Annotated in this window: 76 protein-coding genes, 4 tRNA genes and 1 riboswitch; of the genes, 34 read left to right on the top strand and 46 right to left on the bottom strand. The window is 66.2% G+C overall.

The genetic code is table 11. The features are described 5' to 3' along the window. Positions 1 to 356: 356 nt before the first annotated feature. The 3 genes from CXR02_RS18685 to CXR02_RS18675 are packed head-to-tail and all read right to left on the bottom strand — an operon-like array spanning position 357 to position 7,940. Positions 357 to 4,064 carry a 1,4-alpha-glucan branching enzyme gene (locus CXR02_RS18685; protein WP_104063342.1) on the bottom strand — a complete coding sequence of 1,236 codons (3,708 nt, stop codon included), beginning with the start codon at positions 4,062 to 4,064 and terminating at the stop codon, positions 357 to 359. Between the two features lies 1 nt (position 4,065). Further along, positions 4,066 to 5,862, bottom strand: a complete 1,797-nt coding sequence (gene treS, locus CXR02_RS18680) for a maltose alpha-D-glucosyltransferase (RefSeq protein ID WP_104063341.1) — start codon at positions 5,860 to 5,862, stop codon at positions 4,066 to 4,068. Next, the gene (locus CXR02_RS18675; RefSeq protein ID WP_104063340.1) at positions 5,859 to 7,940 is read right to left on the bottom strand and encodes an alpha-1,4-glucan--maltose-1-phosphate maltosyltransferase; all 2,082 of its coding nucleotides are present in this window, start codon (positions 7,938 to 7,940) and stop codon (positions 5,859 to 5,861) included. The genes treS and CXR02_RS18675 overlap by 4 nt, the downstream gene beginning before the upstream one ends. 152 nt (positions 7,941 to 8,092) lie before the next feature. On the opposite strand from CXR02_RS18675, the gene glgP reads away from it, so the two are divergent. After that, positions 8,093 to 10,711 (top strand): alpha-glucan family phosphorylase, encoded by a 2,619-nt coding sequence (gene glgP / locus CXR02_RS18670; RefSeq protein ID WP_181037286.1) that lies wholly within the window; start codon positions 8,093 to 8,095, stop codon positions 10,709 to 10,711. A 15-nt stretch (positions 10,712 to 10,726) separates the two neighbouring features. On the opposite strand, the gene CXR02_RS18665 is transcribed toward glgP, so the two are convergent. The 8 genes from CXR02_RS18665 to CXR02_RS18630 all read right to left on the bottom strand — a co-directional run bounded on the left by CXR02_RS18665 (position 10,727) and on the right by CXR02_RS18630 (position 18,501). Beyond that, the gene (locus tag CXR02_RS18665) at positions 10,727 to 11,083 is read right to left on the bottom strand and encodes a barstar family protein (RefSeq protein ID WP_104063338.1); all 357 of its coding nucleotides are present in this window, start codon (positions 11,081 to 11,083) and stop codon (positions 10,727 to 10,729) included. 8 nt (positions 11,084 to 11,091) lie between these two features. Continuing rightward, positions 11,092 to 11,577, bottom strand: a complete 486-nt coding sequence (locus CXR02_RS18660; protein WP_104063337.1) for a ribonuclease domain-containing protein — start codon at positions 11,575 to 11,577, stop codon at positions 11,092 to 11,094. 18 nt (positions 11,578 to 11,595) lie between these two features. Continuing rightward, on the bottom strand, positions 11,596 to 13,707 hold the full coding sequence (gene glgX, locus CXR02_RS18655; RefSeq protein ID WP_104063350.1) for a glycogen debranching protein GlgX: 2,112 nt from the start codon (positions 13,705 to 13,707) through the stop codon (positions 11,596 to 11,598). Between the two features lie 282 nt (positions 13,708 to 13,989). Further along, entirely contained in the window at positions 13,990 to 14,979 is a 990-nt protein-coding gene (gene rlmB, locus CXR02_RS18650) for a 23S rRNA (guanosine(2251)-2'-O)-methyltransferase RlmB (RefSeq protein WP_104063336.1), read from the bottom strand. Between the two features lie 68 nt (positions 14,980 to 15,047). Then, entirely contained in the window at positions 15,048 to 16,505 is a 1,458-nt protein-coding gene (cysS, locus tag CXR02_RS18645) for a cysteine--tRNA ligase (RefSeq protein WP_104063335.1), read from the bottom strand. A gap of 73 nt (positions 16,506 to 16,578) precedes the next feature. Next, on the bottom strand, positions 16,579 to 17,076 hold the full coding sequence (gene ispF, locus CXR02_RS18640) for a 2-C-methyl-D-erythritol 2,4-cyclodiphosphate synthase (RefSeq protein ID WP_104063334.1): 498 nt from the start codon (positions 17,074 to 17,076) through the stop codon (positions 16,579 to 16,581). Positions 17,077 to 17,078: 2 nt separating this feature from the next. Continuing rightward, complete coding sequence (gene ispD, locus CXR02_RS18635) at positions 17,079 to 17,885, bottom strand: 2-C-methyl-D-erythritol 4-phosphate cytidylyltransferase (protein WP_104063333.1); 807 nt, start codon at positions 17,883 to 17,885, stop codon at positions 17,079 to 17,081. 133 nt (positions 17,886 to 18,018) lie between these two features. Beyond that, positions 18,019 to 18,501: a CarD family transcriptional regulator gene (locus CXR02_RS18630; RefSeq protein ID WP_026266570.1), complete on the bottom strand. Its 483-nt coding sequence runs from the start codon at positions 18,499 to 18,501 to the stop codon at positions 18,019 to 18,021. Positions 18,502 to 18,770: 269 nt separating this feature from the next. Between CXR02_RS18630 and CXR02_RS18625 the strand changes: the two genes are divergently transcribed. Continuing rightward, positions 18,771 to 19,316 (top strand): hypothetical protein, encoded by a 546-nt coding sequence (locus CXR02_RS18625; protein ID WP_104063332.1) that lies wholly within the window; start codon positions 18,771 to 18,773, stop codon positions 19,314 to 19,316. Between the two features lie 105 nt (positions 19,317 to 19,421). Here the strand turns inward: CXR02_RS18625 and CXR02_RS18620 are convergent, their stop codons facing one another. Together CXR02_RS18620 and CXR02_RS18615 are read right to left on the bottom strand one after the other, a co-directional pair. Further along, positions 19,422 to 20,102: a response regulator transcription factor gene (locus tag CXR02_RS18620; RefSeq protein ID WP_056342479.1), complete on the bottom strand. Its 681-nt coding sequence runs from the start codon at positions 20,100 to 20,102 to the stop codon at positions 19,422 to 19,424. After that, positions 20,099 to 21,307: a cell wall metabolism sensor histidine kinase WalK gene (locus CXR02_RS18615; protein WP_258061116.1), complete on the bottom strand. Its 1,209-nt coding sequence runs from the start codon at positions 21,305 to 21,307 to the stop codon at positions 20,099 to 20,101. The genes CXR02_RS18620 and CXR02_RS18615 overlap by 4 nt, the downstream gene beginning before the upstream one ends. A 202-nt stretch (positions 21,308 to 21,509) precedes the next feature. On the opposite strand from CXR02_RS18615, the gene phoU reads away from it, so the two are divergent. After that, positions 21,510 to 22,163: a phosphate signaling complex protein PhoU gene (phoU, locus tag CXR02_RS18610; RefSeq protein WP_104063331.1), complete on the top strand. Its 654-nt coding sequence runs from the start codon at positions 21,510 to 21,512 to the stop codon at positions 22,161 to 22,163. A 76-nt stretch (positions 22,164 to 22,239) separates the two neighbouring features. Here the strand turns inward: phoU and CXR02_RS18605 are convergent, their stop codons facing one another. After that, positions 22,240 to 22,986 carry a phosphoglyceromutase gene (locus tag CXR02_RS18605; protein WP_104063330.1) on the bottom strand — a complete coding sequence of 249 codons (747 nt, stop codon included), beginning with the start codon at positions 22,984 to 22,986 and terminating at the stop codon, positions 22,240 to 22,242. A gap of 78 nt (positions 22,987 to 23,064) precedes the next feature. Here CXR02_RS18605 and CXR02_RS18600 point away from each other — a divergent pair, with 78 nt between their 5' ends. After that, entirely contained in the window at positions 23,065 to 23,889 is an 825-nt protein-coding gene (locus tag CXR02_RS18600) for a class I SAM-dependent methyltransferase (RefSeq protein ID WP_181037285.1), read from the top strand. A 117-nt stretch (positions 23,890 to 24,006) separates the two neighbouring features. Here the strand turns inward: CXR02_RS18600 and CXR02_RS18595 are convergent, their stop codons facing one another. Further along, positions 24,007 to 24,357 carry a DUF2516 family protein gene (locus CXR02_RS18595; protein WP_056342490.1) on the bottom strand — a complete coding sequence of 117 codons (351 nt, stop codon included), beginning with the start codon at positions 24,355 to 24,357 and terminating at the stop codon, positions 24,007 to 24,009. Positions 24,358 to 24,366: 9 nt separating this feature from the next. After that, on the bottom strand, positions 24,367 to 25,557 hold the full coding sequence (locus tag CXR02_RS18590; RefSeq protein ID WP_104063329.1) for a PLP-dependent aspartate aminotransferase family protein: 1,191 nt from the start codon (positions 25,555 to 25,557) through the stop codon (positions 24,367 to 24,369). 53 nt (positions 25,558 to 25,610) lie between these two features. On the opposite strand from CXR02_RS18590, the gene tmk reads away from it, so the two are divergent. The 5 genes from tmk (at position 25,611) to CXR02_RS18565 (ending at position 30,236) form a co-directional block, all read left to right on the top strand. Beyond that, the gene (tmk, locus tag CXR02_RS18585; RefSeq protein WP_104063328.1) at positions 25,611 to 26,267 is read left to right on the top strand and encodes a dTMP kinase; all 657 of its coding nucleotides are present in this window, start codon (positions 25,611 to 25,613) and stop codon (positions 26,265 to 26,267) included. Continuing rightward, positions 26,264 to 27,406, top strand: a complete 1,143-nt coding sequence (locus tag CXR02_RS18580; protein ID WP_104063327.1) for a DNA polymerase III subunit delta' — start codon at positions 26,264 to 26,266, stop codon at positions 27,404 to 27,406. Before tmk ends, CXR02_RS18580 begins: the two co-directional genes overlap by 4 nt. Positions 27,407 to 27,427: 21 nt before the next feature. Continuing rightward, entirely contained in the window at positions 27,428 to 28,993 is a 1,566-nt protein-coding gene (locus tag CXR02_RS18575; RefSeq protein ID WP_104063326.1) for an alpha/beta hydrolase, read from the top strand. Positions 28,994 to 29,100: 107 nt separating this feature from the next. Continuing rightward, positions 29,101 to 29,173, top strand: a tRNA-Thr gene (locus CXR02_RS18570). A gap of 163 nt (positions 29,174 to 29,336) precedes the next feature. Further along, positions 29,337 to 30,236 (top strand): DNA/RNA non-specific endonuclease, encoded by a 900-nt coding sequence (locus tag CXR02_RS18565; protein ID WP_104063325.1) that lies wholly within the window; start codon positions 29,337 to 29,339, stop codon positions 30,234 to 30,236. Here the strand turns inward: CXR02_RS18565 and CXR02_RS18560 are convergent. Then, a complete protein-coding gene (locus tag CXR02_RS18560; protein WP_146072566.1) occupies positions 30,233 to 30,733 on the bottom strand; it encodes a hypothetical protein in 501 nt (166 codons plus the stop codon). The two genes, CXR02_RS18565 and CXR02_RS18560, sit on opposite strands and share 4 nt — an antisense overlap. A 79-nt stretch (positions 30,734 to 30,812) precedes the next feature. Here CXR02_RS18560 and CXR02_RS18555 point away from each other — a divergent pair, with 79 nt between their 5' ends. Both CXR02_RS18555 and CXR02_RS18550 read left to right on the top strand, forming a co-directional pair. Further along, positions 30,813 to 31,799 (top strand): hypothetical protein, encoded by a 987-nt coding sequence (locus CXR02_RS18555; protein WP_104063323.1) that lies wholly within the window; start codon positions 30,813 to 30,815, stop codon positions 31,797 to 31,799. A 39-nt stretch (positions 31,800 to 31,838) separates the two neighbouring features. Then, a complete protein-coding gene (locus CXR02_RS18550) occupies positions 31,839 to 32,024 on the top strand; it encodes a hypothetical protein (RefSeq protein ID WP_104063322.1) in 186 nt (61 codons plus the stop codon). Between the two features lie 20 nt (positions 32,025 to 32,044). Here CXR02_RS18550 and CXR02_RS18545 read toward each other — a convergent pair whose 3' ends face one another. From CXR02_RS18545 to CXR02_RS18505, 9 genes are all read right to left on the bottom strand, one after another. Next, positions 32,045 to 32,524: a hypothetical protein gene (locus CXR02_RS18545; protein WP_058930047.1), complete on the bottom strand. Its 480-nt coding sequence runs from the start codon at positions 32,522 to 32,524 to the stop codon at positions 32,045 to 32,047. An 8-nt stretch (positions 32,525 to 32,532) separates the two neighbouring features. Next, positions 32,533 to 33,225, bottom strand: coding sequence for a bacterial proteasome activator family protein (locus tag CXR02_RS18540; protein ID WP_104063321.1), 693 nt, complete (start codon positions 33,223 to 33,225; stop codon positions 32,533 to 32,535). Positions 33,226 to 33,307: 82 nt separating this feature from the next. Continuing rightward, on the bottom strand, positions 33,308 to 33,511 hold the full coding sequence (locus tag CXR02_RS18535; protein WP_056342522.1) for a YbdD/YjiX family protein: 204 nt from the start codon (positions 33,509 to 33,511) through the stop codon (positions 33,308 to 33,310). Then, positions 33,508 to 35,811 (bottom strand): carbon starvation CstA family protein, encoded by a 2,304-nt coding sequence (locus tag CXR02_RS18530; protein WP_104063320.1) that lies wholly within the window; start codon positions 35,809 to 35,811, stop codon positions 33,508 to 33,510. Before CXR02_RS18530 ends, CXR02_RS18535 begins: the two co-directional genes overlap by 4 nt. A gap of 199 nt (positions 35,812 to 36,010) precedes the next feature. Beyond that, on the bottom strand, positions 36,011 to 36,295 hold the full coding sequence (locus tag CXR02_RS18525; protein WP_104063319.1) for a DUF1540 domain-containing protein: 285 nt from the start codon (positions 36,293 to 36,295) through the stop codon (positions 36,011 to 36,013). A 139-nt stretch (positions 36,296 to 36,434) separates the two neighbouring features. Further along, a complete protein-coding gene (locus CXR02_RS18520; RefSeq protein ID WP_258061115.1) occupies positions 36,435 to 39,188 on the bottom strand; it encodes a hypothetical protein in 2,754 nt (917 codons plus the stop codon). Between the two features lie 142 nt (positions 39,189 to 39,330). After that, on the bottom strand, positions 39,331 to 40,068 hold the full coding sequence (locus tag CXR02_RS18515; protein WP_104063317.1) for an ABC transporter ATP-binding protein: 738 nt from the start codon (positions 40,066 to 40,068) through the stop codon (positions 39,331 to 39,333). Continuing rightward, positions 40,065 to 40,676, bottom strand: a complete 612-nt coding sequence (locus CXR02_RS18510) for a PadR family transcriptional regulator (RefSeq protein ID WP_104063316.1) — start codon at positions 40,674 to 40,676, stop codon at positions 40,065 to 40,067. The genes CXR02_RS18515 and CXR02_RS18510 overlap by 4 nt, the downstream gene beginning before the upstream one ends. A 121-nt stretch (positions 40,677 to 40,797) precedes the next feature. Continuing rightward, complete coding sequence (locus CXR02_RS18505; protein WP_104063315.1) at positions 40,798 to 41,781, bottom strand: NAD(P)H-quinone oxidoreductase; 984 nt, start codon at positions 41,779 to 41,781, stop codon at positions 40,798 to 40,800. Positions 41,782 to 41,890: 109 nt separating this feature from the next. Here CXR02_RS18505 and CXR02_RS18500 point away from each other — a divergent pair. From CXR02_RS18500 to CXR02_RS18490, 3 genes are all read left to right on the top strand, one after another. After that, positions 41,891 to 41,978, top strand: a tRNA-Ser gene (locus CXR02_RS18500). 148 nt (positions 41,979 to 42,126) lie between these two features. Continuing rightward, positions 42,127 to 42,894: a VOC family protein gene (locus tag CXR02_RS18495; RefSeq protein ID WP_104063314.1), complete on the top strand. Its 768-nt coding sequence runs from the start codon at positions 42,127 to 42,129 to the stop codon at positions 42,892 to 42,894. 238 nt (positions 42,895 to 43,132) lie between these two features. Beyond that, complete coding sequence (locus CXR02_RS18490; RefSeq protein ID WP_104063313.1) at positions 43,133 to 47,692, top strand: ExeM/NucH family extracellular endonuclease; 4,560 nt, start codon at positions 43,133 to 43,135, stop codon at positions 47,690 to 47,692. A gap of 150 nt (positions 47,693 to 47,842) precedes the next feature. Here CXR02_RS18490 and CXR02_RS18485 read toward each other — a convergent pair whose 3' ends face one another. The 6 genes from CXR02_RS18485 to CXR02_RS18460 form a co-directional block, all read right to left on the bottom strand. After that, positions 47,843 to 49,219 carry an LLM class flavin-dependent oxidoreductase gene (locus tag CXR02_RS18485; RefSeq protein WP_258061113.1) on the bottom strand — a complete coding sequence of 459 codons (1,377 nt, stop codon included), beginning with the start codon at positions 49,217 to 49,219 and terminating at the stop codon, positions 47,843 to 47,845. After that, positions 49,216 to 50,193: a TauD/TfdA family dioxygenase gene (locus CXR02_RS18480; protein WP_104063312.1), complete on the bottom strand. Its 978-nt coding sequence runs from the start codon at positions 50,191 to 50,193 to the stop codon at positions 49,216 to 49,218. The genes CXR02_RS18485 and CXR02_RS18480 overlap by 4 nt, the downstream gene beginning before the upstream one ends. Positions 50,194 to 50,254: 61 nt before the next feature. Further along, positions 50,255 to 51,178: an ABC transporter permease gene (locus tag CXR02_RS18475; protein WP_104063311.1), complete on the bottom strand. Its 924-nt coding sequence runs from the start codon at positions 51,176 to 51,178 to the stop codon at positions 50,255 to 50,257. Next, positions 51,178 to 52,062 (bottom strand): ABC transporter ATP-binding protein, encoded by an 885-nt coding sequence (locus CXR02_RS18470; protein WP_104063310.1) that lies wholly within the window; start codon positions 52,060 to 52,062, stop codon positions 51,178 to 51,180. The genes CXR02_RS18475 and CXR02_RS18470 overlap by 1 nt, the downstream gene beginning before the upstream one ends. A gap of 3 nt (positions 52,063 to 52,065) precedes the next feature. After that, positions 52,066 to 53,178, bottom strand: coding sequence for an ABC transporter substrate-binding protein (locus CXR02_RS18465; RefSeq protein WP_104063309.1), 1,113 nt, complete (start codon positions 53,176 to 53,178; stop codon positions 52,066 to 52,068). A 394-nt stretch (positions 53,179 to 53,572) separates the two neighbouring features. Beyond that, entirely contained in the window at positions 53,573 to 55,597 is a 2,025-nt protein-coding gene (locus CXR02_RS18460; protein ID WP_104063308.1) for an FAD/NAD(P)-binding domain-containing protein, read from the bottom strand. A gap of 75 nt (positions 55,598 to 55,672) precedes the next feature. Between CXR02_RS18460 and CXR02_RS18455 the strand changes: the two genes are divergently transcribed. The 5 genes from CXR02_RS18455 (at position 55,673) to CXR02_RS18440 (ending at position 60,460) form a co-directional block, all read left to right on the top strand. Next, a complete protein-coding gene (locus tag CXR02_RS18455) occupies positions 55,673 to 57,970 on the top strand; it encodes a prolyl oligopeptidase family protein (protein ID WP_104063307.1) in 2,298 nt (765 codons plus the stop codon). After that, positions 57,970 to 58,344 (top strand): hypothetical protein, encoded by a 375-nt coding sequence (locus CXR02_RS23060; RefSeq protein WP_258061118.1) that lies wholly within the window; start codon positions 57,970 to 57,972, stop codon positions 58,342 to 58,344. Before CXR02_RS18455 ends, CXR02_RS23060 begins: the two co-directional genes overlap by 1 nt. After that, a complete protein-coding gene (locus CXR02_RS23055) occupies positions 58,253 to 58,486 on the top strand; it encodes an N-acetyltransferase (protein ID WP_258061114.1) in 234 nt (77 codons plus the stop codon). The genes CXR02_RS23060 and CXR02_RS23055 overlap by 92 nt, the downstream gene beginning before the upstream one ends. A gap of 163 nt (positions 58,487 to 58,649) precedes the next feature. Continuing rightward, a tRNA-Ser gene (locus tag CXR02_RS18445) sits at positions 58,650 to 58,737 on the top strand. 241 nt (positions 58,738 to 58,978) lie between these two features. Further along, on the top strand, positions 58,979 to 60,460 hold the full coding sequence (locus CXR02_RS18440) for an MFS transporter (protein WP_104063306.1): 1,482 nt from the start codon (positions 58,979 to 58,981) through the stop codon (positions 60,458 to 60,460). Here CXR02_RS18440 and CXR02_RS18435 read toward each other — a convergent pair. After that, positions 60,384 to 62,564, bottom strand: a complete 2,181-nt coding sequence (locus CXR02_RS18435) for an ATP-dependent DNA helicase RecQ (RefSeq protein ID WP_104063305.1) — start codon at positions 62,562 to 62,564, stop codon at positions 60,384 to 60,386. The genes CXR02_RS18440 and CXR02_RS18435 overlap by 77 nt on opposite strands. Before the next feature lie 96 nt (positions 62,565 to 62,660). Between CXR02_RS18435 and CXR02_RS18430 the strand changes: the two genes are divergently transcribed. The 4 genes from CXR02_RS18430 to CXR02_RS18415 all read left to right on the top strand — a co-directional run bounded on the left by CXR02_RS18430 (position 62,661) and on the right by CXR02_RS18415 (position 66,367). Next, positions 62,661 to 64,079: a phosphomannomutase/phosphoglucomutase gene (locus CXR02_RS18430; protein ID WP_104063304.1), complete on the top strand. Its 1,419-nt coding sequence runs from the start codon at positions 62,661 to 62,663 to the stop codon at positions 64,077 to 64,079. Next, on the top strand, positions 64,066 to 64,575 hold the full coding sequence (locus tag CXR02_RS18425; protein ID WP_104063303.1) for a hypothetical protein: 510 nt from the start codon (positions 64,066 to 64,068) through the stop codon (positions 64,573 to 64,575). Before CXR02_RS18430 ends, CXR02_RS18425 begins: the two co-directional genes overlap by 14 nt. A 20-nt stretch (positions 64,576 to 64,595) precedes the next feature. Then, entirely contained in the window at positions 64,596 to 65,045 is a 450-nt protein-coding gene (locus tag CXR02_RS18420) for an Rrf2 family transcriptional regulator (RefSeq protein ID WP_104063302.1), read from the top strand. A gap of 161 nt (positions 65,046 to 65,206) precedes the next feature. After that, a complete protein-coding gene (locus tag CXR02_RS18415; RefSeq protein WP_104063301.1) occupies positions 65,207 to 66,367 on the top strand; it encodes a globin domain-containing protein in 1,161 nt (386 codons plus the stop codon). A gap of 77 nt (positions 66,368 to 66,444) precedes the next feature. Here the strand turns inward: CXR02_RS18415 and CXR02_RS18410 are convergent, their stop codons facing one another. Continuing rightward, a complete protein-coding gene (locus tag CXR02_RS18410; RefSeq protein ID WP_104063300.1) occupies positions 66,445 to 68,271 on the bottom strand; it encodes a phosphoenolpyruvate carboxykinase (GTP) in 1,827 nt (608 codons plus the stop codon). Positions 68,272 to 68,547: 276 nt separating this feature from the next. On the opposite strand from CXR02_RS18410, the gene CXR02_RS18405 reads away from it, so the two are divergent. From CXR02_RS18405 to CXR02_RS18385, 5 genes are all read left to right on the top strand, one after another. Continuing rightward, positions 68,548 to 68,621 (top strand) — tRNA-Arg (locus CXR02_RS18405). A 272-nt stretch (positions 68,622 to 68,893) separates the two neighbouring features. Beyond that, positions 68,894 to 70,399, top strand: a complete 1,506-nt coding sequence (locus CXR02_RS18400) for an NAD(P)/FAD-dependent oxidoreductase (RefSeq protein ID WP_104063299.1) — start codon at positions 68,894 to 68,896, stop codon at positions 70,397 to 70,399. A 116-nt stretch (positions 70,400 to 70,515) separates the two neighbouring features. Next, the gene (locus CXR02_RS18395; RefSeq protein ID WP_104063298.1) at positions 70,516 to 71,223 is read left to right on the top strand and encodes an ABC transporter ATP-binding protein; all 708 of its coding nucleotides are present in this window, start codon (positions 70,516 to 70,518) and stop codon (positions 71,221 to 71,223) included. Further along, a complete protein-coding gene (locus CXR02_RS18390; RefSeq protein WP_104063297.1) occupies positions 71,220 to 73,256 on the top strand; it encodes a YhgE/Pip family protein in 2,037 nt (678 codons plus the stop codon). Before CXR02_RS18395 ends, CXR02_RS18390 begins: the two co-directional genes overlap by 4 nt. Before the next feature lie 83 nt (positions 73,257 to 73,339). Continuing rightward, positions 73,340 to 73,969: a TetR/AcrR family transcriptional regulator gene (locus CXR02_RS18385; protein ID WP_258061112.1), complete on the top strand. Its 630-nt coding sequence runs from the start codon at positions 73,340 to 73,342 to the stop codon at positions 73,967 to 73,969. Positions 73,970 to 74,528: 559 nt separating this feature from the next. On the opposite strand, the gene CXR02_RS18375 is transcribed toward CXR02_RS18385, so the two are convergent. Beyond that, complete coding sequence (locus CXR02_RS18375) at positions 74,529 to 75,557, bottom strand: EamA family transporter (RefSeq protein ID WP_104063345.1); 1,029 nt, start codon at positions 75,555 to 75,557, stop codon at positions 74,529 to 74,531. Between the two features lie 72 nt (positions 75,558 to 75,629). On the opposite strand from CXR02_RS18375, the gene CXR02_RS18370 reads away from it, so the two are divergent. Continuing rightward, a complete protein-coding gene (locus CXR02_RS18370) occupies positions 75,630 to 76,628 on the top strand; it encodes a LysR family transcriptional regulator (RefSeq protein WP_104063346.1) in 999 nt (332 codons plus the stop codon). On the opposite strand, the gene CXR02_RS18365 is transcribed toward CXR02_RS18370, so the two are convergent. Then, positions 76,606 to 77,133 (bottom strand): histidine phosphatase family protein, encoded by a 528-nt coding sequence (locus tag CXR02_RS18365; RefSeq protein ID WP_056342603.1) that lies wholly within the window; start codon positions 77,131 to 77,133, stop codon positions 76,606 to 76,608. The genes CXR02_RS18370 and CXR02_RS18365 overlap by 23 nt on opposite strands. 182 nt (positions 77,134 to 77,315) lie before the next feature. Next, complete coding sequence (locus CXR02_RS18360; RefSeq protein ID WP_104063296.1) at positions 77,316 to 78,182, bottom strand: winged helix-turn-helix domain-containing protein; 867 nt, start codon at positions 78,180 to 78,182, stop codon at positions 77,316 to 77,318. Between CXR02_RS18360 and CXR02_RS22185 the strand changes: the two genes are divergently transcribed. The 4 genes from CXR02_RS22185 to CXR02_RS18345 all read left to right on the top strand — a co-directional run bounded on the left by CXR02_RS22185 (position 78,181) and on the right by CXR02_RS18345 (position 82,089). After that, the gene (locus CXR02_RS22185) at positions 78,181 to 78,510 is read left to right on the top strand and encodes a hypothetical protein (protein WP_146072565.1); all 330 of its coding nucleotides are present in this window, start codon (positions 78,181 to 78,183) and stop codon (positions 78,508 to 78,510) included. The two genes, CXR02_RS18360 and CXR02_RS22185, sit on opposite strands and share 2 nt — an antisense overlap. A 291-nt stretch (positions 78,511 to 78,801) precedes the next feature. After that, a complete protein-coding gene (locus tag CXR02_RS18355; RefSeq protein ID WP_104063295.1) occupies positions 78,802 to 79,542 on the top strand; it encodes a response regulator transcription factor in 741 nt (246 codons plus the stop codon). Between the two features lie 7 nt (positions 79,543 to 79,549). Beyond that, entirely contained in the window at positions 79,550 to 81,103 is a 1,554-nt protein-coding gene (locus CXR02_RS18350; protein ID WP_104063294.1) for a cell wall metabolism sensor histidine kinase WalK, read from the top strand. A gap of 75 nt (positions 81,104 to 81,178) precedes the next feature. Beyond that, positions 81,179 to 81,355: riboswitch (cyclic di-AMP (ydaO/yuaA leader) on the top strand. 5 nt (positions 81,356 to 81,360) lie between these two features. Further along, the gene (locus CXR02_RS18345) at positions 81,361 to 82,089 is read left to right on the top strand and encodes a hypothetical protein (protein WP_104063293.1); all 729 of its coding nucleotides are present in this window, start codon (positions 81,361 to 81,363) and stop codon (positions 82,087 to 82,089) included. Positions 82,090 to 82,158: 69 nt separating this feature from the next. Here the strand turns inward: CXR02_RS18345 and CXR02_RS18340 are convergent, their stop codons facing one another. The 4 genes from CXR02_RS18340 to CXR02_RS18325 all read right to left on the bottom strand — a co-directional run bounded on the left by CXR02_RS18340 (position 82,159) and on the right by CXR02_RS18325 (position 84,765). Beyond that, complete coding sequence (locus tag CXR02_RS18340; RefSeq protein ID WP_104063292.1) at positions 82,159 to 82,857, bottom strand: HAD-IA family hydrolase; 699 nt, start codon at positions 82,855 to 82,857, stop codon at positions 82,159 to 82,161. A gap of 58 nt (positions 82,858 to 82,915) precedes the next feature. After that, positions 82,916 to 83,290: a VOC family protein gene (locus CXR02_RS18335; protein ID WP_104063291.1), complete on the bottom strand. Its 375-nt coding sequence runs from the start codon at positions 83,288 to 83,290 to the stop codon at positions 82,916 to 82,918. Between the two features lie 62 nt (positions 83,291 to 83,352). Then, a complete protein-coding gene (gene upp / locus CXR02_RS18330) occupies positions 83,353 to 83,988 on the bottom strand; it encodes a uracil phosphoribosyltransferase (protein ID WP_104063290.1) in 636 nt (211 codons plus the stop codon). Positions 83,989 to 84,030: 42 nt separating this feature from the next. Next, on the bottom strand, positions 84,031 to 84,765 hold the full coding sequence (locus CXR02_RS18325; protein WP_104063344.1) for a phosphatase PAP2 family protein: 735 nt from the start codon (positions 84,763 to 84,765) through the stop codon (positions 84,031 to 84,033). A gap of 80 nt (positions 84,766 to 84,845) precedes the next feature. Here CXR02_RS18325 and tadA point away from each other — a divergent pair, with 80 nt between their 5' ends. Next, on the top strand, positions 84,846 to 85,352 hold the full coding sequence (tadA, locus tag CXR02_RS18320; RefSeq protein WP_104063289.1) for a tRNA adenosine(34) deaminase TadA: 507 nt from the start codon (positions 84,846 to 84,848) through the stop codon (positions 85,350 to 85,352). A gap of 66 nt (positions 85,353 to 85,418) precedes the next feature. Here the strand turns inward: tadA and CXR02_RS18315 are convergent, their stop codons facing one another. The 5 genes from CXR02_RS18315 to CXR02_RS18295 all read right to left on the bottom strand — a co-directional run. Further along, positions 85,419 to 86,687 (bottom strand): crosslink repair DNA glycosylase YcaQ family protein, encoded by a 1,269-nt coding sequence (locus CXR02_RS18315; RefSeq protein ID WP_104063288.1) that lies wholly within the window; start codon positions 86,685 to 86,687, stop codon positions 85,419 to 85,421. A 3-nt stretch (positions 86,688 to 86,690) separates the two neighbouring features. After that, positions 86,691 to 87,953, bottom strand: coding sequence for a glycosyltransferase (locus CXR02_RS18310; protein ID WP_104063287.1), 1,263 nt, complete (start codon positions 87,951 to 87,953; stop codon positions 86,691 to 86,693). A 4-nt stretch (positions 87,954 to 87,957) separates the two neighbouring features. Continuing rightward, entirely contained in the window at positions 87,958 to 88,353 is a 396-nt protein-coding gene (locus CXR02_RS18305; RefSeq protein WP_104063286.1) for a 6-carboxytetrahydropterin synthase, read from the bottom strand. Between the two features lie 3 nt (positions 88,354 to 88,356). Next, positions 88,357 to 89,388, bottom strand: a complete 1,032-nt coding sequence (locus CXR02_RS18300) for a zinc-binding alcohol dehydrogenase (RefSeq protein ID WP_104063343.1) — start codon at positions 89,386 to 89,388, stop codon at positions 88,357 to 88,359. Between the two features lie 195 nt (positions 89,389 to 89,583). After that, positions 89,584 to 90,488 (bottom strand): HNH endonuclease signature motif containing protein (locus CXR02_RS18295; protein WP_146072564.1); only part of this gene is annotated, 905 nt, incomplete at its 5' end.

Genomic DNA, 90,488 nt, shown 5'->3' with positions numbered 1-90,488 from the left:
AGCCAAAACAACCAATCAATAAAACAATTGGTATCAACAAACTTGGCACACTATTGAGTTCTCAAACAACAGACACACCCGGCACCACCACAACCAAACAGCCGTGGATCGCTCCGGAGCAACTTTTCAAACTTACCGGCTGGTCTCACTCTTGTCAAACCGGCATCCGCGACGTTCTCAGCCTGAGGCTTTCGTGTCGGTTTTTTCGGTCTGACTCCGTGGAGCAGCGCGGAAATAAACTCTACCACCACTTTGCCGGGATGGCCAACCAAGCCCCAAACAGCCCTCTGCACCCTCACCCTGAGGGCAGCAAAAAGCCCGGAATCTCAAGGAATTCCGGGCTTTTCGCCGCGCACTTAAGAGAGCGGGTTCACACTCTTCGGTCCGCCGGCCGCCAAAGGAACGGGCTTGAAGTACGCCGCACCCAGGGGCGGCAGCGTCACGATCAACGATGCCGGCTGGCCATCAAGCCCTTCGTCCAGGGCAATCAGCTCACCGCCATTCAAAACACCTGAACCGCCATAGGCCGCAGCATCAGTGTTGAGCACTTCGGTCCAGCCCCCGGCAGCGGGAACGCCGAGGACATAGCCCACATGCGGCCCGCCGGAGAAGTTGACGGCGCACACCAACGGATTGCCGTCCTTGTCCCAGCGGACAAACGTCAGGACATTGCGATCGGCGTCCCCACCGTTGATCCACTGGAAACCACCGGGCTCGTTGTCCCGCGCGTAGAGGGCCGGCGTCGAGCTGTAGAGCTCGTTGAGGTCCTTGGTGAGGAGCTGCAATCCGCGGTGCGCCGGAATGTCGGCCAGGTACCAGTCCAGTCCGTGCTGCTCGGACCATTCAGCCTCCTGGCCGAATTCGGTGCCCATAAAAATGAGCTGCTTTCCCGGGTGCGCCCACTGGTAGGCAAAGAAGGCGCGCAGGTTGGCCAGCTGCTGCCAGCGGTCCCCCGGCATCTTCCGGAGCATGGAGCCCTTGCCGTGCACTACTTCGTCGTGGCTGATCGGGAGCAGGAAGTTCTCGGTGAACGCGTAGACCATGGAGAACGTCAACGTACCGTGGTGCCACTTCCGGTTGACCGGGTCCTCGGAGGCGTACTTGAGGGAGTCGTGCATCCAACCCATGTTCCACTTGAGCCCGAAGCCCAGGCCGCCGTGGCTTGTGGGGGCGGTGACACCGGGGAAAGCCGTGGACTCTTCGGCGATCATCACCGCGCCCGGGTGGGTCTTGTAGACGGTGGCGTTGACTTCCTGGAGGAAGGAAATGGCTTCCAGGTTCTCGCGTCCGCCAAAGCGGTTGGGCGACCACTGCCCGTCTTCGCGCGAATAGTCCAGGTACAGCATCGAGGCCACCGCATCAACTCGGAGTCCGTCGATGTGGAACTCATCAAGCCAGTACAGCGCGTTGGACACCAGGAAGTTCCGCACCTCGGTGCGGCCGAAGTCGAAGATCAGCGTTCCCCAGTCAGGGTGCTCGCCCAGGTTCGGGTCGGCGTGCTCGTACAGGGGTTCGCCGTCGAACTGGGCCAGCGCCCAGGCATCCTTGGGGAAGTGCGCCGGAACCCAGTCCAGCAGCACGCCGATTCCGGCCTGGTGCAGGGAATCCACCAGGAACCGGAATTCGTCCGGATGGCCAAAGCGCGACGTCGGCGCAAAGTAGGACGTCACCTGGTAGCCCCAGGAGCCGCCGAAGGGATGCTCGGCCACGGGCATGAACTCAACGTGCGTGAAGCCCAGCCATTTGACGTAGTCCACCAGTTCCTTGGCGAGCTCCCGGTAGCCCAGGCCAAGGCGCCAGGATCCGAGGTGGACCTCATAGGCGCTCATCGGCGAATTGTGCGGGTCACGCTGGGCGCGTGCCGCCATCCATTCGGCGTCCTTGAAAACGTAGGACGGTTCCACTACGCGAGACGCCGTCAGCGGCGGGACTTCGGTGCCGAAGGCCAGGGGATCCGCCTTTTCGACCCAGTGCCCGCTCTTGGACTTGATCTCGAATTTGTAGCACGCTCCTGCTAAAACGCCGGGAAGGAAGACTTCCCACACGCCTGATGACCCCAGCGAGCGGAGCGAATTTTCGCGGCCGTCCCAGGAATTGAAATCGCCCTTGACGCGGACCGCCTGCGCGTTCGGTGCCCAGACGGCGAAGGAGACGCCGTCAACATCGCCGAGCGAGGACTTGTAGTGCTGGACGTGCGCGCCCAGGACTTCCCAGAGTTTCTCGTGCCGGCCCTCGCCGATCAGGTGCAGGTCCACTTCACCCACGGTGGGCAGGTAACGGTACGGCTCATCCACCGTCAGGGGCGCGGCACCGGGGTACGTGACTTCCAGCCGGTAGTCGGGGACGTGGCCGGCCTGCAGCGGTTCGAGGACTGCCACCCATACCCCGTTGTTTTCGTGGGTCATGGGCACTGAGCCCACGGCAGTCACCACGCTCACTGCCTCCGCGAGGTGCTTAAGCGTCCGGACCGTCACATGGCCGTGGTCGTCCAGGTGGGCGCCGAGCACCGAGTGCGGCGCGTGGTGTTCGCCGTTCGCCACGCGGGCCAACGTGTCCGGGTCCACGTGAAGAGGCACCCGGGGCCGGTCTGTACGTGCTGAGCCTGTCATTTTCATACCTTCCGATGCTGCTCCGGCCTGATCGCCGGAGCCTTTAAAGCTGAGGAGCCGCCTGGACGCATTCGTTGGAATGGCCAGCCAGTCAGGTCTGTTCCGCAATTCATATACGACTTCGTAAAGGGCCTTGTCCAGCCACAATGCCACAAAGAGCGGTGAAGTCCGGTCGATGGTGCCGGGTGTGACTGCGGCATAGCCGGCAAGGAACGCGTCCGCGCAATCATCGACCCAGGACGCCGGAACGCGGGCACCCTGATATTCGCGTTCCGCCGCGCCTGCCGCATAGTCGAAGGAACGCAGCATTCCCACCACGTCCCGGAGCGGAACATCGGGGAAGTTGCGTTCGGCGATGGGCCGCAGTGGCTCACCTTCAAAATCAAGGATGGCCCACCGGCTGGGCTGGCCGCCGTGGCCGGGGACCTGCAGGATCTGTCCGAGGTGGAGATCGCCGTGGATCCGCTGCAGCGGCCCTGCCGGCACGCCGTCGAGCTCGCCAAGCAGAGCCGCGAGCGCGTCGTCGTAAGGCCCGACGGCGGCACGGGCTTCCGCCCATGCCTGCCGGACCCGCTGGGCTACTCCGGGCGCAATGAGCTGACCCGGGGCCGGTTCAACCGCTGTGCCGAGTGCTTCCGCAAGCCGTCGGTGGACTGTGGCTGTGGCCGCGCCCAGGGCATGCGCCTCGGCGGTGAAATCAGCACCGGTGCGCGCGGCATCCACGGCCAGGCGCCAGGCATCGCGGCCGCCGGCGAGGAATTCGTGGGCTACGGCAAGCTCGCCCTGCGATGGCCCCTGTGCCGGCAGCCCGGATGACACCGGCGCTTGCCATTCCCCGCGGACCCACCCGAGCGTGGCCGGAACCTCGAAGGTGCCCTGGGCCGTCAGTGCCGCCCCTACCTCGACCTCGGGGTTGATCCCTTCGGAGAGGACGCGGAAGAATTTCACGATCGCCGCGGACTCGCCGTCGTCAACAATGACAGAGCTGTTGGACTGCTCGCCGGACAGGACTTTGACCATTCCGTGGGCGGTAGGCAGGCGGTGCTCCGACCGCGTGCGGTGGCCCGTCGCCGAACCCGTGCTCGAGCCCGCTTCGGACCGGATCAGCTCCAGCCAGGAGGACACAAAGGAGGGATCATGCACGGCGTCGTATATCCAGGCCATGCCGGCCCCGGGGGCCTGGCCCACCAGTGCCCGCTCCGCTCCGGCAAGCGGACTTGCCCTGTAACTCAGCGGGACCTGGACCACGTCAGTGCGGAGTCCGCCGTCGGCCGTCCGGGAGGAAACAGCTAGCAGGAAGATCTCCAGCCGGGCCTGCCCGGCGGCATCTTCAAGGCTCAGGCTGCCTGCCTGTTCCAGCGAAAAATCGGCTGTCTTCACGGGGAACCACCGCTGGCGCGGAAGCCATTCTCGAAGGACGGCGCTTAGCGGGGCTGTGAGGGTGGGCTGGGCCATGTCAGTTCTCGATGGACAGGATGGGCAGTGCCTGCGTGTACGGGGAGGCCGGGTTGGACGTCGCAGAGCGGATCCGCAGCCAGAAGAAATCGTGGCTTCCCAGGGTCAGCGTCAGCGATCCGTTGTCGTCGATTCCGGGGAACGGCTGACCGCCGAACACATCGCGGAGTCCGCGGCCGGCAAACTGGGGAATCCGCAGTTTAGCCGCGACGGGGTGCTGCGAAAGGTTGAAGGCGCACAGAATGGATTCGCCGGGCAGCCCCGCAGTGTTGTCCTCCGAAAGTTCCCGGATATAAGCCACAATGGCATCGTGGTCGGCTTCGACATGCTTGAACGCGCCCAGCCCGAAGGCAGGGTGGTTCTTGCGGACGCTGAGGATCTGCCGGGTCCAGCGGAGCAGGGAACCGGAGTGGGCGGCTTCGGCTTCCACATTGGCCATGGCGTAGTTGTACACCAGCGACTGGATGACCGGCAGGTAGAGCTTGCCGGGATCAGCGTTGGAGAATCCTGCGTTCCGGTCCGGGTTCCACTGCATGGGGGTGCGCACAGCATCGCGGTCGTCGAGCCAGATATTGTCCCCCATGCCGATCTCGTCCCCGTAGTACAGGAACGGGCTGCCAGGCAGCGACAGCAGCAGCGCATTGATCAGTTCAATCTCGGCCCGGGAATTATCCAGCAACGGCGCAAGCCGGCGCCGGATCCCGATGTTGGCGCGCATCCGGGGGTCCGGGGCATACCAGCCCAGCATTGCCGCACGCTCGTCGGCCGTGACCATCTCCAGCGTCAGTTCATCGTGGTTGCGCAGGAACGTCCCCCACTGCGCCCCTTCGGGGATCTCCGGGGTGTCATGCATGGTCTCGATGATCGGAGCGGCCTTCTGGTCCCGCAGGGCGTAGTAGAGGCGCGGCATGATGGGGAAGTGGAAGGCCATGTGGCATTCGGGCTCTTCCGCTGTTCCGAAGTATTCCACCACCTCGTTGGGCGGCTGGTTGGCCTCGGCGATGATGACGCGGCCCGGGTAGCCTTCATCCACCATAGCCCGCAGCTTGCGCAGGAAGTCATGGGTGGCCGGCAGGTTTTCGCAGTTGGTCCCCTCTTCCTCGAAGAGGTACGGGATGGCGTCCGCCCGGAAACCGTCGATGCCCTGGTCCAGCCAGAAACGGACCACGTCAAAGAGCGCTTCGATGACCTTGGGGTTCTCAAAATTCAGGTCAGGCTGGTGGCTGAAGAAGCGGTGCCAGAAGAACTGCCGGCGGATGGGGTCGAAGGTCCAGTTGGACTCCTCCGTGTCCACGAAGATGATGCGGGCGTCCTGGTACTTCTCGTCAGTGTCGCTCCACACGTAAAAGTCGCCAAAGGGACCGTCCGGGTCCTTGCGCGATTCCTGGAACCAGGGGTGCTGGTCCGAGGTGTGGTTCAGCGGCAGGTCAATGATGACCCGGACGCCGCGGGCATGGGACTCGGCCACCAGCCGCTTGAAGTCGCTGATGGTGCCGAACTCATCCAGGACGGAGTTGTAGTCCGAAATGTCATAGCCGCCGTCACGCAGCGGCGACTGGAAGAACGGCGGCAGCCACAGGCAATCCACGCCAAGCCACTGCAGGTAGTCCAGCCGGTCGATCAGGCCGGAAAAGTCCCCCGAACCGTCGCCGTTCGCATCCGCGAAGGCCCGCACCAGCACCTCATAGAACACAGCTTTCCGATACCAGAGCGGATCGTGGGCCAGGCCAGGGGCGTTCAGCTCAAACGTGCTCTTGGGGGTGAAATGCTGGCTGGAACTCTGCGGATTAAAGCTCACTGATGCAATCTCCTCACGCTCAGGATGTGGGCGGGTTCAACGTGCGCGTCCAGGCGGACGTAGTTGTATTCGCCCCATTCCCAGGATTCGCCGGAAATGAGGTCATCCACCCGGAACCCGCCGTTGGGCGACAGATCCTTGGGGTCCAGTTCCAGAGCAGCCAGATCCAGTGAAATGGTGCTCTCCCTGATGCCGTGCGGATCAACGTTGACCACCACAATGATGGTGTCTTTGGTGCCGTCCGGCAGGGTCTTGTGCTTGGAGTACACCACCGTGGCGTCGTCGGTGCTGTGGTGGACCGTGAGATTCTGCAGGTCCAGCAGCGCCGGGTGGTTGTGCCTGATCGCGTTGAGCCTGGTCAGGTACGGCGCCAGGGTCCGGCCTGAGGCAGCGGCAGCGTCCCAGTCACGGGCTTTGTATTCGAATTTCTCGTTGTCGATGTACTCTTCCGCGCCGGGGCGGGCAACATGCTCATAAAGTTCGTAGCCGGCATAAACGCCCCACAGGGGGCTGGCGGTGGCGGCCAACGCCGCACGGATCTTGAACGCGGCCGGACCGCCGAACTGCAGGTATTCCGTGAGGATGTCCGGCGTGTTGACAAAAAAGTTGGGCCGGAAGTACGCCGGCGACTCGTGGCTGACCTCAGTGAAGTAGGTTTCGAGTTCCTTTTTGGTGTTCCGCCACGTGAAGTAGGTGTAGGACTGCTGGAAGCCCGCCCGGCCCAGGGCGTGCATCATCGCAGGGCGGGTGAACGCTTCCGCGAGGAACACAACGCCAGGGGTCTTTTTGTTGACCTGGCCAATGAGCCATTCCCAGAACCACACCGGTTTGGTGTGCGGATTATCCACCCGGAAGATCTTCACGCCATGGCTGACCCACAGCAGCACGACCCGCAGGATTTCCTTCGCAAGCCCTTCCGGATCATTGTCGAAATTGAGCGGGAAAATATCCTGGTATTTCTTGGGCGGGTTTTCCGCGTACGCGATGCTCCCGTCAACCCGGGTAGTGAACCATTCCGGGTTGGACTGCACCCAGGGGTGGTCTGGCGCGGCCTGCAGCGCCAGGTCAAGGGCGACTTCGAGGCCCAGTTCGTTGGCGCGGGCAACAAAGGCGTCGAAGTCCTCGAACGTGCCCAGTTCCGGGTGGATGGCGTCGTGGCCGCCCTCCTTGGCGCCGATGGCCCAGGGCGAGCCGGGATCATGCGGGCCGGCAATCAGGGTGTTGTTGGGGCCCTTGCGGTGCTGGATACCGATGGGGTGGATCGGCGGCATATAGAGTACGTCGAAGCCCATTTCCGCCACCGCGTCCAGCCGCTTCGCCGCGGTCCGGAAATTCCCGGACGTCCATGCCCCGGTGGTGGCGTCCCTGACGGCGCCTTCGGACCGGGGGAAGAATTCGTACCAGGCTCCGCGGCCTGCGAGATCGCGCTCCACCAGCAGCGGGAACTGCTCGGAAACGGTGATCAGTTCGCGGATTGGCTGGCGGTCCACGACGGCGGCGACGTCCGCGCCGAAGCCGGCTGCCAGACGCTCCTCATCGGTCAGGGACCCGTTGCCCAGAATGGAAGACGCCATGCGGAGGGTACGCCGGTCCGACGCATTGCGGGAGGCGTCGGCGGCCGCCTCCGAGAGCAGCGCCGATCCTTCGGTGAGCATCAGCTCGACGTCGATGCCTGCCGCCACCTTGACTTCGGCGTTGTGGTGCCAGGTTCCGTAGCGGTCGTGCCAGGCCTCGATGAAAAACGTCCAGTTTCCAACGGCCGACGGCGTGAGGATGCCCTCCCAGCGGTCGGTACCGAGGCCGCGTTCCCCCCTCGGCGGCGCCAGCCTCACGCGCTGGCGTTCCTTCCCGCGGGGATCCAGGAGGACCGCGCTGACACCCAGTTGGTCATGCCCCTCCCGGAAGGCCGTGGCGCCCACCACAAGGCCCTCCCCCGGCAGGGCCTTGGCAGGATACTTCCCACCCTCCACCACAGGCTGCACTGCAGTGATCGGAAAACGGCCAATTCTTAGCCCGTCGGTGATTTGGCCTTTCGGCTTTTTCTTTGAGGCGGCAGGGGTTACTGAGTTAGTCGTCACAGGCTCGACGTTATCGAGAAATGGTCCAGATTGCTAAGCCTGCGCTGCTTTTTGTCGCGGCGATTCGACTTATCCGCCACGCCAACTGTCATTTACCTAAAAGAAGGCCAAAGCAGTTCCAGACGTTGATGTTGTCGGTTAGTGTGGCGCAGGTGAAGGCAATCCGCAGATTTACCGTCAGAACAGTCCTCCCGGAACCCATCAGGCCGCTGGCCCTGTTGGCCACCAACCTCCGCTGGTCCTGGCACCGGCCCACGCGTGAACTTTTCGCTGGCCTGAACCGCCGCATCTGGGAGGAATCCGGCCAGGATCCCGTCAGCTTCCTGGGCCGGGTCAGCCGCGAAGAGTTCCAGCGCCTCGCCGCCGACCCGTCGGTGGTGGGCCAGGTCCGCGCCGCCGCCGAGGACCTTGACCGGTACCTTGAGCAGCCCCGCTGGTACCAGAGCCTGGGCGAGGATGCCCCGGCCGCCATCGCGTACTTCTCCCCCGAATTTGGCATCACCGAAGTCCTGCCGCAGTACTCCGGCGGCCTGGGCATCCTGGCCGGCGACCACCTCAAGGCCGCCTCGGACCTGGGTGTTCCCCTGATCGGCGTTGGCCTGCTGTACCAGGCGGGCTACTTCAAGCAGTCACTCTCCCGCGACGCCTGGCAGCAGGAAACGTACCCGGTACTCGACCCTGACGGCCTCCCCCTCACACTGCTTCGTGAACCGTCCGCCGACGGCAACGGCCGGCCTTTGCAGATCTCACTCCCGCTCCCCAACGGGCGCCGGCTGCTGGCACACATCTGGCGTGCCGACGTCGGACGCGTTCCCCTCTTGCTGCTGGACTCCAACGTTCCCGGCAACGACGACGCCGCGCGCGGCATCACCGACCGCCTCTACGGCGGCGGCGGAGACCACCGGCTGCAGCAGGAACTCCTGCTGGGGATGGGCGGAGTCAAGGCGCTACGCGCGTACCAGCAGCTCACCGGAACCGCCGCACCCGAGGTGTTCCACACCAACGAGGGCCATGCCGGCTTCCTGGGGATTGAGCGTATTCAGGAACTGATGGCCGGCGACGCCGCCCTCAGCTTCGACGAAGCCCTCGCCGCCGGCCGGGCGTCCACGGTCTTCACCACCCACACTCCCGTTCCGGCCGGCATCGACCGTTTCGAGATTTCCCAGATCCACCACTTCTTCCAAGCCGGGCTGGCGCCCGCGGTACCCGTGGACCGGATCCTGGAACTGGGCCGGGAAAACTACGCCGACGGCAACCCGTCAGTCTTCAACATGGCGGTGATGGGACTCCGGCTGGCACAGCGGGCCAACGGCGTCGCCAAGCTCCACGGCGAGGTATCCCGCGGGATGTTCTCGGCCCTGTGGCCCGGGTTCGACCACTCCGAGGTGCCCATCACGTCCGTTACCAACGGCGTCCACGTGCCCACCTGGGTCGACGGGCGCATCTCCCGGCTCGCGAGGGAACAGTTCGGCACCGAGGCCGAAGCCCTGGGCCGCTGGGACCTCGCCTACAACGTCAGCGATGCAGACGTCTGGGCGCTGCGCCGTGAAATGCGCACCGCGTTGGTGGAGGACGTGCGCCGCCGGCTCCGGGCTGCGTGGAAGAAGCGTGGCGCCGCCGACGCCGAGCTGGGCTGGACGGACAGCGTCCTGGACCCCGACGTGCTGACCATCGGCTTCGCCCGGCGCGTCCCGACCTACAAGCGCCTGACGCTGATGCTTCGCGAGCCGGACCGGCTCAAGGCGCTGCTGCTGCATCCGGAACACCCGATCCAACTGGTGATCGCCGGCAAGTCCCACCCGGCGGATGACGCCGGAAAGAAAATGATCCAGGATCTGGTCCGCTTCACCGACGACCCCGAGGTCCGGCACCGCATCGCCTTCCTGCCGAACTACGACATCGCGATGGCCAGGACGCTGTTCCCGGGCTGCGACGTGTGGCTCAACAACCCGCTCCGCCCCCTGGAGGCATGCGGTACGTCGGGCATGAAGGCCGCCATCAACGGTTCGCTGAACCTTTCGGTGATGGACGGCTGGTGGGATGAAATGTACGACGGCGAGAACGGCTGGGCGATCCCCACCGCCAACAACGACGCGTCCCCCGAAGAGCGGGACGACATCGAGGCCGCGGCGCTGTACGAACTCCTGGAAACCCAGGTGGCGCCACGCTTCTACGGGAACACGGTGTCTGACAGCGCCGGTGCTGCCGGACCGTCCACCACGGGCACCGAGAAAGTCCCGACGCACTGGGTGTCAATGATCAAGCACACGCTGTCCCATCTGGGACCGGCCGTTTCCGCGGAGCGCATGCTGCACGACTACGTCAACGTGCTCTACCGCCCCGCCGCCGAGGCCGGACGCAGGGCCGTTGCCAACTCCTACGCCCAGGCCCGTGTGCTGGCGGCATGGACTGCCAAAGTGCGTTCGGCGTGGCCTCTGCTGCACGTCGAACATGTGGACTCCGTGGGCGTTTCCGAGGACCCGCAGATCGGGGACACCCTGCAGGTGAACGCCTACATCGCGCTGCACACCCTCTCACCGGAGGACGTGTCCGTGGAGGTGGCTTATGGCCGTGCCGAGGAAAGCGACACCCTGGCGGACATCACCCTGATGGAGTTGAACTCGAAAGAGGACCTCGGCGAGGGACGCCACCTGTTCAGCGGCTCGCTGGTCATAGACCGCTCCGGTCCCTTTGGCTACACCGTCCGCGTCCTGCCTCGGCACGAGGCATTGGCTTCCAAGGCCGAGCTGGGGCTGATCGTCAACGCCTGAGCCCCGCCGTCATACCTAGAGCAGCACGGCCGTGACCGCGAGGTCACGGCCAGCGTAGCTTTCGGCATCCTGGAGGACCTCGCAGATGATCCCGAAGGACCGGTCCCGCCGGAACACTGCGGCCACCTGCCAAAGGATTGTGACCGGGGCGCTACCGTTCTCGCCGATATTGTCCGCAAAATCGTGCAGGGAGTCGTTCAGGGCGTCCATGTTCACGCCGTAATGCTCAGGGAACGCGAGCACTTCGCCGAAGGTTTCCAGGACAGCCTTCTTGCTGTCGGCGGCGGGGACCACCAGGCTGCGGCGGCCGGCGTCAGCGACCTGTTCCTGGAGTTCCTCGATGGTCCAGGTGTCGGCGGAGTAAATTTTCATGAGCGTGTTCAGCTGCCTTCTGCGATGAATTTGAACGAGTCGTAGTGGTCCTGTGTGTAGTACTTCTCGCCCTCGGAGCCGGTGACGATGCGGCGGGCTCCCCGGGCGGATTCACCCGGGGTGGGCACGGTGTACTCGCGGTAGTAGCCTGAGGCCTGCCGCGGGAGAATGCGCTCGAAGTTGCCGAACGTCTTGTTGTCCTGGCTGTAGCCGTAGGGGCCGCCGGCACGGATGGCAGCGAGGGTAGTCCGCGCTTCGGCCGGCAGCTGGGATTCCTTGATCGCGGGCAGCCCGGACGGGTTGGCGGGGACTACCGCCGGGGCCGGAACCTCCGCAGGACCCGGGACGGGAGCGCCCGGGACCGGGGCCGCGCTGGAACTGGCGGCCGGCGTCGTACTTCCCGTTAGAGTCTCCAGGAGCCCGGGGCCGCCGAACGCGAACACCGCTATGGCCAGCAGCCCGGTCAGCAGCAGGGCAATGGAGCGGTTGCGCAATTTTGGTCCCCTCCGCAGCTACGTGCGGTAGATGTTAATGGAGTTCGCCTCGATGCTGTCCGTCTCGCCGGACGCCACGCGGCTGCCCTGTCGAAGCTCGTGAAGCGGCGACGTGGTCAGCCGGAGTTCGAACATCCTGCGGGGCGTTCCGTCGTCGTTCTTGAGTTCCGGAAGGGTGATTTTCACGTCGGAGCCGGTGCCGTTGACCACCACGAGGCCCGCCAGCGTGCCGTCGTCCGAGCCAAGCAGGAGCTGCATGACCCGGTGCCGGGGATCATTCCACTGATCCATGGACATGGGCTGTCCGGCGTGATCAAACCAGTAGATATAGGACTGCTCATCCCGAGCCGGAAAATCATGGGGCTGGCTTGCCAGGAACTCCTTGCGCAGCCGGACGTAGCGCTTGGTGCTGCGGAGCATCTCTGCGGATTCCGGGGTGCGCGTCCAGTCGAGCCAGGCCAGTGGGTTGTCCTGGCAGTAGGCGTTGTTGTTTCCCTGCTGCGTGCGTGCCAGCTCGTCACCCGCGGTGATCATGGGCACACCGAACGAAATCATCAGGGACGCCATGAGGTTCCGCCGGGACTGGGACCGCTGCGCCAGGATGCTTTCGTCCTCGGTCCGGCCTTCGAAGCCGTGGTTGTAGCTGCGGTTGTCCCCGTGCCCGTCCCGGTTCTGCTCGCCGTTGGCCTCGTTGTGTTTACGGTCGTAGGACACAAGGTCGTTGAGCGTGAAGCCGTCGTGTGCCGTGATGAGGTTGACTGACGCCAGCCTGGAGCGGCCTGACGCTTCAAACAGCCCGGCCGATCCGGACAAGGCATCAGCAAGCCGCGCCACGGACCCGCCATGGCCGCCGGCCTCGATGGCCGCCCGGTCGGCCAGCCAGAAGGAGCGGACGCCGTCCCGGAAGTGGTCGTTCCAGTCAACCCAGCCGCCCGGGAACCGTCCCGTCTGCCAGCCGCCGTAGCCGACGTCCCAGGGCTCAGCGATCAGTTTTACGTCAGACAGCACCGGATCGGCGGCCACAGCCACCAGGAACGGGTGGCGGGGATCAAACTCGTTGTCCGCGTTCCGGCAGAGCGTCACGGCCAGGTCGAAACGGAAGCCATCGATGTGGAATTCGTCCACCCAATACCGGAGGGAATCCAGCACCAACTGGACCACCCTGGGCTGGCCGAAATTCAGGCTGTTGCCGCAGCCCGTAGTGTCGATGTACTTCCCGTGGCCATCCGTTCGGTAGTACGTGTCCTCACCGAGTCCGCGGAAGCTAATGGCCTGGCCGTCCGGGCCGCCCTCGGCAGTGTGGTTATAGACGACGTCGAGAATCACTTCCAGCCCTGCCGCGTGGAGCAGCTTGACCATCCCCTTGAACTCGTCCTGGACGGCGTGCGGTCCGGCATCCCGCGCCGCCTGCGTCGCATAGGCTGCGTGCGGTGCGAAAAACGCGGCCGTGTTGTAGCCCCAGTAGTTGGTCAGGCCGAGGTTCTGCAGGTGCAGCTCATCGAGGTGGAAGTGCACCGGGAGCAGCTGGACAGCGGTAATGCCCAGGCTCTTGAAATGCTCGATGATGGCCGGATGGGCCATTCCGGCGTACGTGCCGCGCAGCTCCTCGGGGACATCGGGATGCAGCATGCTCTGGCCGCGGACATGGGCCTCGTAGATGATGGTGTTCCGCCACTGCGTCCGGGGACGTTCGTCGGTGCCCCAGTCAAAATCGCCGGCCATCCGGACGCTCGTCAGGAAACCCTCCCGCTCGTCCACCGCCCGGCCGTAAGGATCGAGCAAAAGAGGCTGCCCGCCGTCGTCGTCCAGGTCCACGATGGGGACCGCCACCGGCAACGGGTCCGCCTTGGACGTGGCGCGGAAACCGTACAGCGATCCGTACGGGAAATCCTCAACAATTCCATGGTGCACGCCATGCGTGACATTGGGCAGGGTCTGCAGATGCCACTCGCTGCCCGGGGCCTTGTAGGCAATCTCAAGGTTCTCCACGGCCGGGGCGTACACGGCCACGTTGGCGCTGGACTGCACGCCGTAATCCGCTCCCGATCCCGGGCGCGGGACGCTGACACCGAGCGGATATGCCGAAGAGGCATCCCTGGTGGAAGCGGTATCGAAAAGCGGCATGACCATCACGTCCATGGTAGCGGCCAGCGGCTGTTGAACTGCACCGGCGCTTTTATGACGTCACGTCGTGGGGTTCCGGGCCGGGCAGAAGCTCACGGTCCTGGCGGACCGCCGCGAGTTCTAAAGAAAACGGCAACGCTCCCCCGCCGAAAGGTGAGAGAGCGTTGCTGTTAAACCCACCAAAGGTGAGAGAGCGTTCGCGGCACGGCGGGCGTCCGGAAGCGTGCGTCAGAGCGACGAAGGAGCAGCACGCGGAGGACGGCGGCTGTGCCGCCGCCTCGCAGCGAGTTACTTGACGGCGCGCTGCCTCGAGATTTCGTACAGGGAGATGCCGACGGCCATGGAGGCGTTGAGCGATTCCATGGCGGAGTTGATCGGGATGGAGACGATCTGGTCGCAGTTTTCGCGGACCAGGCGGCTCAGGCCCTTGCCTTCGGAACCGACCACAATGCAGACGGGCTCGCTGGCCAGGGTGAGGTCAGGCAGCGAAACGTCGCCGTCGCCGTCGAGCCCCAGGACAAAGATGCCCATGTTCTTGAACTGCTTCAGGGCGCTGTTCAGGTTCGCGGCACGTGCCACCGGAACACGCACGGCAGCGCCCGCGCTGGTCTTCCAAGCCGAAGCGGTGACGCCCACGGAGCGGCGTTCGGGGACGACGACGCCGTGGCCGCTGAAGGCCGAGACGGAGCGGATGATGGCACCAAGGTTGCGCGGGTCCGTGATGCCGTCCAGGGCAACGAACAGCGGGGCGTTGGATACGTGGCCCTTCTTCCACCGTTCCACGGTTTCCTCGGCCAGGTCATAAGCGTCCTGGTACTCGTACGGCGGGATCTGCAGGACCAGGCCCTGGTGGATGGCGTCGTCCGTCATGCGGTCAAGTTCGGGCTTGCCGGTCTCAAGCAGCGGGATACCGCGTTCGGCGGCGATCTTCAGCGACTCCTTGACACGGTCATCCATTTCAATCCGGATGGCGATATGCAGGGCCTTCGCGGGGATCCCGGCGCGGAGGGCTTCCACCACGGAGTTACGGCCGGTGACGACTTCCTCGGTGGCGCGGCCCTTGGGGCCCGTGCGGGAGGCGCCGGCGCTACGGGCACCCGTGCCGCGCTTGGCGGCCGAACGCTCGGACAGCTGCTTGCTCTTGTGCGCCTTGTGGTACGGGCGGTCCTCCGCCTTGGGCGTGGGACCCTTGCCTTCCAGGGCCTTACGGCCATGACCACCGGTTCCGATGGTTGGCCCCTTCTTTGCTTTGACCGACCGGCGACCGTTGTTGGCCATGATTTTCCACCCTTGATTGTTTGACTGAGTCTGCTTACCAGTCTACTGAATCAAGTAAAATCGCCGGTTCAGTCCCGTTGCAGGCTCCAGGTAGCGCCATCAGGGCCATCCTCGACGACGACGCCGGCCGCCTTCAGCGTGTCGCGGATGGCGTCGGAGGCGGCCCAGTCCTTCTTGGCCCGGGCCTGGGTGCGGGCAGCGAGCTGGGCTTCCACCAGGACGTCGAGGGCGGCCGATTCCCGGGCGTCCGACGCCGGGCCGGACGCCACCGCATTCAGGCCCAGGACACGCAGCATGTCATGCACGCTGTGCAGGGCCTGCTGTGCGTCCTCCAGCTTCCCCTCCGTCAAGGCAGTGTTGCCGGCACGGACTGTTTCGTGGAGCACGGCGAGGGCCTGCGGCACGTTGAGATCGTCATCCATGGCGCTCTCGAACGCCTCGGGTACCTTGCCATAGGTGGCGAACGTGTATTTCCCACCGGCGGCGAGGGCCCGAACGGCGCGGCTGATGAAGCCGTCAATGCGTTCGACGGCGGCCGCGGCCTCGTCGAGCGATGTGGGGCGGTAGTCCAGCACTGAGCGGTAATGGGCCTGCCCGAGGTAGTAGCGGACCACCCGCGGCGACGCGATGTCCAGCATCTCCGAAGGGCTGATGGTGTTGCCGATGGACTTGGACATTTTCTCGCCCTGGTACGTGACCATGCCGTTGTGCATCCAGAAGTTGGCGAACCCGTGCCCTGCGGCCTGGGACTGCGCCATTTCGTTTTCGTGGTGCGGGAAGCGCAGGTCCAGTCCGCCGCCGTGGATATCAAATTCGGTGCCGAGGTACTTGGTGACCATGGCGGAGCATTCCAGGTGCCAGCCCGGACGTCCGGCGCCCCAGGGCGAGGCCCAGCTCGCCGTCGTCGGCTCTCCTTCTTTGGAGCCCTTCCACAGCGCAAAGTCGCGGGGGTCCTTCTTGCCGCGGGGATCCGCGTCCGGGGCGCCCTGCATGTCGTCAATGTTCTGGCGCGTCAGTGTCCCGTACTTGTCCCAGGACCGCACGTCGAAGTAGACGTCGCCGGAATCGTCCAGCGCCGGGTAGGCGTGGCCGCGGTCGATCAGCTGTTGGATCAGCGCATGCATTTCCGGGATATGGCCGGTTGCCCGTGGCTCATAAGTGGGCCGGGAAACGCCGAGCGTGTCGTAGGCCTGCAGGAACGCCTGCTCGTAGCGGTAGGCCAGGGCCCACCATTCCTCCTCGCGGACAGCGTCCGGTCCGGCTTCGAAGTCCGGGCTGAACGATTCGGCAGACTTGGCGAGGATCTTGTCGTCGATGTCCGTGACGTTGCGGACCGCGGTGACCCGCAGCCCCCGGTGCTCGAGCCAGCGGGTGAGCTGGTCAAAGGCGATCGCCGAGCGGATGTGGCCCACGTGCGGCATGCCCTGCACAGTGGCTCCGCAGTAGTACAGGCTCGCTTTTCCCGGGACGAGGGGAACGAAGTCACGGACTTCGGCGGACGCGGTGTCATAGAAGCGGAGAGTCACCGCTCCAGATTAGCGGAAAAGGCCTGAGTGCCGGCCCCCGCGCGTTATCCGGCCTGAACTGCGCTGGGTTGAATCACCGGGCATAGACCAAAGCGGTGGCGACGGCGGCAATTCCCTCGCCCCTGCCGGTGAAACCGAGTCCGTCGCTGGTGGTGGCCGTGACACTGACCGGCGCCCCTGCCGCCTCGCTCAGCACGCGTTGGGACTCTTCCCGCCGCTGGCCGAATTTGGGCCGGGTAGCCACGAACTGCACTGCCACGTTGCCGATCTCAAAGCCGGCCGCACGGACAATCCTCGCCGCCTCGGTCAGGAGCGTGACGCCGGAGGCTCCGGCGAACTCCGGACGGTCGGTGCCGAAATGCGTGCCGAGGTCCCCGATGCCGGCGGCCGAGAACAGGGCGTCGGCGGCCGCGTGGGCCACCGGGTCCCCGTCCGAATGCCCGGCCAGTCCACGCTCGCCTTCCCAGAACAGCCCGCCCAGCCAGAGCGGACGGGGAAGGTCAGGGGACGCGTAGGCATGTACATCCAGGCCGATACCCGTGCGCGGCAGGATCATCTTGGCTTCACTCATGCCTAACCCTCCACCCAGCGGATGCCCAGCGGGCCTTCCAGCAGCCCCTCGGCAATGATCAGGTCCAGCGGCGTGGTGATTTTTAGTGACTGTGTGGAGCCATGGACGGCGTGCACGGGAACTCCCAGGAGTTCCACCAGCATGGCGTCGTCGGTGACCGCGGCAGCCTGTTTCTCGTCAAAGTCCGCCGCTGCCTGATGGGCCTGGATCAGTGTGGACAGGCGGAACCCTTGGGGCGTCTGGACCGAACGGAGCTCCTCCCGCGGCGCGGTCCCGGTCACGAGTTCCGGGGCGATGCTGCTATCGTCACCGGTCGTGGGGGTAACCATCTTCACCGTATCCACCACCGGTACGGCAGGAATCACTGCAACGGCGCCGGCAGCCAGGGAATCGACGACACGGTGGAAGACATACTCGGGCGTCAGCGCCCTGGCGGCGTCGTGGACCAGCACAGCTTCGGTGCCGTCCAGCAAGGCTGCCAACGCTGACCGGACGGAAGCGGCACGGGTGGCACCGCCGTCGACCGTTGTCAGCACGGGAAGCGGGTTCTCCTGGTTGGCATCGTGCCCCGCCCGGAGTTCCTCGGCGAAGGCCGCGCACAATTCCTGCAGGACCGTATCTCCGGGCGGCAGGGCCACACAGATCTGGCGTGCGACTCCGGCGGCAGCGACGCCCCGGAGGGCATGCGTAAGTATGGCGTCACTCCCCAGCGGCACGCGCGCCTTGGGCATGCCGTAACCCAGCCGCTCGCCGGACCCTGCGGCCACAATGACGACGGCGGTGACGGGGCGGGGAAGTCCGTTGTTCATGCAGTCCAGCCTACGTGCCTGCCTGCCCGGCGCGCCGAATCCCACCCGCGCGACGCGCCTGCCGCTGTGGGCTGGACGGAAAAAGGGCAAAAAGAAACCCCGAAGGCACTTGCGTACCCCCGGGGCTCAATTCTTAGGAAGCCAGGACCTCGTCGAGAACGCTTGCAGCCTTCTCTTCATCAGTCTTTTCAGCCAGTGCAAGTTCTGAAATCAGAATCTGACGGGCCTTGGCCAGCATGCGCTTCTCACCTGCGGAAAGGCCCCGATCGTGATCACGGCGCCAGAGGTCGCGAACAACCTCTGCTACCTTGATGACGTCACCGGAAGCAAGCTTCTCCAGATTTGCCTTGTATCTGCGCGACCAGTTGGTGGGTTCTTCAGTGAACTCAGCCCGGAGAACATCAAATACGTGCTCCAGACCTTCCTTGCCCACTACGTCACGGACCCCAACAAGGTCAACGTTCTCTGCTGGAACTTCAATGGTCAGATCACCCTGAGCCACCTTGAGCTTGAGATACATTTTCTCTTCGCCCTTGACAGTGCGCATCTTGATTTCTTCAATTTTTGCAGCACCGTGGTGAGGGTAAACTACTGTCTCGCCGACCTCAAATACCATGTGGACATTCCCCTTTCCCGCAGACCAGTTTATCACGATTCAGGCATATGACTGGCCTCGAACCGGCCCCGGAACCCCGGAAATACGCGGAAAATGGGCAGAATAGACCCCTTCGCCCCCTTGACGAATGCAGATAATAGTGCATGCGCGGCCTGCTGCCAAGGGCATTATGACCGTGCGGAATCCTCGTTTGGGCCGGTTTGCCGCTAGGCTATGGCTGAATAATGTTTCAAGACTCTCGAGGAGTACGTGACGTGCGTTTCACTGCGATGAACCGGGCCCAGGGCGGCAAACTGGCACTGGCGGCAGGTTCCCTGGCCCTCGCCCTGGCGACGATGACCGGCTGTGGCTACATCAACCCCCAGCAGACTTCTCACCAGTACGCGGCGTCGGACGGTATCCGCGCCGACCTGGGTCCGCTGCAGCTGCGCAACATGCTGATTGTCTCCGCCGGCGCAGACAAGCCCGGCCGCCTGCTCGGCGCCGTTTACAACTCCTCTTCACAGGACGTCAAGCTCACCGTCAACGGGGCCGAGGGTTCACAGACGCAGGTGCCGGTGAAAGCCAACTCCTACACCCTGCTCAACGACTCCACGGATGCAGCCATCCTCAGCACAAGCGGCGGCATCGCCGGCTCCCTCGTCGATGTGAAGATCACCGAAGACGGCACCAACGTGAGCAAGACCGTCCGCGTGCCTGTCCTGGATGCTTCCCTCGCGGAGTACAAGGAGTACCTGCCGGCCGGCAGCGAACCGACCGGATCCGCCACACCCAGCCCGTCGCCGTCGGCCACCGGCACTGGTGCGGCCCACTAAGCAGCAGCAAAGCACAAAAGGAGGGGCTCCCCGCGGGGAGCCCCTCCTTTTGTGCACTTGAAGTCGGCTGCGCCTGATGCCCGGCGTGCCGTACGGCGGAGAGGCCTACGGCTCGAACTTGTAGCCCAGGCCCCGGACGGTTACCAGGAAACGCGGTATGGACGGGTCGGGCTCGATCTTGCCGCGCAGCCGCTTGACATGCACGTCCAGGGTTTTGGTGTCCCCCACGTAGTCCGAACCCCAGACCCGGTCGATCAGCTGGCCGCGGGTGAGTACGCGGCCGGAGTTGCGCAGCAGCATTTCCAGCAACTCGAACTCCTTCAGCGGCAAGAGGACCTGCTGGCCATCCACGCTGACCACATGCCGTTCGATGTCCATCCGGACAGGGCCGGCCTGGACTGTGGCCGAGATCAGTTCCTCAGGTTCACCCTGCCGGCGGAGTACGGCCCGGACGCGGGCCACCAGCTCGCGGGAGGAGTAGGGCTTGGTGACGTAGTCGTCAGCGCCAAGCTCCAGGCCAACCACCTTGTCAATCTCGGAGTCCTTGGCCGTCAGCATGATGACCGGAACGCTGGAGCGCTGCCGCAGCTGGCGGCAGACCTCGGTGCCCGACAGGCCGGGGAGCTGCAGGTCCAGCAGCACCAGATCCGCCCCGTTCCGGTCGAATTCGGTGATGGCGTCGAGGCCGTTGTCCACCACTTCTACCTCGAACCCCTCCTTGCCCAGTAGATAGGACAACGGATCACTGAACGATTCTTCGTCTTCGACAATCAAAATCCTGCTCAAGCGCTAGCTCCTTGCTCATGTACGCCGCGTTCTTTTTTGCGCACGGGTACGGCTGGTTCTTTGACACCTGCGGTATCCGGTGCGTCTTGGCTTTCCATCTCGGGCAGCCGCAGGGTGAAAGTGGAACCCTGGCCGGGCCGTGACCACAACGTCACTTCACCGCCGTGGTTGGAGGCAACGTGTTTGACGATGCTAAGGCCCAGGCCCGTTCCGCCCGTGTGGCGCGAACGCGCCGCATCCACCCGGTAGAAGCGCTCAAACACGCGCTCCTGGTCCTCCGGGGTCAGCCCCTCGCCCTGATCGGTGACCGACACTGCGATCAGCCCGTCCTTTGACCGGACGCCCACGCCCACCCTGGTGTTCTCTGGGGAGTAGCGGATGGCGTTGTCGATCAGGTTACGCAGGGCGGTAACCAGCAGGTCCCGGTCACCAAAGACGGTGGCCTCAACCCGCTCCCCCACCACGATCCGAATGTTCTTGCTTTCAGCGGGGAGCTGCGAACGGTCCACCGCTTCAGTGATGACCGCGTTGATGTCCACGGCCTTGCCCTCTTGGGACACGCTGGCACCTTGGAGGCGAGACAGCTCGATGATGTCCTGGACCAGGGCGGCCAGCCTGGTTGACTCCTTGTGCATGCGCTTGGCGAACCGGCGAACTGCTTGTTCGTCGTCGGCCGAGGACTCCAGTGCCTCGGCCAGCAGGGAAATTGCGCCCACCGGGGTCTTCAGCTCATGGGACACGTTGGCCACGAAGTCGTTGCGGATCTCTTCCGTGCGGGTAATTTCGGTGCGGTCGTCGGCCAGAAGCACTATATATTCCTCGCCGAGCATGGCCGCCCGGACCTGCACGATGATGGTGCCGTGGCCCAGCGGACCGCGCTGCAGCTCTAGCCGTTTTTCCAGGATCACGCCATCACGGCGCACACCGGCCGTCATGTCCAGAAGTTCTTTGTGGACCACCGTGTGGCCGCGCACCAGGCCATACGCATAAGCTGCCGGGCTGGCGCGCACCACACCGTCCACGGCGTCAACCACCACAAAAGCCCGTCCGACGACGGCCAGCACTTCAGCGGCGCCGGCCGGCAAAGCGAGTTCGTCGACGTCGACGTCAACAAGCTGGCGCTGCTTTTCACTGATCCTGAAGGCGAGCACGCCAAAGGTGCCGAGCGACAGGCCGACCAGGCCGGCGATGACACCGATGAGCATAGGATCCACACATCCAGCTTAGGCCGTGGTTCCTGTCGAGACGGTGCGTCATGGCCCATTACGGCGACGGTTCAGCTAACGTTCATCTACAACCGACTAATCGTTTACCGCACGCTGACAGAGTTATACGCTGGAGTGCCGAATGGCGACATGAGTTCCGTCTGCCACCCGAGGGGCGGAGTTCCAAAGAAAGGACGCCCACGTGCGTAAGGTTTTTCAGGAAGAGCTGACCCAGGTGGGTGAGCAGCTGGTGGAGATTTCGCAGTTGGTCAGCGAGGCAATGGGGAAGGCCACCACGTCCTTCCAGATTGCCGACGTTGATCTGGCAGAGGACGTCATCGCCGCGGACGCCCGTATCGACTTTTTGCAGACCAGCCTGGACGAGCGCGCTATCGACATCCTCGCCCTGCAGGGGCCGGTGGCCAGCGATCTGCGGATGATCGTGGGCTCCCTGCGCATGAGCGCTTCCCTGGAGCGGATGGGGGACCTGGCCCGCCACATCGCCCAGCTGGCCCGGCTGCGTTTCCCGTCCACTGTGATCCCTGCATCTATGACGGAAACGTTCAACAAAATGGCCGAGCAGGACCAACTGATCGCCGACAAGCTTATTGTCCTGCTGGAATCCCGGGACCTCGAAGTGGCCCGCGACATCCACAAGGCCAACAACACCATCGACGATCTCCACCTGAGCGTGTTCAAGGCGATCGCCGCCCCGGACTGGGCCGAGTCCCCTGCCACCACCGTGGACGTGGCCCTGGCCAGCCGCTACTTCGAACGGTTCGCTGACCATGGCGTGTCCGTGGCCCGCAAGGTCACCTACCTCGTCACTGGCGAATGGCAGGGGCAGGGCTTCTAGCCGCTCGCTAAACCACATACGACGGCGGGCCGGTCACCTCAGGTGACCGGCCCGCCGTCGAACGTTAACTACTGCTTTATTTCTTGCCCTGGTTCGCCACTGCCAGGATGGCTTCCGCAGCGGCGTCCGGGTCCAGGTAGGTGCCGCCCGGCTTGATCGGCTGGAAGTCCTCGTCCAGGTCGTAGACCAGCGGGATGCCCGTGGGGATGTTCAGGCTGGCGATGGCGTCGTCGCTGATGCCGTCCAGGTGCTTGACCAGGGCGCGCAGCGAGTTGCCGTGGGCGGTGACAAGGACGGTCTTGCCGGCCTTGAGGTCTTCCTTGATGTCCGACTCCCAGTAAGGAAGCAGCCGGACCAGGACATCCTTGAGGCACTCGGTGCGGGGCAGTGCGTCGCCGAGGTCCGCGTAACGGGGATCGCGGGCCTGGGAGAACTCGGAGTCGTCGGACAGGGGCGGCGGCGGGGTGTCGTAGGACCGGCGCCACTCCATGAACTGCTCCTCGCCGTATTCGGCCAAGGTCTGTGCCTTGTCCTTGCCCTGCAGGGCGCCGTAGTGGCGTTCGTTCAGGCGCCAGTCCCGCTTGACGGGGATCCAGCCGCGGTCGGCCTTGTCCAGGGAAATGTTGGCCGTGTTGATGGCCCGCTTCAGGAGCGAGGTGTAGAGGACATCCGGGAGAAGATCGTTCTCGACCAGGAGCTCGCCGCCGCGTGCCGCTTCCTCGCGGCCCTGGTCGTTGAGGTCAACGTCCACCCAGCCGGTGAACAGGTTCTTGGCGTTCCATTCGCTGTGGCCGTGGCGCAGCAGAATCAGCTTGTAAGTCATGATTTTTATCCTAGCCGAGGCACAGCGCCGCCCGCCTTGCGTTACAAGGGCCCTGCGTTACAACGATAGGGTTGGGCCGTGGTGCAAAAAGCTGAACGCGTGAGCGCTCCCCATGGCCGGAGCGGCAGGCCGGTCGGAAACGTCACGCGGGGCACCACCAATCCCAACCGGATGCGACGGGTGGACCGCTGGCTCACCGGTCCCCAGGCCTGGCGCCTGCGCGCTGCCGACGACCCCCTCGTGGTTGACCTGGGCTACGGCGCAACGCCGGCCACCGCCGTCGAACTCTTTGAACGTCTCCGCGCAGTCCGGCCGGACGTGCGCGTGTGCGGAATCGAAATCGAGCCGGAGCGCGTCCGGATCGCCAAGGCGCTCGAGCGGCCGGGGCTCAGCTTTCAGGTGGGCGGTTTCGAGTTGCCGCTGCCCGGGCGCCCCGTGCTGGTCCGCGCCTTCAACGTCCTGCGGCAGTACGAAGAGGCCGATGTGGCGGGGATCTGGCGGCTGGTCCAGGGCCGGCTCGCCCCCGGCGGGCTCTTTATCGACGGTACCTGCGATGAGATCGGGCGGCGGGTGACGTGGGTTGCCCTCGACGCCGGGCGGCCGTTGTCACTGAGCATGTCCGTGCGGTTCGGCAGCTTTGACCTGCCATCGGAAATTGCCGAGCGGCTGCCGAAGGCACTGATCCACCGCAACGTTCCGGGAGAGCCTGTCCACCGGCTGATGCAGGCCATGGACCGGGCCTGGCTGGAGTCGGCGCCGCTGGCGTCATTCGGCAACAGGCAGCGCTGGCACGCCATGTGCAGGGCACTGTCCGACGGCGGGTGGCCGGTTCAGGACGGCCCGGCGCGGTGGCGCCTGGGCGAACTAACGGTGGCCTGGGAAGCTGTGGCGCCGTCGGTCTAGTGTGGGTCCACGCCGGCAGGGTTCCCTGAGCGAGCTTGCGAGCTGAGGGGGCCGGTGCTGGGCCCACGCCGGCAGGGTTCCCTGAGCGAGCTTGCGAGCTGAGGGGGCCGGTGGGGATTACCAGCCGCCGTATGGCCCCGTATTACGGCTACCGCCGCGGCCAGCGTCCTTGACCGCTGGCCGGACGTCTGCGAGGTAAATGGACGCTGCCACCACGGCGGCGAGCCCAAAGAGGCCCAGCGTGCCGAAGATTCCGCCGCTGCTGAAGAGCGAGATGGCGCCGATCAGGGTGGCACCGCCGGTCAGTGCCAGCCAGAAGGTCTTGGTTCGTTTTCCGGTCGCTTCAAAGGCTGCGGACTTGTGCCTGACGCAGTCCAGCAGAGCCCACACTTCAAGTCCGAATGCCACCAGGGCAAGGATAAAAAACACTGCCAGCTCTACAGGCCGAATTATCAGTTCACCGTCCACCGTCCAAGCCTAGCGGCCCAGCGAGTCGAGTGCCTGCTTCAAATCGGCCCAGAGGTCCTCAATATTTTCAATGCCGACGCTCAGCCGCACCAGGTTGTCCGGGACACTCAGCGGCTCGGCGGCGTGCCGGCGGCGCCGTTCGATCAGCGATTCCACCCCGCCCAGGGAGGTGGCTGGCAGCCACAGCTGCAGCGCGCGGACCAGTTTGTCCGCGGCGTCTGCTCCGCTCAGGCCGGCAACCGGCGCGATCTGCACGCACACAATCGAACCGAAGCCCGACATCTGGGTCTTGGCCCGTTCGTGGCCGGGATCCGTGGGGAGGCCGGGGAACCGGATGCTATCGATCAGGGGGTGTGTGCTCAGGCGTTCGGCCAGGACCGCGGCAGAAGCCTGCGACCGTTCCACACGCAGCGCAAGGGTGCGGAGCCCGCGCAGCGCCAGCCATGCCTCGAACGGCCCGGCGATACCGCCATGAATGATGCGGTGGTGCAGCAGCGCTGCCCGGATGTCCGGGTTGGACGTCACCAAGGCGCCGAGGACGACGTCGGAATGTCCGGCCAGGTATTTGGTCACCGAGTGAAGAACGACGTCGGAACCCAAGCTCAGTGGCTGCTGGACCAACGGCGTGGAGAACGTATTGTCCGTCACTACAATGGCGCCCACCCGGTGGGCCGCCGCGGTGAGTTCGCGGATATCGGCGATGCCCAGCATCGGGTTGGTGGGGCTCTCAAGCCACAGCATCCTGGCCGCTTTCGCGTCCGGTCCTTGCGGCGCGATCTGTGCTTTGACTGCGTCAGTGTCCGTGATGTCCACAGTCCGCAGTTCCAGGACGCCCTTCTGCGCCAACTCCGTGGCCATCACCAGCGAACCCGCGTAACTGTGCGACGGCATCACCAGGACGCCGCCGGCGGGAAGCAGGGACAGTGCCGAACTGACGGCCGCCAGTCCGGACGCGTAGAGCAGGCCGGGCAGTTCAGATCCTTCAAGCTGGCCCAGGGCTTCCTCAAAGGGATCCCAGGTGGGGTTGGAATAGCGGCCGTAGCCCCGGTCCCCGTCGCCCAGCGCTCCCGTGCCGAAGTACGTCGAGGACAGCACGATGGGCGGGTTGACGGGCTCGTCCCGCTCACGTGCCGGCCGGCCGGCGGCAACCACCACGGTTTCGGCCGACAGGGACGCTGCATACTGTTCCGAGAGACTCATGGAGAAAGCGTACTTGGACGTGCGGCGGCTCCCGAAGTCGGTAGTCTAGACCAGTGACCACCAACAGCCCTGGACTTTTCATCGCCTTCGAGGGCGGCGACGGCGCCGGCAAGTCCACCCAGGCGGCCCGTCTTGCCGAGGCCCTGGAAACACGTCGCCTGACGGTCCTGCGGACCCGCGAACCCGGCGGGACGCCCATTGGCGAAAAACTGCGTTCCCTGGTCCTGGACCACGGCCATGGCCACATCGACGCCCACACCGAGGCACTCATCTTTGCTGCCTCCCGCGCGGCCCATGCCAGCCAGGTGATCCGCCCGGCACTGGAACGCGGCGAGGTTGTCCTGACGGACCGCTACATTGATTCGTCCGTGGCGTACCAGGGGGCCGGCCGCGATCTGGGTGCCGACGCTGTGCGTACGCTCAACGAATGGGCGACGTCCGGGCTGCAGCCCGACCTCACGGTGTTGCTGGACGTGGACCCCGCTGACGGCCGCCGCCGCCGCACAGCCGACGACGCCGCCGAAGACCGCCTTGAGTCAGAGGCCGATGAGTTCCATTCAACAATCCGCGCGGCGTTCCTCGAACTGGCCTCCAGCCGGCCGGATACGTATCTGGTCCTGCCGGCGGATCTGCCCGTAAACGAACTGGCCGCGCGGATCCTCACCCGCGTTGATGCCTTGCTCGCGTCTGCAGGCCGGGGCGCCGCATGACTGTCTGGGACGACCTTCAGGGCCAGCCCGCCGTCGTCGAACAGCTTCGCCTTGCCTCGCGGGGCGAAGGGCTGACCCATGCCTGGCTGTTCACGGGCCCGCCCGGATCCGGGCGTTCCAACGCCGCGAAGGCCTTCGCTGCCGCCCTCAACTGCGATCAGGACGACGTGGCCAGGCGCGGCTGCGGGGAGTGTCCAGCCTGCCTGACCATCCTCGGCGAGACCCATTCGGACGTGACGTACGTCAGGACCGAGAAGGTCACCATCACCATCGATGAAGCCCGCGACCTGGTATCCAAGGCGGGCAACCGGCCGTCGTCGGGGCGCTGGCGGATCATTGTGGTGGAAGACGCCGACCGCATGGCCGAGCGGACCACCAATGTGCTGCTGAAGGCCATCGAGGAGCCCACGCCGCGGACCATCTGGATGCTGTGCGCACCGTCGCCCGCTGACGTCCTGGTGACCATCCGTTCGCGCTGCAGGGCCGTGGCCCTGCGGCTGCCGCCGGCCGCCGACGTCGCCGCTTTGCTCGTCAAGCGCGACGGCGTGGACCCGGCACTCGCCGAACGCGCTGCCCGCGCGGCGCAAAGCCATGTGGGGATCGCCCGCCGGCTGGCGCGGGACCCCGAGGCGAGGGAACGCCGGCTGGAAACGGTGAGGTTCCCCCTGGGTCTGCGCGGCGTGACCGCAGCGGTGATGATGGCGGACAAGCTGGTGAAGATCGCCACGGCCGAAGCCAACAGTTCCAATGAAGAGCGCGACGCCGCCGAGAAGGCTGCGCTGCTGGCCACTCTGGGTGCCCCGGAGTCAGGGACGCTCCCGCCGACCATGCGCAGCCAGGTCAGGCAGCTCGAAGACGACCAGAAACGACGGGCCAAGCGATCCATCACGGACTCGCTGGACCGGACGCTGACGGACCTCCTGTCGTTCTACCGGGATGTGCTGATCATCCAGCTCGGGAACGCCGTGGAGCTGGTAAACGTTGAGCTCAGGGGTGAGCTGGAGGAATTCGCCGCCCGGTCTGCCCCGGAGACCACCCTCGCCCGCATGGACGCCATCAACAAAGCCCGCCAACGCATCACCACCACCAACGTTGCACCGCTGTTGACCATTGAGTCCATGGCAGCCAGCCTGATCTAGCAACTACTAGGAGACCGCTCGATGACTGCACGCCCCCTGCCCGCACGCTCCCGATCCCTGGTGATTGGGCTGCGGGCTGCCGGCGCCCTGATCCTGGCCCTGACGCTGGCCTCGTGCGGCCTCTTTGGCGGGGACACCCCGGACGCGGCCCCCGCCACGGCGAAGGCAGACCCTGCCATCGTGGCGTCCGCGCCCGCCGGCCTGGACACCTTCTACGCCCAGGAGGTTGTGTGGGAGCCCTGCGAAAACGGCTTCCAGTGCGCCAAGGTCACCGTGCCCGTGGACTACGGGAAGCCGGACGGCGAGAAGATCCAGATAGCCGCGCTGAAGGCTCCCAGCACGGGCAAGAAAACCGGCACCCTGCTGGTCAACCCGGGCGGTCCGGGCGGGTCCGGCTACGACTTCGTCAAGGATGCGGCCGCGACGCACTTCTCGCAGTCTGTCCGGGCCAACTATGACCTGGTGGGCTTTGATCCTCGGGGCGTCAAACGCTCCGCCCCTGTTACCTGCCTGACGGATGCCGAACGGGACGCGTCCCGGGCAAAGGTCTACGCGTTGGAGACCGACGCCGGGCTTGCCGCCGCGTTGGCCGACAACAAGGCCATCGCCGCGCAGTGCGCCGCCAAGACGGGTCCGGTACTGGGCCACGTCGACACGGTCAGCGCGGCCAAGGACCTGGACATCCTGCGCGCCGTGGTCAATGACTCGAAGCTCAATTACCTGGGGTACTCCTACGGCACGTTCCTTGGTTCAACCTACGCCTCGCTGTTCCCGGAGAATGTGGGCCGTATGGTCCTGGATGGCGCCCTGGATCCGTCCATCAGCAACGAGGAGCTGACCAGCGGCCAGGCCGTGGCGTTCGAAAAAGCCATCAGGGCCTACGTGGCCAGCTGCCAGCAGGAATCCTCGTGCCCGCTCAGCGGGAACGTGGACAGCGGGGTCCAGCAGATCCGCGACCTCATCACCGCCGTCCAGAACACCCCCTGGCAGGCCAAGGACGGCCGCCTGGTGAACGCCACGATGTTCGTCAGCGGCCTCATCACTCCGCTGTACAACGACCAGAGCTGGCCCGCCCTGACCCAAGCCCTCGAAGCTGCACTGAACGGTGACGCCAGCCTGATGCTCCGTCTGGCGGACCTCGGCGCTGACCGCGGCGCCGACGGGAAGTACACGTCCAACTCCACCTTCGCCTTCGGCGCCATCAACTGCCTGGACTACCCCATGGTGTCCGATACTGCCTCCATGCGCGCGGAACAGCAACGGCTTATGCAGGCCTCCCCCACCCTGGGCTACTTCTTCGCCTACGGCGGCACCAACTGTGTGGACTGGCCGTACAAGAACCTGCGGACCCCCGCCCCGGTGGAATACACCGGCGAAGCCCCGATCGTGGTGGTCGGAACCACCGGCGACCCTGCCACCCCGGTGGAATGGGCCGCATCCCTGCGCAAACAGCTGGGCAACGCCTCGCTGCTGACCTGGCAGGGAGAGGGCCACACCGCCTACGGCCGGGCCAACAGTTGCCTCGAAGACGCCGTGGACAAGTACCTTGTGGACGGAACGGTTCCCGCCGACAACACCGTCTGCTGAGGACTTCTGCTGGGGTGTTTGGGCGCCCATTTTGACCCGGGCGCAGGGACTCTATTACAGTTGACTCTTGCATGAACCGCCCGGTTACGCCGGGCGAATTGTGCGGTGCTTCCTTAGCTCAGTCGGTAGAGCGTTTCACTCGTAATGAAAAGGTCATCAGTTCGATTCTGATAGGAAGCTCGGGACAAACCCCGTATTGTCGTTGTTTTCGACGATGATACGGGGTTTTTCGCTGGTTAAGCCCTTCGACAGCCCGCCGCATTGAGCTGGGCCGCCGACGGCAGTTTCCCTGTGGTCCACCGAAATTCATCCCGCCGTCATCTTCCACTGCTAGTGTCCGGCCATGGACGAACTATTGCTGGTACCGGGTTCTGCTGCTGCACGCGATCTGTCGAACCGGTCGGGGTACGACGTCGCTTTCCTGGGTGTACAGGTTCCTGTGCCGATTCTGGCCGACACGAAAACGATCCTGCTGCCCTACACCCATTTCTCGGTGCTCATGCGGCTGGACAGGCGCCTGGCCGCCGTCACGGCCCTCGGCATCGACGGGGAGAAGCTGATGGATCTGGACCGATCCGGGATCCAATGGCAGCTGGATCCAAGGTTGGCCGAGGACCAGCAGACCGGTGAGCAGCTCTACGCCCGGAACAACCTTGATAGGGGACACCTGGTCCGGCGCGCCTCAGCCGTCTGGGGTGATACCCGGCAGGAGGCCGCCCAAGCGAATGAGGACACGTTCCACTACACGAACGCCGTGCCCCAGGCTTCGAAGTTCAACCAGAGCCTGGACCTGTGGCTCGGGTTGGAGTCCTACCTGCTGGAGCATGCCGCCGACCACGGCCGGCGGCTGATCGTGTTCACCGGACCCATTTTCGGGGACAATGACCCGGTGTACCGCGGCGTGGACATTCCGCTGCTGTTCTTCAAGGTCGCCGCATTCCTCCAGGACGGGGAGCTTGCGGCCACCGGCTACATCGTGGACCAAACACCACAGCTGGCCGACCTGCCCGATGTGCCCCGCCCGGGCGCCGTGGACGAGGCTCCGCCCCTGGGCCCGTTCCGGACCTTTCAGGTCCCCGTCCGCGATATCGCCGCCGTCACCGGCCTGGACCTGGACCAGCTCGTGGCCGTTGACCGGATGCCCATCGCCGCAGAACTACCCACCGCCCGGGTGAAGTCGACGTGGCGGACGCTCGTGTCCCCGGAGGACCTGGACCTGGACTTCGATCTGAACGGAGACTAGAGCCCCGGCCTGACCGTGAGCTCGACCGGCGAAGCTTCCATGGGACCGCCGCACTGGGCCGAGCCGCCCACCCGCTTCCAGTCCAGGTCGGCTTCCTCCTCGGCGAGGACGTCGCCCGTGGCAGACAGCGCTTTAGCAGTCACGTGGTCGGGAGAGCTCATGCTGACGGTGAACCGCCAGGTATCGGCGTCGATCCATTCAGCGTAGAACGGGGCCATGGTGGGCTGGGCTTCCAGCGTGTGCGGAGCCCTGGCATCCAGCGGTGTTGTCACCACAATGCGCGGTGCTGCCGTCCCAGGCTCCGGTCGCAACTCCGAACAAGCGCCATCGGCGCACAGCTGCACGGTATCCACACGCGAGACGTCACCCGCCAGTTCAACCGTGATGGAGTTGACCCACCCGATGGCCGGACAGACGTTCGAGCAGCCGGCAACCGGGATGCAGACTGCCAACATCAGCACCGCCGGCCGGACAATGAGCCCCCGCACTCTTCTCATGCGGCCAGTCTAGGAGGCGGCCAGTCTAGGCGGCACACATACCCTTCGGCTCCGGTGCCCTCCCCCTATGATGGCGTGCATGGATGACAAGGCGCTGGCGGCTATCGCGTTCGAACTTTACGCTCTGCCTTTCGAGGAGTTTGTGGCCGCCCGAACCGCCGCAGCCAAGGCAGCCGCCGGTTCCGGGAAGGATCTCCCGGCTGCCGTCAAGGCGTTGCCAAAGCCGTCAGCGGCGGCCTGGGCGGTCAACATGCTGGCCATCCATGAGCCAGGAGTGCTCGCGCAGCTTTCCGAGCTCGGCCAACGGATGCGGTCGGCCCAGGCATCCCTCGACGCCGCCGCCCTCCGGGAACTGGCGCGGGAGCGCCGCACCCTGCTGGCGACCGCCGTCGAGACCGCCCGCGCCGTTGCAGAACGCCAGGGGCGCAGCATCAGCGCCACCATCGCCGCCGACGTCGAGCGCACCCTGCAGGCGATGACCGCCGACGAAGGTGCCACTGCCGCCGTCCAAAGCGGACTGCTGGTCCAGGCGCTGTCCGCCGACGGCGTGGACACGGTTGATCTCGATGGGGCCGTAGCGGTGCCCGTGGCCGTGCCGGCGCCGCGCGCCACGACACTCGGCCGTCCCAAACAGCCACCGGCCACTGTGCCGGAAGAAGCAGAGGAAGAACAGACGACGGCGGAACCCGGCACCCGCAAACCCGCGGACCAGCCGCGCCTGAAGGCTGTCCGGGAGACTCCGCGGCCGGCGTCCCCCTCGGCGCTGGAGAAAGCCAACGCTGCCTTGGGCGAGGCCATGGCAGCCGAAGAGGAGTTCGCCCAGCTGGCCGCGGACCGGCAAAGTCAACTGGCGGACACGGAGGCCGAAGTCGCGGACCTGACCCGCGAAACACGTGAGCTCCGCGACCGGCTCAAAGCCGCGGAGGAGCAGCTGGACAGCGCCAGGAAAAACCTGGGCACGGCGGCCGCCGAGGCCAAGCAGGCGGCCCGGGCAGTCGAAAAGGCCAAACGTTCGGCCATGCTCGCGCAGGAGCGGGTGCTACGCCTGGGCAACACGCGGGACTGATGAACGGTTAATGTCAGACCCCGGTTGCAGACTGGATCTATGGAAAACCAACTTGCACAGGAATTTCACGTTACGTACTTCGACGCCGATAGCGGCCGGATCAGCAGTGAAAGCTTCGATTCCCTGAAGGACGCCGAACGTTTCGCCAGCCGGAACTGCGGCACCGAGGAATCGTGGGCCGTTATCGACGCTGTTGCCATCGAGCAGGCTCGGATCGCCGCCTGAGGCTCAGCCGGAAGTACCGCTCAGCCGGAACGGCTTTCGGGCTGGCCGCCGGCGGCGGCATCCTCGGCGAGCCGGCGTTCGGCGTCCGCCACCTGCTCAAACACTGATTCCGCGCGGCGGCGTACCGAGGCCGCCCCCACCGGGACGGGTCCGACGGCGAGCCGCAGCATGGCTGCAGCCTCGGCAGTGGTGGCCAGTGAATTGCCTGCCTTCGACAACGACCGGTGCACACCGGCCAGGTCCCCGGGAATGTCCAGCCCCTCGCTGGGCGAACGTCGCTGGGCCTCGACGCAAACAACACGGACACGTTCCAGGAGCCCCGCCAGCTCGTTCGCGACTTCTACGAGTTCCGCATAAAGCTGCTCGTCTTCGACGCCTTCGAGGACCTGGTGATAGCGGTCCAGGCCACGGTGGAAACGATCGTGGGCACGGCGCCAAAGGCCCTTGCCCAGCTCAGCATCGTCCTTGCGCCCTTGCCGGGCGGCAGTAAAGAATCCCACGCAGGAACCTAGAGGTACTGGCCGGGACCGTGGTCCGGGTCCTCCGGCCGGCCTGACGGCACCGGACCGGAATGATGGCCGGCGGCGGCCCGCTGCGGCTCGCCGTTCTCCCCGATAACCACGCCAGGGGCGATCATGGTGCCCGGCGGAAGCTGCTTCAGGTGCAGCTGCGCGGCGGCCTGCTCCCGTACAGCGTGCTGGGCGGCGATGGCCGTCTGGATGCCGTGGAAGAGGCCTTCCAGCCACCCCACCAGCTGCGCCTGGGCGATCCGAAGCTCGGCGTCGGACGGTGTGGTGTTCTCCGGGAAGGGCAGGCTGATCCGTTCCAGTTCTTCAACCAGCTCCGGTGCCAGCCCGTCCTCCAGCTCCTTGATGGAACGTTCGTGGATCTCGGCGAGGCGTTCGCGCGCGGCGTCGTCCAGCGGGGCCGACTTAACCTCTGCCAGGAGCTGCCGGATCATGGTGCCGATCCGCATGACTTTCGCGGGCTCGTCCACAAGGTCCTGCAGGTTGCTGCCCTTGGCCTTGCCCCCGGGTGACGTGCTCGACGCCGCCGGGCCGGTAGTGGCCGGACGTGCAGCGCCGGGGCCGGTGACGGCTCCAGCCGGGATGGGCACAGCCGGCATGGCCGGTTCGCCGTTGTCGAGGGTCCTGCCCTCAACGGGGACATCATCAGGCTGAGTGTCTGTCGGATCGCTCATGCGTTCATACTCTCACGAGCCGAGGACGGGCAGTCCAGTTGATGAAGCCGGCCAGCCGATGAAGGCTGGCCGGCAGTCAGCGTCAGCAGCACCGGCCCTGCGGGTTGGAGTCCTGGCGGTCCGTCCGGTCCCGCCAGAACTCGCGTTCCGTCAGCGGTGGTTCCCCATGTCCGGCCGCGTGGTGGTGCTCCAGGTACTTGGCGTACGCATCAGCACCGAGCACGCCGCCGAGGTACCGGGCGAAACCCCGGAACCCTGTTGCGACCGCGGCCAGACCGGGGCTCATTTGTGGTGACCTGCCCTTTCGAACCGCAGCTCGGCCGGCAGCTTGTTCCACTCGGCCTGCAGCTCACGTTCCGCGGGTGTGGGGATCAGCCCGGCGGGTGCGAAGACCTTTGACGGCCGGGCCTCGTCCTCGTTGTCAACGTTCGGCAACCCAGCCGAATGGTTGCGGAAGGCCTTGATGGTGGCCACGAAAGCCATGGCGATGACGATGATGCTCAACACCACAAAGATGACGGACAGCCAGCCCTGAATCGCAGTGTTGCGCACCACGGCTTCCATGGCGACAACACTCTTGGCTGAGCCGAACTCCGTCTTGCCGTCCGCGAGTGCCTTGCTGAAGGCGGCATTGTTGGCGAAATAGCCGACGGCGGGCGTCGACGAGAAGATCTTCTGGTAACTCGCGGTGATGGTCACCACCGCCGCGAAAGCGAGCGGTACCGCCACGATCCAGAGGTACTTGAAGCTCCCCCGCTTGGCGACGATGGCCAGGCACACGGACAGTGCGATCGCGGCCAGCAGCTGGTTGGCGATGCCGAACAGCGGGAACAGCGTGTTGATGCCACCCAGCGGATCGGTCACGCCCATGAGCAGCACGGCACCCCAGGCGGCCACCATAACGGCGGTGCACAGCCAGGCTCCCGGACGCCACGAGTGCTCCTTGAACTTCGGGATGAAGTTGCCGATGGAGTCCTGCAGCATAAAGCGCGCAACGCGTGTACCGGCGTCGACCGCGGTGAGGATAAACAGCGCCTCGAACATGATGGCGAAGTGGTACCAGAAGGCCATCAGGGCCGTGCCGCCGATGAACTGCTGCATGATATGGGCGAGTCCCACGGCAAGTGTGGGCGCGCCGCCGGTCCGGGACACAATGCTCTGCTCCCCGACGTTGGCTGCCGTCTCAGCGAGCATGGCCGGGCTGACGTTGACCCCGGACAGGCCAAGGCCGTTGACCCAGGCGGCCGCGGTTTCCACGGTGCCGCCGGTCAGGGCCGCGGGGGCGTTCATGGCGAAGTAGAGGCCCCGGTCAATGGAGATGGCCGCTACCAGCGCCATGATGGCCACAAATGACTCCATCAGCATGCCGCCGTAGCCGATGAAACGGGTCTGGCGTTCCTTCTCGATCAGCTTCGGGGTAGTGCCCGAGGAGATCAGGGCGTGGAAACCGGATAGCGCCCCGCAGGCAATGGTGACAAACAGGAACGGGAACAGCGCACCGGGGAAGACCGGCCCGTTGTCCCGGCTTGCGAACTCGCTGAAGGCCGGGACAGTGATCTCCGGGCGGACCACGATGATGGCCAGTGCCAGCATCACGATCACGCCGATCTTCATAAACGTGGAGAGGTAATCGCGGGGAGCCAGGAGCAGCCAGACCGGGAGGATGGCCGCGATGAAGCCGTAAACGATGAGGCCCCACGCGATGGTCACCTTGTCCAGGGTGAAGAACGCGGAGCCCCATTCGGTCTCCGCCACCAGGCCGCCGCCGATGATCGCGGCCATCAGGAGCACAAAGCCGATCAGGGAGACTTCCATGATCTTGCCCGGCCGGATGTAGCGCAGGTAGACGCCCATAAATAGCGCAATCGGGATGGTCATGCCCACCGAGAACACGCCCCACGGGCTTTCGCCCAGGGCGTTGACGACGACGAGCGCGAGGATCGCCACAATGATCACCATGATGAGCAGCGTGGCGATCAGTGCTGCCGTGCCGCCGATGACGCCCAGTTCTTCGCGGGCCATCTGGCCCAGGGAACGGCCGCCGCGGCGCATGGAGAAGAACATCACCAGGTAGTCCTGGACGGCACCTGCGAGCACAACGCCGATGATGATCCAGATGGTGCCGGGGAGGTAGCCCATCTGGGCCGCGATGATGGGTCCGACCAGCGGGCCGGCACCCGCGATCGCGGCAAAATGGTGGCCGAACAGCACGTTGCGGTCCGTGCGGACATAGTCCTTGCCGTCAGCCTTGTATTCCGCCGGCGTGGCGCGGCGGTCATCCGGCTTGGTGATGAGGCGTTCGATCACCTTGGAGTAGAAGCGGTAACCAATGAGGTAGGTACAAACCGAGGCAAACACGAACCAGATCGCGTTGACGGTCTCGCCCCGGACGATGGCCAGCATGAACCAGGCGACGCCGCCGAGCAGTGCGATGGCTGCCCACAGTGCGATATTGGCCGGGGTCCAGTTCTTGTCTTCAGCTTCGCGGACGGCCTCGTCCACTGCGGTTGGCGGAAGCTTCGGATCGGCGGTCAATGGGCCGCTACCTTTCGCTGCACGTACCGGTTCGTCAGGCCTGCTGGCCATGTCTCCTCCTTGAGAATTGGTGCTTCAGTGAGTTGCTCAAAGGCACCCTACCAACGCCGCACCAACGAGGAGGGGCATTCTGCCCGCGCCGTGTGTCATTGCGGTGAACGGCGGGCGGGAGGCGCCGAGCGCATAAAAGCCCCCGTTCAGGGTTTCCTGGACGGAGGCCTTCGTGGCTAATCCCGGGCGGGAGCCGTGGCTACGCGTGTGCGTAAGTGAGGCAGTCCGCGTTGTCAGCGCCGGGGCCCACGTGAACTTCGGCGGCGTTGCACATCAGGTGGTCGTTGTGGATGCACTCGGAGCGCTGGCAGGCTCCGACATCCGCCAGGACCTTGGGCAGCCCGCCGTGTGTGCCGGTGTCGATGAACGTGGCGCAGCTGGCGTGGTCTTTGCTTCCGCCAACCGTGATGGCGTGGGCGGTACAGCCTTCGTGGTCATTAAACGAGCAACGGGTAACACTGCAATCGGCAACATGTGTTGTCATAGGAGGTTCCTCCGTACTTCGGCCGTCCGGGACGGACAGCGTCCTGAGTCCCACCGTAGGCCTGTTGGGCCCAATCAAAAAGACCCAACTGTGTGACCTAATTCCGGTGCTCCTCCGCTCAGCTGCCTCGGCAGACCGCTCAGGTCCCCACCTCCCGGCGGGACACCGGAAGCCTCGCCCGGGTAAACAGCCACGCCAGGGCCGCACCGGTGAGCGGCACCGCGATCAGCAGCGCCACGAGCTGGAGCCAGGGAACGACGGCGGTCCGCGCCATCCCGGTGGCCGTCACCAGCAGCACGGCGGGCACTATCCCGGCAACACTTCCCAACACGGTTCCGAGCCCCGCCGTCATCAGCGCCTGGGAACCTGCGAGCGCCTTCCGCAGACGCGGGGCCGCACCCACGCCGGCAAGCGTCACGTGGTCCTTCCGCGAGTCCGCCATGGACAGGCCCGTGGTGATGCCTGCCGCGCTGAGCGTGATCAGCGCGCCCAGGCCCACGATGGACCAGAGGATCAGCGAGTCGTCCTGCGCCGGTCCGCGCTCCACGTACGGGGTCCCGTAGCGGTCCTTGTAGATTGTGCCAAGCACTCCGGACATTTTGTCCATTTCGGCGGCATCAGGGTAGGCGCTGAACTGGACCAGCAGGGCGCTGTCATCCACGCGCATTCCGGCCGCCGCTGCAGCTTCCGGAGAGACTACGCCGTAGTACTGCACCTTAACTGCCGGCTCCAGCACGGCCGCAGCAACTTCCGTCCGTCCCGCCTCCACGTAGCCCTGGAAGGCGCCCGTGGCCGGATTGTCCGGTGCGGGCTTCCGCATGTCCTTCGCCACCAGGGACGCGTGCCCGTCACGGACGAACACAGGGTTGGTCACCACCATGCCACCGGCCGCCAGCACGTCGCGGGCTTCCGCCGTGGGCGCCGTGCCGAACAGCCTTTCCACGTCATCGGCCGTTCCGACGATAACGGAGTTAATGCTTCCCTGCGTCTCGTAGGGACGCATCGCGCCCTGGCAGCGCCTATCCTCCGGATCGAGGACACGCCCGCCCGCCGTAACGGGGCACGCGTTGCCTTCCGGTGTGGCCAGCGAGTATTGCAGGCAGCTCGTCGTCGGCGTTTGCGCGGGCGACGCGTCAGCAAGTTCGGGCCGCATGTCGCAGTTCCGGGTGTCGGCTGTGCGCAGGACGCTGGTCCATTCGACGGTGTCCAGGGCGCCATCCAGGGCGGACACCACCTCTGCAGGGGCAACCCGCACCGGGTCCGGCATTGTTCCGTCAGCCAGTGGAGGCTGCCACACGGATAACGGCAGGACTGCCTGGTTCTTCAACGCGGACCAGTAGTGGTTTTGCTGCTCGTTCGCCTGCTGGCTGGCCGCCAGCACCATGCCGGCACTGGCGAGGGTGGCGGCGGCAAGGACGGCGGCAACAGCTGGAACAGTCCGGCCGCGGTTTCGGGAAGAGTCCCGGGCGGCCATGCGCGCAGCCAGCGGAAGGCGTCCGGCACGCTTGCCAAGGAATACCACCACCTTGCCGGTCAACAGGACCAGGGACGCAACGCCCAGTACCGCGCCGCCCAGCAGGAACCAGAGAACCACCGGCGTCCTTGAGAAGAACACATCAGGGTCTTCGCTGCTGACGGCGAGCCCCGTGCCGACGGCAAGTGACACGGCAGCCACTCCCAGCAGGACAGTACCCACCACGGTGGACGCCTTGCCGGCCGACGCCGGCGCCCGCCCCGATTTGAGCGCGCCCAGAACAGCCTGGCGCGCCACCTGCCGCGCAGGGGCCAAGGCAGCCAGCAGGCACGCCACATAGCCCATGACCATCACCAGGACCGTCAACAAAGCGTCCGGATGGAAGCCCGGGAAACGGACCGATCCGCTCAGACGCGCAACGAACACCACCCCGGCGCCGGCTACCAGTCCCACCGCAGCGCCGGCCGCCACGCCGATGCCGCCGAGCCACAGGCCAGCCGCCATCACCACCGAACGGATGGTGGGGCTTTCGGCCCCCGTCGCGGCCAGCAGGGCCAGCTCCCGGACCTGTCCCTTGGCGCCCACGGCGAACGCGGCTCCCGCCAGCAGGCCCACCTCCAGCAATGCGAGGGCGCCCAGGAGCGCCCCGGCCGCATAGGTGGTGAGCGGCAGCGACGCGCTGGACGAGGTCCCTGCGCCCTCCGGCCCGCGCTCCTCTTGGAACGGCGGATTCAGCACCGCGGACCTGGACAGCACCGTGACACCCACGGCGTTGGCCGCCAGGACCTGGCTCCAGGTCACCGGCTCGGAACCCACCAGGTAATACATGGTGGCATTGATGGCCGGCGCGGGTGGCGCCGGACCGGTGGTGGCATGCGCCGGGGCGCCAACACTGCCCTGGCCGGGCCTGAGGTAGACGATGGAGTTGCTGTCCGAATAGCCCGCATCGCGGAGCGTTCCGACCGCGACAAACGTCCCGGCCGACGTCGCCAGCTCTTCCCCCAGTTCCAGCCCGAACCGCTCCAGCAGTCCCGGCGACACAAGCATCTCGGCATCAGTCCCGGGTGCCCTGCCGTCCAGCAGGGTGTATTTTCCGGCAAATGCCGGGGCCATGGCGTCCACCGCGCGGCCCATCACACGCACGTCCGCCGCCCCCGACTCGGCAGTGAGGTCGAGGGTGGATTCTGTGAGCACTACGTAGCCGGCCGGAATCGCGTCCTGCGGATCCGTCGGCGTGAAGTCCGGGTTCCTGTCCCAGTCATTCGTGGTGATCTGGAGCTCTTCGACCGGGTGCTGGACCATGACGCCGTTGGCCATGGGCATGGACCGGAACCGCGCCTGCGTGGTGCCGAGCTCGTACTGAACTCGCTCGGCGGCGGTTTCCTGGGTGCTCTGGACCAGGGTGACCGCCCCTGTCATTGCGGCCACGGGGAGCATGATAAGCAAAATGATCAGAAGGGAACGCCCTTTGTGGCGGCGGATATCGCGCCGCGCCATCCGCACGGCGACGCGGAAAGCCTGCCGGCGCCCGCCGGGCGCCGGGTCGAGGGTGAGCGCCACGTCAGTGGCCGGCCTGCGTGAGGAGCATGGCGGGATCATGCATGGCAGCCGCCTGGTCAACGATCCGGCCGTCCCGGAGGAACACCACCCGGTCAGCCCACGCGGCATGCCGGGCCTCATGGGTCACCAGCATCACGGCCGCACCGGCATCGGCACGTCCGCGGAGCACCTCCATCACGCCGTGGCCGGTGGTGGAATCCAGGGCACCCGTGGGTTCGTCGGCCAGGATCAGCCGGCGGTCGCCCACGATGGCCCGCGCGATGGCCACCCGCTGCTGCTGTCCGCCGGACATCTGGTCCATAAAGCGGTCCGCGAGTTCCGGGATGCCCACCTGCCGCAGCGCATCCAGGGCCTGGCGTTGCGCCTTCCTGGTGGCCGTTCCGTCCAGTTCCAGCGGCAGCGCCACATTTTCGGCCGCGGTCAGCGTGGGGACAAGGTTGAAGTCCTGGAAGACATAGCCGACGGCGCGGCGGCGCAACCGGGCGAGTTCGTTCAGTCCCAGCCCGCCCAGGGGCGTCGATTCCACAAAGACACCGCCCGACGTCGGCCGGTCAAGTCCCCCGGCCAGCGCCAGGAGGGAGGACTTTCCGGAACCTGACGGACCCATCACGGCGACGAACTCGCCCGCCCTGATACTGAGGTCCACCTCGCGCAGCGCGGCGACCGCCGTCGCGCCTTCACCGAACGTCCTGCTGACCTTGGCGAGTTCCAGGACCTGCTGCGGCCCCTGGACGCTCACCGGCGGCTATCCGCGATGAGCGGGGCAGCCTCTTCCACAGTGACCCCGTTGGACGATTTGCGTGGTGTGGCCTGGCCCGCGGTCTGCGCCTGCTGCAGCATCCGCGCCTCGCAAAGGTCCAGCCAGCGGACCTCCGCTTCCGTCTGGAAGATCAGCGAATCCAGCACCAGCAGCCAGGCCGTATCGGCCGCCCGCTGGTTGGCGGCCGTGTCGCGGCGGGCCTTGGTGTAGTCCTGCAGCGCCCGGATAGACGCGACCCGCTGGGCCTGGATGATGGCCTGCACATCCACGCCCGGCAGCGTGACCGCGAGCGCCAGTTTGATGGCCAGCTCGTTCCGGGGCGGGTTGTTGCGCTCCACGGGGGCGGCAAACCAGTTCTGCACTTCCGCCTTGCCCGCGTGGGTGATGCTGTAGACCACGTGGCCTTCGCCGTCACTGCCGTCATTGCTGACCAGGCCGTCGCGTTCCAGCCTGTCCAGCGTGGTGTAAACCTGCCCGATGTTCAAGGGCCAGGTGGACCCGGTGCGGTTCTCGAACTCAACCCTGAGCTGGTAGCCGTAACGCGGCTGGTCCTGCAGCAGGGCAAGGAGGCTGTGGCGGATGGACATGATGCTCCTAGCGGTGGCGTCAGCGTCGGTATGCACGGACCCCCAAGACCCGTGCATACCGCGTATAGAGTGAGGCTAACCCAGTCCGCGGCGCAAAGCAATACTCAGTATCTACCCGGCTCTACATAACCAGCAGGATCTTGCCCACATGGTCGCCGCTGTCGAAGTACCGGTGCGCGGCCGCAGCCTGGTCCAGCGGGAATGTCTTGGCCACCAGCGGGCGGATCCGGCCGTCCGTGATGAGGGGCCACACGGATTCCCGCACGGCGTTCATGATGGCGCCCTTTTCCGCCACCGGGCGCGGCCTCAGTGCCGTGGCAACCACCGCCGCGCGCTTCCGCAGGAGCTGGCCAAGATCCAGCTCCCCCTTGGCCCCGCCCTGCAGGCCGATGACAACGAGCCGGCCGTAGTCCGCGAGCGCATCAACGTTCTGCGCCAGGTACTTGGCACCCACAACGTCGAGGATCACGTCGGCGCCCTTGCCGCCGTTCTGCCGCCGGAGGCTTTCGGGGAAGTCCTCTTCGGTGTAGTTGATGGCGATGTCCGCGCCCAGGAAAGCCTTCGCGGTCCCCACCTTTTCCGCGCTTCCCGCGGTGGTGGCGACCCTGGCGCCGAAGGCCTTGGCCAGCTGGATGGCCATGGTGCCGATCCCGCCGGTGGCGCCGTGGATCAGGACAGTTTCACCGGCCTGCAACTGCGCCGTCATGATCAGGTTGGAGTAGACCGTGGCTGCGACTTCCGGCAGCGACGCAGCGGTGACCACATCAACGCCGTCGGGAATCCGCAGGACCTGCTCCGCCGGCACCGCAACCTGCTCGGCATAGCCTCCGCCGGCCAGCAGCGCCACCACCTTGTCACCCACGGAGAATGCCTTGGTGACGCCGGGACCGAAGCCGGCGATCCGCCCGGAGACTTCCAGCCCGGGGATCTCGGACGCGCCGGGCGGGGGCGGGTAAAAGCCCCTGCGCTGCTGCACGTCCGCGCGGTTCAGGCCGGCGGCGACGACGTCGATCAACACCTCGCCCTGCCCGGGCACCGGCGCGTCCACGTCGCGGACCTCCAGCACCTCCGGACCACCGGGTTCTGCAATGTAGACGGCTTTCATGGAGAACTCCCGTTTTCTAGCTGATTCGTGCCCCAGAACCAGTGTGCACCGGACGCACGGCAGACTCTGTTTTGTTGCAGCCAACTGCCTATGAAACACTACTCGTTAGGGAAGGTTGTCCGAGCGGCCGAAGGAGCTAGTCTTGAAAACTAGTGTGCGGTAACCCCGTACCAAGAGTTCGAATCTCTTACCTTCCGCGAATGGAACCCCGGTACGCCACATGGTGGCGGACCGGGGCTTCTTCGTTTAACCGGCCCATAGGCCGCCAGGGCCGAACCATTGAAACTGTCGGAGCCCGGACATAGGGTCGTTCCTGTTGCCACCCATCGACAGAGAGAGCCCATCATGCCTGCACCCGAGATCACCCCCGGCGCACCCTGCTGGATCGACCTCATGACCTCAGACATCACCAAAGCCCGCCAGTTCTACGGCGAACTCTTCGGCTGGGAATACGAGACCGGCGACGAGGAGAAGTACGGCGGCTACACCACCGCACGGAAGAACGGCAAGACCGTGGCCGGGCTCATGCAGAAGGACGTGGACCAGGCTGGCATGCCTGACGTCTGGTCCACGTACCTGCGCTCGGACGACGCCGAGGCCACCGCGTCCGCCGTCACTGCGAACGGCGGACAGGTCTACATGCCGCCCATGGATGTTCCGGAACAGGGCCACATGGCCATCTTCGGCGACTCCGCCGGAGCGGCAATCGGCGTGTGGCAGCCGCGCGAGATGAAGGGATACGAGCTCGTAGCCGAGCCCGGCGCCGCCGCCTGGCACGAGCTCCACACCAAGGACTACGACGCCGCCGTGAAGTTCTACGAGGAGGTGTTCGGCTGGGATACGGATGTTATGAGCGATACACCGGACTTCCGGTACACCACCCTGGGCGCCGGGGACTCCGCCAAGGCCGGCATCATGGACGCCTCCGGGTATCTGCCGGCCGACGTTCCGTCCAACTGGCAGGTCTACTTCAACGTCGAAGATGCGGACGCTTCGGTTGAGAAGGCCGTTTCGCTCGGAGCCACCGTCATTGACGGGCCGGAGGACTCTCCGTTCGGCCGGCTCGCATCGCTGGCCGACCCCACCGGAGCAATGTTCAAGATCATCGCATAAGTAAATTCCTTCGACGAAATACCGGCCGGCAGCTTTCATTAAAGCTACCGGCCGGTATTGTTTTGCCCCACGGACGTTTCGCCAAATGCACTCACCATCAACCTTGCGTTCATGCGGCGCTGCTTTGCTGTGCCGGACACCACCTGATCAAACGTGGAGTCCGGACACTGTCCGTAGGTACAACCCGGACACACTCCATCGGGTCCCCTACCGGGACGCCCCTATGAAAGTAGAGCGGATGCACCATTCACCTTGGAAATTAGCGCTGGGAACAGCGTTGTCTGCGGGGCTTATCGCCACTCCGTTGGCAGCGGTCCCCGCCTTCGCCGTCGACGCAGCTCCCGCAGGCACTTCACCCGTTGTCATCAACGAGGCCTACCTGAGCGGCGGCAGTGCCGGCGCAGCCTACAAGAGCAAGTTCGTTGAGCTCTACAACACCTCCGACACCGCGGTCTCCCTGGCCGGCTGGTCCGTCCAGTACCGGTCGGCTACCGGAACTGCGGCGCCCACCAGTGTGGCTGCCCTCACCGGTTCCATCCCGGCCAAGGGCCACTACCTCATTAAGGGCGGCAGCAACAACGGCGGGGTTGAAGGTGCGGACCTGCCGACTCCGGATTCTGTGGCAACCTCCCTGAACTTCAGCGGCTCCGCCGGAACCATCATCCTGGCAAAGCAGGCCACCGCCGCCCCGCTCGCCACCGGCTCGGTTATTGAACCGGCCGGCGTGGCAGACCTCCTCGGCTACGGTTCCTCCAACACCTTTGAAACGCAGGCCGCCGTTGCGCCCGCCAGCAACACCGACGTCAAGAGCCTGAACCGCAGCGCCGGGACGGACAGCAACAGCAACCGGGCGGACTTCACGCTGAACACCGCCGTCACGCCGACGGCGGCGGGCGGCACCGTGGACCCCGTCCCGGATCCGACGCCGGACCCCGATCCAACGCCGACACCCGTCCCGGGCACCAAAACTATCGCCGAAATCCAGGGCACCGGCACCGCCAGTCCGCTGGCCGGCACTGCCGTAACAACGCGCGGCAAAGTCACCGCGGCCTTCCCCACCGGCGGTTTCGCCGGCTACTACGTCCAGACCCCCGGCACCGGCGGCGACCTCACCCCGGCCGGCCACACGGCGTCGGACGCTGTTTTTGTCTACTCCCCCGCCACCGCAGGCTCCGTGCAGATCGGCGACTTCGTGGAAGTCTCCGGCACGGTTTCCGAGTTCTTCGGCATGACCCAGGTCAGTGTGGCGGACGCCGCGGGGCTGACCAAGCTAACCGACGCAGCCCCCGAGGTGAAGTCCACCGCCTTCACGCTCCCGGCGGCCGAGTCCTTCCGCGAAGCACTTGAGGGCATGCTGCTGGCACCGCAAGGGCCCGTCACCGTCACCGACAACTACGCGCTGAACCAGTACGGCGAAATCGGCCTCTCGGGCGGGACCACCACGCTGGTGCAGCCCACCGCCGTCGCGCGCTACGGCTCGGCCGAATACCAGGCCGCCGTGGCGGACAACGCTGCCCGCGGCATCAAGCTCGACGACGGCGCCACCACCAATTTCCTCAAGGACGCCACCACCAAAGCCCAGATGCTGCCGTACCTGACGGCCACGGACCCGGTCCGCGTGGGATCACCGGTGACGTTCGCTACCAACGTGGTACTCAGCTACGCCAACAACGCCTGGAAGTTCCAGCCGCTGACCCACCTCACCGCGGCCAACAAGGGCACGGTCCAGCCGGCCAGCTTCGGCGCCACCCGGACCGAGGCTCCCGCCAGCGTGGGCGGCAACCTGAAGATCGCCTCCTTCAACGTCCTGAACTACTTCCCCACCACCGGCGACACCCTCACGGGCTGTTCCTTCTACAAGGACCGCGACGGCAACCCCATCACGGTCCAGGGCGGCTGCGATGCCCGCGGCGCGGCAAACGCGGAGAACTTCCTCCGCCAGCAGGACAAGATCGTCGCCGCGATCACCAAGACCGGCGCCGACGTGGTGTCCCTCATGGAAATTGAAAACTCCGCCCAGTTCGGCAAGGACCGCGACGACGCCCTGGCCAAACTGGTGGACGCCCTCAACATCGCGACCCCCGGCATCTGGGACTACGTGCGGACACCCGCCAACGCTCCCCCGCTGGCCGACGAGGACATGATCCGCACCGCGTTCATTTTCAAGAAGGCCGTGGCCGAACCTGTGGAAGAGTCCATCATCCACAACGACACAGTCGCCTTCGCCAACGCCCGCAAGCCGCTGGCGCAGGTGTTCAAGCCGGTGGGCGCCGGGGACGACAAGAAGTTCATCGCCATCGCCAACCACTTCAAGTCCAAGGGTTCGGCAGCAACGCCGGATGACACGGACAAAGGCCAGGGCGCGTCCAACCTCGCCCGCACCGCCCAGGCCAAGTCGCTCCTGGACTTCGCCGCCGGGCTGCAGGCAACTAAGGGCACGGACAAGGTCTTCCTGATCGGCGACTTCAACTCCTACGCCCAGGAAGACCCGATGAATGTCTTCACGGACGCCGGCTACGTCAACCAGGACGGCAAAGCGAAGAACGCCGACGGCTCCGCGAAACACTCCTACCTCTTCGGCGGCCTGGTGGGTTCGCTGGACCACATCCTGGCCTCCCCGGGCGCTGATGCAGTGGTCACCGGCGCGGACATCTGGAACATCAACTCGGTGGAGTCCGTGGCGCTGGAGTACAGCAGGTATAACAACAATGTGACCAACTACTATGCGCCGGACCAGTTCCGCGCCAGCGACCACGATCCTGTGGTGGTGGGCCTGGACCTTTCTGCGGGCCCGGTCACGCCGGCCAGCGTTGAGCTGAACTTCCTGGGCATCAACGATTTCCACGGCCGCATCGACGCCAACACGGTGCTGTTCGCCGGCACCATCGAGAAGCTGCGCGCCGCCGCACCCGGGGCCACGGCGTTCCTGTCCGCCGGCGACAACATCGGGGCATCGCTGTTCGCCTCGGCTGTTGCCAAGGACCAGCCCACCATCGATGTGTTGAACGCGCTGGAGCTGGACGCTTCCGCCGTGGGCAACCACGAGTTCGACGGCGGCTGGGCGGACCTGCGCGACCGCGTCATCGCGGGCGGCACCAACGCCACGTTCCCGCTGCTCGGGGCGAACGTCTACAAAAAGGGAACCACGGAACCGGTCCTGCCGGAATTCACGGTGCTGGACATGGACGGCGTGAAGGTCGCCGTCATCGGCACCGTCACCCGGGACGTCCCGTCCCTGGTGACGCCCGCCGGCATCGCCGATCTTGAATTCGGCGATCCCGTGGACGCCATCAACCGCGTGGCTGCCAGGATCACGGCGGAGAACCTCGCTGACGTGATCATTGCGGAAAACCACGACGGCGCCGGGTCAGGGACGCCGGACGGCGCCACCCTGGAGCAGGAAGTGGCAGCGGGCGGCCCGTTCGCGAAGCTGGTCACCGAAACCTCGGCCGACGTGGACGCCATCTTCACCGGCCACACGCACAAGGAATACGCCTGGAACGCACCGGTCCCCGGGGCTGACGGCAAGACCCGGCCGATTGTCCAGACCGGCAACTACGGCGAGAACATCGGCCAGGTCCAGCTCACGGTGGATACGGCCAGCAAGGAAGTCACCGCCTCGAAGGCCGGGAACGTCAGGCGGACCACGGATGCCGCCGCCGGCCTCGTGAACGCGTACCCGCGGGTGGCAGCGGTTGATGCCATTGTGAAGAAGGCTTTGGCCGACGCCGCCGCGATCGGCAACCAGCCGGTGGGTGCGCTGACCGCGGATATCACCACGGCGTTCACCGCGGACCCCGCCGGCGGACCCGCCAAACGCGATGACCGTGCCAGCGAATCGGCGCTGGGCAATCTGGTGGCCGACTCTCTGTTGGACTCGCTCCAGCCGGCTGAGCTGGGCGCCGCGGAAATCGGCGTCGTCAATCCCGGCGGCCTCCGCAACGAGCTGTACTACGCCCCGGACGGCACCATCACCTATGCGGAGGCCAACTCGGTCCTGCCGTTTGTGAACAACCTGTGGACCACGTCCCTGACCGGTGCGCAGTTCAAGGCACTTCTGGAGCAGCAGTGGCAGACCAACGCCGACGGCACGGTCCCCAGCCGCGCCTACCAGCAGCTGGGCCTGTCCAGGAACGTCAACTACACGTACGACGCCACCCGTGCCGCCGGTGACCGGATCACCTCCATCCGGGTGGCCGGTGCCGTTATCGATCCGGCGAAGTCCTACCGGATCGGGACGTTCAGCTTCCTGGCCACCGGTGGCGACAACTTCCGGGTCTTCAAGGACGGAACCGGCACCAAGGATTCGGGCCTCGTGGACCGGGACGCCTGGATCACGTACCTGCAGGCGCACAACCCCGTGTCGCCGGACTTCGCCCGGCGCACGGTGGCCGCCGTGAACACGACGGCAGCCGAGGTCAAGGCCGGGGACGCCATCAGCCTGGCGGTTTCTAAACTGGACCTCACCTCGCTGGGCAGCCCGGTGAATACGTCCCTGGCTGCGGTGTTCACCGACAGCGCCGGGACTGTGACGGATCTTGGCACGGTGCCGGTTTCGGCCGGCGCCGCCGCCGTAAACCTCGCCGTTCCTGCCGGCGCTGCTGCGGGGGCAGGAACTCTGGCGCTCACGGCCACCGAGTCCGGCACCGTGGTGAAGGCTGCTGTCCAGGTGGCTGCCAGCGGACCCGTTCCGCCGGTTTGCACGGCACCGGTACCGCCCACCAAGTGGTACGACGTCCTGGGGTGGATCCGTTACGGCGTTGCCTGGATCCAGTACCAGCAGTGCCTGCGCGGCTAGCCGCTTCGCACTAAACCAACGCGGGCTTAACCCGACGCGGGGTCACTTCGCGCCCATTCCGAAGGGGATATCAGGCGTGAAGTGACCTCCCCACACGTGCCCTAACCTCGCAAGCTCGGCCAGGGAACCCTGCGGGCGTGGGCCCACGTTTTAGGCAGGCTGCGGCACCCGGTCCGGCACCTGTGCACGGACTTCGGTAAAGGAGTTGGCAGGGACGGCCAGGCCAAAGTGCTCGCGGAGCGTGCGCCCGGTGTATTCGCGCCGGAACAGCCCGCGGTCCTGGAGGATGGGAACCACCTGGTCCACAAAGATGTCCAGGCCGGAGGGCAGCACGGGCGGCATGATGTTGAAGCCGTCCGCGGCGCCGGACTGGAACCAGTGCTGGATGGCGTCGGCCACCTGCTCCGGCGTTCCCGCGAAGGTCCGGTGCCCGCGGCCCCCGCCCAGCCGGCCGATGAGCTGCCGGACGGTCAGGTGTTCGCTGCGGGCAAGGTTCACGATCAAGGTGTAACGGCTCTTGGCACCCTCGATCTCATCCTCCGACCGGAGGCCGGCCGGCAGCTGGCCATCGAGTTTCAGGGATTCCGGCGGGATGCGCAGCAGGTTGGCCAGCTGCCGCACCGCGTGCTCCGGCAGGATCAGCTCATCCAGCTCCCGTTCCAGCTTGAGGGCCTCCGCCTCCGTGGCCCCGATGACCGGAACGATGCCCGGCAGGATCTTGATGGACTGCGGGTCCCGGCCCGCCGCCGTCGTCCGCCTTTTCAGGTCGGCGTAAAAGTCCTGCGCATCCGCCAGGGTCTGGTGCGCCGTGAAGACCGCCTCCGCGTACCGCGCCGCAAAGTCCTTGCCGTTTTCCGAGGAACCGGCTTGGACAATCACCGGGTGCCCCTGGACGGATCTGGGCACATCCAGCCCGCCCTCCACCTGGAAATGCCGGCCCTGGTGGTTCACGGGATGCACGCGCGAGCTGTCGGCCCACACACCTGCGTCCTTGTCCGCCACCACGGCGTCGTCCTCCCAGCTGTCCCAGAGCCTCTTGGCCACATCCAGGAATTCCGCCGCCCGCTCGTACCGCTGCGAATGGGCTGGCTGGCCGGCGAGGGAGAAGTTCCTGGCGGCCGCGTCCCCCGCTGTGGTCACCACGTTCCAGCCCGCCCTGCCGCCGCTGATGTGGTCCACGGAGGCGAACCGCCGCGCCAGGTTGTACGGCTCGTTGTACGTTGTGGACGCGGTGGCGATCAGCCCGATCCGCTCCGTGACGGCTGCGATGGCGGCGAGCAGCACGGTGGGTTCGAGGCTGCCGTAGGGCCGCTGGGCCACGTTTCCGTGCAGCACCGGGGAGTCGGCGAAGAAGATCGAGTCCAGCTTTCCGCGCTCTGCCGTCTGCGCCAGCCGCTGGAAGTGGGCCACGTCCGTGCCGGCGAAGCTGTTGCTCTCCGGCAGCCGCCACGACGCCTCGTGGTGGCCGGTGCTCATCAGGAAGGCGTTCAGGTGCAGCTGCCTGGCGCCGCCAACCGCGGCACTCACGCGCGAACCGCGGCAGTTTCGAGAACCCCGGCTGCTTCGCGGGCAACTGCTTCGGGAACGACGACGGTCTCCGAGTAGGCGGACGAGTCGCCCTTGATGGAGGTGCTGCTGCGTCCGTCCACGCCTCGGGGAAGGTCGCCGGCGATGGTCACGCGGTTGAGCTGGCGGGGCTGGCCGTCGTAGTTGTCCGGCGCGTAATGCTGCGTGATGCGGTTGTCGAACAGCACCAGCTGGTCCGGCTCCCAGTTCACGCGCACCACGTTCTCCGGGCGGGTGATGTAGGCCTGCAGGAGGCGCAGGATGTCCTTGGACTCCGTATTGGACAGGCCAACGATCCGCAGCCGCTGCGCGAAACCGCCGATGTACAGCCCGCGCTCCCCGGTCAGCGGGTGGACCCGGACCACGGGGTGGGCGGATTCGAAGTGGATCCTGGTGAATTCCTTGCGGCGTTCGTCGGCGTTGGCGTGTTCGAGGTTCTTGGGCACGGAGTAGTCGTAGTCGTTTGTGTGGATTGCCCAGAGGGTGTCGGCGAAGTTCCGCAGTTCCTCCGGCAGGTCCTGGTAGGCCCCGGCCGAGGACGCGATCAGGGTTTCGCCGCCGTAGCCCGGCAGGGTGATGCTGCGCAGGGTGGAGGCCTGCGGCGGGTTCACCACAAAGGTGACATCGGTGTGCCAGTTGTTGGCGCTGCCGTTTTCGCTGTCCACGGGCAGGACCGCGGGCTTTCCGTCCACGGAGGCCACTGTGGGGTGGGCCTTGGTGAGCGGACCGAAGCGGCTGGCGAAACGCACCTGGTCCTCGTCGGTGCGGATGTTCGCTTCCCGGAAGACCAGTGCCTTGTGTGTGTTCAGGGCGTCCCGGAGCTGCGCCACGGTGTCCGGGGACAGGTCTGCGCTGAGGTCCAGGCCGCGGATTTCGGCGCCGATGCGCGAGCTGAGCTTGGTGAACTGGAGCTTGGTTTCGGTGATGACGGTCATGGTGTTTCCTTTGCAGTTCAGAAGGGACAGCTAGGTGTTTATTGGCTGAGACGCGGAGCGGTCAGCTGTCCGAGCCGACGGCGGTGCGCCAGCGGGAGAAGTGCCGTTCCAGTGCCACGAGCACGGTGTTGACCAGCAGACCCACGACGGAGACTGTGAGGATTCCGGCGTACATGTCCGGGATCAGGAAGCTGCTCTGCGCGTTGACGATCAGGTAGCCCAGACCGGCTTTGGCGCCCACCATCTCGGCCGCGATGAGCACCAGGATCGAGGAGGTTCCGGCCATCCTGATGCCGGTGAAGATCGTGGGCACCGCCGACGGCAGGATCACTTTCTGGAAGAGCCGGAAGCTGTTCAACCCCAGGGATTTCGCGGCCCGGATCAGCAGCGGATCCACGGTCCTGACGCCGGCAATGGTGTTCAGCAGGACCGGGAAGAACGCGGCGTAGGCCACGATGGTGATCTTCGATTCCTCCCCGATGCCCAGCAGCAGCGTGAACACCGGCAGCAGGGCCAGCGTCGCCGTGTTGCGGAAAAGCTCCAGCAGCGGGTTCAGGAACGAATTCAGCCAGCCGTACCAGGCGATCAGGAGCCCCAGCACAACGGCGGACACCACGGCAATGCCGAAACCGGACACCGAGCGGGTCAGGCTGGCCTGCAGATGGCTCTGCAGCTGCCCGTTCTCCAGGAGCTTGGCTCCGGCCGCCAGCACCTCATGCAGCGGCGGCAGGAACACCCGGGTGGCCGGGCTCGCCAGGTACAGCGGACCCACCTCCCACAGTGCCAGGAACAGGATCACGGCGAGGGATTTCCAGCCAGCCCGGCCCGCCTGGCGGGCTGCGGCACCCAACCTGGCTGCCGGCGTCGGGCGTTGCCCTCGCCCTGAACCGGACGGTCCGGAGGGTCCGGGCTGCGGCGCTCCGGAATGCAGTGAACGGCCGACGGCGGCAGCCGCCTCTTGCGGTCGGGTCAACACAGTGCTCATCAGGCCGCACTCCTTTCGAGGGGTTGTTCATCGGGGGCGGTGCCGTCCGGGAGGATCTTCCGGTGGCCGGAGTTCTGGGCCAGTCGGACTTCGTCATGCAGCAGGGACCAGACCTGGTGCCGGTGTTCCACAAAGGCCGGATGCGAGCGGATGTCCGCGTCGCCGTCGCGGTCGGGGATGTTGACGTCCACGATTTCCTTGAGCCTGCCGGGGCGGGCGCTGAGCACGGCCACGCGCTGGCCGAGGTAGACCGCCTCGTCGATCCCGTGGGTGATGAAGACGAGGGTTTTGCCCGTGGCTTTCCAGATCCGCAGGAGCTCGTCCTGGAGCTGTTCGCGGGTCTGGGCGTCGAGGGCGGCGAAGGGCTCGTCCATCAGCAGAACGTCCGGCTCATAGGCGAGGCTTCTGGCGATGGCCACGCGCTGCTTCATACCGCCGGACAGTTCATGCGGATAGCGGTCCTCGAACCCGGCAAGGCCCACCAGGTCGAGGAACTCGCTGGCCTTCGCCGCCCTTTCCTTCTTCGACAGGCCTGCGTTCTCGAGGCCGATGGACACGTTGGCCGACGCCGTGCGCCAGGGGAACAGCGCGTACTGCTGGAAAACAACGGCCCTGTCCTGGCCAGGCCCGGTCACTTCCTTGCCGTCCACCAGGACCTTCCCCGAGGTGGGACGGGAAAGGCCGGCCAGCAGGTCCAGGAGCGTGGTCTTGCCGGAGCCGCTAGGGCCGACAAGGGTGAGGAATTCACCTGCGGCCACGTCCAGGCTGAGGTCATCGAGCGCGGTGAGGACCGATGCTTCCGTCCTGGTGTTCTTGCCCGCCCCCTTGCCCGGACGGACAGTGAATTCCTTGGTGACATTTCTGAGGCTGATCTTTGGTGTCATCTTCTATCCTTTCGAGGTTGCGGCCGGTGCAGGGGTTTCCAGCAGGTTGAACTCATTCGTATAGAGCTTCTTGGTGTCCAGATCCCCGGTGATGATTCCCGCGGACTTCAGGTAATCGGCCCAGCGGGTGAAGTCCTGGTCCTGGAGCCGGCCGCCCGGCGATGCCACCCCCACGCTCTTCCAGTACTTCAGCGTTTCCGTGCTCTCGTTGCGGCCGCGTTTAGTGATGATTTCCTCGAACTTGGCGATCACCTGCTCCCGCGGTGTGGTGCGCTCCCACTCGATGGCCTTGGCGACTCCGGTGACCACGGTGCGGCTGGTTTCCGGGTTCTTGGCCAGGAAGTCCTTGCGGAGGACGTACTGGCCGGCGTCGAACGGTCTGCCGATCACCCCGACGTCGGTGAACAGGGCCCGTACGCCGCCTTCGGCGAGCGCCCGGTCCTGGAGCACCCCGCCGAGCGTGCCGACGTCCACCTGCTTCTTGCGGAGGGCCACTTCGGTTTCGTTCGGCGGCACCACCACCAGCTGGACCTGCTTGATCTCCTCCGGGGTCAGCCCGCTGTTTTTCAGGTGGGTGTTGATGATGGCTTCGTGGTGGGCGCCCAGGGTGTTCACGGCGACCTTCCTGCCGATCAGGTCCCGGGCCGTCTTGATGGGGCTGCCCTCTTCCACGTAGTAACCGGTGAACGTTTCCTTGTCCTCGCCGTAGTAGTTGATGACGGCCTGGACAGGCGCGCCCGCCTCGATGAGCTTGATGACGGCACCGGTGAACGCTCCCCCGATGTCTGTCTGGTCGGTGGCCACGGACTGGATGCTCTGCGGCCCGCTGGTGGTGTTGCTGACCCATTCGAGCTTGACGTCGCCCAGGTAGCCGAGGTCCTCCGCCACTTCCACCAGGGCCACGGTGTTGGGCGAACCCTGGTAGCGGACGGTTTTCACTTCGGCGCCGCTGCCCCCGGACTGGGCTGTCGCTGCGCCGCCACAGCCCGTCAGCACCAGCGACAGCGCCAGGGCTGCGGCGACGGCGGCCGCAGTGCCTTCTGCCTTTCCTGCAGCGGGCGATGCAGCCCTGCCTGCAGCGGGGGCGGTTCGTGCGGATGGCTTTCGCAATTTCATGGCTGGATCTTTCTGCGCTGGAGGTGCGGAACCGGCGATGCGGGTCCGGGCCGGCTGGCTTGTGGCAACCACTAGAACAGAGATGCAGGGACGGCAAAAGGGCGGGGTTCACAGCGCGAAACCGCACGTCACGGCGGTCCATGGGGCGTAGCAAGGGGCAATCCGGACGCACGAGGCAACGCAGCGTCATCCGCCACAACAGGGCGCAACAATGCGTCAGGGATCGTCGGGGGCCGGGGCTGCGCGAAGTCATCAACCGCAACGCCAGGACACGGCGGCTCAACATTTCCGGGTTTTTGGCCAGATAATCGGCGTTGCCGAACGCTCAGGGGACTTTTATCTGGACAAAAACTCAGGGGACGTGCGGACGAATATTTCGCTGCGGCGGGGATCCTCAGTGCCCGAGGATCGCCTGCGCGATTTCGTCGGCGTCGCGGAGCGTCCGCTGCCCGCTGGAGTACGTGGGGCCCCCGGGCTGCAGCGCTTCCGCGGCGATGGCCGTGCCCCACTGGGTGGCCGAAAGCTGCAGGCCCAGCACATAGAGACCCTCGGTCACTGAGCCGTTGGCCGCCACCGGCCGGTACGGGTGGGGCGCAACGTCCAGCCCGGTGGCCTGCACCGGCGCACCTTCCGCCGTCATCATCAGCCGGGGCCGCACCATCCCGTCTGCGAGGAGCTGTTCCAGGAGCGGTGAGTCGTTCGCAGACACGCGGTTGACCGGCGCGAGGGCCTCCACCATGGTCTTCGCCGCCACCGGCGGACCGTTCACCCAGGGCGAGACGGCGGTAAAGCGGCCCGACCGGCGGTCCACGCTGAACCGGGGGTCGGGCCCCACAAAGCTGACCACGCCGGCACGCGCCAGGGCAGCCAGCTGTTCAGCGCGCAGCGCAGGCGGCCCGCTGGCCAGGCCCTCCACAAACGACTCAAACCAGCCACGCAGGCCGGCCACCCAGGACTCATCGGTGATACCGCCGTCGGCCACTGCCGTTTTCAGCACCGCACGCCCGTGATGCAGGGCGCCGATGGCCATCTTCACCGGATCCTCCTCGCCCAGTGCGGAGCGGCGGGCGTCATCGAGCAGGTACTCGACGACGCCGGCATCCAGTTCAGCGCGCGATCCGAAGGACCTGCCCGCCAGGGGAGACGCGAGGCCCGGCAGATCCAGCCGGTGACGCGGCCCGACGTGCACTGCAAGGACGCTGTCCACCGTGGCCTCCCAGTTGGCGGCGCTGTGGGCATGGGGCCGCAGCGCATCCTCCAGCGCGGCCAGGAACTCGGACGCATCGGGGACGGCCGCCGGCTGCGAGCGCACCAGGGTGGAGTAGTAGGCCCAGAGCGTGTCGCGGTGCAGCAGGGGCCAGAGATCGTGGTCGAAACCCGGGCGGATTCCGGTGGCAGCGAACCGTTCCAGCGCGGCCCCGGTCAGGTACCGCAAGGTGACCGACGCCGGGTAGTAGCCGGCCAGCGCGGCCTTGGCCCGGTACGGGGTGCCGCGGCGGGAGGCTGCAATGATCACGGGCTCCTGGCCGGAAGGCTGATACTCGAGCCGGATTCCGGCGTCGATGAACTTTCCGCCGCGGCCCTCCGTGAGCTGGCCCATCGCGTCGAAGAAGTTCAGCCCCATGCCCCGGACCAGGACCGGTTCGCCGGCCGGAATCGCGGCCCAGTCGACGTCCGCCGGGACGGCCGGCGGGAAGTAGCTCAGGCCCAGCTGTGCGGCCGCTGCCTGGAGTTCCCGCTGTTCCGGGTTCAGCCGGGACGCCAGGTGCCCCAAGGCGAGGACCACGGAATCGACCGTGAGGGAACCGCCGCCGGCGAGTCCGACGTCGAACGTTCCGGTGCTGGGGGTTGTCCCGCCTGGGGTGCCGTCCCCTTGAGAACCGTCCCCCGGGTCGCCGTCCCCTGGCGTCCCCGCTGTTCCGTCGCGCGACGGACGCACCGACACGGCCGTCGTTTCGTGGAAACTGATGGTGACGCCGTCGGGCAGTTTTGCCGTCAACTCGTCCAGCGTGCAGCGCAGGTAGCGGCCGTACAGTGCCCGGCTGGGGAAGTCCCGCGATCCCAAGGCAGCCAGTTCGGACCGCTCGTCCAGCGTCAGGGCCGGCATCGGCTCACGCTTCTGCCGGGCCCGCCAGCGGTCGAACGTGGTGCCCGCGACGGGCGGCGCCAGCCGGGAGTCCTCAGGGATGACCGTGGGATAGAAAGACTGGGTGTTCATGAGGTACAGCCGGGATTGGCCGGGCTGCCACACGTGCCCCGGACCCGCCGGATAGGGGTCGATGACGTCGATGTGGAGGGATGCGGGGCCGGAGTGGGCAGCAGCGTGGGCGGCGGCGTGTGCGAGCAGGCGCTCCAGCACACTGGTTCCCCGCGGTCCGGCGCCGATGATGGCTGTCCGGATGCTCTTCGATTTACCCACGGCATCCAGAGTATCGGCATGCGCCGCAGGCACTTGACTTGCTTGCGGCGCGAAAATGTTGTTTGGATGGGGCGCATGACCACCACTGCAGCTGATCAAGCGCCCGGTTCATCGCCCGCCCCCGAACCCACTGACGAGAACGTCTGGCTGGAGGAGATCTACGGCGAGGCACCGCTTGCCTGGGTCCGGGAGCAGAACGCCCGCACCGAGGACCTTTTGGAGGACGCCGATTACGTAGGCCTGGAAGGAAGCATCCTGGAGGTGCTGGACTCCACGGACGGGATCGCCATGGTGGGCAAGCGCGGCGAGTGGTACTACAACTTCTGGAAGGACCAGGCGAACCCGAAGGGGCTGTGGCGCCGCACCAGCTGGGAAAGCTACCTGACGGACTCCCCCGACTGGGACGTGCTGCTGGATGTGGATGCCCTCGCCGCCGCCGAAGGTGAGGAGTGGGTCTTCCACGGTGCCACGTTCCTTCGTCCCGCCGCCGGCGACCCGTACCGCCTCGCGCTGCTGGCGCTCTCCCCCGACGGCGGCGACGCCAACCGCTACCGCGAGTTCGACGTCGGGACCCGCACCTTTGTTGACCAGGCCGACGGCGGCTTCGACCTGCCGACGGCGAAGGGGAACGTTTCGTGGCTGGACGCGGACACGCTGCTGGTCGCCTCCACGGCCGGGAACCTGCCGCGGACCGCATCCTCGTATGCCCGGACGGCTGTCACCCTGCGACGCGGCGAGGCCCTCTCCGCGGCCGCCCGGCTTTTTGAGGTGCCCGAGGACCACATGATGGCCGTGGTGGCGCACGACTCCACTCCGGGTTTCGAGCGCACGTTCGCCGTGGACTACATCGATTTCTACAACCGCAGCACGTTCATCCGCTGGGACGACGCCTGGCTCGAGATCGATGCGCCGACAGATGTTAACCTCAGTGCGCACCGCGAATGGCTCCTGTTCCGGCCTCAGCAGGACTGGTCCCTTGAGGGCAACACGTACCCCGCCGGGTCCCTGTTGGCCGCGAAGTTCGAGGACTACCTTGCCGGGGCGCGGGATCTCTTGGTGCTGTTTACGCCGGACGCGCACACGTCGCTGCAGTCGTGGAGCTGGACGCGGAATTTCCTGCTGCTGAACCTGCTGCGGGACGTCTCGTCCGAAATCCGGGTGCTGGATCCCTCTGTTCCCGGCGTTGCGGCCGACGGGAGTGCGGCCGACGGGAGTGCGGCCGACGGGAGTGCGGCCGACGGCGGCGCCTGGGCTTCGTCGCTGCTGGATGCCTGCCCGCCGCTGCACGACGTCAACGCCTACGCGGTGGACGACGAAGATGAAGGACCGGCCGACGACGGTGACGGCGGCGGTGCGGGCGACGACTTCTGGCTGGTCGCCACCGGATTCACCACCCCCAGCACACTGATGCGCGGAAGCCTCACGCGGGATCCTGCCGGGACTGCTGGCTCCGGCAGGGGCGTTGCCGGGACGGCTGGCGTGGTGAGCAGCCATGCGGCAGTCAAGGCGTCGCCGTCGTTCTTTAATGACGACCAGTACGAGGTGCAGCAACACTTCGCCGTCTCCGCAGACGGCACCCGCGTCCCCTACTTCCAGGTGGCCTCGCGGGACCTTGTCCTGGACGGGCAGAACCCCACGCAGCTCTCCGGCTACGGCGGCTTCGAAGTCTCCCGAACCCCTGCCTACAGCGGAACCGTCGGCAGGGCTTGGCTCGAGCGCAGGACAGCCACCTCCGGCGGGCCCAGCGAGGCAGCGCACTCCCGCGGCGGCGTCTACGTTGTGGCCAACATCCGCGGCGGCGGCGAATACGGTCCGTCCTGGCACCGGGCCGCGCTCAAGGAAAACCGGCACCGCGCCTTCGAGGACTTTGCCGCCGTGGCGCAGCACCTCGTCCACCGTGGCGTCACCTCCCGGGAGCGGCTGGGCTGCGTGGGCGGGTCCAACGGCGGGTTGCTGGTGGGCAACATGCTCACGACCTACCCGGAACTTTTCGGGGCTATCTCCTGCGGCGTTCCGCTGCTGGACATGAGGCGCTACACGAAACTCTCCGCCGGGCACTCCTGGATCGCCGAATACGGCGACCCGGACGTGGCGGCGGAATGGGAGTACATCAAGACCTTCTCCCCGTACCACCTGCTCAAGGACGGCGTGGAGTACCCCGAAACATTCATCTGGACGGCCACGTCGGACGACAGGGTGGGACCGGTCCAAGCCCGCAAGATGGCCGCCCGGATGCAGGCGATGGGCATCCCGAATGTCTGGTTCCACGAAGCGCTGGAAGGCGGCCACGCCGGAGCTTCGGACAACCGGCAGGCCGCAGCGCTGCAGGCCCGCAGCCAGCACTTCCTATGGCGGACGCTGGCAGGCGGTTGATGTCTGTGTTGTCGGTGCGGCGGGCAGTCTCTGCTGACGTGGAACGGCTTGCCGCAGTCCATTTCCGCTGCTGGCAGGAAACGTACCGCGGCATGCTGTCCGACGCTTTCCTGGCAGCCGTGGATCCGGCAGGCCGGCTGGCATTGTGGCACCAGCTGCTGGACCGGCCGTACCCCGCCGAGGTGTGGGCAGCGTGCGACGATGGCACTGTGGTGGGATTCGCTGGCGCCCGCCGACTGCCCGCTCCCGGTTCCCCGGCAGGCCACCCGCCGCCGTCGTCCGGTGACCTGGAGCTCTGGGGATTGTATTTTGTTGGCATCGCAACAGGGGCTGGGCCTGGGGCGACGGCTTCTCGAAGCCGCCTTGGGCAATAACGCGGCCAGTCTCTGGGTGGCCGCAGGCAGTGCCCGGGCCATCGGATTCTACGAACGGCTCGGTTTCGTTCCGGACGGGGCCGAGGACCGGGTACCCGACTGGGAAGACCTCCGCGAAATCAGGTTGATCCGCTCCCGTTGATCCGCTCTCTTGCGCAAGTGTTCGGGCCGGTGGGTGAGCCGGGGTTTTCGCGGGGCGAACGGCGTCGCGGGGCTTGTGTGCGGGCCCTGAGACAAGCGCTCACGGGCCGTTTTGCACTGCGTGCCCCGTTCTGCGTATCCTTGGTGGGCTAGTAATAGCCATTGGAGACGTGCCAGAGCGGCCGAATGGGCTTCACTGCTAATGAAGTGTGGGGCACAACTCCACCGGGGGTTCAAATCCCCCCGTCTCCGCGTTTGGCCCCGGTCCTGGACCGGGGCCTTTTGCGTTCCCTCGGGAAGTGCTTTTATGCCACCAAACCCAAACTAGGTAGCAGCAACTGTCGTTATGAGCGCTCATAACGACAGTTACTGCTACCTACATGGGCGGGAGGCGGTGCCTGGCGCGTGGAGAGTGGGGTGGGCTGGACAGGCTGGCGGTCCGGGGTGCGGACCCACGAAGCTCCACCCGTGCAGGCGGTGGCAGGATGGTGGAATGGCAGTCAGCAATTCCCCGGGCGAGGAAACCAGCACAGGCCAGGCGTGGAATCCACGCCTGGCGCTACTGGTGGCTGCCACGTTCTTTATGGAGTTCCTGGACGGCACTATCCTCACCACCGCCATCCCCAACATCGCCGGCGACTTTGGCGTTCCAGCCGCCGACGTCAACATCACCATGACGGCCTACCTCATAACCGTGGCCATGGGCATCCCGCTCAGCGGCTGGCTTGCTGAACGCGTCGGGGCCCGCAAAGTATTCTGCTTCGCGATCGCCCTGTTCACACTGGCTTCACTGGCCTGCGCCATCAGCCCCGACCTGACTGTGCTGACTCTGAGCCGGATCCTGCAGGGCGCCGGTGGGGCCATGATGGTTCCTGTCGGCACCCTCCTGGTACTGCGCGGCACACCCAAGTCGGAGCTTCTCCGGGCGACGGCTTTCCTGGTGTGGCCGGCGCTGCTGGCGCCCGTACTGGCGCCGCTGGTAGGCGGCGCCTTGACCACTTACCTGTCGTGGCACTGGATCTTCCTCATCAATTTGCCACTGGGGGCGGCCGCGTTCATCGCCGCACTCAGTCTGGTACCAGCCGGCGCCGGAGACAGGGCACGCAGGCTCGACTGGCTGGGCCTGCTCCTCACCACCACGGGCGTGGGCGCTCTGGTGGTGGGCCTGGAGCTGGCCACTGCCCACCCCGACGGTCCATGGGCAGCTATCGGCGCTGCTGCAGGGGTATGCGCCCTCGCGGCCGCCGTGCTGTGGATGAGGCGGGCCAAAAACCCCCTGTTTGATCTCAGCGTTTTTTCCACCCGCACATTCCGGGCCATGGCCACCGGCGGGTTCGTCTACCGCCTGACCATCAGTTCGGTGCCGTTCCTCCTGCCCCTGATGTTCCAGACCGGTTTCGGCTGGTCACCGCTGCACGCCGGAATCATGGTGGCGGCCGTGTTCATCGGCAACATCGGCATCAAACCGGCCACCACGCCGCTGATCCGGCGTTTCGGTTTCCGGGCCATGCTGGTCTTTGGCTCCCTGGCATCGGCGGTGACCTTCGCCCTGTGCGCCCTGCTCACTCCGGACACACCGCAGGCCCTGATCTTCGCCCTGCTCGTGTGCAGCGGGGCCTTCCGCTCCATTGGCTTCTCCGCCTACGCGTCGGTGCAGTACGCGGACATTGCACCCTCCCAGCTGACCTCGGCCAATTCCGTGTCGGCGACCCTGGTGCAGCTCGCCGCAGGCGCCGGCATCGCCGTTGGCGCCCTGCTGATCCGGATTTTCGACGGCGTGGAGGCCTTCCCCGCGGATCACGCTGGCCCCTTCCGCGGAGCCTTCCTCACCATGGCCGTCCTGATGCTCTTCAGTACGGCGGACAGCCTGTCACTGCACCGGCACGCCGGCGCCGAGGTCAGCCGGCCTGGGCAAGCACGAGCGGAAGAACCGCCCCAGCCCCCGCCTGGCGCAGGGCGCGTCCAGCCACGGTAACGGTCCACCGGCTGTCCACGAGGTCGTCGATCAGCATGACGCCCTGGCCACGAAGTGTTGCCATGGCCGCCTCCAATTCCGGGCCCACCATGACGCGGTCCCAAACACCGGCCAGCCGGTACGCGCTGTTGCCGCCACGGCCTCCAGTGGGTCCGCCATGTCCCAGGTCCAGCTCGCCGAGGTAGGGGATCCTGCCGATTTCCGAAATTCCCTGGGCAAGGGAGCGGACCAGTTCGGGCTTGCTGCGGGAAGGCATGCTGACGATCGCGGCCGGCCGGCCTGCCCCGCTCCAACCCGGGTTCCGGCCGTCCCCGGTAGCCCATTCCCGCAGGACCTGGACACAGGCCTGCAGCATGGCAGGATCCACCGGCCGGTCGGCAGCGCCGGCCGCAAAGAGTTCCCGCAGCGCCCCGCCCCAGCCGAGATCGGTAAGCCTTGCCAGCACGCGGCCGTCAGCGAGTCCTTCGTCAGGCTTGATCTTGCCCTTGACCGGAACGCCCAGACGGTCCATGCCACTGGGCCACTGCATCCGTGCCTCCAGGACACCACCGGCGCGGGTGAGCGTCTGACCCGCCGCTGCCGTGGCGTCCTCGGCGATATCGGCCCGGAACCAGCGGCCCGCGCAGTTATCGCACTTCCCGCAGGCGTGCGCGGTCTCGTCATCGAGGACCGAGGTGATGTATTCCATCCGGCACCCGGCGGTGTCCTGGTAGATCACCATGGAGTCCTGCTCGTCCACCCTGGCCTCGGCGATCCGGCGGTAACGCTCGGCGTCGTAGATCCACGGCTGGCCGGTGGAACGCCACCCGCCGCCGACGCGTTCCACGGCGCCATCCACGGCCAGGACCTTCAACAGCAGCTCCAGCGGGGTGCGGCGGAGATCAACCCGGGCCTCCAACGCCACCGTTGACACGGCAGTTCCGGCCTCGGCCAACGCTGTCAGCACCGCTGTAGCTTTCTCCTCGGACGGCATGGAGGCGGTGGCGAAGTACTGCCAGATGTCCCGGTCTTCAGAACCCGGCAGCAACAGCACATCTGCGTTCGCCGCGCCACGGCCCGCGCGGCCCACCTGCTGGTAGTACGCCACCGGGGAGGACGGTGCCCCGAGGTGGACGACGAAGCCAAGGTCCGGTTTGTCGAAGCCCATACCGAGCGCCGAGGTGGCCACCAGCGCCTTGACCTGGTTGTCCTTGAGCATCTGCTCTGCGCGCTCACGGTCCGCGGGATCGGTCCTGCCGGTGTAGGCCTGCACTATGTGCCCGGCTTCGGCGAGAAGCCGGGCGGTGTCCTCCGCTGCGGAGACGGTCAGTGTGTAGATGATGCCGCTGCCGGGCAGATCGGCCAGGTGCGTCAGGAGCCAACCCAGCCGTTCGCGGGAATTCGGGAGGGCAAGGACACCCAGGCGCAGGGAATCCCGGCCAAGGGTGCCGCGGATGGTGAGGACGCCCTCGCCCAGCTGTTCCTCGATGTCGTGGACCACGCGCGAGTTGGCCGTTGCCGTGGTGGCAAGGACAGGCACGGACTCCGGCAGCTGGGTGATCAGGTCAGCGATCCGGCGGTAGTCCGGCCGGAAGTCGTGGCCCCAGTCCGAAATGCAGTGGGCTTCATCAATCACCAGCAGGCCCGTCCGCCGGATGAGCTCCGGCAGCTGGTTCTCACGGAAGGACGGGTTGGTGAGCCGTTCCGGCGAAACCAGCAGCACGTCGACTTCATCGGCGGCGAGCTGTTCCCTGACGGTATCCCAGTCCAGCTGGTTCGCCGAGTTGATGGCCACGGCACGCACTCCGGCGCGGGCGGCGGCAGCCACCTGGTCCCGCATCAGGGCGAGCAGCGGCGAAACGATCAGGGTGGGGCCGGCGCCGCGGCGCCGGAGCAGCAGGGACGCCACAAAGTACACGGCCGATTTTCCCCAACCGGTGCGCTGGACCACCAAAGCCCGCCGGCCGCCGTCGACCAGTGCTTCAATCGCCTCAAACTGTCCGTCGTGGAAATCCGCCGCCGGATGCCCCACAAGTTCGCGGAGAACCTCCAGCGCCTGGCTTTTTGTGGCGGACGCTGAGTCAGGGGAAACGGAAAGAAGGGCGGCGTTCTGGGTATCGACCATTGATTCAGTATCCCAGCCCCCACCGACACCCAAAAAGCCGGGACCGCCGTATGTGGACAACCATGAACGTCCGCGGCTCCACGTAAGATAAAACCCGTGACTAGCGAACAGACAAAGATTTTTGACCTCTCGGCATCCTTCAAGGCCTACGACGTCCGGGGCATCGTGGGCGAATCCATCACCGCTGAAATCGTCGAAGCCGTGGGCGCCGCGTTCGTTGATGTGCTGGAACTGGAGGGCCAGACGATCCTGGTAGGCGGCGACATGCGCCCTTCCTCCCCCGAGTTCGCCAAGGCTTTCGCTGACGGCGCAGCCACCCGCGGCGCCGACGTCAAGCTCCTTGACCTGATCTCCACCGATGAGCTCTACTTCGCCTGCGGCTCCCTCAACGCTGCCGGAGCCACGTTCACCGCCAGCCACAACCCTGCCGAATACAACGGCATCAAAATGTCGAAGCCCGGCGCGCAGCCCATCTCCTCCGAATCCGGCCTCAAAGAAATCCAGGCCCTCGCCGAGAAGTACCTCAACGAAGGCTCCATCCCGGCGGCCCCCGCCCGCGGCCTGATCGGTGTCCACGACGTCCTGAAGGACTACTCCGAGTACCTCCGCCAGCTGGTGGACCTCTCGGGATCCCGGCCGCTCAAGGTAGTTGTGGACGCAGGCAACGGCATGGCCGGCCTCACCACCCCGGCGGTGCTGGGCGACGCCCTGCTGCCCAAGCTGCCCTTCGAGATCATTCCCCTCTACTTCGAGCTGGACGGTTCCTTCCCGAACCACCCGGCCAACCCCCTCGAGCCGGAGAACCTCCGCGACCTGCAGGCCGCCGTCATTGAGCACGGCGCCGATATCGGCCTGGCATTCGACGGCGACGCCGACCGCTGCTTCGTCATCGACGAAAAGGGTGAGCCCGTGTCGCCATCGGCCGTCACCGGTATGGTGGCACGCCGCGAAATCGCCCGCGCCCAGGCGCAGGGCGAGGCAACGCCCACCGTCATCCACAACCTGCTCACCTCCCGTGCCGTGCCCGAACTGGTAGGGCACGACGGCGGCCGCGCCGTCCGCACGCGCGTGGGCCACTCCTTCATCAAGGCAGTCATGGCCGAGGAAGGAGCCGTGTTCGGCGGCGAGCACTCTGCCCACTTCTACTTCCGTGACTTCTGGAACGCAGACACCGGGATGCTCGCGGCAATGCACGTGCTCGCTGCCCTCGGCGAGCAGGACGGTCCGCTGTCCGAACTCGGCCGCGAGTACGAGCCCTATGTCTCCTCCGGCGAAATCAACTCGGAAATCGAGGACAAGGCGGGAGCCGTTGAGCGCGTCCGCACCGACTTTGCCGCCGAGGACATCACCGTGGACACCATGGACGGCAGCACCTTCACGGCAAATGACGGCAGCTTCTGGTTCAACCTGCGCCCGTCCAACACGGAGCCCTTCCTCCGCCTGAACGTGGAAGCAACGGACCGGGCCACGATGGAACGCGTCCGCGACCGCGTGCTCTCCAATGTCAGGCGCTAAGCCGGAAGCGGCCCACGAAGCCACGGACGGCCCGGCTGCGGTGGCTTCGTGGCGGGATTCCGTTCCGGAGGCCTCGGCCACGGACCTGGAAAACCTGCTGGGCACAGGCATCGGCGCAGCCCAGGAACAGCTCGAGCGAAACGGCGGCTTCCTGCCGTTCGCACTGGTAGTGGAGAACGACGGCGAGGTCCGGCTGGTGGCTGTCACGCCGGCTGATGCCGAGGACGGCTCCGACGGTGACTTCGACGCGGACACGATGATCAGCGACCTCACCGAACTGCTCCGGCAGAACCGGGCTGATTTCCGGGCGGCCGCAATTGTCTGCGACATCCTCTTGGTCGAGGAAGAAACAGATTCCATCCATGTAGCCGCTGAACACCGCGACGGATCCGTCTTCGCCGCGGTCCTCCCCTACGCCGCCAACACCGGGACCCACGAACGGGAGTTTGGCCAGCTCGCCGCTGACACCAGCGAACCCACCGTCTGGGTGGACTAGACCTCCACTGGGTTGATGACATGAAGATCAATGCCTTCGCGGATGTGAGCCTGCGGGCCATGATGGTGCTGTCCGCAGCCCCTGACGGCAACCTGCTGACCACGCAGAGCATCGCCGACGCCGTGGGCACCCCGTACAACCACGTCAGCAAGGCCATGGCAAAGCTCCGTGAACTTGGCGTGATCGACGTCGAACGCGGCCGCAACGGCGGCTCCAGGCTCAACGACGCCGGACGCAAGGCCACTGTGGGCCAGTTGCTGCGGCTCCTGAACACCCGGGTGGATCCGGCGGACTGCCATTCATTGAACGGCGACTGCCCACTCATCAACGAATGCCGGCTTCGCGGTGCCCTCTCGCGCGCCCGGGAAGCCTTTTACCGGGAACTCGACGACATCGTGGTGTCCACCCTTCCCGGATCCCGCCAGATGGCGCCCGTGTTCCAGTCGATCGGGCTCCGCCCGGGGCTCTGACTCCCGGCTCCCCTGCAGCCCGGGCATTTCCGGATCCGTAGTCCTCAATTTTGATATCTCTTCTACGAAGTGTAGAACTTAGGTATAAATACTTGTATTTCAAATACATGTATTGACCGCGGTCCGGATGTACGCCCCGGGCCCCTACCTCAGGAGTACGCATGCTCTCGGACAAATCCCGCCCCGTCATTGAGGCCACCCTCCCGTTGGTCGGTTCCCGGATCGGCGAAATCACCCCCAAGTTCTACGCCCGGCTCTTCGCAGCGCACCCGGAGCTGCTGGACGGGCTCTTCAGCCGCTCGAACCAGCGCAACGGCAACCAGCAGCAGGCCCTGGCCGGAAGCATTGCCGCTTTCGCCACCCACCTGGTCAACAACCCCGGCACCCTGCCGGAGACGGTACTCGCCCGCATCGCCCACCGCCACGCCTCCCTCGGCATTACCGAACCTCAGTACCAGGTGGTCTACGAGCACCTCTTCGCCGCCATCGCCGAAGACCTGGCCGAGGTCATCACGCCGGAAATCGCCGAGGCCTGGACCGAGGTCTATTGGCTGATGGCGGACGCCCTGATCAAACTCGAAAAGGGCCTCTACGCCGCACAGGCCAACGGCACGATGTGGAGCCCCTGGAAGGTCGCCGCCAAGACCCCCGCCGGCACCGGCTCGATAACCTTCACCCTGGAACCGGCCGACGACACCCCCATCACTCCCGCCCTGCCCGGCCAGTACGTCAGCGTCAAGGTCACCCTCCCGGACGGGCTGCGCCAGGTCCGCCAGTATTCGCTCTCGGGCGACGCCGGCACGAGCCGCAGCTTCACCACCAAGAAGGACGACGGCGGCGAAGTCTCGCCCGTGCTGCACGACACCGTCCAGGTGGGCGACGTCCTCGAAATCTCCAACCCCTACGGTGAAATCACGCTCAAGGAAGGCGAGGGCCCGGTGGTCCTGGCCTCCGCCGGCATTGGCTGCACGCCCACCGCGTCCATCCTGCGCTCCCTCGCGGAAGCCGGCTCGGACCGCCAGGTCCTGGTCCTGCACGCGGAAAGCGATCTGGAGTCCTGGGCGCTGCGCTCCCAGATGACGGACGACGTCGAACGCCTCAAGAGTGCCGACCTTCAGCTCTGGCTGGAAGAACCGCAGGCCGGCTCCAACGCAGGCTTCATGTCGCTGCGTGAAGTGGACCTGCCGGCAAATGCGTCGCTATACCTCTGCGGGCCGCTGCCGTTCATGAAGCACATCCGCAACGAGGCCATCAACGCCGGAATCCCCGCCACGAAGATCCACTACGAAGTCTTCGGCCCGGACATCTGGCTGGCCAGCTGAATCAATTGGTGGGGACGACGGCGGCCCCGCACCTTCCAGGGGGAAGGTGCGGGGCCGCCGTCGTACTTACTGGAGTGTCAGCCCAGGCGGGCCTTCAGGCCGGCGAGCTCGGACTGCAGCGCCTCGGGCAGCGAGCTGCCGAAGTTGGCAAACCATTCCTCGATGGAAGCGAGTTCGGTGGCCCACTCGGCCGGGTCGACGCGGACTGCTTCTTCGACCTGTGCAGGCGTCATGTCCAGCCCCTTGAGGTCGATCGCATCGCCGGTGGGAACGAATCCGATGGGGGTCTCCACGGCGTCAGCCTTGCCTTCGAGGCGTTCGATGGCCCACTTGAGGACGCGGGCGTTGTCACCGAATCCGGGCCAGGCGAAGCCGCCCTCGGAGTTGCGGCGGAACCAGTTGACCAGGAAGATCTTGGGCAGGCGCTCCGGGTTGGCCTTGGCGGACAGGTTGACCCAGTGGTTCAGGTAATCGCCTGCGTCGTAGCCGATGAAGGGCAGCATGGCCATAGGATCGCGGCGGACCACGCCCACCTCACCGGCTGCAGCGGCAGTGGTCTCGGACGACAGGGTGGAGCCCATGAAGATGCCGTTGGACCAGCTGCGCGCCTCGGTGACCAGCGGAATCGTGGTCTTGCGGCGGCCGCCGAACAGGATCGCGGAAAGCTCCACGCCGTCCGGGTTGTTGTACTCCTCGGCCAGCATGTCGATCTGGTCGATCGGCGTGCAGAAGCGGGAGTTCGGGTGCGCTGCCGGCTTGTCCGAATCCGAGGTCCAGGAGTTGCCCTGCCAGTCGGTCAGGTGAGCGGGCACTTCCTCAGTCATGCCCTCCCACCACACGCCGCCGTCGTCGGTCAGTGCCACGTTGGTGAAGATGCTGTTGCCCTTGGCGATGGCGCGCATCGCGTTGGGGTTGGTGCCCCAGCCGGTGCCCGGAGCCACGCCGAAGAGGCCGGCCTCGGGGTTGACGGCGCGGAGCTCGCCTTCCTTGCCGAAACGCATCCAGGTGATGTCGTCACCCAGCGTCTCCACCTTCCAGCCTTCGATGGTGGGATCGAGCAGCGCGAGGTTGGTCTTGCCGCAGGCGGAGGGGAAGGCTGCCGAGACGTAGTAGGTCTTCTGCTCGGGCGAGGTCAGCTTCAGGATGAGCATGTGCTCGGCCAGCCAGCCTTCGTCGCGGGCCATGACGGAGGCGATGCGCAGGGCGTAGCACTTCTTACCCAGGAGCGCGTTTCCGCCGTAGCCGGAGCCGAAGGACCAGATGGAGCGCTCCTCGGGGAAGTGAACGATCCACTTGTCCGGGTTGCACGGCCACGGCACGTCAGCCTGGCCTACTTCGAGCGGCGCACCCAGGGAGTGCAGGGCCGGCACGAAGAATGCGTTGGTCTCGGTGATGCGGTCCAGCACGTCGGTGCCGATGCGGGCCATGATGCGCATCGAGGCAACAACGTAGGCGCTGTCGGTGATCTCCACGCCGAACTTGGGATCCTCAGCGTCCAGGTGTCCCATCACGAACGGGATGACGTACATGGTGCGTCCGCGCATGGAGCCGGCAAACAGCCCACGCAGCTTTTCCTTCATCGCAGCCGGGGCCATCCAGTTATTGGTGAAGCCGGCGTCGTGCTCCTTCTCGGAGCAGATGAAGGTCTGCTCTTCCACACGGGCTACGTCCGCGGGATCAGAGAATGCAGCGAAAGAGTTGGGGAAGAGTTCCTGGTTCAGACGGGTCAGCGTTCCCGCTGCGACGAGTTCATCGGTAAGACGCGTGTTTTCCTGTTCGGACCCGTCAACCCAGTGGATCCGGTCGGGCTGCGTGAGTCCAGCAACCTCTTCGACCCATGCCAGCAGGCCAGCATGCGTGGTGGGTGCTTTCTCAAGCAGCGGCAGTCGTGCGAGATCGCCCATTGCGGTTCCCTTCCTCGGGGTCATCGGTGTGGACTAAATGCTATTGGCCACCCAGGGGCGTCATGGGAGGCCAGCGGTGCACGTTCGTGATCGTTGGAGCCGAAAACCGCGCAAATTCAAGGAAAACCGCGCACAAACGGCTGTATTTAAGTGACGAAGGTCACCTAGACCGGTCTAGTTGGCTAGATTACATGCCTCTCGATTTGGTACTCCGGGCCACCCTCGCGTAAAGTAATTCGAGGTTCGGGGAGCAAGAAACTCCGCGAAACACAAAATGCGCCCATAGCTCAGCTGGATAGAGCGTCTGTCTACGGAACAGAAGGCCGGGGGTTCGAATCCCTCTGGGCGCACAGAGAAAGGCCCGTATCGGTTCGCTGGTACGGGTCTTTTGTCGTTAAGCGCCGTGTCCCTTTTCCTGCCACCGGCCTCGGCCCCAGGAACAGCCCGGCCACCCGCGCCTTGCCAGCGGAAATGCGTCACTTTTGGTGGCAAACCCGGCACCGACCCTGGATTCGTGCGGGCGAGCCCGCACGACGCGGTCAAAAGTTACGCAGTTCTGCAGTCACTGGAATGATGACGACGGCGCTCCCCGCCTCCCGCGAGGCGGGCGTAGGCTGGACGAATGACGCCTGAAACGCTGCAACGTGAATTCGATGTCATTGTGATCGGCGCTGGTGCCGTGGGGGAAAACGTCGCCGACCGGGTGGTCCAGGGCGGCCTGACGGCTGTCCTTATTGAAGCCGAACTAGTGGGCGGCGAATGCTCGTATTGGGCCTGCATTCCGTCCAAAGCCCTGCTCCGCCCCGGCACCGCCCTACACGGCGCACAGACGGTACCCGGCGCAGCGGAAGCCGTCACCCTGACACTGGATGCAGCGGCAGTCCTGAAGCGCCGGGACTACTTCACCGCAAACTGGCAGGACGACAGCCAGGTGAAGTGGCTGGAAGATGCAGGGATTGAGCTGATCCGTGGCCACGGCTGGATCACCGCGCCGCGCACCGTTGAAGTAGCCGGGCTGGACGGCAACACTTACGAGCTGAAGGCGCGTCACGCCGTCGTACTCGCCACCGGCTCCACGCCAACCACACCTCCCATCGAGGGCCTGGCGGACCTGCAGGTCTGGGGCACACGCGAAGCCACCTCGGCCAAGGAGGTACCGGAGCGCCTGGCCGTAATCGGCGGGGGCGTCGCGGGCAGCGAGCTGGCGCAGGCATTCGCACGCCTGGGCTCGGACGTGACGCTGGTGGCCAGGAGCGGCCTGCTGGGCACGTTCCCCGCAGAGGCCAGCAAACTTGTGGTCGCGGGGCTGCGCGCGGACGGCGTGGCGGTCCGCCTCAACACGTCCACCGAAAGTGTCCGGGAAAACGACGACGGCACGTTCACCCTGACACTTCAGGATCAGACGCCGGCCGTCCGCACCACCGTCATTGCGGACAAGGTCCTCGTTTCAACAGGCCGGCATCCCGCCCTCGAAGGTCTCGGGCTGGAAAGCCTGGGTTTCGAGGCGCAAGACGGGCAGCCGCTGAAACTTACCACCGACTCCACTGGACTAGTCCAGGGCCTCCCGGGCACTCCGGGCACCCCGGATGAGAAGGGCGAGGAAGGTGAGGATCCCTGGCTCTACGCTGTTGGCGACGCCGCAGGCAGAAATTTCTTCACGCACCAGGGCAAGTACGAGGCCCGGGCTACCGGCGACGCCATCGCGGCCCGCGCCAAGGGCGAGCTCAGCGGCGTCCCCGCGGCCTGGAGCCGCTACGCCCAGACCGCCAACCAGCATGCTGTCCCGAACGTGGTGTTCACGGATCCCGAACTGGCGGCCGTGGGGCGCTCGGTGGAGCAGGCAAAGCGGGACGGCTACAACGTGTCGTCCGTGGAGCTGCCAATCCAAGTGTCGGGTTCGTCCCTGCATTCGGAACATTACGAAGGCTGGGCGCAGCTGGTGGTGGACGAGGACCGGCGGGTCCTGCTCGGCGCCACTTTCGCGGGCCCGGACGTGGGCGAACTGCTGCACGCGGCCACCATCGCAGTGGTGGGCGAGGTCCCGCTGGAGCGGCTGTGGCATGCGGTGCCATCGTTTCCCACGGTCAGCGAGGTGTGGCTGCGGCTCCTGGAGAAGTACGGCTTGTAGGAGAGGCCGCAAGTGGCGCTGGTCTATTCCACCCGCGCCTACTCCAACCGCACTATTTGAACTGACCAGTCAGTTCAGTTAGACTGGAGGTGGACATACACTTTCGAAAGGCCATTTTGCTCTCCGTACAGCAGCTCCTTGTGAAGGGCCGGCGCGACGATTTGCTTCCGCCCACCTCTCTGCGCGTCGGCCGGGGTGAGCTCCTCCTCGTCACCGCCGAACGCCAGAACCAGCGGACAGCCCTTGCCCTGACCATCAGCGGGCGTATGAAACCCACTGGCGGCCGGATGTCCTGGGACGCCAACGAACGCACCAAATCCCTCCGCCTCGCGAGCGCCCTGGTGGATTCCCCCAACGTGAATGAGCCCGAGCAGCACCTCAGTGTCCGGGACCTTGTCACCGAGGACCTCGCCCTGATCCCCCGCCGCTACCGGGGCGCGCTGCTGAGCAAGCCCTGGCTCAAAGTCAACAGTTTCGAGGACATCGCGGACCTGTGGACGGAGCAGCTGGCGCCGGACCGGCGCACTGAACTGCTGACGGCACTGGCCCTCGCCAACCCGCACACCGACCTCCTGGTGGTGGACTCCCCCGACAGGCACGGTGCCCACGCTGCGGACTGGCTCCCGCGGCTTGAGGAGCTGGCGTACGACGCCGGCCGGCCGCTCGCCGTCGTCGTCACCGTTACTGCCCTCCCGGCAGGGTGGACGGGACCGGCCGCGGTGATCGGTAACGCCGTCCCTGACGTGGACGAAGCGTCCGATGCGCCGGCTCTCACAGACGAAGAAACCGAATCCCTCTTACTCGAAACCGAGGATGCCAAGTGACCGTGCTGCGGCTGGCCCGTTCCGAACTCAAGCGGATGACCGGTGGGTTGCTGCCGAAGCTGACCATCCTGGCCCTGATCATGGTGCCGCTCTTGTACGGGGCCGTGTACCTGTACGCCAACTGGAATCCCTACGAGAACCTGAACCAGATCGAGGCCGCTCTGGTGGTGGAAGACACCGGCGCCACGTCCAGCGACGGCACCGAGCTCCAGGCGGGCAAGAAGGTGGCGGACGGCCTGGTGGAGGGGAACGTCTTCAACTGGCAGGCGGTCCCCTCGGCGGCCGAGGCCGACGCAGGTGTCAGCAGCGGCAAGTACGCGTTTGCACTGAAAATCCCGGCAGAGTTCTCCACGAACCTGGTCTCACCCGGCAGCTTCGATTCGGCCAGCCAGGCGATGCTGAACGTCACCACCAACGATGCCAACAACTACCTGCTGAGCACCATCGTGGACAAGCTGACCACCGCGGTGCACACAACTGTGGCCAAGGAAGTGGGCGAAGAGACGGCGAACCAGCTGCTGACCGGCTTCGGCACCATCCACGCCCAGATGCTCAAGGCCGCCGACGGCGCCGGGCAGCTGGCGGGCGGCGTGGCCACCCTCCGCGACGGGACCGTCACCCTGCATACGGGCACCAGCGAGCTCAGCGCGGGAGCCGGCGAGCTCTACAACGGGCAGCTGAAACTGCGTGACGGGGCCAATCAGCTGACCGACGGCGCCGGGCAGCTCAGCGGCGGGCTCTCCGTCCTGAAAGACAGCACCGCCACGCTGCCCACCGACACCCGGACGCTGGCCAACGGCGCGGCCCAGGTTGCCGCGGGGAACGCCCAGCTGAACACCAAGGTCCAGGACGTCGTCACGCAGCTTGATGCCGCGGACCAGGGGCTCCGGACGCGCGTGATCGAATCGAATGCCCGCCTGGTCGCCTCCGAAGTCATCACCCAGGTGCAGGCAGACAAAATCCTGGCCGACTTCGATACCGTGGCCGCCTCCAGCCCCGTGGCCGCGGCGAAAACCCGGATCCAGACCGACGCCACCCAGATCCAGCAGCTCGCGGACGGCTCCGAAGCCGTGAGCGTCGGCGCAGCCCAGCTGGCCACGGCCACCCCCGCGCTGAAGGACGCCATTGTTCAGGCTTCCGGTGGCGCTGACCAGCTCCACACCGGGGCGGCCACGCTGGCCACCGGCGAGCAGACTGCGCTCGACGGCGCCGGACGCCTCGCGGAAGGGGCGCAAACGCTCGACGCCGGTGCGGGGCAGCTGGAAGCCGGGGCCGGCACCGCCGCTGACGGCTCACGGACGCTGACCGACGAAATTTCCAAGGGAGCCGGGCAGGTGCCCAACCCGGACGATTCGCAGAAGAGCAGCCTCTCAGAGGTGATCGCCGATCCTGTTGCGGTCAGCAATGTCTCCCAGGCAAAGGCGGACTCCTACGGCGCGGGGCTGGCACCGTTCTTCCTGACGCTGGCCTTGTGGATCGGCATCTTCATGCTGGTCCAGGCGATGCGGCCCATCACCCAGCGGGCCCTGGCGTCGAACGCCCCGGCCTGGAAAATCGCCGTCGGCGGCTGGCTTCCATTCCTGGCCGTTTCGGTGGTGCAGGCGAGCCTGCTGACCCTCGTGGTGAACCTGGCGTTGGGCCTCAACCCCGCGCATCCGGTACTGATGTGGCTGTTTATGCTGGCCGCGGCCATGGCCTTCAGCGCCATCATCCAGGGCATCGTCGCGCTGCTGGGGTCACCCGGCAAGCTGGTGGTGCTGATCCTGCTGGTGCTACAGCTGGTGTCCTCGGGTGGCACATTCCCCTGGCAGACCACCCCGCAGCCGCTCCATGTTGTCCACGAAATCCTGCCCATGGGCTACGTGGTCACGGGCATGCGGCACCTCATCTACGGCGCGGACCTGTCCGGGATCGTGCCCACTGTCCTGGGGCTGCTCGGCTACACGTTGCTGGGCGCGGCGATGTCCACGTTTGCGGTCCGGAAGCACAAGTACTGGACGCTCAAAACGCTCAAACCGGAGATCGCGGTATGAGCCCGCCCGCGCCGGGATCTGGGGTGCCCGATCCTGGGGTGCCTGAGCCTGGGGTGCACGATCCCGTTGGGCATGATCCCGCGATGCACGATCCAGCCATGCACGGTCCCGCCGAGAAAAAACTCCGCCCGGCCCGGACCAATGCCACCCGGCAGAAGCTCTTCGACGCGTCCATGGAGCTGATCGGCCAGCGTGGCGCAGCGGGTGTCACTGTGGACGAGATCGCCGCGGCGGCGGGCGTCTCCAAGGGCACTGTCTACTACAACTTCGGCAGCAAGTCGGACCTGATCGCGCAGCTGCTGCGGCACGGCGTGGACATCCTGAAGGCACGCCTGCTTAGCGAGGCCGGGCAGCCCGGTGCCGATCCACTGGTGGCCATGGAGGCAATGATCGGCCAGGCCATGGATTTCATGGACGATTACCCGTCCTTCGCCCGTTTGTGGGTGAGCGAAAACTGGCGGACTCCCAGCGAATGGCGGGACACGTTCGCGGTCCTCCGGTCTGAACTCCTGGCGGTCATCGGCGCGGCCATAGAGAACGTGGCTGCCGTCTACCCGGTGGACGAAACGGTCTTGCGGGGCAGCCTCGAAACGGCGATCTTTGGCGCCTGCTTTGTGGTGGGGCTTGACCGGCAGACGTACAACCCGGAACGCACCCGTGATCAAAGCGTTGCAGCAATCATGGCAATCATGCGCGGCTATGTCGTGAAGTAGCAGGGATGATTGGACACATGCGCCACATGGGTAACAGCGGGAAGTTCGCCGTGATCGCGGCCGTCGCCGCCGTGGGCATGCTGGTGCTCACCGCCATCACCCTGGAAGAGGCCGTGATGGTCACGTTCCTGGGCCTGGTTGCGCTGGCCTATGTTGCGGCCGTGGCGGAGGTCCTGGCCCGCGGGCGCCACTTTGTATTGGTGGCCACCGCTGTGGGATCCAGCCTCACCATTGCCTTCTCCCTTGCCTTCGTCAGCACCTGGGAGTTGGCCTTCGCCGAGCAGTCGTCGATCTTCGGCACGCCGCTCCCCACCGGGGATCCAGACAACTACTTCTACTGGGGTGGGGCCTCAGCGGTGGCCACGCTAGCGGTCCTGTTCCTTGGCGCAGTCTGGCCGGCGGGCAGGCGGTTGGGGACTGCCAAAGGGAGGCCCGCGCCAGCCAAGCGGCGGCCCGCTTCCGGCACTGGCCGCCCTGCTGCGCGGCGCCCGGCAACCGGAGCCACCGCGGCCCGGGGCGCGTCAACCGGGGGCGCGGCACCCCGGGGTGCCGCCACCGGTCAGCGTGCGTCGGGCTCCCGCGCACCCGCCCGGATGCCAGCCTCGGCAGCCAAGCGGCCGTCGTCGTCCGCCTCCCCGGTCCGCAAACCGGCACCCAAACCGGGCACCAAGACGGGCGCCAAACCGGCGCCGCGCCGCTGACCCAACCGCAGAACCTGCCGGCCTCGGCGGGTGAGCACGGCAGTCGCCACCCCGCCCAGGAGGAGCAACCCGCCAGCCAGTTCCGCCGGCGTGGGCACCTCCCCCAACGCCAGCCAGGCCGCGCTCATGCCCACCACGGGCACCAGCAGGGTAAAGGGCACCACGGCGGACGACGGATAGCTGGCCAGGAGCCGGTTCCAGATCCCATACCCCACCAGCGACGCGAAAATGGCCGTGTACAGCGCACTCAGGATCGTGGCCGGCTGGAGGTCTGCCAGCGTGCCGAACACCGCGTCCGGCCCGTCCACCAGCAACGACAGCCCGGCTAGGGGCAGGGGCACCACTGCGCCGGACCAGACCACCAGCCCCAGCCCGGAGGCGGCCTTGGCCTGACGCGCAATGACGTTCCCGGCCGCCCAGGACAGCGCGGCACCCAGGACGATGATGAGCGGGAGCACCGGCGCCACGGCACTGCGGCCGACGGCCACCACGGCCAGCCCCGCAACGCCAAGAACGACGCCGGCCAGTTGGCTCCGGCTGGGGCGCTCGCGCAGAAACCCGGCGGCCAGGAGGACAGTGAGCAGCACCTGCGCTTGGAGGACCAGGGAGGCGAGGCCTGCCGGCATGCCCAGCGCCATGGCCAGGTAGAGGAGGCCGAACTGGCCCGCGCTCATAAAGAGGCCGACGCCGATGATCGCCTTCCAGCTGACGTCGGGCTTCCTGATGAAGAAGATCCAGGGGAAGACCACCAGGAGGAACCGCATGGCCACAAACAGCAGCGGGGGAACCTCACGGCCGTTCGCATGCAGGCCGAAGTCGATGGCCACGAAGTTCAGGCCCCAGAGAACGGCGACCAAGGCAGCAAGGCAGGAGTGTCGGAGATTCACGGTCCCACTCTTGCAGAACGGCAGATGAAGCACCAGCGTTGAATTCTGCGTCGAATCATGTACGTTTGCTTCATGATTGAGATCGGTTCGCTGCGGGCACTGACGGCGATTGAACAACACGGTTCGGTCATAGCGGCGTCGGAGGTGATGGGCTTCAGTCCGTCGGCAGTCTCCCAGCAAATCAAGAAGCTGGAGAAACAGACCGGGTTCCCCGTCCTGGAACGCCGCGGCCGCGGCGTGCTGCTGACCGAGCGCGGGCTCACCCTGGCAGCGTACGGCCGGCGCATCCTGTCGGAGCTCGAGGAACTGGAATCCACCCTGTTGGCGGATCCGGCCAAACCTACCGGGCACCTCAAGGTTGTTGCCTTTTCCACGGCCTGCAGGGGCCTCGTGGGGCCGCTGCTGGGACGGCTGGCCTCATCCGGAGCGGACCTGGACCTCAGCGTACTGGCCGAGGACCCGCGGGAGGCCGTGGCGCGGGTGGCCAACGGGGAGGCGGACCTGGGTGTGGTCCACAACTGGAACTCCGTCCCGCTGGTCATACCGGAGCACATGAACCTCGAGTGGTTGTGCGAGGACGTAGCGGACGTCCTGGTGCACCGCGACCATCCCTTGGCAGGACGCGGCCAGGTGGAGCCGGCGGATCTGGTGGACGAGCGCTGGATCAGCACGCCGCACGGAGCCATCTGCAACGAGGCCCTACTGAGGATCTTCGCCGACCTTGGCCGGGTGCCGGACATCAGGGTCTACGATCCAGACTTCGCAACCCACATCGCACTGGTGGAGCAGGGAGCCGTTGTGGCGCTGGTCCCCCGCCTCGGCCGGCCCGCACTGCCTGCGGACGTCGTCGGCCTGCCCCTGGTCAACCCCACGCAGGTCAGGCAGGTGGGCATCGTGTACCGCCGCACCATGGCGGCCAGCCCGGGCATACAGCACGTCGCCGGACTGCTGCGGGAGGTCGCCGGGTCCCGCGGCGTCAGTGAGTCCCGCGGCGTCAGTGAGTCCCATGGGGTCAGTGAGTCCCATGGGGTCAGTGGATCCCGTGGCGTTAGTGGGCTCGCGGGACCTTGAACTTGGTCAGCCGGGCGTCCTGCCCATCCAGTTCGGCCCAGGATTTCTCCGTTTCCAGCACCGTGAGGGCGCTGGTGGGGTAGCGGGTGGCGGCGTCCATGTAGGCGTCGTGGTTTGAGTCGCGGGAGGCCAGGTGCATGGCGAGATCCTGGACGCCAGGCATGTGCGAGATGAGCATCAGCGTGGTGACGGTGTCAGGCACGTGGTTGACCACGGCGAGCATCCGCAGCGCAGAGGCGGCGTAGAGGCCGTCCTCAAGTTTCGGCGTCGGGGCCTTATCCCCCAGTTCAGAGCACACCCAGGTGCACGTCTGGCGGGTGCGCAGCGCACTGGAACACAGGATGAAGTCCGGCAGGATACCGTGTTTGACCAGCCACTTGCCGGCCAGGGGCGCCTCGCGGTGTCCCCGTTCCTCCAGCGGCCGCTCATGATCCGCCACACCGCCGGGCCAGTCGGACTTGGCGTGCCGCATGATCACCAGGCGTTTGATGTGGTGGTCGCTCATCCCCCAAGCCTAACGCCCACACAGGTAAGCCGCGCCGCCGTCGAACATTAGCCGTGGAGGCCAACACTCGCTGGTCCCGAACGCACAAGAGCGGCATTTCGCGTAGTGCCGCATCGCCGACTGAGGAACGAAGGAGGTGTCTAAGGCACGGCGAAATGCCGCTCTTGTGCGTCGCTGAAGGACTAGATCGAGTATTCCGGAGCGGCCCAGACAATAACTTCGGGGTGCTCGTAGAAGCGGTAGCCCTGGCCGCGGACGGTACGGACGGTGTTGGCGAGGCGGCCCAGCTTGGAGCGGAGACGGCGGATGTGGACGTCGATGGTGCGCTCGTTGGGGACTTCCTCGGCGTTGCGCCACAGGCCCTCAAGCAGTTCATCGCGGCCAACCGTGCGGGTGCCGTTTTCCACCAGGTAGTTCAGGAGTTCGAATTCCTTGAAGGTCAGGTTCAGGGATTCCCCGTCAAGGTGGACTTCGCGGCGGGCGAGGTCGATCAGAACGCCGGACGGGCGCGGGTCCTGGGGCTGCTGCAGCCGGGCAGTCTCGGTGCGCTTCTGCGCGTTCACGGTGGGGTCACCAAAGGTGGAACGGACGACGTCGAGCGCGGAACCGGGGGTGCCGGCCGGCGCCACGGCCACGGCCGCGTAGCTTTCAGCACCGTTCACGAGTGACTGTGCGTAAGCGCGGATTTCCTGGGCAAGCTTGGCAATGGAGGTTCCGGCAGCCGCTGCGGTCTCCTCGTCGATGCCCATGTAGAGGACAAATCCGCGGGCCACGGTGTCATTGGCGACTGGGCGTACACTGTTGGGTCCCGCGATCACCGGAGTGGGCGCGGTGAGCGGCGCGGCTTCGGCAGGCTGGACGGCGCGGAGCTGGCCGTAGGAACTGGGGTTGTAGCCCTGGGGTGCGTAGCCGGGGGCAGGAAAGCTGGCCCCGGGGGCGGCCGGAGCGAACGCCGGTCGGGCACCGAACCCCTGGCGGAGGCCGGAAGCCTGGCCGGCCTTGCCTGCGTTACGGACGGAGATGTGGACGTATCCGGATGCAACTGACATGAATGCTTACCTCAATGTGAATGGCCGTCATCGCGGCTCGAATGCTGATTGTCCCCGCAATGAAATCTGGGGATGGCGCCCTACGCTGGGCTGGGGGCGAATGCCTAAGAACTTCGTGGGGTCTGAAGATCAGGCGTGCATTCGACAACAGCGCATGTCGGCAGCAGCGGATGTGCTGGGCCAATATTCTGCGGCTGCAGGTGCTGTTGAGTTCTTGTTCACAATTCAAAGTGTGCAACGTAACAATGAAAACTTGCAAGTAACAATGGGTGCAACGTTCCGCATACTGAGACAAAATGCGGATTTGTGTTACAGATCACCATTCTGATTTGGCGGCAGATTAGGAGTTGTTGTCCGCCGTAGGTCCGCAAATAGCCCTCTCCGGCGAACAATGTTCGCCCTTTCTCCATATCAAGACCTTGAAATTCACCGGCCACTGACTTGCCGAGATTCCCTGCTGGGTTTTGCCGCCTGTCCAGCGGAGAAGGCGGCCGCCGGCGGATGGTCGGCGTCCCGCCCGGCCACCCAGATCGCCCATCCAGCTCGCTAGGCTGGGATTCACAGCGTGCGCACAGGAACCCCATAGCGCGGGCTCACCGAATGATCGGAGAGTTGTCCCATGGCCACTTCGCACTCCATGACCAACAACCTTCCGCAACTGACCCACCCGGACGGCTCCCCCATCCGCGCCCTGGTGGTTGACGACGAACCCAGCCTTTCCGAACTCATGAGCATGGGGCTGCGCATGGCCGGCTGGTCCGTTGCTGTGGCTTCGGATGGCCCGGAGGCCGTCAAGCTTGCCAAGGAGTTCCGCCCGGACGTACTGGTGCTGGACGTGATGCTGCCAGGATTCGACGGCGTTGAGCTGCTGGGCAGGATCCGCGCCTTCGCGCCCGAGGTACCTGCGCTTTTCCTGACTGCCAAGGACGCCGTCCAGGACAGGATCGTGGGCCTGGCGGCCGGCGGGGACGACTACGTGACCAAGCCGTTCAGCATGGAAGAGGTCCTGCTGCGGCTGCACCGCCTGGTCCAGCGCTCCGGCGTTGCCGCGATGGACACTGCCGAACTTGTGGTGGGCGATCTTGTCCTCAACATCGACACCCGCGAAGTGACCCGAGCGGGCGACAACCTCCAGCTCACCGCCACCCAGTTCGAGCTGCTCCGGTACCTCATGGAGAACCCCAAACGCGTGATCAGCAAAGCCCAGATCCTGGACCGCGTCTGGAACTATGACTTCGGCGGCCAGGCCAACATCGTGGAGCTCTACATCTCCTACCTGCGCAAAAAAGTGGAAGCAGTGCACCCGCCCATGATCCATACCGTGCGGGGCGCCGGCTACGTCATCAAACCGGCTGACTAGCAGCTCCATGTCCTCGCCGCGAGCAACCCCAGCACCAGCCCGGAGCTGGCTGAAACCGGACACCTGGCATCTGCGCACGCGCCTGATCCTGTTGGCCATGGCCCTGCTGGTGGCCATCTGCGGAGCCGTGGGGCTGTTCAGTTACGCCTCCATGGACTCGTTTCTCACCGGGCAACTGGATGAACAGCTGAGCCAGGCCGCCAAACGCTCGAACGATCCGGGCCGCCCGCCCCTGGGCGGATTCAACGGCAGGCCGGACCCGCTTGACTCCCGCGGGCAAAGTGTCGGAACGCTGAATGCACGGATCCTGGACGGCCAGATCCCCAGTGGCGGCTTCCTGGACTCGGACACCACACGCCTACCCCTCGACGCCGAAGACAAGCAGACCCTGCTGGCGCTGACGCAGAACGGCCTTCCCGTGAACCGCTCGCTGTCCAACGGGGATTACCGAATTGTGGCCGTGCAAACCGGCTACGGCGATGTCCTTGTCACGGGCCTTCCGCTCGCCGCCAAGGAGAGCACGCTGGCATCGCTGGTGTGGACCTTTGTTTTTGTCTCCCTGGGCGGGCTGGCACTGATCGGACTGGCAGGAACCGTGCTGATCCGGCGCACCATGAAGCCGCTGGAGCAGCTTTCCGAGGTGGCAACCCGGGTGGCTCGGCTCCGGCTGGACGCGGGCGAGGTGGCACTCGCGGTGCGCGTCCCGCCGTCGAACTCCAACCCCGGCACCGAGGTGGGCAGCGTGGGGCACGCCCTCAACCTCATGCTGGACAACGTCGCCAACGCGCTGGAAGCCAGGCAGAAGAGCGAGACCAAGGTGCGGCAGTTCGTTGCCGACGCTTCCCATGAGCTGCGCACCCCGCTGACCGCCATCCGCGGGTACACGGAGCTGATGCGCATGACCGAGAGCTTCACGCCCGACGGCCGGAAATCCCTGGCCCGGGTCCAAAGCCAGTCCGAACGCATGACCACCCTGGTGGAGGATCTGCTCCTGCTCGCCCGGCTCGATGAGGGCCAGCCCCTGAAGCTCAGCGAGGTTGACCTCACACAACTCGTGATCGAAACCGTCAGTGACGAGAAAGTCATCGCCCCGGACCACCACTGGCGCCTTGAACTGCCCGACGAGCCGCTCGCCGTCACCGGAGATGCATCCCAACTGCGTCAGGTGCTTGTCAACCTGCTCTCCAATGCCCGCAAGCACACGCCGCCGGGAACCACCGTGGTCACCGCTGTCAGGAAGTCTGCCAATGGCGGCGCAGCGGTGACGGTAACGGACGACGGCGGGGGCATCCCTGCGGAATTCGTGGACCACGTTTTCTCCCGGTTTGCCCGCGCAGACGCGGCGCGCAAGGGTACAGCGCCGGCCTCGGGCGCCGGGGCGTCCGAAGGCACCAGCGGCCTGGGCCTGGCCATTGTCCAGTCGATCATGGAGGCCCATGGCGGGAGCGTGGAAGTGACATCACGGGCCGGACGGACGGAGTTCGCATTGCTCTTCCCTGCCGGCGCGCTGGCGCGACCCACTGAGGCCCGAGCGCAGCAAGGCGACACACCATCGTCGTGATTCCCGTTACCAAAATGTGACTTAAGGTTCCAGCTCCTGTAGCGTCGATGAGGTGCGGTTCCCGTTGGGCCGCATATCCGGATGACGCCAAGCTCTGCCGCTTCCCGGATTCCGTTTTCAGAGGCAGAGGCGGGGGACCCACCGTCCCGGGCACGAAGTGCCCTTTGGGGTTAAGCCAACACGTGATTGCGCCGTGTGGCCGGATGCCCTCATCCGAACCCGACAGCTAACTCCGCAGGTGTGAGAGGCGATCCATCATGTCTGAATTCAAGGTACAAACGCGCCCGCAGGGCGACACAAAGTCCCACAGCCACCGCAAGCAGACGCGCTTCGGTGCAGCTATGTCCCCATTGTCCAAGGCGGCCCGGATTCCCTCCGTGGGCCAGCGCGTCGCGGTGTTCGCGACGGCGTGCGCCCTGCTGGTCGGCGTCAGCGCCGCGGCACACGCTTCCGAGTCTGCGTCGCTTGCGGCCAGCGCGGACCAGGCCGCCGAAGAAGCCAGCGCCCAGTCGAAGCTGAGCTTCGAGGCAGCCGAGATCCAGCCCCCGGCCTCCCCGGAAGCTGCGCCGGCCGAGATCAACGTGGCGCCCCAGGCCGCCGAACCGGCACCTGCCCCGGTCCCGGAGCCCGCTCCGGCTCCGGCCCCGGAACCTGCGCCCGCGCCTGTTGTGGCCGTCAACGACCCCGCAGGAGCGCAGGCCTACGCTGCCGGCCAACTGGCGACGTACGGCTGGTCCGCTGACCAGATGCAGTGCCTGCAGACGCTGTGGACCAAGGAATCCGAATGGACCACCACGGCCACCAACGCCAGCAGCGGCGCGTACGGCATCGTCCAGTCGTTGCCCGCTGAGAAGATGGCGAGCGCCGGCGCGGACTACGTCACCAACTACCGCACGCAGATCAACTGGGGCCTGAACTACATCCAGGAGCGCTACCAGTCACCGTGCGGGGCGCTGAACTTCCACCTGTCGCACAACTGGTACTAGCCGACTGAGCGGCGCCGGCGGCCGGCGTCGCTGACCTGCGCCGGCGGATTACGAAGGTGATCCGCCGGGTCAAAGCCGGAAAGAAATGAGCTGCCGTCCCGCGGCGTCCGTTTCCACGGAGGCGGTTACGGCGCGGTAATCCGCGATATGCAGCACGCCCGCCGGCAATTCGCCCGCATACGGACCCACGGCCACCGTCCGGATACCCGCACCAACGCCTGCCGCGATTCCGGCGGGCGCATCCTCGAACACCACGGCGTCATCCGGTTCCACGCCGAGCAGCCCGGCGGCCATCAGATAGCCTTCCGGGTGCGGCTTGCCCCGTGTGACCAGGTCCGCCGTCACGGCCGTGGCCAGCATGTCCAGCCCCGCAGCGTCCATGCGGATGTCCGCCAGGGTCCTGTCCGCTGAAGTCACCAGCGCCACTGCCTGGGCCGGGAGACTGCGAAGCAGTTCGGCAGCCCCCGGCAACGCGACGATACCGGCCGTCCGCACCCGTTCCATCGCGCCCAGTTCCTCGGTGAGGGCCGCGACGTCCGCTCCCGCCGGCGCGAAACGGCGTACGGTATCGGCAGCCTGGACGCCGTGCGAAGTGCGCAGGATTTCGGCGATGTCCAGGCCGTACCGGGCCGCGAATTCTCCCCAGACCTCCTCCACTACTGCCGTGGAGTCCACCAGCGTGCCGTCCATATCGAAAAGGACGGCCCGGCAGGTCAGTGTTCGTGCGGCGGCAGGTGCTCGTGTGGCGGCAGGTCTGGGGATGTCCATGCTGCCTATTTTGCCTTAGGCGTTACCGGCTTAGGCGTCGCGACCCCAGGCGCCGCCCTTAGGCGTCACGGCCCGGGATGTACTGCACCGCCCACTTGTTTCCGTCGGGATCCGCGAAGTAGACGAAGTGCCCCCAGTCCTGCACGTCAATGTCGCTGACGTCCACACCGTTACCCTTGAGGTGGGCGTGGGCAGCCTGGATGTCGCTGACCACCATCTGCAGGCTTGGGGCCGTACCCGGAGGGGCGTCATTGAGGCCCTCGCCAATACAAATGGAGCAGGCGGATCCCGGCGGGGTCAGCTGGACGAAGCGAATGCCATCCATGGGCCGCTCGTCGAAATCCGGGTTGAAGCCAACTTTGTTGACGTAGAAATCCTTGGCGCGGTCCACGTCGGATACGGGCACAAAGACGAGTTCAAGTTTCCAGTCCATGCGCCACAGGCTAACGGCGGCGGTGGGAAAGCGGAAGACCTGAAATCCGAAGCAGCCTCGAATCAGCCGGCGATGCCGTACAGGCGGTCGCCGGCGTCGCCGAGCCCGGGAACGATGTAGGACTTCTCGTCGAGCCGTTCATCAATGGAGGCCAGCACGATGGTCACGTTGGCCTCGGAAAGTTCCTCTTCGAGCTTGGCCAGGCCTTCCGGCGCGGCCAGGAGGCAAATGCACGTGACGTCGGAGGCGCCGCGCTTGAACAGGAACTTGATGGCTTCGCGCAGGGTTCCGCCGGTGGCAAGCATGGGATCCAGCACAAAGATCTGCCGGTCCGTCAGGTCCTCCGGGAGCCGCTCCGCGTAGGTGATGATGTCCAGGGTTTCTTCGTCGCGGGCCATGCCCAGGAAGCCCACCTCAGCGGTGGGGACCAGCTTGGTCATGCCCTCAAGCATGCCGAGCCCGGCGCGCAGGATGGGGACCACCAGGGGCGTGGGCTTGGTGAATGCGGTGCCTACTGTAGTGCTGACCGGCGTCTCGATGGTGACCGGCTGGGTGCGGACCTCGCGGGTGGCTTCGTAGGCCAGGAGGGTCACCAGCTCTTCCGTCAGCTGCCGGAAGACCGGTGACGGAGTGTTCTTGTCCCGCAGGACGGTGAGCTTATGGGCGACCAGCGGGTGGTCCACAACGAGAGTGCGCATGCGTCAAAACTATCACCCGCGCGGAGGGCCCCCGGCCGGGAATCAGCTCGACGGATCATCCCGCAGGGCGGGGTGTTCGAACGTGGGTGCCGGGCCCGCGTGCTCGCGTTTCCGCAGCACGTGGAACAGCCGGTGCGCAAGGATCACCATACCCACCCAGGCAAGGCCCAGGAACCATCCGGCCATCACATCCGTCAGCCAGTGGTGGCCCAGGAACACCCGGCTCAGGCCCATCGCGATGATGAAGATCACCCCGGCGGTAATGGAAGTGATGCGCGCCCACAGCATTTCGAACTGGAGGCACATGACGTACACCAGGACACCGATCACCACCGTCGTATTCAGCGTGTGGCCGCTGGGGAAGGACGGCGAAGTCTCGTACGGCGGGACAGCTTCGGCGTGGTCCGGGCGGGTGCGGCCCACGAGCCGCTTGCCCACCGTGGTGGCCAGCGTGGAGACAGCCGCGGCGCCGCCCACCAGGACGATGGGCCGCCAGGTCCGGCTCAGGAACGTGAGCCAGGCTGTCAGGATGCTGGCTAGGATGGGCATGCCGATGCCCCCGCCGATGTTGGTGAAAGCCGTCACCCCGGCATCCAGCGCGGGGTTCCGAAGGCCCTGGGACAGCTCCAGCGCGGGCAGGTCCAGGGCGGCCAGTCCCTCTTCATCCACCACGTTGTTGTAGACCTCGGCACCCAGGAGCGCCATGGTGACCACCAAGGCGCCGCCCACCAGCATGGTCAGCCACAGCGCGGCGTATGGTTTGAACCATTGGCCCAGACGGTCCCTGAACGTGTCCACTATGCCTCCCGGCGTCCATGCTTTGCAGGCTGGATATCCTTCGAAACTATCATTGAGCCATGGTCGCCGCAGAAAAGAACCACCTCGAATGGATGAGTCTTGCCCTTGACGAAGCCCGGCGCGCGCTGGCCACCGAGGACGTGCCGATCGGCGCCGTGGTGATTGGGCCCGACGGCGCCGTGCTGGGTTCCGGACGGAACCAGCGGGAAGAGCTGGGAGACCCCACTGCCCACGCAGAGATAGTGGCCATCCGTCAGGCGGCGGACCGGTTGCGTGCCTTGTCCAAACTCGACGGCGGCACCGGGGACGGCTGGCGGCTGGCCGACTGCACGCTCGTGGTGACTCTGGAGCCGTGCGCCATGTGCGCCGGCGCGGTGGTCCTGGCCAGGATTCCTCGCGTGGTCTTCGGTGCCTGGGATGAGAAAGCCGGAGCGGCGGGCTCGGTATTCGATATCCTCCGCGAGCGCCGGCTCAACCACTGGGTTGAGGTGTACGGCGGGGTCAGGGAAGAGGAGTGCGGAGCGGTCCTCAGGGACTTCTTCGCAGCGCACCGCAGCCGGCTGTAACGGGTCGCAGGCGGGCTGCAATTCGTCTCGGGCCTGCTGTAGCGCTCTCACCTGCCTGCACGACTCTCAGCCTGCGGCATCCAGGGCGTCGATCCTGTCCTGGCGCGAGGCCGGCGAGTCCAGGCTGAACGAGCGGAAGTCCCCCAGTTCGTCCCGGATCCAGGCCTCTACCTCGGCGATGCGCCGGGATACTGCGGGTGTGGCCCCGTCAAAGAGCCAATAGGCAATCCGTGATTTCCCGGGATCGTATTGCCACAGCCCGATGATCCGGCCGCGGTCGAAGACGGGATGGTCCGGCAGGTCAGCCTGCAAAGCCAGCGTGGAACCCAGGACCTGCTTTCCCTTGTCCTGCTCGGCAAACAGATCCCCTGAGTTCCTGCGGAGCAGCACCAACGAATCCGTGCCGGCCAGCAGCTGAATCTGTTCCTCCGCCGGCGCCTCGAACAACGCAAGCCGCCCGACGTCGTCGGGCATCATCCACAGCACCTCAGCGTTGGCGGTGGGAACCTCCACCGCCCCAGTGCCAGCCAACGCTGCCTTCGTGTGGGCCAGGGTGAACCCGGTGAACCATTGCGACTGCTTGACCGTGGCACCGCCAGTCCAGCCAAGATAGCGCTGCAGCAGGAGGCTGCGGGCGGCGTCGTCGTCCATGGCGGTGCGCGGCAGCCCCCACAGTGTGTAGGCGTAGCGCTGCTGATCCAGCCGGCCGTTGGCGGGCACGCGCCGGATCCGGCCGTCCGCCTGGAGGAGGCCCAAGGCCGTGGGCAACGTGGTGGCCGCGCCCTTCTTTTTGCCCTCCTCGCCGAGGTTCCGGACCGAATCGCCCAGGAGATCCTTGAGGTGTTTGGGGTCCAGCGGGCTGCCGGCCTCGGCCAGGGCGTGGAGGATCTCCTCCTCCAGCAGCGTGATCTCACCGCGCTCGACGCCCATTCTTGCCAGCACACGGAACGGCGCCACCGCGGCGTCCCGGCCGATCTGGAGGCCCCACGCAAAGTCATCCTGTCCCAGCACATAGGTGCAGCCGCGGGCGGTGGGCAGCTCATGGATTTTCAGCGACAGGACGTCGGCATCCGCCTGCGCGCGGCTAGTGCCGGCGCGGGCAAAGAGCGTGAGGTACGGGTTGGCGCCGCCGACGGAACGGGCCCAGCCCGCTCTGCTAAACACGTCGGCGGCGTCCGCGCCCTGGAGTGTGCCGTCGAGGCCCTGCTTATGCCAGGCCCATGCCCTGAGGATCTCTGGGGTGAGCACCTGCGGATCCGGGGCATCTTGGCTCAGGGCTTGTGGGATCAGGGCTTGTGGGGTCAGTACGGCGGCGGAGGTCGGGAGCGTGGTCATGGCTTATTGTCCACCGGCCGTACGCGCAGCGGTAGGCATCCCCGCGGCGGGGGTTTCTTCAGCAGGCGTTTTGGCAGGAGGCGTTTTGGCAGGCACGCCTAGGATTTCCTGGACGTTCCGGGCGGTGGAGTCCCAGCCGGGCAGCTGTTCCCGTGCCGCCACGGCAGCGGCGCGCCAGCCGGCTCGGAGGGTTTCGTCCACCAGCCACTGCCGGATCACGGCAGCGAGCACGTCCGCGTGGTGGTCTTCAGGTCCGTTGCCACGAGGTGCGTCGCCTTCGGGTCCGGCGAGTCCGACGGCGGCACCTGGCACCGCATATGTCCCGCCATCACGTTCACCACCACGCTCGCCGTCCGGTTTTTCCGCGAGCCTGCCAACTCGTTGCGCGAGCCTGCCGGCGAGTCTTCCGGCGAGGCCCAAGGCGTCCACGGCGCCGGTCCCCTCCCGCACGATGACGGGAATCCCGTGGGCCAGCGATTCCGTCACCACAAGCCCAAAGGCTTCGGCCCGGGACACAAGAAGGCTCAGGTCTGTCCGGCTCCACTCGTCCGCCAGTGCGGTCCCGGCGAGCTGGCCGGTCACGCGCACCCTGTCCTCCATTCCAAGGGAGGCAATGGCTGCCCGGACCTGTGCCGCATAGGCGGGATCGGCGTCGTCCGTTCCCACCAGGGACGCTGTCCAGGCGAGGTCCTGGAGCCTGGCCAGCGCGGCCACGGTCAGCAACTGGTCCTTGTTAGGCAGCAGCGCGGCCACCGCAATGATGTGGGGCGGGGCCGAACCCGACGCCACCGGTGCCGCGTCCGTCCCGGGCAAGACAACCCGGCTGGCGCGGAGCCCGTGCTTTTCTGCGGCCGAGGCCGCTGCGGACGAACTGGTGCAGATCACTCCGGCGGCCGCCCGCAGTGCACGCCCCTCGCCGTCGGAGTGGCTGGGCGACGGCATGTGCTGCAGGACCCACGCGTGTTGTCCGGCGGCCGCGGCGTACTCCAGTTCGCCAGGCGCTCCGCACGCAATCAGCCCGTCCACGAGGGTGACCGTTTCCGGGGTGACGTCCGCCTGCGGTGAGTCCGGCCTTGGGTCCCAGGCGCCCAGCAGGCCGCCCAGCCGCCGTCGGTCCCTAGCGCTGGCGTCAGGCCACGAACCTTCCACCGCCAGTATCTCCACGGCAACCCCCAACGATCTCAGGCCTTGGGTGAGCCGCGCGTTGTAGACGTTGCCGCCGGAGTTGTGGCGGATGTTGGCGGGGACCAGGAACCTGACCAGCATGGGATCAGGCGGACAGGTCGAGGGTGTAGGTGGCCCACGCGTCCGGATTTTCGCGCAGGGTGACGTCGATCCCCGCGAGCTCGCGGCCGTCGTCGTCATCGGTGAGCTTGGCTGCGACGGCGTGGGCGATATATTCCGCGAGCGCCTCGGTGGTGCTGAGCTTGCCTTCGAAGTCCGGGTGTTCGTCCAGGTTCTTGTAGTTGAGGCCGGACAGCACATCCTCGATGATGCCGCCGGCGGCTCCGATGTCCAGGACGATCGAGTCCGGGTTCAGCGCACGACGGCGGAACGTCACCTCCGCCACGAACGTCGCCCCGTGGAGGGCCTGGGCCGGGCCAAAGGCCTCCCGCCGGAGGCTGTGGGCGATCATAAAGTGGCGTCGGACGGTCAGGCTGAACACTGGCTACTTCCTGTCTTTGGGGTTGGCGTCCGCGGGGCTGTCTGCGTTGGGGTATTCGATCACATGGCACAGGGCTTCGAGCGTGCCGTCGGCTAGGTTCTGCACCACGGCCGGCAGGTCCGTGAACGGGGAGGCACCCGTGAGGAAGGCATCGAAGACCGGGTCCTTGAGGAGCTCAACAGCCAATTCCAGGCGCTCGGCCTTGGTCCGGCGGTGCCGCCGTGCCCGGGCAACCACGCCCACCTGGCTGGCCCGGATGGAGAGCCTGCGTGCGTGAAAATCTTCACCCAGCGGCAGCGTGACCTTGCGGTTGGCGTACCAGGACATCTCGATGATCTCCCCCTCATTGCCGGCCAGCTGCAGGCTGCGTTCGAGGCCTTCCTGGGAAGCGGAGCAGTGGAACACGATGTCACAGTCGGGTTTGGCATCATCCGGGCGGGTGAACTCCACGCCGAGCCTGTCCGCCAACTGTTTGCGTTCCGGGTCCACGTCCACGAGTTGCAGGCGGGCCAGCGGGAAAGTCCGCAGCAGTGTCGCCACCATGCCACCCACCAGACCCGCGCCGACGACGGCGATCCGGTCCCCCAGCCTCGGTCCGGCTTCCCAAAGGGCGTTGACGGCGGTTTCCACGGTGCCGGTGAGGACAGCGCGGCGGGAGGGGACGCCGTCGGGAATCCTGGTGAGGGCGTCGGTGGAAATGACATAGCGGTCCTGGTGTGGATTGAGGCAGAAGACTTTCTGGCCCGCCCAGCCTTCGGGCCCCTCCTCCACAACGCCCACTGAGAGATATCCGAACTTCACGGGCGACGGGAAGGTACCCTCCTGGTGCGGGGCGCGCATTTCCGAAGCCACGCGGGGCGGGACGGAGCCTTTGTGCACCACAATTTCCGTGCCCTTGCTGATGCCTGAATACAGCGTGCGGACCAAGGCTTCGCCGGGCCCGGGAGCGGGCAGGGCCTCGTTGCGGAGCTCGCCGTGTTCCGGGCCCGTGGTCCAGTATGCGGTCGCCTGCGCTTCTTTGCGTGACTTGGTCATCTTGCTCATGAATCTAGTCCGCCGGGGCTCTCCGCGACACCCACCCGGCGCGAACGAACACTTGCGGCCCTTGAAATCCGTGCCCTAACTGTCCGTTCGCGCCGTTGATGAGAGGAGAGCCTGATGGCAGAGAAGCCCAGTTCTGCCCGTCTTGGCCCTGCCAGTGCCCTAACCCTGCCCACGTTGGCCCTGCCGTCACTTGGCGCTGGCGTCGCTTGGCGCTGGCGGCCGGACAGTGCTGTGAGCAGTGAAGTCCCAGCTCGGGTAGGGGTCTTCGGGCACGGGCCCGTCCGGCAGAGCGTCGTCTGGGACGATGTCGTCCGATGGCAGCCCACAGTCGGGCAGTTCATTGCTGGGTAGATGAAGGCCGGACGGTTGAGGCTCCGAAACAGGATCATTCGGCCAGAGTTTTGGCCAGTGGGGTGGTTCCCAGTCGGGGTGTTCGCTTTTGTAGTGGCGTCCGGTGGGTGATATCCAGCCGGGTGGTTCATTCTTGGTGGCGGTGGTGGGTTTCCAACCGGTGATGTGTCTGAGTCTGTGGTGCTTGCGACATGGTTGGCCGAGATTGCGGATCCCGGTACGGCCGCCGTGGGCCCAGGCGAGGAGGTGGTCTGCTTCGTTGTCCAGGGAGTGGTTGCTGCAGCCGGGGAACGGGCATCTCCCGTCGCGTAGTCGTAGCCATTGGCGTTGGGCTTTGGTCACGCGGTAGCTGGTCCGCCCGATCTCGAGCGGTGCGCCGTCGCGGGGATCGATCAGGACGCGGTGGAAGGACTCGGCGCCGTCGGCGATGAGCTGGCGGGCCATGGACGGCGGGATCGGGCCGTACCCATCCAACATGGCCGGTTCGTCGGTGAGGCCCAGCAGCGAGAACACCGGGACGGTAACGAGGACCTGTGCCCGCGGTGACGGAATACCGCCGCCCACTGCCATGCCCGGTTCGCCGCTGCCGCCGGTCACGTTCGTCATAACGCCGGTTCCGGCGCCGGCGATGTTGTTGCCGAGGAGCCAGGTGGCGACGGTGTAAGCGCGGAGCTGGCTGAGGTTCCGGTCCTCATGAGGCCCCTGCAACGCCCTGGCCGCAGAGGTGGTCCGGTTCCAGA

Origin of the sequence: Arthrobacter sp. 4R501, assembly GCF_002929755.1 — a bacterium.
Classification (GTDB): Bacteria; Actinomycetota; Actinomycetes; order Actinomycetales; family Micrococcaceae; genus Arthrobacter.
The sequence above is the reverse complement of the archived record's forward strand: the minus strand, read 5'-3'. Positions and strand labels throughout refer to the sequence as shown.

Coding starts and splice junctions, on each gene's coding strand:
- CXR02_RS18665 (WP_104063338.1), bottom strand. CDS start 11,083: ATGAAAATTTACTCCGCCGACACCTGGACCATCGAGGAACTCCAGGAA.
- ispD (WP_104063333.1), bottom strand. CDS start 17,885: ATGAACAACGGACTTCCCCGCCCCGTCACCGCCGTCGTCATTGTGGCC.
- CXR02_RS18465 (WP_104063309.1), bottom strand. CDS start 53,178: ATGAAATTGCGAAAGCCATCCGCACGAACCGCCCCCGCTGCAGGCAGG.
- CXR02_RS18685 (WP_104063342.1), bottom strand. CDS start 4,064: ATGGCCCAGCCCACCCTCACAGCCCCGCTAAGCGCCGTCCTTCGAGAA.
- CXR02_RS18415 (WP_104063301.1), top strand. CDS start 65,207: ATGCTCTCGGACAAATCCCGCCCCGTCATTGAGGCCACCCTCCCGTTG.
- CXR02_RS18580 (WP_104063327.1), top strand. CDS start 26,264: ATGACTGTCTGGGACGACCTTCAGGGCCAGCCCGCCGTCGTCGAACAG.
- CXR02_RS18625 (WP_104063332.1), top strand. CDS start 18,771: ATGAACCGGGCCCAGGGCGGCAAACTGGCACTGGCGGCAGGTTCCCTG.
- CXR02_RS18525 (WP_104063319.1), bottom strand. CDS start 36,295: ATGACAACACATGTTGCCGATTGCAGTGTTACCCGTTGCTCGTTTAAT.
- CXR02_RS18535 (WP_056342522.1), bottom strand. CDS start 33,511: ATGAGCCCCGGTCTGGCCGCGGTCGCAACAGGGTTCCGGGGTTTCGCC.
- CXR02_RS18410 (WP_104063300.1), bottom strand. CDS start 68,271: ATGGGCGATCTCGCACGACTGCCGCTGCTTGAGAAAGCACCCACCACG.
- CXR02_RS22185 (WP_146072565.1), top strand. CDS start 78,181: ATGAATGCTTACCTCAATGTGAATGGCCGTCATCGCGGCTCGAATGCT.
- rlmB (WP_104063336.1), bottom strand. CDS start 14,979: ATGGCCAACAACGGTCGCCGGTCGGTCAAAGCAAAGAAGGGGCCAACC.
- CXR02_RS18560 (WP_146072566.1), bottom strand. CDS start 30,733: ATGAGAAGAGTGCGGGGGCTCATTGTCCGGCCGGCGGTGCTGATGTTG.
- CXR02_RS18630 (WP_026266570.1), bottom strand. CDS start 18,501: ATGGTATTTGAGGTCGGCGAGACAGTAGTTTACCCTCACCACGGTGCT.
- CXR02_RS18360 (WP_104063296.1), bottom strand. CDS start 78,182: ATGTCAGTTGCATCCGGATACGTCCACATCTCCGTCCGTAACGCAGGC.
- CXR02_RS18385 (WP_258061112.1), top strand. CDS start 73,340: ATGCACGATCCAGCCATGCACGGTCCCGCCGAGAAAAAACTCCGCCCG.
- CXR02_RS18550 (WP_104063322.1), top strand. CDS start 31,839: ATGGAAAACCAACTTGCACAGGAATTTCACGTTACGTACTTCGACGCC.
- CXR02_RS18440 (WP_104063306.1), top strand. CDS start 58,979: ATGGCAGTCAGCAATTCCCCGGGCGAGGAAACCAGCACAGGCCAGGCG.
- CXR02_RS18400 (WP_104063299.1), top strand. CDS start 68,894: ATGACGCCTGAAACGCTGCAACGTGAATTCGATGTCATTGTGATCGGC.
- CXR02_RS18315 (WP_104063288.1), bottom strand. CDS start 86,687: ATGACCACGCTCCCGACCTCCGCCGCCGTACTGACCCCACAAGCCCTG.
- CXR02_RS18420 (WP_104063302.1), top strand. CDS start 64,596: ATGAAGATCAATGCCTTCGCGGATGTGAGCCTGCGGGCCATGATGGTG.
- CXR02_RS18480 (WP_104063312.1), bottom strand. CDS start 50,193: ATGACCGTCATCACCGAAACCAAGCTCCAGTTCACCAAGCTCAGCTCG.
- tadA (WP_104063289.1), top strand. CDS start 84,846: ATGGTCGCCGCAGAAAAGAACCACCTCGAATGGATGAGTCTTGCCCTT.
- CXR02_RS18510 (WP_104063316.1), bottom strand. CDS start 40,676: ATGTCCATCCGCCACAGCCTCCTTGCCCTGCTGCAGGACCAGCCGCGT.
- CXR02_RS18455 (WP_104063307.1), top strand. CDS start 55,673: ATGACCACCACTGCAGCTGATCAAGCGCCCGGTTCATCGCCCGCCCCC.
- CXR02_RS18435 (WP_104063305.1), bottom strand. CDS start 62,564: ATGGTCGATACCCAGAACGCCGCCCTTCTTTCCGTTTCCCCTGACTCA.
- CXR02_RS18310 (WP_104063287.1), bottom strand. CDS start 87,953: ATGCTGGTCAGGTTCCTGGTCCCCGCCAACATCCGCCACAACTCCGGC.
- CXR02_RS18300 (WP_104063343.1), bottom strand. CDS start 89,388: ATGACCAAGTCACGCAAAGAAGCGCAGGCGACCGCATACTGGACCACG.
- CXR02_RS18340 (WP_104063292.1), bottom strand. CDS start 82,857: ATGGACATCCCCAGACCTGCCGCCACACGAGCACCTGCCGCCGCACGA.
- ispF (WP_104063334.1), bottom strand. CDS start 17,076: ATGAGTGAAGCCAAGATGATCCTGCCGCGCACGGGTATCGGCCTGGAT.
- glgX (WP_104063350.1), bottom strand. CDS start 13,707: ATGGTCATGCCGCTTTTCGATACCGCTTCCACCAGGGATGCCTCTTCG.
- CXR02_RS18530 (WP_104063320.1), bottom strand. CDS start 35,811: ATGGCCAGCAGGCCTGACGAACCGGTACGTGCAGCGAAAGGTAGCGGC.
- CXR02_RS18335 (WP_104063291.1), bottom strand. CDS start 83,290: ATGGACTGGAAACTTGAACTCGTCTTTGTGCCCGTATCCGACGTGGAC.
- CXR02_RS18520 (WP_258061115.1), bottom strand. CDS start 39,188: ATGACAGGGGCGGTCACCCTGGTCCAGAGCACCCAGGAAACCGCCGCC.
- CXR02_RS18540 (WP_104063321.1), bottom strand. CDS start 33,225: ATGAGCGATCCGACAGACACTCAGCCTGATGATGTCCCCGTTGAGGGC.
- CXR02_RS18505 (WP_104063315.1), bottom strand. CDS start 41,781: ATGAAAGCCGTCTACATTGCAGAACCCGGTGGTCCGGAGGTGCTGGAG.
- CXR02_RS18365 (WP_056342603.1), bottom strand. CDS start 77,133: ATGAGCGACCACCACATCAAACGCCTGGTGATCATGCGGCACGCCAAG.
- CXR02_RS18605 (WP_104063330.1), bottom strand. CDS start 22,986: ATGACTTACAAGCTGATTCTGCTGCGCCACGGCCACAGCGAATGGAAC.
- CXR02_RS18475 (WP_104063311.1), bottom strand. CDS start 51,178: ATGAGCACTGTGTTGACCCGACCGCAAGAGGCGGCTGCCGCCGTCGGC.
- CXR02_RS18425 (WP_104063303.1), top strand. CDS start 64,066: ATGTCAGGCGCTAAGCCGGAAGCGGCCCACGAAGCCACGGACGGCCCG.
- CXR02_RS18350 (WP_104063294.1), top strand. CDS start 79,550: ATGTCCTCGCCGCGAGCAACCCCAGCACCAGCCCGGAGCTGGCTGAAA.
- CXR02_RS18345 (WP_104063293.1), top strand. CDS start 81,361: ATGTCTGAATTCAAGGTACAAACGCGCCCGCAGGGCGACACAAAGTCC.
- CXR02_RS18590 (WP_104063329.1), bottom strand. CDS start 25,557: ATGAGTCTCTCGGAACAGTATGCAGCGTCCCTGTCGGCCGAAACCGTG.
- CXR02_RS18470 (WP_104063310.1), bottom strand. CDS start 52,062: ATGACACCAAAGATCAGCCTCAGAAATGTCACCAAGGAATTCACTGTC.
- CXR02_RS18575 (WP_104063326.1), top strand. CDS start 27,428: ATGACTGCACGCCCCCTGCCCGCACGCTCCCGATCCCTGGTGATTGGG.
- CXR02_RS18615 (WP_258061116.1), bottom strand. CDS start 21,307: ATGCTCATCGGTGTCATCGCCGGCCTGGTCGGCCTGTCGCTCGGCACC.
- CXR02_RS18565 (WP_104063325.1), top strand. CDS start 29,337: ATGGACGAACTATTGCTGGTACCGGGTTCTGCTGCTGCACGCGATCTG.
- CXR02_RS18495 (WP_104063314.1), top strand. CDS start 42,127: ATGCCTGCACCCGAGATCACCCCCGGCGCACCCTGCTGGATCGACCTC.
- CXR02_RS18490 (WP_104063313.1), top strand. CDS start 43,133: ATGCACCATTCACCTTGGAAATTAGCGCTGGGAACAGCGTTGTCTGCG.
- CXR02_RS23060 (WP_258061118.1), top strand. CDS start 57,970: ATGTCTGTGTTGTCGGTGCGGCGGGCAGTCTCTGCTGACGTGGAACGG.
- CXR02_RS18555 (WP_104063323.1), top strand. CDS start 30,813: ATGGATGACAAGGCGCTGGCGGCTATCGCGTTCGAACTTTACGCTCTG.
- CXR02_RS18370 (WP_104063346.1), top strand. CDS start 75,630: ATGATTGAGATCGGTTCGCTGCGGGCACTGACGGCGATTGAACAACAC.
- CXR02_RS18355 (WP_104063295.1), top strand. CDS start 78,802: ATGGCCACTTCGCACTCCATGACCAACAACCTTCCGCAACTGACCCAC.
- upp (WP_104063290.1), bottom strand. CDS start 83,988: ATGCGCACTCTCGTTGTGGACCACCCGCTGGTCGCCCATAAGCTCACC.